Origin of the sequence: Domibacillus sp. (genome assembly GCF_031181085.1) — a bacterium.
Lineage (GTDB): Bacteria > Bacillota > Bacilli > Bacillales > Domibacillaceae > Domibacillus.
The window spans coordinates 1-114,939 of the sequence record NZ_JAPSLE010000009.1; the positions used below are offsets into that span (position 1 = coordinate 1).

Here is a 114,939-nt window from a genome sequence, read left to right on the forward strand (position 1 = left end):
CAGGTTACCCACGTGTTACTCACCCGTCCGCCGCTAACTTGAACAGAGCAAGCTCTGTCAAGTCCGCTCGACTTGCATGTATTAGGCACGCCGCCAGCGTTCGTCCTGAGCCAGGATCAAACTCTCCAAAAAGTGTTTGACTTGCTCATTTGTTTCCATTAAAACACGGGGTGTTTTTAATGGAAGATAAAAATTTAAAACGTTGACGTTTTTATTGATTTTGTTCAGTTTTCAATGTTCAATTCGTTTGCGCTATCTCTGCGACAGCTATAATATCATATCATTAATCACTTTTCAATGTCAACAACTTTTTTAAAGTTTGTTTATTTCATACTGAGAAGTTATTAACGAAGATACATCACTTTATCATACCTCTCAAATCTAGTCAATCTTTTTGGAAAGATATTAACCAAAACCGTTTAAGATTTTCATGTTTTGACTTACTGTTCAAGCGACGGTATTAAATATAACACTTTTACTTTTTAAAAGTCAAACCTTTTTTAAAAAAAGACTAAAAAATAACTCTGTTTTTCTTCTCTTCTACTAAAGAAGAAAAACAGAGTGAAAAGTTAATCGTACTAAACGGATGCATGAGAATGAGTTTCTTTTCTTGTCTCCCACGCGTGCAGCATTCGGAATACTGGCGGCAGCACGAGGATCACCGCAATAATACGCAAAACTTGAACAGCTACAACAAAAGTCGCATCAGCATTGAGAACGACTGCGGTAGTTGCCATTTCCGCTACGCCACCTGGCGCAAATGCTAAAGCAGCCGTCATAAACGCGAGACCCGTTGCTTTTGACACGATATACGCGCAAACAAACATAGCGCTAATAAACAGAACCGTACTAATAAACGCGATAGCAATGGTCTGCTTTAACCCATAAAACATTTCTTTTCGAAACCTTGAGCCAATGGAAGCAGCAATCACAATTTGCGAAAGGATCATAATTTCATGCGGCCAGTAAGCCTGCATATCGTATCCGACCGCAGAAGATGTACCTGCCTGTACAACTGCTGTTAACAGCATGCCTCCCAGCAGCCAGGGGGCAGGAAATTTTAATTTTTTTCCGACATGGTAGCCCGCATACGCTGTTACAGCGAGGACCGCTGTCCAGCCAAAGCTGGTCCATTCAAATACAGAAGGAGCTGTTTGCGCAGCAGGAGCGGCAGATGGGTGAAATACGAGGACCGAAACAACGATAGGGATAATAAAGATAACCAAAAACACACGCATCGTCTGCAAAATGCTTACAACCGCTGTATTAGCCCCTACTTCTTCGGCAATTCCCGGCATAGCCGACAAACCGCCAGGAGCTGTACTGAAAAAGCTTGTCAGCATATCTGTTTTGCTAAATTTCCACAAAACCATACCTGACAGGAGCGAAAATACAATCGAAAGCAGGAGCATAATGATAATAACCGCCCAATCCTTTTGAAAAACAGTAAGAACGGAAAGATTGATTTTTTGACCAAGCTCAATGCCTAAAATACATTGACCAGCATAAAGCCAGTATTTCGGAACGCCTTTCTTTCCTAAAACGTTTGGCTTAGTGAAAGAAATAAGCATGGCGGCTAAAAGTGTGCCGAGCATCCAGCCAATCGACAGGCCAGTCATGGAAAGCAGCAGCCCTCCAATAGCGCTTATGGCAATAAACAGCCATTTTGTTTCTTTCATGGTGACTCCTTCTTTCTTCTTGTTCTACTATTTACTATAATGAAAAAAGAGAAATAAATAAAATATCGTTTTTCTATACTTAACAATAAATATTGATTATACCTGTAAGGAGACGGTCAAATGGATGAACGCGACTGGCTTATATTACAAACGCTGCATACACATAAAAATATTACAAGCGCCGCGCGGTCGCTTTATATTTCCCAGCCTGCTCTGACAAACCGGCTGAAACAAATGGAAAAAGAGTTTGGCGTGCAGATTGTCACACGTGGAAGGCGCGGTGTACAGTTTACACCGCAGGGAGATTATTTAGCAAAGTGTGCAGACGATATGATTCACCGCATGCAGAAAATCAAAGAAAACGTGTTAAATATGGAAAATACGATGTCCGGCACACTTCGTCTTGGTGTCTCAACTTTTTTTACGGATTATAAGCTGCCGGGCCTTTTAAAAATGTTTAAAGAAGAATATCCAAATGTCGAGTTTAAAGTTGTGACAGAATGGAGCAGCCATATTACCCATTTAATACACAACCAGGATGTACACGTTGGATTCGTCAAAGGCGATTACGGCTGGAAAGACCAAAAGCGCCTCCTGTTTGAAGAAACCATCTGTGTGGCATCGAAGCATGAAATTGACCTGGAGAACCTGCCTGACCATCCGAGAATTGATTACAGGACTGATCAAGGACTGAAAATGGTCGTCGATAACTGGTGGGCAGAGAATTATGCGAAACCACCTTTAATCAGCATTGACGTTGACAAAGCCGGCACGTGCAAAAACATGGTGGCAAACGGTCTCGGCTATGCCATTTTGCCAAGCATGATTTTAGAAGACATCGAGAATCTCCATAAAATCCCTTTAAGGCAGCCAAACGGGGAGCTGATCAAGCGGAAAGGCTGGATGTTTTTTCATGAGGAATCGCTTGAATTAAATATTGTCAGAGCATTTGTTGAATTTATTGAACGAATTGATCTTAAAGCCATTCATTAAAAACAGCTCTCCTGTTTCACAGGGAGAGCTGTTTTTAAATTTGTTTTAACGCACTGCTGATCGACTTTTCTCCAGAGATCAGATCAAAGGAACGGTTAAACGTATGTGCCTCGTCAAGTGCATGAAAAACGACCGACGCTACGTCTTCACGCGGAATGGAACCGCGCTCAAGCTGTTCGCCCGCCTCCACTCTGCCTGTACCTGGTTCATTCAACAAGCCGCCAGGGCGCACAATCGTATAAGTCAGTGAGCTTTGTTCAACTGCACGGTCTGCATAGTGCTTCGCTACATAGTAGGGAAGCATCGCTTTATTCCAGTTTTCGCGATTGTTCGCTTGCAGCGCACTCACTATCACAAATCGTTTTACTCCGATTTTTTCGGCTGCTTCCACCATTTTTGCTGCTCCGTCCAAGTCAATCAAAAGCGTTTTATCTGGACCGGTGTGACCGCCGGATCCAGCGGTAAAAACAATCGCATCACAGCCATACGCCGCATCTGTCAGCTCATCTACACTGCTTTCCAAATTGGCAACAACTGCTTCTACTCCTTTTTCCTTCAGCGCTTCCGCTTGTTCTTCCTTGCGTACCATAGCCCGCGCTTCGTGCTTCTCACTACTCTGCAGTAGCCCGATTAATTTTTGCCCGATTTGTCCGTTTGCTCCAACTACCAGCACTTTCATTGTATATGAGCACCTCTTTCCAAATCATTTCCTGCTCATTATTTCAAAAAAAGGAAGTGGGATCAAACGAGACGACTTACGACTCTAATTTGTCTGTCGTTAAATAAGCCGCTAATTCTTTACTGTCCTTTTTCCGCTCTTTCCGCTTTTGTGCCCGCATTGGTGCCGTTTCATTCAGCTTTTTTTCTTCATTCGTAACAGGGATCACACCTGGAACAGGAGCCGGACGCCGTTTGTCATCCAGGGCAACAAACGTCAAAAAAGCAGTAGCCGCGATTTTTCTCGCACCGGTTTTTAAATCTTCAGCAATAATTTTAACAAAGACTTCCATCGAAGAACTACCTGTCCACGTCACAAACGATTCAAAGCAAACCGAATCGCTCGGGCGGATCGGATGTAAAAAGTCGACAGAATCGGTTGAAGCCGTTACACATTCCTTCCGGCTGTGACGCGCAGCTGAAATGGACGCAACCTGATCCACATCACTCATCAGACGTCCCCCAAATAATGTATTATGGTTGTTTACATCGTTTGGAAAAACCCGGCTTGTCCGCACGACACGAGATTCTCTGCATTTTTTCGGCTCCATTGTTTATCACTCACTTATCCTTAATTTTAGAAATATGCGTTTCATTATAATCCCAAAATACGTATAAAGAAAGAAGGATTTTACAAGAGCTGGCGAATCGCATGAGCGACGCCAAATTCGTCGTTGGCGAGTGTGACAGCCCCCGCTTTTTCTTTTACTCCTTCCGGCGCATTGCCCATTGCCACACTCCGGCCGGCGGCTTCAAACATCGATATATCATTGAAGTTGTCGCCGATCGCCATTGTTTCTTCTGTTTTCACACCAAATTGATCAGCCAGCTTCCGAACAGCATTTCCTTTTGAAACATCCGGATGCATAATATCGAACACATGACTCGCTGAAGCCGCCAGAGCAAGATCACGCCGGCCCGCATAACGGTCCCATGCTTCCTGCAATTTTTCTTCATCATAAGAAAAAGCGAGCAAATTAAAATACTGATTCGTTTCCTGCAGTATCTCTTTATAAGACGTTACAAAATGAAAAGGTTCCTGACTAAACTGCCGCTCGGCCGCTTCTTTCATTTCCTCACGGTCCGCATGCGGGTTGGCGGTTAGAATACGGTCCATTTCAACTTTCACCAATTCATGGCCATTGTTCGGTGAAAAAATGCTTTGTTCCGAAAATACCTCGTAGTAAAAGCTGCGCGCTTCAAAATAAGCGAGGATCTCTTCTGCCTGTTCCCGGCTTAAGGAAACAGCCTGGACACAGGTTCCGGACGGGTCATGTATTGTCGCTCCGTTCGCGCCGATAATCCAGGTGACCAGTCCAGCCTCCTTCATAAGCTTTGAAGCATCCGGGTATGAGCGTCCAGTTGAGATGACAACCTCTATTCCTTTTTTCTGCGCTTCGCGTATCGCTTCTATATTTTCATGCGGAATCTTATTTTGGCTGCTGAGAAGTGTTCCATCCATATCTATAGCAATCAGCTTCATTTTGCTTCCTCGAGTAAAGAAACGAGTTTGTCAGCCGCCTGTTTCTGTCCAAACATCGTATACGGACCGGCTGCTGCCATTACACCTCCTGCTTCTGTTACAAGAAGCTGACCTGCCGCAATATCATAAAAAGCCGGGTTCATATAAAGTGCAGCATCCCATTTTCCAGCTGCAATGTATGCGAGCGTAACAGCTGCTGTGCCAATAATGCGGACGCGGTATACATCGTTTACAATCTTCGAAAGCAGATCGAGCCGCTGCACATTCGCTTCTTTGTTACCGTCTTTCGCAAAATCGCTATGTGAAACAAAGGATTCCGCCAAAGGAACATTCCTTACACGAATCGGTTCACCATCCTTAAAAGCACCGCCGCCTTTTGATGCCCAATACGTTTCATCCAGCCCTGGCAGATCAATGACTCCGACAATCGGTTCCCCTTTGTATGTAAGCGCAATGGAGACACCATACTGCGGTACGCCGATGCTGTAGTTAATCGTTCCATCAATCGGATCAATTACCCATTCGTAGTCACTGTCCGCCTCAATCACTCCAGCTTCTTCACTGAAAATGCGATGTTCTGGATACTTCTGTTGAATTCGTTCGATAATAAGCTCTTCAACTTTGATATCCATTTCCGTAACGAAATCCTTTGCTGCTTTGATTGTCTGTCCGCCCGCTTTCCCGGCATTCGGCCGTAAAAAAGCTCCCGCTTCCTTTCCAAGCTCAATCGCAAACGCAGTATACTCCTCGTACATCTAATCGCTCCTATCCTTATATGTATTAATCGTATCATATCAAAAAAAGGGCCTGCTCCTCCACCGTTGGAGAGCAGGCATCCATTAATAAACACCACGAATATGCTGTTTTACTTTTTCATCATAAAACGTTTTGACCCGCTCCTGCTCTTCCTGTGTGAAAGAAGGTGTGTGGAGCGCCCGCAGGTTTTGCTCGACTTGCCGCGTGTTTTTAAATCCGGGAATGATGCACGTTACTTCCGGATAATCGAGTATCCAGCGAAGAGAGGCCTCTGCCATCGATCCTCTTCCTTCTGCAATCCACTTTAATTCATTTGAAAGCTCAACGCCTTTTTGAAAGCCAAGCCCCGCAAAGGTTTCACCAACATTAAATGCATGTCCATCATTGTTAAAATGGCGGTGATCGTCCTCTTCAAATGTATCGCTTTGCTTGAACTTGCCCGTCAGCAGGCCGCTCGCAAGCGGAAGGCGGACGATAATACCAACGCCCTGTTTCTTCGCTCTTTGAAACAGCTCTTCCGCAGGCTTTTGGCGAAAAAGGTTGAAAATCACCTGCAGGCTTTTGACGTGTGGGTGTTCAAGGCACAGAAGGCCCTCTTCGACGCTCTCTACACTGACACCGTAGTGCCGTACTTTCCCTTCTCTTTGAAGGCAGTCCAAAACATGAAAGACCTCGCCTTCCTCCAAAATCTTTGTAGCCGGACAGTGAATTTGATACAAATCAATTCTCTCACGCGCCAGTCTTCTTAAACTTGCTTCGCAATACGTACTGACTTGTTCATAAGAATAAGTTTCCGGCGCATGAATATCGCCTTGGCGGCAAAACTTCGTTGCAACATAAACCTCATCTTCTCTTCCTTTGGTGGCTTTGGCCAGCAGCCGTTCACTATGGCCGTCTCCGTAAACATCGGCTGTATCAAAAAAATTCACACCCTGTTCCATTGCGTAATCCAGGGATTTTAATGATTCTTCATCTGTCGTTTTTCCCCAAGAGCCGCCAATTGCCCACGTACCAAAGCTGATTTCGCTTACCTTCAATCCCGTATTGCCCAGTTCGCGATAGTTCATCATGATCCTCCCTTGATTAAGAAAACGCTTTTATAAAAGTAAGTATACGGGACAAGCCGATAAAACAAAAGCGCCGGCCCCCTGATCAAAGGAGCCAGCGCTGCTTTTATCCGCCAATATAAGACATGCCAATTTTTTTACGGCTTTTCGCCGTTTGCTCTGTCCGCTCATCAGAATAGCGGTCTGTCCGCTTTTCCCATACACCTCGAATAGCCCGAGCCAGCTCTTCGTCTGAAGCCCCGGAGCGCAGCAGTTCCCTTATATCAAACCCACTTGTCGCAAACAAGCATGTATAAAACTTTCCATCCGATGAAAGCCGGGCGCGTGTGCAGGAAGAACAAAACGACTCAGAAACAGAAGGAATAAACCCAACTTCTGCTTTTGCATCTTTATAACGGTACCGTCCGGCCACTTCACCAAAATAAGCCGCTTCGGCTGGAATGAGTTCTTCTGTTTCGCGAAGGTGGTCAAGAAGCTCCCTTTTTGTGACGACTTGTTTAAAACTCCAGCCGTTGTCTGTGCCTACATCCATAAATTCAATAAACCGGAGAGTGATGTCCCGCTTCTTAAAATAAGCCGCCATCGGAGCGACTTCATGATCGTTCACACCTTTTTGCACGACCATATTAACCTTCACTGTAAATCCAAGTGACTGCGCGTAATCAATATTTTGAAGAATAACGTCCGGTGAAACTCCCCGGCCATTCATCTTCCCGAACGTTTCTTTTGATAACGCATCCAGACTGATGTTCAGCCTCCGAAGCCCTGCATCGAACAACGATTTACCATGCTGCTTCAGCAAAAGTCCGTTTGTCGTCAGACCGATGTCTTCTAGTCCGTCAAGCGCTGACAGCATGCGGATTAACTCCGGCAGATCACGACGCAGCAGCGGTTCTCCGCCTGTCAGCCGCACTTTCTTAACGCCAAACCCTATAAACAGCGCTGCCAGCCGTGTGATTTCTTCAAAAGAGAGAAGCTCGCTTTTCGGCATAAACGCGTAATCATCACCAAAAATCTCCTTCGGCATGCAATACGTACAGCGAAAGTTGCACCGGTCAGTTACGGAAATCCGCAAATCACGCAATGGACGCTGAAGTGTATCGGTTATGTTCAAAGCGCTCAGTCCTTTTTCATAGTTTTGGTTATCCCCCGCTTACCGGTGGAATAAAAGCTACGTGATCACCTGGGTGAACAGGCTCACCTTCGAGTACATATTCTTCATTAACCGCTATTTGCACAGCGGAAAAATCAAACTCTGGATACGATGTTTTGACCCACTGCAGCACATCTGCTGCAGTGCCGCTCTCCCATGCAAGCTCTTCTTCGGCTTTTCCGGCCGCTTCTTTTAAGCCCGCAAAATAATGCAGATAAATCATGCTTTTCCTCCTTCCGGTTTATAAGCTTGATCGCCGATCCATTCTTCTCCATCTTCCCATATTTCTTTTTTCCAGATTGGGACCACTTTTTTGATTTGCTCAATCGCGTATTCATTCGCTTCATAAGCGGCTCTTCGATGCGGAGAGGAGACAGCGATAATCACCGCAATGTCAGAAATAGCAAGCTCGCCAATCCGATGAACAATCGCTACGCGTGAACCTGGCCATTTCTCCATAATTTCATCACCGATTTGCGCCAGCTTTTTTTCAGCCATTGGTACGTATGCTTCATATTTTAAGTACATTGTCCGCTTTCCATTTGTCCACTCACGAACTGTACCAGCAAACAGTGTAACCGCACCTGCTCCCGGGTGCGTGACGTAATCCATATATGGCGCTCCGTCAAGCGGCTCTTCTGTTACATGAAATGGTTTTAATTCAGCTCCCATACTGCTGCTCCTTCCTCCGATCCAATGATCAGTACATCTACTTCATCACCTTTTTGGAATCCGCGCGTGCCGCCTGGCAATACGATAAACGCGTTTCCTCTTGCAATCGATGTGACCGAGTTCGATTTATTAAATCCCGCCGGGCTGACCACCGCACCTGATGGCGCGGATGTATAAACGGCCCGAATGAACCGGTTAAACGGATTTGGCTTTTTAAAATCTGCCGCCAGTACTGCCTTCTCATAAGGTAAATACGGCCGGCCGCTCCCCATCATGGAAAGAAGAGCGGGACGCACAAAAAGCTCAAAGCCGACAAAGCAGGCAGATGGGTTTCCAGACAAGCCAAATAAAAAAGTATCCCGCGCATGAGCAACCGTTGTAACACTGCCAGGACGCATCTGTACTTTATTAAATAATACCTCAGCTCCGAGACGGGCGTACACGGCCGGCAGGAAGTCAAAATCACCTACCGATACTCCACCCGTTGTGATGACCGCATCACATTCATTAATTGCCGCTTTCACCATATCAAAGCAGGCATCCTCATCATCGGGAAGCGAACCAAGCAGCCGGCACTCTATGCCCATTCGCGCCAGCTGAGCGGCAATCATAGGACCATTTGAGTTACGGATTTTCCCCGGCGCAAGCGGCTCATGGACGGCAACAAGCTCGGTGCCTGTTGCCAGCAGCCCGACGACCGGCTTTTTCGCTACACGTACCTGTGCGTATCCGAATGTTGCCAGGACAGCAATAACGCCAGGCTGGATAAAAGTGCCGGCTTTGACGATGATCTCTCCTTCCTGTGCATCTTCTCCTTTTAACGATACGTTTTCAAGCGGTTCAAATGGCTTACGAATGGTGAACATGTCTTCTGTGATCACTGTCTGTTCCAGCATCACAACAGCGTCCGCTCCGTCTGGCAGCGGTGCCCCGGTCATGATACGAACTGCTTCTCCCTCGCCGACTGTATGCGGCGACACAGCTCCTGCGCCAATATGATCAATGACGCGAAACTCAACACGCGACTCGCCAGAGGCACCTTTTGTGTCGGCAGAGCGGACGGCAAATCCGTCATACGGAGAACGATCAAACGGAGGCACATCGTGACTGGCTCGAACCGGCTCCGCTAAAATCCGCCCGTATGCTTCATGAAGCGGTACCGTTTCTTCTGTTAAATGTGTCACCCGTTTCATCACTCTCTCAATCGCCTCTTTTACTGCAATCGGCTGTCGCTTTTCAACCATTCTCTTTTCCTCGCTTTCTTTTCCCCATGCTATACTGAGATTATCTATTACCTGAAAGGATGTTTGTATGTCTGAATTCACGCATTTTAATGAGCAGGGACGCGCTAAAATGGTGGATGTTTCCGAGAAAGCGGAAACGGTCCGTCTTGCTGTCGCTCATTCCTCTATCGAAGTAAACCAATCTATTTATGAGCAGATCACGCAAGGTACAAATAAAAAAGGGGATGTCTTCGCGGTTGCCCAAGTAGCCGGCATCATGGCCGCTAAACAAACCTCTTCAATTATTCCCATGTGCCATCCTATTCCTTTAACCGGCGTTAATATCACGTTCCATTGGAAAGTGGACGAAGCAGCCGGCCGCTTTGTTGTATTCATTGAGGCAGAAGCAAAAACAAAGGGTGTAACCGGGGTTGAGATGGAGGCATTGACTGCCGCTTCAGCCGCTGCGCTCACTATTTATGATATGTGTAAAGCATCCGGGAAAGAAATGGTGATCGGTCCAACGTATTTGCAGAAAAAATCAGGCGGCAAAAACGGAGACTATGAGCGCGGCCGCGGTTAAGCGGCCGCTTTTCCTTTCCTCTACCACCGAATGAAAAGCTCTACACTTTTTATGTCCCTTTTATTTTCTAGCTTCATGAAGCAAATGTGCCGCTTCCGGCAAAATCAACTTCCGCATCGCTAGATCAACCGCCCCGAGCGAGCCCGGCAGAGCAAAAAGCAGTTTTCCGCCTTTAGCTGTTCCCGCTAACGCTCTGGATAACATCGCTTTTGTGCCAATATCTTCTGTGAAACTTAAATAACGAAAAAACTCTCCAAATCCCGGAATTTCCTTTTGAAGCAGCGGCTTTACCGTCTCAATAGTAATATCCCGGGATGCAATGCCAGTTCCGCCTGTTACAATGATCAAATCAATCTGATCATCTTCAAGCCACTTTCCAATCATCTCGCCCACTGCTTCCTGTTCGTCCGGCACAATAGCATACCGCGTTGTTTGATGGCCGTTTTCTTCCAGAAGAGCCTGAATGTGAGCACCGCTTTTATCCGATTCAACGGTTCGTGTGTCGCTCACAGTCAGAACACCGGCTGAACATGACGTTTCTTTCCCAAAATCAACTGACATTTCTTCCGCTCCCCCTTAACTGAAAAGCTGGTTATAAATTTTTAAAGCCTGCTTAGCGTCCTGCATTCCATGAAAAAACAAACGACCGTTTTCAAACAAAACAATTCGATGTTCACCAAACATAATCTGCAAAAAATAAGGCGTCCGCTTATGTTTCAACCGCTGTTTCCGGGCTATTTTCTCTCCGTCTTCAAGTGTCAGCGTCCGGCCGGCACCAGGTGTCAGCTGAATGGTGTCACGGCCACACAATAAAGCCGCCTTTGTTTCATCTGACCGGCTCAAAGCCGGATACGTGCGTTTCGCTCCGCACGACAGGCAGTTCGGCCGTTTCATTTTCTTCACACCGAATGCGTGCTTTTCATTTGTCCATGTGTCAATTCGCAGCATATCACGCCGTATATAGTCAGCGTTCCCCGTCAACCACTTTAGTGCTTCAGCACACTGAAAAGCTGCAGTTATATATACAGCCGGCGCAATCACACCGGCTGTGTCGCATGTTTCAGCAGAAGAGGGAAGTACCGGCAGCAGGCACCGAAAGCAAGGGCCTTCTCCAGGGATAAATGGCATAACGACACTCGTTGCACCGACGCAGGCCCCATAGATCCAAGGAATGCCATGCTTGACACTTGCATCGTTGATAACAAGACGTGTTTCAAAGTTGTCGGTCCCGTCAATCAGTAGATCACTTCGCTGTGCCAGCCCTTCAATGAGCGCAGCATCTGCATGATCCATCCACGTTTCCACCGCGACCTCGCTGTTGACGGCCGCCAGACGCTTTTTCGCCGCTTCCACTTTTGGCATCATATCGCGTGCATCCGCTTCTGTGTAAAGCGGCTGCCTGTGCAGGTTAGACATTTCAACATAATCACGATCGACAAGCAGCAGCCGGCCAACACCAGCGCGCGCCAGTGTATCTGCCGCGGCAGAACCGAGCGCCCCGCACCCAATAATCGCGACCGTTGACTGCGCCAGCCCTTCCTGGCCTTTTGTGCCGATCGGATAAAATTTTTGCTGCTTTGCAAACCGGTTTTCCATTTTCCCGCTTCCTCCCTGACGCTTTTCCCATCTTTACGGATAGATCACTGTGTGCTTTTAACGGCTTCGTTTGATTCTTTTATTTTACCATAATCTTTTTCGCGCAGTCAGACAAAAGGATAAAGGCGCCTCGCAGCGCGCGAAACACCTTTATCTTTTTGATAGCGTAAACTTATCAATGGCCCGCCGAAGTGTATCAACAACGAGGAAGCTTTGCTCTGAATCAAAGCGCACTTCTTTAATCAGCTCAGTCATTTTCCCTGCCGACCCGTTCACCTGCTCGACTGTCTGCGCGTTTTGTGCATTGCTTCTTATTCATACAACGAGTGCGGACGGTTAGAATAAGAGCCGATAAGGCGGCGGGCGCACTGCTTAATAGATACACTTGCCCTACGAATAAAGTGGTAAAAGCACATGTGAAGATGCCTCTTCACTGCTTTTTGGAAACAAATGGGGAAGCCGGCCGCACCAAGACTCCTGCGGGATGAACAGTGAGCCGGGAGATCCTACAGGCGTACGCGCCGAGGAGGCTCCCGCACTGCCCGTGGAAAGCGAAGTCCGGCCGGCTTTCCACTACCGGCTCCTTTTAAGAAGCGGTGCTTCCCGACAAGCAGCCTGTCCATTTTCTTTATGAAAGAAAAGACTGACGACTTTGCCGCCAGCCTTGGACCAGGTATTTATATGCAAGCCTTTATTTATAAACACCAATGATCTCAACCGCTTTTTCTGTAACGGTCGTATTAATCGCTTTGTCAAAATCAAATTCGCCGCGGATGGCTCCATTTTTCTTGTACATATCATATTGCTGGCGGATATCGTCTACGAACATTTTTCCATTTGGATCAAGGCCTGTTACATACACTTCTTCCCACACTGCTGCATCCTTCAAAGAAGTATACTTGGTCATAATGTCAATGATCTCTTTCTTGCCTTCTCCTTTCTTAAAGGCATCATTATAGTCGCGGACTCCTTTTAAATAGGCAGCCATAAAGCGCAGAGAAACATCCTTTTGTTCGTTAATAAACTGCGGCGAGCCAAGCACCATGGCGATTTGCGCTTTCGGGGCAAAGTCCGTTGCATCACCGAAGCGGATATGAATGCCTTCCGATACGCCCTGTGTAATGAGCGGTTCAATTTGAAGCGCTGCATCAACGGAGCCATTTTCGATAGCTGCCAGCATATTGCCGAAGTCCGGCATTAAAACAAACTCTACGTCGCTCTCCTTTAAGCCGGCGTGCTCGAGCATTTTCCGGAAGATATAATCATCAACCGCATGCTCGGTGGATACCGCTACTTTTTTTCCTTTTAAATCGCTGTAATCTTTAATTTCATCTTTCTTGTCTGCGCCAATCACGAAAGTAAAATACGATTTTCCTTTTTCATTGTGCCCTTTGTCAGCGATAATTTTCACATCGATTCCTTGAGCAATGGCGTTAAAGAATGAGGCGGAAGAAACCCCTCCCGCAATATCTACTTCACCGGATGCAAGAGCGGGAAGCATATCGTCACTGTTAGCAAACGTCGCAAACTCCACTTCAATGTTGTAGTCCTCAAAATATCCTTTTTCATTGGCAATGTAAAATCCAGCACCGGATGCCGAACCGTCTTCCGCTATAATGACTTTTGTTTTTTCTTCCAAAGGAGCCAGATCACCGGATGGATTATTCTTACTTACTTCATTCCCTACACTAGATGGTTTTTCTTCTCCACAGCCCGCTAAAAGGAACATAACACCTAACAATCCAAGCCACTTTTTCATTCCGATGCTCCTTTCATTCTCTTGATCCCTGTACTTCTTCCTGCAGGTGCTTCCATATTTTTGAAAAAGCAGCAGTCATGTCCGGATTGGACCGGATATCTTCAAGCTTTCTTGGCCTTGGCAGATCAATGCGGACATCAGCGGCAATACGGCCGGGCTGCGCGCTCATCAACAGAACCCGGTCACTTAAATAAAGAGCTTCATCGATACTGTGCGTGATAAAAAGAACCGTTTTCTTCGTTTCGGACCAAATCGACAGCAGCTCCTCCTGCAAAATAAACCGGTTCTGTTCATCGAGTGCCCCAAACGGTTCATCCATGAGCAGAATCTCCGGGTCGTTCGCAAAAGCCCTGGCGATGCTGACCCGCTGCTTCATTCCGCCCGAAAGCTCTTTCGGATACATTTTCGCGAATTTCTCCAGTCCCACTTTCGCCAAAAAATATTGTGTTTTTTCTGTCACATAGGATTTTGGCAAGTGACGCATATTCAAACCGAAGGCGACATTTTCTTCTACTGTCAGCCACGGCAGAAGCCCCTTCTCCTGGAACACCATCGACTGGCTCGGACGACCTGCACCACTTTTTTGAATGTCAAAACGGCCGGCACTTTGTTTTTCGAGACCGGCAATAATACGGAGCAGTGTGGTTTTTCCGCATCCGCTCGGTCCGACCAAACAAACAAATTCCCCTTCTGCGATATCAACGGAAATCCTCTCAATAGCGGTTGTACTGTCCTGCTTTTTATAAAAAACTTTCGTCAGCTCGCGTATGGATATTTTTGGCTTATCATTCATCTAATCACCTCCACGGAAGTAACTTTCGCTGCAGTGCACGCAGCAGCAGGGAAAAAAGATAGCCGAAAAATGAAATTAAAATAAGCCCGACAAACATGTCTTTGAGCAGAAACGCATTATACGATGTCCAAATTAAGTAGCCAATTCCCGACCGCGCTCCCATCATCTCAGCCGCTACAATGGTTAACAGAGCAATAGCCTGCCCCATTTGAATTCCTTCAAGCATAAAGGGAAGTGAACCAGGCAGGGCAATTTTTAAAAAGAAATCTTTACGGCTTGCGCCATAGTTTTTAGCTACGTCCAAGTACATGGAATCAATGGAAAGAACACCAGCCGCTGTATTGATCACCACTGGAAAAAAGACACTCCCTGCAATCGTCACAACTTTCGACGTTTCACCAATGCCAAACAAAATTAAAATGATTGGCAGCAGCGCAAGTGTGGGGATGGGCATAAGCGCCATAATTAGAGGAGAAAGAAAATGCCTGATTGGTGCATACAAGCCCATGAACAGACCGAGGATAATACCGGGAATGGCTCCAAGCAAAAAGCCCGCAAAAATACGAAACAACGAAATCCGAATATGCCCGAACAGTTCACCGCTTACAAGCATATCAACAAACGTAGCTGCAATAGCGGTCGGCGGCGGAAAAAACCGTGCATCGATTAAGCCGCTTCGGGATAAAAATTCCCAGATCAGCAGAAGAAAAAGTGGAGAAAAAACAGTTAGGGCCGTTTTTGCTTTTTGCCGTCTACGTTCCTTCTTCCATTCCTGTTTTTCGGTTTCCACCGGATTGTGTAAAACTTTCATGTTCACCACCTCTTCCTACCAATAATATGCATGCTTTTAAAAGTGTGTTCCCACCAAAAAAGCCGGCCTGCTCGCAATTGAGCAGGCCGGTTTTTTTGGTATTTACTTATTTAATGGATTCGATCTCCACCATATTTCCGTTTTTATTAGAGCCCGTTATAACCCTTTTCTCCATACAGCTGTTTTTCAGCAAGCCATTTTTCCTCCGGCTTTTTCAGCTGCTCAAGAATCGTAAATTGAAAAGCTTCTTTTCCAAATTTGTTCCATTCTTTCTGTAAAGCCTTGTTTGTGCTTGAACCTGCTTCCAACTCGAACTTCCGCCCATTCAACGTTTTAAAATTCCGGGTGCTGCCAATAAAGATCTTTTGATTGATCGTATTTTTTATTTCATACACGCCTGCTTCTATCTCCATTTCTTTAAACTGCTGTTTCAGTTCTCTTTTTCTCTCCATTTTCAATGCCTCCCCTTATTCATTCACCCAATATTCACTTCCGTCCGGCTTGCGGTTTAAAAAGCCATATTCAATTAAGTATCTTCGTATTTTGACGTAATCATTGAAAATAGCGAACAGGATCTCGTTTGTTTCTTTTTCGCTATACACCTGGCCTGCTTTGAACTTTTTCGCCATTTCCCGCATGATAACGAGCCGCTGTTTTTCTTTTGGCGGAAATGCGAGCAAAATCCCTTCTGGCATAAACTTTTGAATCACCTTTTCCTGTTCCTCTTCTGTTACGTTATAACGGCTGTCAACCATTCTAGCCTGTTTGTGGGAAGGGACGACAACAGGAGCATGGGCATCCCTTTCATTTAACAGCTCCATCACTGCCAAAAACATTTTAGCCTGGCGTTCTTTTTCTTTTAGTACAAAACGATGGTTTCGGATGGTGGAAATACTTCCGATCCCCATTTCCGCTTGTATTTCTTTATTGTTTTTCCCCTCGTAAAAAAGGCGCAGCAGCTTATTTTGATGTTCGGTAAGCCCCGTCAGCTTTTTATCCATTTTCATGATATAGTCAAAAACAGAGACGTGTTCTTGGTTAATGTGAGCCTGCGTATACCGCTCCGCGTCATAGAGCTTGTCTTCAACCGGATAAATGATCCCTTTCTCAATTCTTTTTCCGCACAAAAGGCAGGTAAAAAAATCAGTTTCTTCTACGTAGCCTTTTTTCAATTCTTGAATCGACGCATTCCAAAACATTGCTGAAGTATTCATAACAAACAATTCCTTTTTACGTTTATTTATTTATAGACATATTAATAAAACGTCTATTTTGTGTCAATAAAAAAACCACCTATTTTCTAGGTGGTTTAAAAACATTTATTCCTGTTTCCACACATCTTTCAGTTTCCATGCCGCGAACGAAACGAGCCTCGCTTCGCCGCCGTCGGCAAATAATTGAACCTTCGTACTTTTTTCATTCGGATAAATACGTCCGGTCATAACTGCTTCTCCGTCATTCACAAACACTTCAACCGAAGAACGATCGACAAATATATGCAGTTTCACAACAGCTGATGCTCCAATTTTTGCCCTGCGGATACCGCCTTCCCCTTCACCAGATGAATGCCGGTCAAAAGTAATGGCTTGATCAGCTGCATCAAAGCGGATCGTCGTTTTTTCCCGGCTGTCTTCTGAACATCTTACATGCAGACCAAACGACGTGGCACTTCGCGCTTCAAATTCCGCTTTGATTTCCAGACGGTCGCCGGATATATGGAACAGCTGTGTCCCGGAAAGAGGCATTGGACCGGCAATCGTTTTTTCCCGTCGCAGTTTTTTCAATTCTTCTACAGGCTGCATCACAAGCCGTCCTGATTGATTAAAGGACAGCTGGCGCGGAATCGTCAGCGCCCCTGCCCAGCCATGTGCCTGTTCCGGCATAACCGCCTCCCACATATTCATCCAGCCGAATACAATCCGCCGTCCCTGGTCATCCTCAAATGACTGTGCCGCATAAAAATCAAAGCCTTGATCAAGCTCAGTAAATTCACTGTACGTGAATGCAGCCGTTTCGTAATCCAAATCGCCGATCAGCGTTCCGGTCTGGTAAAGGTTTTGATAACGGTCGCCGGAAGCTTCAATGCCTTGCGGTGAAACGAGAAGCACATGCCTGCCCTCAAGCTCGAAAAAGTCAGGACATTCAAGCATAAATCCAAGCCTACCATCGCTTTTTATAATAGCTCCGCGATCCTTCCATGAAAAAAGATCCGCCGACTCATACAAGTGTACACTGCCAAGCTTGTCCTTTTGACTGCCGATAACCATATACCATTTCTCTTTATACTTCCACACTTTCGGGTCACGAAAATCAGCCGCGGCTCCCCGGGGAGGAGCAGAAATAACCGGGTTTTGTGGATGCTTCTCGAAATGAATGCCATCTGTGCTCGTTGCGATACACTGGACCTCTTTTATTCCGTCTTTATCTTCTGCATGCCCGGTATAAATGAGCGTTAATATACCGTCATGATCGACTGCACTGCCGGAAAAACAGCCGCTTCTGTCATATTCCTCATCAGGTGCAAGCGCAATCGGCAAATGCTCCCAATGAACAAGGTCACGGCTTTTCATATGCCCCCAATGGATGGAGCCTGGCTTTACGTCATACGGGTGATGCTGATAAAACACGTGATAGTCACCCCGCCATTGAATAAGGCCGTTTGGATCATTTATCCAGCGGGCCGGCGCCATAATATGATAACCGAGCCGGTACGGACTGTGTGCTGCCCGCTTTTCGTCCTGACGAAAAGCGCGATGTGCTTTTTCAATTGCTTGTTTCATTGATTCCGCCTCCTTTAAATGCCCGACAGCACTTTAAAAGTCATCTTTTATATGTATGGGAGCCGAAATATCCGCATACATCCGTTCAGCCTTTCCTGGTATATCGCCTGTCAGCTCCCTCGCAGCAAGCCATGAACTTTTAGAACGCGAAAGCGGGGTATTTTAGTTATTAACCACCCGGAAGTCATGGCGAACGGCTTTTTTTCTTTTTGTAACAAATGCCAGGCAATTTTGTGTGCTTTAAAATGAAACTTCTCAACTTCCTTAAACCTTTCTTCGTCATTTTATAGCGCTTACATTTCATCATAGTCGATTTTTTTCTGTATTTCACCCCAAACGGTGTGAACCGCTTCGCTTTCATTAAATTCTCTTTCTGTATTTCGCTTTCTTTCGTTTTCTCCCTTCTCTTCAATCATGTATAGTAGAAGATAGAAACGGAGTGGAATTTGATGAAAACCATCGCAGATATTGCCAAAATCGCCGGTGTCGCAAAAAGCACTGTGTCACGGTTCTTAAATGGCGGTTCGGTCAGTGAAGAAACAAAAAAGAAAATTGAACAGGTCATCAGTGAAACAGGCTATACACCGAACGCTTTTGCCCAGAGCTTAAAAGCGAAACAAACAAATATGATCGGCACAATCGTTCCCCGGCTCGATTCCTACGCTACTTCCCGTACGTTGATGGGGATTGATGAACGGCTTCGCGAATTAAATTATCATATGCTTGTTTCCAATGCGGGACAAGATCTCCAGCGGGAAATTGAAAGCATTTATACACTCGCCAAACAAAAAGCAGCGGGCATTATTCTGCTCGCTACCCAAGTAACAGATGCGCATTTACAAGCGTTTCGCACCATTGATATCCCGGTTCTTCTTGTCGGCCAGCAGCACGAAGAGGTATACAGCCTGATCCACGATGATGAAACAGCAGGTTACGCCATTGGTAAATACATTGCCCAGCGCGGCCATAAAAAAATTGCTTTTCTTGGGGTCGGCGAATATGACGTAGCAGTCGGAGTCAAGCGAAAAAAAGGAGTGGCCCAGGCGTTGCACGAACATGCGGAAGAAGTAGAAGCCCGCTTTTTTGAAACGACTTTTAATATGACTGACGCTGCCGAAAAAGCAGAACAGCTTTTTGATGAATTTTCGCCTTCAGCGCTTATTTGTGCCACCGATAATATTGCTTTCGGAGCCATGAAAGCAGCCTACCGAAAAAAACGGTATGTTCCAAAAGATATTTCCATTACGGGTTTTGGAGGCTATGAGGTAACCGCTATGATGCATCCTTCTTTAACAACCGTCCACATTCATTTTAAAGAAGCCGGCCAGATGGCAGCGGATCATATCACCAAGCTGATTAAAGGGGAAGACATTCCAAAATTGGCCTATTCGCGATTTGAACTTGTTTTACGAGAAAGTGTTGACATCCGTACAGATCATCTTTTATAATCAGGTAGAAACCGGTTCCAATTCCGGTTTTCCTATTTACTCGTTCTTGGAACCGGTTCCCCTTTTTATTTAATACTTACGGGAACCGGTTCCAAATAATCTTACACGTATCGGTTATACTTTACCTACAAAGGAGGAACTCCAATGAATTACCCTCAAATTGCACGCGAAACGCTTGAAGCGCTTGGCGGAAAGGAAAACATTGCAGCAGCCGCCCACTGTGCCACACGCCTTCGGCTCGCCCTGCATGATGAATCGATTGTCGATCAGGAAAAACTCGACGCGATGGACAGCGTCAAAGGGACTTTTTCTACCGGCGGTCAATACCAAATTATTTTTGGCTCTGGTACCGTTAACAAGGTATACGCAGAGTTTGCCAAGCTAACTGGTACTGGCGGCATGTCAACAGCTGATGTGAAAAGTGCCGGCGCCAAGAAAATGAATCCTCTCCAGCGGTTTGTAAAAATGCTGTCTGATATTTTTGTACCGATTATTCCAGCCATCGTTGCCGGCGGTCTGTTGATGGGAATCAACAACCTACTCACAGCACAGGGACTGTTTGTAGAGGGCAAGTCACTGATTGAAGCTTATCCAAATATGGCTGATTTAGCAGCTCTTATTAATACATTTGCCAATGCTGCCTTTGTATTTCTCCCTATTTTAATTGGTTTTTCTGCAACCCAGCGCTTCGGCGGCAACCCTTATCTTGGCGCCACGCTCGGTATGCTGATGGTGCACCCGGATTTATTGAATGCTTATAATATTGCAGATGCTCTAGCTAAAAATGAAATTCCTGTCTGGTCTATTTTCGGATTTGAAATTGAAAAAATCGGTTACCAGGGTACGGTTCTTCCTGTTCTTGCTGCTTCCTTTATTCTGGCTAAAGTGGAACTATCTCTTCGCAAAATTGTTCCATCGCTCTTCGATAACTTACTGACGCCGCTTTTAACAATTTTTATTACAGGTATTTTAACGTTTACACTTGTAGGTCCGCTTACTCGTACAGCCGGCAACCTGCTGTCCGACGGTATGATCTGGCTTTATGATACGACCGGTTTTGTAGGAGGCGCCCTGTTCGGCCTGCTTTACGCACCTATTGTCATCACCGGTATGCACCACAGCTTTATTGCCGTTGAAACACAACTTCTTGCGGATATAGCAAAAACAGGCGGCTCCTTTATCTTCGTTGTAGCGACCATGTCAAACGTCGCTCAAGGAGCGGCTACACTTGCCGTCTTTATGAGAACAAAAAACAAAAAGTTAAAAGGAACGGCTTCTGCTGCAGGTGTTTCAGCCCTGCTTGGCATTACAGAACCTGCCCTGTTCGGAGTGAATTTAAAGCTTCGCTATCCGTTTATTGGTGCGTTGATCGGTTCTTCTGTGGCAACGGCGTATGTGACATTCTTTAAGGTAAAAGCGATTGCACTTGGCGCAGCCGGTCTTCCGGGCATCATTTCTATTCAGCATGAAGGACTTGTTCAATATGTGATTGGAATGATTATTTCGATTGTAGTTGCTTTTGCTGTAACGATGCTCCTTGGAAAACGTGATGAGAAAAAACAGGCTGTGCAAAAAGCAGCATAACATTTAGGTGGAGAAGATTTCTCCACCTCCTTTTCATTTTAATAAGTATGAGGTGATCAGATTGCAATGGACAACAGAACAGCGTTATACACGACTTGAAGACATATCTAAATCAGAGTTGGCTGCCTTAAAAAAGCAGGTGGATGGTTCCCCGTGGCGGCAAACTTATCATATTCAGCCCGAAACAGGATTGTTAAATGATCCAAACGGCTTTTCTTTTTATAATGGTGAATATCATTTATTTTACCAGTGGTTCCCGCTTGGTCCTGTTCACGGCATTAAATATTGGTATCATACAAAATCAAAAGATCTCGTTCATTGGGAAAATGCCGGTATCGCGATTCGGCCAGATAGTGACCTTGACAGTCACGGTGCTTACTCTGGCAGCGGTATCGTGCACAATGACCAATTGTACTTAATGTATACCGGCAATACACGTGATGAGCAATGGGTACGGCATCCAAAGCAGAATATTGCCATTATGGACAAGCAGGGCATTATTCAAAAAAAGAAAAAACCAGTGATTCATGAAGTGCCTCCCGGCTATACCGATCATTTCCGCGATCCAAAAGTATGGAAAGAAAATGGGCTTTTTTATGCCATTATCGGTGCCCAGCGGACAAACCTGACGGGCTGCGTCGTGCTCTACAGCTCCCCGGATATGGAAACATGGACATTCGAAGGCGAAATTAAAACTGCTCTTCCCCACTTCGGTTATATGTGGGAATGCCCCGATTACTTTACAATTGATGGACAAGGTGTCCTTGTTTTTTCACCGCAGGGCATTGCGCCGAAAGGCGATTGCTATCATAATATTTATCAATCCGGCTATGTTCTCGGGAATCTTGATGTTGAAACACAAAGCATAGATCATAGCGTATTCGCTGAGCTGGACCGCGGCTTTGATTTTTATGCACCGCAAACAATGGAAGCGCCGGACGGACGGCGTATTTTAGTCGGCTGGATGGGACTTCCTGAAATGTCTTATCCAACGGATTCACATGGCTGGGCGCACTGCCTGACCCTGCCCCGGGAAATCGCCATTGAAAACGGGCGGCTTATGCAAAGACCAGTCCGGGAGCTTGAGCGCCTGCGCGGTGTTCAAATGGAAGCTTCAGCTGATCTTTGTGATGAAGTACAGACTTTTGACAGCTTCAGCGGTACAGCTTTTGAAATGATTTGTTCGTTTGAGCTGGAGGATGCAGATTCATGCGGAATTGAAATTCGCGTAAGCGAAGAAGAAAAAACCGTTATTACGTACGACGCCCTCAAGCAAAAGGTCCATTTGGATAGAACATATTCTGGTGCGCTTACAGATTCGCCATATGGAACTGTGCGCAGCTGCTCGTTAGCGGGGGACAAAGTGACGTTTCGTTTATTTGTGGATTCCTCTTCCCTTGAGCTCTTTGTAAACGATGGAGCCGAAGTTTTTACAAGCCGTATTTTTCCAAGCAGGGAATCGGCAGGCCTCCGCTTTTTTGCAAAAGGCGGCCGCGCGTCATGCCAGGCGGTAAAATGGACGATAGGAGAGTAAAATGAGTACATTATTTTCGATTGGAGAAGTATTAATTGATTTTATCCCACAGCAAAAAGGGCTGGCTCTTAAAGATGTCGTATCCTTTGAACGCGCACCCGGCGGAGCCCCGGCCAATGTGGCCGCTGCCGTTTCAAAACTCGGCGGGCACTCCGCCATGCTAACGAAGCTTGGCTCCGATGCATTCGGTGATTTTTTATTGGAGAAGCTGGTTGAAGCAGGAGTGGAAACCAAGCATATTATCCGCACGAGTGAAGCCAATACGGCTCTTGCGTTCGTTTCCCTCCGTGAAGATGGTGAACGGGACTTTTCCTTTTACCGGAAGCCTTGTGCAGATTTGCTGATGACAGCAGACGAAGTGGACGAATCCTTGTTTCACTCCGGTGACATTCTGCACTTTTGTTCCGTCGATTTAGTTGAAAGTCCAATGAAGCATGCGCATATTAAAGCAATCGACCGGGCTAAACAGCGCGGTGCTTTCATCAGCTTTGATCCCAATGTGCGGCTTCCGCTTTGGGAGGATCCGAATGCGTGCCGCGAAACCATTTTAGCATTCATACCCAAAGCGCATCTGATCAAAATTTCGGATGAAGAGCTTGAATTTATTACAGGTATTTCAGAAGAAAAAGCGGCTATTGCTTCCCTGTTTACAGGAGATGTAAAAGCGGTGGTGTATACACGCGGTGCAGCAGGTGCCTCACTGTTTGTAAACGGAAAAGAATTCCAAGCAGCCAGCTTTGCTGTACAGGTACAGGATACGACTGGTGCCGGGGATGCTTTTATTGGCGGCTTTTTATTTCAGCTGCTTCAGGCTGGTGCCAATTTAGAAAACGTCTCCTCTCTTCTTGAGCAGCGTGGAGAAGAAATCGTCCGTTTTGCCAATGCAGCCGGAGCCATTACGACCACCGGCAAAGGAGCCATCTCTTCTCTGCCTTCCCTGCAGCAAATAGAAAACATGCTTAATGAACTTCATTCAGATACAAAATAAAAAGCACTGCCCGTTTGGGCAGTGCTTTTTATTTTGCGTTCATCGCATTATAGATGGCTACTGTAAATGCTTCACGTGTTGCATCGTGTGTTCCATAGAACTTGTCGCCTTTAAAAAAGCCGGTTTTATCAATAGAAGTCATAGAAACGATGCCTTCGTATGCCCAGTGGCCCGCCTTAATGTCTGTATACACCACATTTGCTGCCGCCGTTTCGGACACTTTTAAGTTAAAAGCACGCTGGATCAAAGATGCCATTTCGTTTCTTGTCATTTCTTCTTCTAAGCCGAATGTTTTATCTCCATAGCCATTCATAATTCCCGCTTCATGAACCGCTGCTATATCTACAGCAAAACGGTTTGTTTTCGGCACATCTGTAAAGTAGCTCATTTTTTCTGGTTTCAAGCCACGTACACGGTTGATAATGGCTGCGGCTTGTCCACGCGTTATTTTTTCGTCTGGCGCGAATGTATCAGCCGTAAATCCATTAATAACTCCCTGTTCCGTCAATGATTTAACCGCATTGTACGCAAGATCTGTTTTTTCTATATCTGTAAACCATTTTGGTGCTTGTTCTTCTTCAATCACACGTTTAGCGCCTGCATACTTTGGAGACCAGTATGGATCACCATCTAGTGGAACAAGCGCGATGCCTTTGCTTGATGTGGCATTCAATACTTGATTGTTGCCTGCATACACCCCAACATGAGAGATGCCTTTTTTATATGTGTTAGCATAAAAAACAAGATCGCCAACCTGAAGATCGCTTTTGGCTACTGCTGTGCCCACCTTGTACTGTTCACCTGTTGTGCGCGGCAAAGAAATATCAGCAGCATGTTTATAAATATATTGAACGAAACCGGAGCAGTCGAATCCTTTTGGCGTTGTGCCGCCAAACACGTACTCTACACCCATGAACGTTTTCCCAAAAGCAACAACTGATTCACCAATGGACGCGGCTTCTGCTTTAACAGATGCCAATGAGGACACGCTAAAAAACAAGATGACCGCTAAAAATGAAAAAATTGCTTTCTTGCAGCTGTTCACTATGTACCTCCTAATTTCCCATTCTTTTTTATCTATCTAATTCCTCATAAATCTTATTCTAGCAAAAATAAACATTACGATGTTTTACGTTAAAATTACAAATTTCGATCTTTTTGTAATAATTAATCCTTATTTTTCCTTCAAAACCTCATAAAAAAAGAACTGGGGAGCAGCAGTTCTTTTAAGAAAAAGCAAATGATATATACACTCCGAACAGCAAAATTAAAGTGACAATGATCCCTGTCAGGAGCAAAATACTCGCTTTTTCAGGCTTAAACATTTCGTTGTCTATCGCTTTGGCTTTAATAAAATAACTACGTGTAGAAAAAGCAATGACGAGCAGTCCTGATAGAATAGCAGCAAATCCGACTATGTCTGCCAAGAGATCGGCACGTGTCGAATGCCGGGACAAAAAACTAAAATGAAGGTTGCTGATTAAAAACCCAATTCCTATAATGGCAATGGCCGTTCTTATCCATGCCAAATAAGTGCGTTCATTCGCCAAATGCTGCTGAACAAAAGCAGCGCTTTTTGTTTTTGTCATTGTGTCGATCTCCTCCTCTTCAACCGTTTAAGGCAGGCACCCATTTGTCTATACTTACATACAATACCCTGAAAAATGGGGAACATTTCTCAAATCGTGAAAGATCATTAACGAATTCCCTCATATCCTTTATAATAGAGAGGATTATGAGAAAAGGAAGGTGAGCAGCTATCGATGCGCTGCAAATTGCAAACGACTTAAAGAAGAAAGTGGATGAGCAGTCTGTGTATCCACTGTTTCCATTGTATAAGCACACATACACGAAAACAGGCGGGGTAGCCGATGTTTTCATTAAGCCTAAACATATAGACGATCTACAAACCGTTATACATTACGCAAAAGAACACGCACTTCCACTGACGATTCTAGGAAACGGATCAAACGTGCTTGTCCGGGATAAAGGCTTGCGCGGCATCGTCATTGCCCTTGAATACTTTGACCAAATTCATGTGGACGGCACAACGATTACCGCAGGAAGCGGGGCAAAAATTATTGATGTTTCCCGTACAGCACTCGATCATCATCTAACGGGCCTTGAGTTCGCCTGCGGCATTCCGGGTTCTGTAGGCGGGGCTCTTGTCATGAATGCCGGCGCTTATGGAGGCGAGACGTCAACGGTGCTGAGAAAAGCAACGGTTCTTTCTTATGACGGTGACTTGATCACGCTTGGGAAAGATGATTTTCACTTCGGCTACCGCAAAAGCATTTTCACAGAAAAGGACTACATTATTCTAGAAGCGGTGTTTGAATTAAAACCAGGCCGTTTTGAGGAAATTAAAGAAGCGATGGACACTTTTACTGCGCTCCGCGAATCAAAACAGCCGCTTGAATATCCGTCCTGCGGAAGTGTATTTAAGCGCCCGGCCGGTTATTTCGCTGGCAAGCTGATTCAAGACAGCGGCTTGCAGGGAACCCGGATCGGAGGCGCGGAAATTTCTAAAAAGCATGCCGGCTTTATTGTAAACGTGGACGGCGCTTCTTCTACGGACTATTTAAACTTAATCCGTTACGCGCAGGATCGTGTACGCGAAAAATTTGGTGTAGAACTTGAAACAGAAGTAAAAATTATCGGCGAAGATTAATCAAAAGCCGCTTCGGTCGACCGAAGCGGCTTTTTGTTCGTAAGGGGGGCTTCACTTGTTTACAAATGAAATGATTTCATCGTTTAATGAGCTTGAAACCGCCGTCTATCAATATGTATCTAAAAATGGGAATAAAGTCATTTATATGCGTATTCGGGAGCTGGCAGCGGAAACACATGTCTCAACAGCGACCATTCTGCGTTTTTGCCGAAAAGCAGGCTGTGATGGTTTTACAGAATTTAAAGTTCGGTTAAAGCTTTATTTAAAAGAACAGGAACCATTTGAGCCTAAAAGCATGCACCATTCTGTCACAGATTTTTTTGAACGGTCGCTAAATGGACCGATTGAAGAGCAAATGCTTGAAGCAGCCCTCGCAATGTCTCTTTCCGACAGCATTATCTTTATTGGAATCGGCAGCTCAGGAATTTTAGCTGAGTACGGCGCCCGCTACTTTTCGAGCCTTGGCAAGCTGTCCCTTTACATAAAAGACCCGCACTACCCGATTCATACAAACTTTCTTCAAAACAGTACGACGATTGTTCTGTCTGTATCCGGTGAAAACGACTATACCATCCGTCATACCCACCAAATGCGTGAGGCGGGCAGCACCATTATCAGCATTACAAATAACAAACATTGCACCATTGCCAAAATGTCTGATATTAACCTTTCCTACTATGTTTCAGAGGAGCGGTTTGCACACTCCAATATTACAACGCAGGTACCGGTTGTGTATATTCTTGAATCACTCGCCCGTGAACTGTACAGGCTTTCAAATACCCAAAAGTAACTAAACCGGACTGCCAGCAGACAGTCCGGTTTTATTCACAGCTCTTCTCCGGCTGCCAGAATCATAAGCTGATATCAGGCCAAGCTTCCGCAGCTTTTCTTAATACAAGGCCGATATTCTATTTGTTTATACTGCTTGTTATTTGACAATTCTTTTAGCGCCTATATACCGTTCCTTCCAATACGTATCGCTCATTTTCACTACCTTTACTCCTTTGGAGGTAGCGCCAATAAAAGTGCCGTCTTTATAATAGATGGCAGCAAATGATACCTTTCCTTTTGTGCCGGTTGCATAAAAAACTAAATCACCAGGTTTAAGCTGGCTTCGGCTCACCGACGTTCCGATTTTATATTGGTCAACGCTTGTGCGCGGAATCGTCATTTTCGTTGTGGCGTTTTTATAAACATACTGTGTAAACCCGCTTGCATCGAATCCTTTTGGCGTTGTTCCACCGTGCTTGTACGGGCTTCCTACATATCTTTTGGCCACAGCCGCTGCTTCTTCTCCATAATTGATTGTTGCAGATGCACTTAAGGCTGAACAAAACATGAATGCTACTGCCAGAGACAAAATTGCCAGAACTGCCGCTGCCCACCTTACCCTTGATCCGTTCATAACCAATGCTTTTCCTCCTCAAAATGAAAAATGAAACACAAAAGTAAATATATGAGTGTATCCTATTTTCATTCCTACAAAATTAGATTTATACAAATAAAAAGCACAGGTGAATAAATCCACCTATGCTTTCCCTTTCTATCTAAAAAAACTACTTTGAAGCGTAAAAAGTGGCTGGAATCGAAGCAAAATGGCGGCGATGATACAGCATAGGGTCTTTTTCCGCATCAATTTGAATGGTATCTACTTCTCCAATCAAAATCGTATGATCGCCCGCCTCCACCGTTTGAACAGTTTGGCATTGAAAAACAGCAAAGGCGCCTTCGATAACCGGCAAATGGTGTTCAGGTGAAAAGTTCCATTTACATGCGCTGAAGCGGTCGGCTCCTTTGGTCGCAAACGTCATGCAAATGTCTTTTTGATTGCCCGCTAAAATGTGCACGGCGAATGTGCCGTTTTCCATAAACGCTGGCAGGGTTGCAGCTTTGTGGTCAATCGACCATAAAATCAAAAGGGGATCAAGTGATACAGAAGCGAATGAATTCACAGTCAGGCCAGCCGGTTCTCCATTTGAATCCACCGTTGTCATAACCGTGACACCGGTCGGGTAATTGCCCATTGCATCTTTGAACAACTGCTGTTTTTGTTCGTCTGCCATTTTTCCTTCCTCCTTTTAATCAAAGACCTGCTTTTATCGTATCGCGCTTTGGTTCATTTTACCACTTCAAAAACAAAAAGACCGCCTTGTTGAACAGACGGCCTTTCCTTTATATTCGTTTTTTGCATTGAGGAAGCGGCAGCTTTTACCTCAGCTGTAATGGGACCCATCCCTGCTGCCCTCTTCCTATTTTGTTTTTTTAACCAAGCAGCGCGTCCAGCGCATAGCGTCCTGGGCCTGTTAGGGCAATACCGATGGCAACAGCCAGCAGCACTAAATTGTACTCATAGCCGTTTTGTGTGCTCCAAAAACCGTTTGGACCATGTACTTTTACAATCGCAACAACCATTGTCAAAGCAATTAATACACCAGCAAGCGGTGTGAGCAAACCGAGCGCAAACAGGGCACCGCCGACGAATTCTGAAAGCCCTGCGATCAGCGCCATCGCGTAACCAGGCTTCATGCCGATGGAGTCAAACCAGCCTCCCGTTCCTTTTAAGCCGTAGCCTCCAAATGAGCCAAATAGTTTTTGCGCGCCGTGTCCGACAAACGCAAGCCCAATGACTAAACGAATAATTAACAATCCTGCATCTAACATTCTTTCTTCCTCCTCTTTTATTATCTTGAATTCGAGATATACAGTTAAAAAAGTCCGATATATTCCACTAACGTTTTGATTATTTATCTTGAATTCGAGATAATCATATCAACTTTTTTTGAAAACGTCAATTACTTTTAGAAACTTTTTTACTTTTTCTCAAAAAGAAAACCACCCCTGTTATAAGAGATGGTTCAAAACATCTTTAAGAGTCTGGCTGCTTAATTCCTGCTCCATCGCAGCCTGAGCCCGCCCAAACGTGACGTCGAGTGCCGACTGAATATTTTTTCCGACCGCACACTCCGGGTTCGGTTTTTCATGGATGGCAAACAATTCTTCTTTCGGCTCAACGGCTCGAAAAATATCCAGAAGGGTAATGTCAGCCGGGTCCTTCGTCAGAGCTGCGCCTGTTTTACCGGCACGTGAGGTCAAAAGACCGGCTTTGCGAAGCATGCCCATAATCCGCCGAACCACAACGGGGTTTGTATTGACGCTTCCTGCCATCCATTCCGATGAAACCGTTTCACGGGGATTGGATGCAATGAGAATCATAATATGAATTGCGACTGCGAGACGGCTGTTGATCATTTTTTTCACCACCATTTGTTCTTATTTTAGTTACACTTAAAATCCTTGTCAAACAAGCGGGAAACCCTTTACCACCGCAAAACAAAGACCGCTTTTAATTTAAAAGCGGTCTTTTTCTTCGTTTTCATATCGTTCATATAACGTATCGAGTACTTCATCGACAACATCTTGAACTTCACTGGCAAAATGAACAAAAATAAACTGCATGGCTTCTGCTTCCTCCATAAACCGCTCGCCTTCGGGGCCATAGGCACTGAAAAATGGAACTGTAAAATGAACATCGATTTCTTCGCTGCCCTCTTCTTTTCCAAAGCCTTTTACCACAAAATAAATATCCAAGTCACCGACATGCTCACCTTCTCGATCTTTAAAGCTGACCGCCTGGCAATACGTTTCGTTATGTTCTTCCGGCTCAATTCGTTTCTCTTTTAAGCTGCCCTCTGCCAACACTTGAATGCCGCTTACTGAATACATCCTATCACTCCTGTTTTGTTCGTTTTTTAACCTGTATCTCCTGTTTTTCATTTACAGTAATGATCGTATCCGCCATGTCGATAAACAATCCGTTTTCTACAATACCAGGGATGAGATTCAATTCCCGCTCCAATTCTTCAGGCGACGCAATAAGACCAAAATCGCAGTCAAAAATATAATGCCCATTATCGGTGATATACGGCTTTCCTTCTTTTACCCGTAATGCAGATGCCCCTCCTAAAGAACGTATTTTTTTCTCTGTCATCTTGTATCCGAATGTCTCCACCTCAACCGGAAGAGGAAACCGCCCGAGTTGTTCAACCATTTTAGAAGGATCCGCCACTATTACAAATCTCCGTGCGGAAGAGGCAATGATTTTTTCCCGCAGAAGCGCTCCTCCTCCACCTTTGATTAAATGAAAAGCAGGATCGGCTTCGTCAGCGCCATCGATAGCCAGATCGAGCTCGTCCACTTCCTCCAGGCTGAGAAGCGGAATTCCACATTCTTTCGCTAATTGTTCCGTTCGAATCGACGTAGCCACGCCTTGAATGGACAAACCCTGTTGAACGAGCCCGCCTATTTTCTCAATGGTATACCGTACTGTACTGCCTGTTCCGAGACCAATGATCATGCCGTCTTCTACAAACTCTGCCGCTTTTTCACCGACGAGCTGCTTTTCCGTTATCATCGGCCGATCAGTTCCAGACTGAATGTCCCTGTTGCGCCCGCTTCATATAAATTCGTCACCGAGGTAGAATACGTATGAATCATGGCCGGAAACTCCATTCCTTTTTCGGGCACCTTCACTTGAAAATTATTTTCATATAAAAGAACTGTTATATCATGATACTCTTCGCTTGTGACGGGAAATTGAAAGCTGATTTTTGGCACTTTTGCACCCGTCTTTTTATTTACAACCGTTTCTTCGTGAAAATTCTCCACCTGAATCGGCGTATCATTCAAGATCACTTGCTTCACCATTTTTCACTCAGCTCCTATCTTTATCGTTAGAGCCATTATAATGCTCCTTTTTTAATTGAGCCATTTTTTCGCTTCACTGCTCTCATTTAAACAAAAAACCTTTCACTGCTCCAAGCAGTGAAAGGTTTTAATAAGCTTATACGTGGCCGAACTGCGCTTCATGCAAACGCCGATAATGGCCGTTTTGCTCGAGCAGCTCATAATGGCTGCCTTGTTCTTCAATGCCTGATGGCGTAACGACAATAATCCGGTCGGCATGCTTGATTGTAGCAAGCCGATGGGCAATCACAAGCGTTGTCCGCCCGACAGACAGCTCCGAGAGCGCCTGCTGAATGGCAAGCTCTGTTTCCGTGTCAAGAGCAGACGTTGCTTCATCCAATATTAAAATCGGCGGGTTTTTCAGGAAAATCCGCGCAATGGCAAGACGCTGCTTTTGGCCGCCCGACAGCTTTACGCCGCGTTCGCCAATGACCGTATCGAGTCCATCTGGCAAAGAAGAAACAAATTCATCAAGACGCGCCCGTTTTAAAGCGGACAGGATAGCTTCTTCAGACGCACCAAGATCGCCATATAAGATATTTTCACGAATCGTGCCAGAAAACAGGAATACATCCTGCTGCACGATCCCAATTTGACGACGCAGCGACGCAAGTGACATTTTTCTCGTGTCGAGCCCATCAATTGAAATAAATCCTTCCTGCGCATCATAAAAACGCGGCAGCAAGCTGCACATAGTCGTTTTACCAGCACCGGACGGACCGACAAACGCCACTGTTTCTCCGGCTTTAATCGACAAGCTGATCTTTTGGAGAACCGGCTTTTTCCCTTCGTACCCGAACGTCACGTTATGGTAGCTGATGTCGCCATGCACTGCGTCTACGTCTATGGCACCTGGTGCATCCGCTACATCGGGAGCCGTCTGGAGCAATTCCACATAGCGTTTAAAACCAGCAATTCCTTTCGGATAGCTTTCAATAATGGCGTTAATTTTTTCAATCGGACGGAAGAAAATATTAGATAGGAGAATAAATCCGACAAATTCACCGTAGGTAAGCTCACCCTGCATCACAAAATACGTTCCGCAAATAAGTACAAACAGTGTAATTATGCGCATAAGCATGTAGCTGATCGACATATTCTGCGCCATAATTTTATAGGAAACGAGCTTTGTCATCCGGAATCTTCCATTGTTTTCTTCAAATTGCTTCTTTTCATGTGTTTCGTTCGCAAAAGCCTGCACGACACGAATGCCGCCCATGCTGTCTTCAATACGGGCATTGAAATCAGCAATATCACCAAAGAGCTGGTGAAAAGCCCTGGTCATTTTTTTATTGAAGAAAACAGCGAGCCACAGCACAGCCGGCACGATAATAAATGTTAACACAGCCAGCTTCCAGTTGATTGTCAGCATAATGCCAAACGCCCCGGTCAGCGTCATCAGTGCAATAAACAAATCTTCCGGCCCATGATGCGCCATTTCACCAATCTCCATTAAATCACTTGTCATCCGTGAAATAAGATGGCCTGTTTTTGTGTTATCAAAAAAACGGAATGACAGCTTTTGCACATGGGCAAACAGTTTGCTGCGCATATCTGTTTCGATATTAATGCCGAGCATATGCCCCCAGTATGTAACCACGTACTGAAGACCGGCATTTATAATATAAATAAGCAGCAAGCCAATACTTGCGGCTACAATTAAATTCCAGTTTCCTCCGGGCAGAAGGGTATCAATAAAATAATTCACAACCAGTGGAAATGCGAGCTCTAACAGACCCGCAAATACCGCACAAAAAAAGTCTAAGAAAAACAGTTTTTTATATGGGCGGTAATACGAAAAAAAATACTTAATCACACAGTCACCTGCTTTATTGGATTCCTTTATCGGCTTCCTGCCAGCGCAAGTTCTGGTGCTTTTACTAGGTCATAGGTTAAACAAACCGGCTTGCCGGAACGAGGATCGCGGACAATTTCCGCATCGATTTGAAAAACAGAACGCAGATTTTCTTTTGTCATAACCGTTTCTGGCGTTCCCTCGCATATGATACTGCCTTTTCTCATCGCGACGAGGTAATCGGCGAAGCGTGCCGCGTGGTTTAAATCATGGAGCACCATCACAATGGTCCGGCCTTCCCGTTCATTTAATTCCTGTAAAAGCTCCAGCACTTCCAGCTGGTGGGCCAAGTCTAAGTAAGTCGTTGGTTCATCGAGTAAAATCAAATCCGTTTCCTGTGCCAGTGCCATCGCGATCCAGACACGCTGGCGCTGTCCGCCTGAAAGCGCGTCAATTTCCCGGTCACGGAAGTCCGCCGTACCGGTTACATCCATCGCCCACTGGATCACTTCTTTATCGTGTGCGTTTAGTGTGCCAAAGCCTTTTTGATGCGGGAAGCGGCCGTATGAAATCAGCTCGTAGACAGTCAGTCCAGCTGGGGCTTCCGGTGTTTGCGGCAAAATAGCCATTTGCTTGGCGATTTCTTTTGTGGAAAGACGGTGAATGTCCGCACCATTTAAGTACACCGAACCGCTGTTTTGATTTAAAAGACGTGCCATTGTTTTGAGCAATGTGGACTTCCCGCAGCCGTTTGGCCCAATAATCGTTGTTACTTTTCCCGCTGGAATATCGACGGTTAAATCCTCGACGATTGTCGCATCCCCATAGCCAATGTTTACTCGTTCCGCACGCAGCTTGCTCATTTCTTCCACCTCGTTTACGTTTTTCCTATATCATCTATATTGGACGGTTGCAATTGATAATCAGTTTCAATTAAAAGTTATCATAAAATTGCCTGCCCTGTCCAGACTTTCAAAGAAAAAAGCCTTGAATAGGTTCAAGGCTTTCTGTGTTTAATCCATTTTTCTAAAAGAATCGGAAGCTGCTCAAAAGCATGTTTCATATGAAACCGTTCTGTCCGTTTGTGGGCATCTTTGCCGAACGGCCCGATGTTTAAAACCGGCGCTTTGAGCTTAGCCATATCGGCAAATGGAATGGAATAGCCGTCCTGCCATACAGGTGTATTTTTTTCAAACGCCTGCCAGCCTTCTCCCTCACCGTTTCCATTTACATAACTTAAATCACAAATGCCGTTAAAGTAATGGACCCGTTCAATCGGCAGCCCAAACTCTTTTTGGGCCAATGTTGTTAGAAACTCGACGGCTTCTTCTACGAGCGCCTCACCGGAGGAATGAACAGCGGGATAAAAAGGAGGCGCAAACAGCAGAATAATGGCTGGTGCCAGCTCCTGTGACTGGATAATCAGTTTATCCGCGATCCGAAATGACTTTTCCCGATCGTCCCATTCTTCCCGAGTGTACACATCCGCTTTGATTTCTTCTATTGCTTCTTCTCCCAGTTTATCGATTGAGTAGCGCAGCAGCTCCTCGAAGCGAATGACACGGACGTTCCCTACTGGCTTCACACCGTGCATTTGGCAGATTTGTTCATAGGCAGCATTACATTCTCCGGCTGCTTCTTTAGCAATTTGTTCAAATCTTTCTATTATGTGTTGTGCTGTCTGCTTCATTAAAAATACGTTGTAAAGAGCAGATGAACGGTATGGTGTCTGCGTTGAATATTCAAGACGAAGATCTTTTTGCTGCAGGGTGACGGGAAGCGGCGTTGTTTCACCAAGCTCCGTTTCTTGAAACAGGGGGTTCCATTCCATTTTTCGTGTTAAAAATGACGCGATGTAAGGGGACGTTAATCCGTTAAATGGCTCGCCCGCATGTGTTTCACGTCCATAAAAAAGGGCACCCGGCATAATTTTGCCAATCGTACCCGTATAGACCTTACGCGTCCTATCACCCGGCTCCTGAGAAAAAACGGGCTCACTATTTAAAAATAGCTCATATTCAAGATCAAATTCCTCTTGAAGTTCCAACAGCTTCGGCACAGCGGCGCGCATTCCAGCTGAGTTTACTTCTTCATCCGGCACGGTTAACAGCAGCAGATTGACGGGCCATTGTTCCACACTTGCTTTCTCAATAAGCTGCATATGCAAAGCCAGCCCCATTTTCATATCCATCGTCCCGCGTCCGAATAAGTACTCACCTGATTGCAAATCAGCCAGCACGTCCGGCGGCAGATCATTCGGCCGCTCCAGCCAGTAGGCGGTCAATTCTTCCGGCTGCGTCGCCAGCGGCTCCAGCTCGCCATATTCTTCTGTACTGACAGTATCAAAATGGCTGATCAAGCAAATGGTGCGCACAGCTTTTGGATGTTTGTAAAGCGCCGTTAAAAACTTCCGCCGCAAATCGGCTGGATGAAGGGACAGGTGCTCAGGATGCTGCTGAAAATAATGAAGTCCGAGCAGCTTCGATTGCAGCTTCATTGGAAACTGCCGCTCATCCTCAGACAGGGTGATGCTTTTCCAGCTGACAAGCTCATCCAGCAGGGCACGAAGTTTTTCTGGTGAATCCCATAGACGCTTTTTCATACCGATCAATCCCTTTCCAAATAAAAGAATGTCCCTTCATTTTGGGACATTCTTTTACTTTTTTCAATTTTCATGGAAGAAAGACTGCCAGACTCTTTACTTACACCCATCCTCTGAATGTCGCCGCTTCCGCCGCACGTTTAATGCCGACAATGTAAGCAGCAAGCCGCATATCAACCCCATGTATTTGCGCCGTTTCATAAATGAGGTTAAACGAATCGACCATTCTCTTTTGCAACTCTTGCATAACCTCTTCTTCTGACCAGTAATAGCCTCCATTATTTTGCACCCATTCAAAATAAGAAACCGTTACACCACCTGAGCTTGCCAAAATGTCCGGAACAAGCAAAACGCCGCGCTCGGTTAATTGTTTCGTTGCTCCAATCGTTGTTGGGCCGTTCGCTGCTTCTACAATAATTCCTGCCTTGATGCGCTCTGCGTTTTCTTCCGTGATTTGGTTGGAAATGGCAGCTGGAATTAAAATATCACTGTCAAGCTCCAGCAGTTCCTGGTTCGAGATCGTGTCTTCGAACAGGTTTGTCACCATGCCGAAGCTGTCGCGGCGGTCCAGCAAGTACGGAATATCAAGCCCATTTAGATCATAAATACCGCCAAGCACATCCGAGATACCGATAATACGAGCGCCTTCATCATGCAAAAACTTGGCCAGGAAGCTGCCGGCATTGCCGAATCCTTGAATGACAATACGGGCGCCTTCAATTTTCATTCCTTTTTTTCTGACCGCTTCTCTTAAGCACATGACGACTCCCTGTGCAGTTGCCGTTTCCCGGCCGTGAGATCCGCCAAGTACAATTGGTTTTCCGGTAATAAAGCCAGGAGAATCAAATTCCCGTATATGGCTGTACTCATCCATCATCCAGGCCATAATTTGCGCGTTTGTATACACATCTGGAGCCGGGATATCTTTGGTCGGCCCGACAATCTGGCTGATTGCGCGTACATAGCCGCGGCTAAGCCGTTCAAGCTCACCAGCTGACATTCGCTGCGGATCGCAAATAATGCCGCCTTTTCCACCGCCGTAAGGAAGACTGGCAATCCCGCATTTGAGTGTCATCCAAATCGACAGCGCTTTTACTTCTTCTTCCGTCACATTCGGATGAAACCGGACGCCGCCTTTGGTCGGGCCGACTGCGTCACTGTGCTGGGAGCGAAAGCCGGTAAACACCTTTACATGCCCATCATCCATTCGGACTGGAATCCGAACTGTCAGCACCCGCATAGGCTCCTTTAATAATTCGAAGACACTTTCAGGGTATCCAAGTGTATCGAGTGCTTTTTTTATAATCGTTTGGGTAGATTGAAACAAGCTGCTTACTTGTTTTTGCTTTTCTTCATTTGGAATCGCTGCTGATTTTTGAACAGGCGGCTTTCCTTTTATTTCGTTTTTCAGCATGGGCATCGTAGCCACCTTTCTGTTTGATCTTATGAAAAAGAATGCAAGGATTATGCCAAAAACAGCGGCCGCTATTCCAAAGGGATCGGCCTTCGAAAAAATAAAAATAGACAATAAATTTTGCATATGGCAGAAAAATTTATTGTCCGGAAGCAAATAAGAAGCCGGCGGATTCATCCGCCGGCTTCTTTTTAAGCAAAAATCTTTTGAATTTTTTCGATGGCCCAATCAAGATCTTCTTTAGAGATAATCAACGGCGGAGCAAAACGGATCACCGTTTCATGTGTTTCCTTGCATAAAAGACCTTCCTGTTTTAAACGCTCGCAGTATGGACGAGCTGGCTCTGTCAGCTCAACGCCGATAAACAATCCGCGTCCACGCACTTCTTTAATTGCCGGATGTGTAATCGCTGATAGCTTCTCCTTAAAGTACGTACCAAGTTCCAATGAACGCTCTACAAGCTTTTCCTCCTCAATCACTTGGAGTGAAGCGAGCGACACTGCACACGCAAGCGGGTTGCCTCCAAACGTAGAACCATGCGATCCAGGGTTAAACACCCCTAATACATCTTTGTCTGCCACAACGCAGGAAATCGGGAATACTCCGCCGCCCAGTGCTTTTCCAAGAATCAGCATGTCTGGAACAACATCTTCCCACTGGCAGGCAAACAATTTACCACTGCGGGCAAGGCCGGCTTGAATTTCATCCGCAATAAACAGCACGTTTTGTTCTTTACAAAGCGTTGAAGCTGCTTTTAAGAAGCCTTCCGGTGGAATGACAATCCCGGCTTCACCTTGAATCGGTTCAATTAAAAAGGCGGCTGTGTTCGGTGTAATGGCTGCTTCAAGCGCGTCAATATCGCCATATGGGATCAGCTTGATTCCGGGCAGCATCGGTCCAAAACCGCGTTTATATTCTGCTTCCGAAGAAAGCGATACAGCCGTCATTGTCCGCCCGTGAAAATTGCCGACACAGGCGATGATTTCAGCCTGGTTTTCTGCCACACCTTTTACGTCATATGCCCAGCGGCGTGCTGCTTTCACTGCTGTTTCTACCGCTTCCGCTCCAGTATTCATTGGCAGGGCCATATTTTTACCCGTTAATTCACAAATTTTTTCATACCACGGACCAAGCTGGTCATTGTGAAAAGCACGTGAAGTAAGTGTAACCCGGTCTGCCTGGTCTTTTAGTGCCTGAATAATTTTCGGATGACGATGCCCCTGGTTAACAGCGGAATAGGCGCTCAGCATATCCATGTAACGGTTGCCTTCCGGATCTTTTACCCATACCCCTTCTGCTTCCGACACAACGATTGGCAGCGGATGATAGTTATGCGCCCCAAATTGCTCCGTTTGTTCAATGATTTTTTTCGATGAGTTTGTTGCAGATGTCATTTTCTTCTCCCCCTTTTTGAGTTTAAAAAAATTCTGAAATCGTTTTTCCCTGCATGTGAAGAATCAAATAATCCGGGCTTCCTGCTTTTGAATCGGTTCCTGACATGTTAAAGCCGCCAAATGGCTGGTAGCCGACAATGGCCCCTGTGCAGCCGCGGTTAAAGTAAAGGTTTCCGACGTGGAATTCTTTGCGGGCTCTGTCAATATGTTCACGATTGTTGGAGATAAGCGCTCCGGTTAAGCCGTAATCTGTGTTGTTCGCAATCTCCAGCATGTGATCGAAATCTCTTGCCTTGCAAAATGCGACGACCGGGCCAAAAATTTCTTCCTGCATGAGGCGGTCCCGTTCCCCTACATCGGCAATGATTGTCGGCTCAATAAAGTAGCCGGTTTCGTCATTTCCGTTTCCTCCGGTTACAAGCCGGCCTTCTCCTTTGCCAATTTCAATGTAGTTCATAATTTTTTGGAATGCCCGTTCGTCAATCACCGGGCCCATATACGTATCAGCAGATTCCGGACTGCCCAGCGTTAAGGTTTTCGTTAAGGCCGCTGCTTTTTCGAGCACTTTATCATATACATCTTCGTGGATGACCGCGCGCGATCCGGCGGAACACTTTTGGCCGGAAAATCCAAAAGCTGAATAAACAATAGATGTTGCAGCAAGATCCAAATCGGCGCTGCTGTCAACAAGCATCGTATCTTTGCCGCCCATTTCTGCAATGACCCGCTTCAGCCAAATTTGTCCTTCCTGCACTTTTGATGCCCGTTCGTAAATACGGCAGCCAACGGCACGAGAGCCGGTAAACGAAACAAAGCGTGTTTTCGGATGCTCCGTTAAAAAGTCACCAATTTCGGCACCGCTGCCCGGGATATAATTCAGAACGCCCGGCGGAAGACCTGCTTCCTCCATGACCTCTACAAATTTTGCCGCAATAACCGGTGTGGTTTCTGCCGGTTTTAACAGAACAGTGTTGCCCGTTACAATGGCTGCAACTGTTGTGCCGGCCATGATGGCCAGCGGAAAATTAAACGGTGAAATCACAATGCCGACCCCAAGTGGAATGTAACCGAACTCGTTGTGCTCACCCGGCCGGCTTTGAACGGGTGATCCCTTTTTCAGCTCGTTCATTTGGCGTGCATAGTACTCCAGAAAATCAATCGCTTCCGCTGTATCTGCATCTGCTTCTTTCCACGGCTTTCCTGCTTCTTTTACAAGCCATGCCGAAAATTCATGCTTTCTGCGCCGGATAATCGCAGCTGCGCGGAATAAAATCTGAGCGCGTGCTGACGGATCTGTATACTGCCACGTTTGAAAAGCAGTGAGCGCTGCCTGCATCGCCTGCTCGGCTTCTTGTTTTCCTGCCATTGAAACCGTTCCGATCACTTCTTCCTTGCGTGCCGGGTTGATGGATGCTGTTTTCGTTTCTGTCTGTACCCGATTTCCATTAATGACAAGCGGGTATTCTTCATCGAGCTTTGTATTTACAAACTCAAGCGCCTCTTGAAACGCCTGCTTGTTTTCTTCCACACTAAAATCAGTAAACGGCTCGTGCTTGTATGCGATTACCATGATGATCCCTCCAGAAAAATAACTGTCTCGCTTTATACTATGCAAGAAGCATGCCATTTTTTTAACAAGCGGAAGATCAGCTTTTTTTTCCTTGAAGCTCTTTCAATACGCAAAATTATTTTGCATGCAACGAAAAAATTTGCCTTTTCAGTCTATTTTTTTTGCTCTATAGTGAATAAGAGCAACACACCTGAAACGGAGGACTCCGGGATGAAAGAAGATCAGCTGCATTTTATGAATGCCTTATATGAATATATTATGGATCAAGTCGACGTGGGGATTCATGCGATTGACGAAGAAGGGAAAACCATTATTTATAACCGAAAAATGCGTGAAATCGAAGCAATGGACACGCAGGATGTGCTGCACAAAAATGTACTGGACGTATTTATGTTTCCCGAAAACCAAAACAGTACGCTCGTCCGGGCACTGCAGCAGGGAGAAGAAACCGTCAATGTAAAACAAACATACTTTAATAATAAAGGAACGGAAATTACAACTATTAATCATACATTTCCGTTCCGGGAAAAGGATGAAATCCGCGGTGCCGTTGAAATGGCTAAGGATGTTACGAAAATTGAACGCCTCATGCGCAGCAGTACACGAAAGGAGGATACACGCTTTACATTTGACAGCATTATCGGCAAGAGCGATGCCATACAGGAAGTGATCGAACTGTCCAAGCGGGCTACCCGTACTTCTTCCTATGTACTTGTCGTTGGCGAAACCGGCACAGGAAAAGAACTGTTTGCACAAAGCATCCATAACGGGAGTGCCCGGGCTTCAGCACCGTTTATTTCACAAAACTGCGCGGCGCTGCCAGACAACTTAATTGAAGGGCTGCTATTTGGTACTACAAAAGGGGCTTTTACCGGAGCCATTGACAGCGCCGGCTTGTTCGAGCAGGCAGAAGGCGGCACGCTTCTTCTTGATGAGATCAACTCGATGAATATTCACCTGCAGGCGAAGCTGCTGCGTGTTCTTCAGGAAAAAAGGGTCAGACGGATCGGCGGCACGAAAGATATTCCAATTAACGTCCGGATTATCGCCACGATCAATGAAGACCCTATCGATGCAATCGCAAACGATCACTTGCGCAAAGACTTATATTACCGGCTTGGAGTAGTGACCATTTTTATTCCTCCGCTTCGCGAGCGCCTGGATGACATTCCGCTGTTAATCGAACAATTTATCACGAAATACAATGCACTGTTTGATATGAAAGTACTCGGTGTAAAGCCGGAAGTACTGGATGCTCTCAATGCGTATCATTGGCCTGGAAACGTGCGGGAGCTTGAGCATGTGATCGAAGCATCCATGAATTTGCTTTTAGACGAGGAATGGATCGAATATGATCATCTCCCTTATCACTTCCGCCATAAATCAATGACAAGCGACCAGTCTGCACCCGTATCAAAGCTTGCCTCATTCCTTAATGGCGACGAAGAAGGAACCACTCATTTGAAAGATCAGCTGGATGCTTTTGAAAAATACTACATTGAGCATTTCCTGCACAAGAACCAATGGAGTATTTCCAGGACCGCTAAACAGCTGGGCCTAAGCAGGCAAAGCCTTCAATACCGTTTAAAGAAAGTCGGCCTCTCTTCAAAAAATGAATAAACAAGTATGAACACTCCAAAAGATGCGTGCTTGAGCCATTTTATTTTTTGTATGTTTCATAAAACAGCAGGGCATTTATGATGCAAAGGGGACATTTACATGCAAAAGAAACAAGTGTCAATCATAGGGGTACCAATGGATTTAGGGCAAACACGCCGGGGTGTCGACATGGGTCCAAGCGCCATCCGCTATGCGGGACTGACAGAGCGGATCCGCATGCTTGGATATACAGTCCACGATGAAGGCGATATTAAAGTGGAAATTCAGGAACGAGCCATTCCAAAAGAAACAGCTAACTTAAAAAATTTAACAGCGGTTGCAGAGGCTAGTGAAGCGCTGGCAAAAAAAGTGGAAGAAACGGTCAGCCAGGGCCGCTTTCCGCTTGTACTCGGCGGTGATCACAGCGTGGCAATCGGAACGCTTGCAGGCATCGCAAAAAAACACCAAAACCTCGGCTTGATCTGGTATGATGCGCACGGCGATTTAAACACATCGGAAACCTCTCCATCCGGCAACATTCACGGAATGCCGCTTGCGGCGAGCCTCGGCATCGGGCACCGCTCCCTCACCCATATTGGCGGCTATTCCCCGAAAGTAAAGCCGGAGAATGTGGTGATTATTGGGGCACGGGATTTGGATCATGGTGAGCGCGAACTGATTAAAGAAAAAGGAATTAAAGTGTACACCATGCACGAAATAGACCGTCTTGGCATGACAGCCGTTATGAAAGAAACCATTGAGTATCTGCGTAAGCGCACCGATTATGTTCATCTTTCATTGGATCTTGATGGGCTTGATCCGACAGAAGCACCGGGAGTAGGGACGCCTGTAGCAGGCGGGCTCAGCTACCGTGAAAGCCACCTGGCGATGGAAATGCTTGAAGAAGCGGACATCATTACATCAGCAGAATTTGTAGAGGTCAACCCTATTTTAGATGAGAAAAATAAAACAGGCGATGCAGCAGTGGCGCTTATTGCTTCCCTGCTTGGTGAGAGACTTCTTTAAAAAAACGCCGCACAGCTCTGTGCGGCATTTTTTACTTTTTCAAATGATACGGCACTGTTGTGACAACGACATTTCTGCGGTAAAGCAGAAAAGCCCGGATAAGCAGACTGGATTGATTGTGAAGAAAGTTATGCCAGCCTTTTTTCGTAATAAACTGCGGAATAAGAACCGTCACCTGGTAATTCGATTCACGCGCCTTATGTTCTACTGTATCCACGAATTTTGTCAGCGGCTGAATAATACTCCGGTAATGCGAATGCAGGGTAACCAGCCGTACATCCGGCTGCCATATATTCCATTTTTCTTCAAATTTCTTCTCTTCTTCTCTTTCAAACGCAATGTAAACGGCAATAATCCGCTCAGGCGAAAGAGACTTCGCATAGTTTAAAGAGTTTTCAACTACATGCGTAATACCGGAAACCGGCACAATGATAATATTTCCTTCAATCGGCACAGCAGGCTCACATGTGGTAATACGCAGCTGGTCACCGACCGCTTCATAATGCATTTTAATCCGGTGAAAAAGGTAAATAATAATAGGCAGAAACACAAGTACCGGCCAAACCTGCGCAAACTTTGTTAAGAAGAACACGATCGTGACAACAAAGCTGATTAAAGCTCCTGTTGTATTAATCACAAATTTCGCGGCCCATCCTTTCGGCTTTTCACGAAGCCATTTTACCATCATTCCCGTCTGTGAAAGTGTGAACGGAATAAACACACCGACCGCATAAAGTGGAATCAAGTTTTCCGTGTGCCCGCCAAATAAAATAATTAAAAGGATAGAAGCAGCACCCAGGATCATAATGCCATTCGAGTAGCCAAGCCGATCTCCTCTAAGGGTAAACATTCTCGGAATAAATTTATCCTGTGCCAAATTTACCGCCAGCAAAGGGAATGCCGAATATCCTGTATTCGCGGCGAGAATTAAAATTAAAGCCGTCGTTCCTTGAATAAAGAAATACATAAAAGTGCGGCCAAATGTTTCTTCTGCAATCTGCGAAACGACCGTTACTTCCGCCAGCGGCGAGACGCCATAATAATAAGCCAAATACACGATGCCCCAAAACAATAGAGCCAGCAGAAGCCCCATCGCTGTCAGCGTTCTGGCTGCATTGACCGGAGCCGGGCTTTTAAAGTTCGGAATCGCATTGGAAATTGCTTCAACTCCCGTTAAAGCAGAACTTCCCGATGCAAACGCCCGCAGCAAAATAAACAAGCTGATGCCCGCAACCGGGGTTCCGGCCGGAGTATGCAGATCAGGCGGCACCTCTCCAGTTGCGATTCGAAACAGCCCCACACCAATTAAAATAAACAAAGCAAGGACAAACAAATAAACCGGATACGCCAGCACGGAGGCAGATTCTGTTACCCCCCGCAAATTAAGAAGCGTTAACAGCACAACGAATATAACGGCGATCATTACATTGTATTCATGCAGAGCTGGAAAAGCGGACGTAATCGCGTCCGTACCAGCCGAAACACTAACAGCAACCGTTAAAATATAATCAACCAGCAGTGATCCCCCGGCTATCAGCCCTGGATTGGTTCCCAGGTTTGTTTTCGACACCACATAGGCCCCGCCGCCTTGCGGATAAGCATAAATAATCTGCCGATAAGACAGGATCAATGCTGTTAATAAAATGAGCACACCGAACGCGATCGGAACTGAATACCAAAAAGCAGCTGCACTAACAGTCATTAAAACAAGCAGTATTTGTTCCGGGCCATACGCAACAGACGAAAGGGCATCTGAGGACAAAATGGCAAGTGCTTTTGTTTTGTTTAATTTTTGTTTTCCAAGCTCAGTTGATTTTAACGGCCGCCCGATCAAAAACCGTTTTACAGAAGACACCATGTTGTTCACCATCCAGTTTTGAAGTGTGTATTTTCTCTTCTTTCTTGCTGTTTTTACGCAGAAAAAAACCAATGACATTTTTTCCACGCGAAAACAAGAAAAGAATTTTCCTGATTTGCAATTGAAAAAAACATCATTGGTCTACGTAACGCCCAGCAAGCACTTCTGCCCTCTTTGCGTTCTGTCTTCCAAGCTGTTTTTTTAAAAATAAGCATAATAAAAAGACCTGCTTTTTTGATCAAGCTGCTCTCTTTCGCAGCAGTATACGCCACAAAAAAAAGCCCCCTGAATAAAGGTGGTCTTTAGACCTCCCTCGCTTTAGCCGACGAAGTTAGCTGACGGGCAGGATGGCGAAAGAGTACTCTCATCCCTTCCACAAAAACCGTGGAATTAGCCCCGAAAAAATTGGGTCCTCCGTTCCCCTCTGGGGGATTAGGCCGATTATGCGCTTGTTGATGACATCATTCTACTGCGCTCAATTTTTAAAGTCAATAGAATTTTAGTCAGCAGTCACTTCTTTTTCCAAATTGCGGTCGATCACAAATATTTCAATGCGTTCCCCTGTTTTGGTACTCATATCACTATGGCTTGAGAGCACTTTACAGCCTGTATACTTTTCGACGATTTCCTCGAATTGACTGCTGTACATTTCCCGCAGCACCTGGCGCATTTCCTTTACGAGCTTCCGTCCATCCTCGTGGCCGGCCAAGTGCTTTTCTTCTACCGTCATCACGCCTTTGAAACGGGCGATCACCATATCCTGAACGATATAGATTTTCGTTTCCTGCGGTCCCCGCCCAATCAATTCGCGCTGCAGCTTAATAAGTGCTTCACCCAGCTCGGCTTCAAGCTTTTTTTTCTGTCCTGCCACTGCCTCTTCCTCCCATTTGTCAAAATCAACCGTTTTTCATCATACGTTGAATCGTAAACATCTGTAAAGAAGAAATTATAGATTACACGAGAATCTGAATACCGGCCAGCACAAGACCGATAAAAAAGCCGCAGACAGCCCCATTCACTCGAATCCATTGCAGATCTTTGCCAATATGGTTTTCCATCATCTGGACGAGTGTTTCATTATCAAGCTTGTTTAGATTTTCTTCTACCAGCTTGCCGATTTTTGAATGGTTTTCTTCAACCAGCACACCTATTTGATGCTGAGCCCACGCTTCCAGCCGGTTTATTTTATCCGGATTATCCTGCACGCTTCGAATCGTCCGGTTTACAAAAGGAAGAATATAGTTCTCCATGCATTCACCGCTTTCGATAAAAGCAGAAGCTTTTTGCTGAATGGACGCTAAGATCTCCTCGATTTTCCCGGAAAGCTCCCAGTCATGAATCGCTGCTTCTTTCCGGGCCTCTATAACCTCCATCCATTCTTTCCGTTCTGTAATTCCCCGCATTTCTTCCTTCACCTTTAACAAAAGCGTCTGCCGGTTCATATCCTCCGGCTTCTTTATATTAATGAGTGCATTCCGCAGCAGGTTTTGCAGAAGGCTTCCCAGCTTTTCTTCGCTTAACATCTGCTGGAACGATTTTAGGGCAAACTGCATAAATCCATCCAGCTCCAAGCCTTCGATGGCTCTTAAAGCTGTTCGGCCGAGTTGTCGGCTCGTTTCATTCTTATTGAGCCACTGCTCCATGCGATCAAGCATATAATCAAGCGCTTTTTCATCGTATTGATGATGAATCAGCTTCTCTACGGCCATTTCAATCACGTGCCCGGTATCAATAGAACGCAATGCCTTTTTCAGTTCTTTTTCGATTAGAGGCGCTATTTTTGCCACATCGATCGAGCGGACCATTTGATTAAGGAGCCCATTGATTTCTTTTTTTACCGCTTCTGACGAGACTTCTTTTTGGATAACCGGTATCATTTTTTGAATAATATGCACATTTTGCAGCTTACTTTGAATGCTTTCTTTAGAAAGCCAATCGGTTTCCAGTGTATTTACGAGCGCCGCTACAATTTTTTTGCGGTTTTTTGGCAGAAGAGCTGTATGCGGAATAGGAATACCCATTGGATGACGAAACAGCGCCGTTACGGCAAACCAGTCAGCAAGACCGCCAACAAGGCCCGCTTCAAATCCGCCATGCAAAATAGCACTCCAGGCTGTTTCTTGAAAAGGAATAGTTGCAATAAAACCACCGCCCATCACAGCAAGTGATGCACTGGCTAAATGCTTCGATTGTGTTGGTTTTTTGTTTGTCATGTTTTCTGCACCTTCCGTACGTTCTGTTCCTTTTATTATAGCAATAATGTGAAAAATATTTTAACGTGAAGCAGATATTTTTTTACTATATTGACATAACTAAATATTATTTGTTATCCTCTAGTTTGTAAAAATTGAATACAAAATCCTCATGGCTGTCTCAATGAGGTAGAGGTTGCGATTATTAAAAGTAGCATATCGGAAGTCTAATGGGGCTGGTGAAGGTATGTGAAAGGAAGGGTCGCCGAAGTTTGAAGCATCCATTTTATGCTTCAGGCTGGGTTTGTATCGAATAGGTGCAAAACTGTCACGGATTGATTCCGTGGAGAACTATAAAGAGATAGAAAATGAGGGTTATAACGATAAAACACAAATGTCCCATGCATTTGTGTTTTTTATTTAGGAGGAACATGGAATGGATAAAAAATGGGGATTATGGCTTCTGACGGCTATTGTCGTCGGAAACATGGTCGGTTCCGGTATTTTTATGCTGCCGAGCACGCTGGCCCAGATAGCAAGCCCGCTTGGTGTAACGATTGCCTGGCTTCTGACTGGTTTCGGTGTTTTAATGATTGCTCTCGTGTTTGGCACATTGTCAATTCGCAAGCCTGAATTAACAGGCGGCCCGCAAAGCTATGCGCGGTCGTTGTTTGACTCACCAAAGCACGGAAAAACTGCCGGCTTTTCGATGGTATGGGGCTATTGGGTCGCCAACTGGATCAGCAATGTCGCGATCATTACAAGTTTTGCAGGCTACCTATCAACGTTTTTTCCGGTTATGAGAAGTGAACATCTTCTTTTCACAATTGGCTCTCAGCAAGTTTCTGTAGGGCAGACGATTACATTTGTCATTTGCAGCTTACTGCTTTGGGGAACACATTTTATTTTGATCACAAGCATGCAAACTGCCGGTAAGTTAAACTTTGTCGCTACTGCTTCAAAAGTGATCGGGTTTCTGCTGTTTATCACAGCTGCTCTGTTCGCTTTTCAAGTATCGAATTTTGGCGAGATGTATACACCGATTACAGACAATGAAGGCCAGACACATGGCTTGTTCAGTCAAGTAAACATCGCAGCTATTTCTACGCTTTGGGCATTTGTTGGAATCGAGTCAGCTGTTATCTTGTCCGGCCGGGCGAAATCCCAGCGTGATGTTGGACGTGCAACGGTTCTTGGCCTGCTTATTGCTCTTGCCATTTACATCTTACTGACTCTGATTACGATGGGAGTATTGCCGCAAGATGTGTTAAGATCATCTGATAAGCCATTTGTCGATGCTCTTTCTGTTTTGATCGGCGATACAGGAGCAACCGTGATGGCCCTGCTTGCGGTGATTTCGTTGTCCGGTTCCACAATTGGCTGGATTCTGCTTGCCTCTGAGGTGCCATACACTGCAGCGAAAGAAGGCAATTTCCCGGCTTTCTTTGCGAAAGTGAATAAAAAAGGCAGCCCGTCTCGCTCATTAGCCATCACAAATGCGATGTCACAGGTTTTTATTTTCTCGACGATTTCTGGAACAATCAGCGAAGCATTCACGTTTTTAACAACGTCCGCTACGCTTGCTTACTTGATTCCGTACCTGGTTTCATCTCTGTATCTGTTAAAGCTTACTTTAAAAGGCGAAACGTACGAAGCAGGCGACAAAGCGCGCATCCGTCACGGGATCATTGCCACCATTGCGCTTGTGTACTCTCTTTGGGTTATTAAATCAGGAACCGCGGACCGGGTGACCTTTACTCTTGGAATCGGACTGTTCCTTCTAGGTGTTGTCATTTACCCTATTCTGCGTCGCTCACGTCTTATTAAATAAATAGCTGTTTGTTTATACAATAAAAAACCATTCTACATGTAGAATGGTTTTTATGTTGTATTCAATATATTAAAATAACAATAAAATTCTGATTAAATGACGCAGAAAAACTAAACCATCTGCACAACACCTTCTCTTTTTTCTCTTTATTTTCATCCGCAAAACCGTTTATCTTTAATGTTTTGTAAAGGTTCCCTCCTACTTCTTGAAGGAATGAAACAGCCGTGCTACCTTAAATAAAACGTTTTTAAAATTAAAGGAGTAAACGATGAAGAAAAGAAATGCCAGGACACTATGGGAAATTTTAGTTGTATCAACCCGGCTTGGGCTGACTTCTTTCGGCGGCCCCACAGCCCACTTAGGATATTTTCACGAAGAATATGTACGCAGACGAAAATGGATAGATGAACAGAGCTATGCTGACTTGGTCGCTCTCTGTCAATTTATTCCCGGTCCCGCAAGCAGCCAGGTCGGCATTGGCATTGGTGCCGCACGAGGCGGTGTAATCGGCGGCTTGCTGGCTTTTCTCGGCTTTACGCTTCCTTCTGTTATAGTCCTCATTTTGTTTGCCCTTCTTTTGCAAGGAGGAAACATAGCAGAAGCCGGCTGGATTCACGGATTGAAGCTTGTGGCTGTAGCGGTTGTGGCTCATGCCATTTTAGGAATGGCGGAAAAATTAGCCCCGGATCTTAAGCGGAAAGCCATTGTGCTCACTGCACTGGCAGTCGTTTTGCTCTGGCAGGCTGTGTTTGTCCAGGTACTCATTATTGCAGCGGCTGCTTTAATCGGCTTTTTTCTTTATCCAAAGCATGATTCAAATACGGACCGTCCTTTTATTTTCCCAATTTCCCGGGCATTTGGTATCGCTTGTCTCGTGCTTTTCTTCGTTCTGCTCTTCTGCCTTCCTTTACTTCGCCAGGCGACAGGGCTGAACTGGCTGGCACTGTTTGACAGCTTTTACCGTAGTGGTGCACTTGTGTTCGGCGGCGGGCATGTTGTTCTGCCTCTTTTGGAAAGAGAATTTGTTCCAGCGGGCTGGCTGACAGCAGAACAGTTTTTAGCCGGCTATGGAGCTGCTCAAGCTGTACCAGGGCCGCTTTTTACATTCGCCGCTTATATTGGTGCCGTGATTGATGGCTGGAAAGGCGGGCTGCTCGCGACGGCTGCCATCTTCCTGCCAGCGTTTCTGCTCGTTTTCGGTATCCTCCCTTTTTGGGATGAACTTCGCCGCAAGCCGGCTGTTCAAGGCGCACTGATGGGTGTAAACGCTGCGGTTATCGGTTTATTGATTGCTGCATTTTACATGCCCATTTGGACGAGCAGCATCAATCGGCCCCTTGATTTTGTTTTAGCTGCCGTATTATTCAGCCTGCTGGCACATTGGAAGCTCCCTGCCTGGATGGTTGTCATAATCGGCGCACTGGGCGGCATACTTTTGGACGCTTTTCTATAAAAAATGGTCTCTTTCCAAAAGAGACCATTTTTTACGTATAGTTATTTTTCTTCACCTACATATTTTCCATAATCGGGAACTGCCACTCTGTCGAATTCTTGAACGAGCATAGCTAATCCATTTGATAATTCGCTGCCGCTCATCGGGCGCCCATGGCCCGTTATTGTGACAGCCGGCTTTAGCTTCTCCAATGCCGCTACAGAATTTTTTGCAGCTTCCCAATCGGTCGTCAAGTACCGGGGAGGACCCTTTAACTCTTCCTTTTGCGTCACCACTTTGTAAAAAGAATCCTGCTTAACGGTTACAAATGCATCACCCGCCAGTAAAAGGCGATCCTTGTCGCGGAACAGCGATATGTGCCCCGGTGAATGTCCCGGCGTATGAATCCAGCGAAAATCCGGCAAGTGCGGGACTTTCCCATCAGATGAAAGCATTTCTACATTCCCCCCCAGGTTAATCGGCTCACGCGGAAACAGCGGCGACATCTTCGCCACCATGCCTCCCTCTACCGTCGCATCCGGCTTCGGGTATGGCTCTTGGCCCGTTAAATGCGGCAGCTCCAGTTCGTGTGCATAAACCGGTACCTGCCAATGCTTTACTAATTCAATGACAGCTCCCACGTGATCAAAATGGCCGTGTGTTAAAATGATTGCTTTCGGACGGCTACCAGCACCAAAATACTTTTCTGATACGGAAATAATGTCCTCGGCAGAGCCGGGCATTCCTGCATCTACTAAAACGAAGTCTCCAGTGTTTGGATCTCCAGTCAGGCAAATATTGACGATTTGAATCGTGTGGCAGATAATACCCGGCGCGACTTCAACGGAATCGCCGCTTTTCACTGAAGTGGCGGGAATAAATTTGTAATCACTGCCATATGTCATCTGCTGCTCCATCTGCCATCCTCCTTTTTTGTGTAAATGGTACGCCTGTTAGTATTCCTCTGCCCAAACAAACTATAAAAAAACAGAAGCAGCCTTTTAAATCACTGGGTATACCCATCCATAACGCGGATTGCAGTAATAAGGGGGTCTTGCGCCTATTTTCGGTACTTGAATGCTTGCACCATCTGCCGTATACGTAATTCGTTCTTTTTCATTAGACTGTTGAACAAGCAGCAGCCTGACCTGGCCATGCACTTCATAAGCCTGCACGTGCAGCTACCTCCCTTCTGTCTCTTTTCTTCTTACTTTATTCAGCTGTCATTTAAATGGACTCTGCTTCGCTTCGTTTCAAAACATTCACCACAAACGCCTATCTTACATAGAGTGTGATAGGTCATTTTCAAATGAGGAGGGTCTTTCCATTTTGAATGATAAAACAGATAAGAACCAAAACGGTTCTCCACATTCGTATCCTCTTTACCCCAACTACGGAAAAATAACACAATATGAAGATGTTTCGCTTACAGTTCCAGAACAGCGTCAGCTGCGGCAGCCCGGATTGGAAAAGTGGATGGTGCCCCGCCCAATTGTAGAAAATCCGAATGAAAAAGGAAGCGGGAAGCTGAAAGGAAAAACGGCCCTGATCACAGGAGGAGACAGTGGCATTGGAGCCGCCGTGGCCATTGCTTTTGCCAAAGAAGGAGCCAATGTGGCGATTTCTTATTTAGATGAGCATGAGGATGCCAAGCGGACCCAAAATAGAATCGAAGAACTCGGACAGTCTTGTTTACTGCTGCCGGGTGATCTCGGAAAAAAAGAGCAATGTGCTGCCATTGTGGAAAACACCGTAAAAACATTTGGCAGTCTTGATGTGCTGTGCAATCACGTCGGCATCCAATTTCAACAGCTCAGCCTGCTTGACATTACAGACGAACAATTTGATCTCACCTTTAAAATTAATATTTATTCTCACTTTTACACAACGCGGGCCGCTCTTCCCCATTTGAAAGCAGGCAGTTCTATTATTAACACTTCTTCCGTTACGGCTTACCGGGGCCATAAGGAATTAATTGATTATACGTCCACCAAAGCAGCGAATATCGGCTTCACAAGGGCTTTAGCCCATAGCCTGATCGGACAGGGAATCCGCGTAAACGCCGTGGCACCCGGCCGTGTGTGGACTCCTCTTATTCCGTCAAGCTTTTCAGCAGACCAAGTTCCGCTCGTTGATAACCTGATGGACCGCCAAGGGCAGCCGTTCGAACTGGCCCCTGCTTACGTATATCTTGCTTCTGACGATTCACGTTATATGACCGGGCAGACTGTTCACGTTAATGGAGGCGAATGGACTTCTTCATAACGGCTGTCCTGAAAAATAGGCATAGAAAAGGAGACAGCATTCAGCTGCCTCCTTTTTCAGCTTATCCGTTTTACTTCTGTAAACTGCCCGCTTTTGCACCCAGCCATTCTGCAAATTCAGCATCCGTAGGATACATGCGTTCTTTCACTACTTCTCCGTTCAGAAAAATAATAGGCAAAATTCCCGGTCCTTTTTCTTGCATAAGTGTATGTACCGTTTCATTTTCTAAAAAAGCCTCTGAATGGTCCGCTAAGTTAAAGCGTTTAATATGGGCTCCTCTTTCCTGCCACATATGAACGGAAGCGGCCACACGGGCGAGCTCAGGGTCTACGCGTGGACCGCATGTGCCAGAACAGCACATGGCCGGGTCGAAAATATGAATGGTTGTCATTCGATTCCCCTCTTTCTTCATTTGCTAAAAGTATACACTGTTTTCGACAGCGCTTTCAACGATAGATTTTTCATAAAAAAGGATATTACGCCTTTATGATTTTAAAAAATGATTCTATAGACGATCTTGATTTCATACATTATCATATTAGAAAAGATTTTTATTAATAATAATTATAAATAGATATTGACTTTCGTTTGAGAAGTGTTATCATTTACTTATAACAAACAATAACTGATGAGGTGATTTCTTTGATCGAAAAAAGCAATCGTTTAACAACCAGCTGGGGTGCTCCTGTTGGAGATAATCAAAACTCACAAACAGCGGGAGATCGCGGTCCTACTTTAATTCAAGATGTTCATTTGCTTGAAAAACTAGCTCACTTCAACCGCGAACGCGTACCTGAGCGCGTTGTTCACGCAAAAGGCGCTGGTGCACACGGCTACTTTGAAGTAACAAATGATGAAATCTCAAAATATACAAAAGCAGACTTTTTATCCGAAGCAGGCAAACGTACGCCGATGTTTATCCGCTTCTCAACCGTTGCTGGTGAGCTTGGATCAGCTGATACAGTTCGGGATCCACGCGGCTTTGCAGTTAAGTTTTATACAGAAGAAGGCAACTATGATATTGTCGGAAACAACACACCTGTGTTTTTCATTCGCGACGCGATTAAATTCCCTGACTTTATCCATACACAAAAACGCCATCCGCAAACGCACTTGAAAAATCCTACAGCCGTTTGGGATTTCTGGTCTTTATCACCTGAATCACTTCATCAGGTTACGATTTTAATGTCTGACCGCGGTATCCCGGCAACGCTCCGTCATATGCACGGATTCGGCAGCCACACCTTTAAATGGGTAAATGCTGAAGGACAAGCTGTCTGGGTGAAATACCACTTTAAAACAGACCAAGGTGTAAAAAATCTAGATGTGGATGTTGCCGCAAAACTAGCTGGTGAAAATCCGGATTATCATACAGAAGACTTATTTAACGCTATTGAAAACGGTGATTTCCCATCATGGACGCTGTATGTGCAAATTATGCCATACGAAGACGCCAATACGTACAAATGGGATCCATTTGATGTCACAAAAGTATGGTCACAAAAAGACTATCCGTTAATCGAAGTTGGTAAAATGACACTGGACCGCAATCCAGAAAACTATTTTGCGGAAGTTGAGCAGGCTACATTCTCACCAGGTACTCTTGTTCCAGGCATTGAGCCGTCACCAGACAAAATGCTTCAAGGCCGCTTGTTCGCTTATGCAGATGCGCACCGCTACCGTGTTGGCGCTAACCATAATACACTGCCAATCAACTCGCCAAAATGCCCGTACCACAACTATCAGCGCGACGGCCAAATGCGCTTCGACGGCAATGGCGGCAAGGCCGTTTATTATGAGCCAAACAGCTTTGGTGGCCCGTCCGAAACACCGGAAGCGAAGCTGACACCATTTGAGGTGCAAGGCTTTGCAGGTCAGCATAGCTACAGCCATGATGACCATTACACACAAGCAGGCGACTTGTACCGTTTATTGTCTGAAGATGAGCGCACACGCCTTGTTAACAACATCGTTGGTGCGATGAAACCGGTAGAGCGTGAAGACATTAAGCTCCGCCAGATCGCCCATTTCTATAAAGCAGATCCGGAATACGGCACACGCATTGCAGAAGGGCTTGGCCTGGTCGTTCCAGCTCAGTAAATAAAAAAAGAGGTATTCCGCCCGTTTGCGGATACCTCTTTTACTTTGAAAAGGAGTGAACATTCGTTGAAAAAAGCCCAAATTTGTCCTGACTGCCAAATGGCTATGAAAAAGCTAAAGCACAGTACTTTATGCGGATGCGGTATTAAACTTACAACGATCAGCCGCTCAAAGCGTTAACGAAACCGTTCAGGAAAATCGGTAATAAGCGCTGCTACCGGCACACCGCTGCTCCGTATCCGCTCCCACTCTTTCGGATGGTTAATTGTATAGAGACGAAGAAGCATGCCGCTGTCAACAGCTTCCCTTCCATAGCCGCTAAGCGCATAGGATGACTGTGTATGAAGGGCCCTCAAACCAAGCTCTTTCGCTCTTGCCAATGCATCACGGCGTATTTTCCAAACAAGTCCCGCAACTGCTATGTACGGGTCCAGCTCAATCACCCGCTTAATACTGTCGAAGTTAAACGAAGAAATAATGATTCTCTCCCGCATCTGGTAAGCGTCAATCAAATCCAGCACTTGTTTTTCGATTCCGTGGTAAGGTACTTTATTGGTTTTAAGTTCAATATTGATTTGCAGCTTATTTCCTGCCGCCCACTTAAAAAATTCATCGAGCGTTGGGATTTTTTCACCTGAGCAGGAAGGGCTGAACCAGCTTCCTGCATCAAGCTGTGCCAATTCATCCAGCGTCATTCGCCCAATGGCTCCCCTGCCGTTTGTTGTCCGATTAACGGTTTCATCATGAATAATGACAAGCTCTCCATCCCTTGTCATTTGTACATCGAGTTCAATGCCGTCTGCCCCTTTTTGAGCAGCTGCCCGGAAAGCGGCCATCGTATTTTCGGGGTATGTTCCGCTTGCACCGCGATGGGCAAAAATGACCGGCTTTTGATTCATGCTGATCTCTCCTTTTTATATCATCCTCTTTATCTTATGTTAAATGAAAGAAGAAGCGCTAGTTTTGAGCGATGCACTGCCAGAGCTCTCTCTATGTTAAATCGGTTTTCCTTATAAAAAAACGGCTTCCTTGTGCGGAAGCCGTTTCAATGTATAGACAGAGTCTTTCGCTTTTAAAAAAGAGCCGATAAGTGGTGTGGAAGATCCATAAGCAAGGACCGAATAGACATTTTCTCTTTTTTAAATAGAAAGGTACGACCTTATCCGCTCTATACAATCTTGTCGCAAGACACTTGGCGGCGGGAGATCAGCGCAGACCCCTATGGGCTCAGCGCCTGCCCTATGGAAAGCGGAGCTGCCTGGACTCCGCCGATCATCTCATTCATGTGCATGGTCATCAATATAACTTGTCTGCAGTCTGAAACGGCTTCCTTGTGCAGAAGCCGTTTTTTTATTTCTTTTTAATTTTTACAAACATCACTTTTAAATAATGGCCTTCAGGAAAAGCCTCTATGGTTCGAAAATCTTCTGGCAGCCCGTATTGCTCGACAATCTCATAAGCCGCTCCCTGCTCCTTGCAGGCTTCTTTAATAAACTTCTTAAATGTTTTTACATCCACAGCGCTGCTGTTTGTAGAAGCGACAATGATACCTTTATGCTTCGTTAACTGAATCGTTTCTTCAAGCAGCTTTGTGTAATCTTTTGCTGCGCTGAAGGTCCGTTTTTTTGTTTTCGCAAAACTGGGCGGGTCGACAACAACAAGATCAAAGGTCCGCTTCTTTCTGGCAGCGTATTTAAAATATTGAAACACATCGTCCACGACGATTTCCTGCTCCGAGACATCGATTCCGTTCACTTCGAATTGCTGGATCGTCTTTGCCCTGCTTCGGTTGGCGACATCCACACTTGTTGTTTTTGCAGCGCCTCCAAGCGCGGAAGAAACAGAAAAGGCGCCTGTATAGGAAAACATATTAAGCATTTCCGCACCTTTTGCATACCTTGTACGTATCGCATTTCTTACTTCACGCTGATCAAGAAAAATCCCGGTCATGGCACCGTCATTTAAATCCACACAAAAATTCACACCGTTTTCTTTGATCAGCATTGGAAACTCGCCGCGCTCTCCTTCTACAAAGTCATCATCCTCAATATACTGCCCTTTCTGGTCAAAGCGCTTTTTCTCATAAATCCCTTTGAATTCGAGCTTCTCGCGCATGGCAGTCAGGATGTCTTTCCGGAATGAGTAAATACCCTCGCTGTACCAGTGAATAACATAAAAGCCGTTATAGTAATCGATAATTAACCCGCCAATTCCGTCCCCTTCACCATTAAACAAGCGAAAAGCCGTCGTATCAGGGTCTTTCATCAGCTCTTTACGGTGCTGAAAAGCCGCCTCTATTTTGCGGGCGAAAAAAGCGGCATCGATATATTCTTCCGGCTCCCGGGTGATGACCCAGCCGATGCCTTTATTTTGTACGCCGTAATAGCCGGTACCGATATAGTTTTTTTTATCATCTAAAATACGGAGAATATCTCCTTCTTCTTTGAGTGCTTTCGGGTTTTCAATCGCTTCTTTTTCAAGAAGAGGGTATCCCGCACGAAGCTTTGCTGCCGCTTTTTTGTTTACCTTTATATTGATCATTGTTTTCATTCCAGCCCCCTGAGCGCTTTTTTCTTTATCTTATCAGAACTTGTGTACAAACAGCATGTTTTAACTATGATGGTACAATGAAAAAGAGTTTGGGGTAGATTTTTACACCACGATAAAAATAGTGGCAGGGCTCTGTAAAAGGACGTTTTTTTTAAGGCTTTGCTCATTGCTATGGTTACGTTTTGCCCGCCTTCCATAATAAAACAGCGGCTCTTTTTATAGATGCAGAGCCGCTGTTTAATCATTATATAAAACGACGCAATTGCGTCCCTTCTTTTCCCTTCATATAAGGCACAATCTGCTTCATAAATCATGTGTTCAATTTCTTTTCCGATCCGCCATTCAGCCAGGCCGATCGTAACCGAAATAAAAAGTGTGCGATCCCGGTTAACGAATCTGTACTGGCCATGATGTTGAGTTTTTCATTTGTTTCATTTAAATGATCAATCATCCGGTCAACGGAACTTCGAAAAAATGAGCTAAGAAGTGCAATAATAAGAAAAGCCGCCGCTATATTTAACACATAGAGGAAATCAATCATATGGGCAGAAAGAGAAATGATTGTCCTATCACTAATAAAGTACAATCCAATAAAAAAAATGCTCAGTATAGCAGTGGTACACTTATAACTTTTACTCGTTTTTGGAAAAAAAGAAAGCACCGTACACAGGAATAATGCCGTAATAGCGAAAGCCTGCTTTCCATCCAAAAGTGAAAGTGGACAGGCAGGCATGGAAGGAAATTTCCGCCAAGGACAAAATAAAATAAAAGCGGTATGCTTCGTTTTTAACAAGAAAATAATTCACTATATAGAGGACAGCTTGCAATATTGGCTGCTACTAAAAACGGCACCTCCAGCCATATAAAAAGCAAAGCCCACATAAAATGAATGGTAAAAGCCATATACACCGACTGTTGTAGAATAACCATGTAGTTTGCATCTGAGGAAACCTTTTGTGCCATGTTGACTCGCCTTCCTAAGTGCCTTGGCATTGGAGCTCTTCTTTATTGATAGCATATAGGAGTTGGGTATATATGACTACTGGTTTTTTTGAGCTTTAAATTCAAATTGAACGGTGCCTTCACTTTTATCCTTCCAAACAAGATAAGCGTCAAATGGCCGCTTTCCTTTAAAGCCCTTGATTAAGTTCGTTTTTCCTTTCTCGAGAAGCTTTTTTACATTCGCTGCACTGATTGACTTGCCGAGCATTTTTTTGCCGAGTGTAAACCCACATTTCGATGATTGGTAAGCGGAACAGCCGAAAAATTTCCCTTTATCGACAACAGCGCCGCCACATTTCGGGCATGCACCGAGCGGTTGATTGTCACGTGTGGCCGGCTTTGCCGGCGCATCAAATGACCAGCCGGCAGAGTGCTCTATGGCATCCTGCACAATTTTTTGGGCGAGCCGCTTCGACTGTTCAATAAACACATTGGCCGGCGCTTGTCCTTTGCCAATTTCTTTTAAGCGCTGCTCCCATCTGCCTGTTAATTCTGGTGAAGCGAGCAGCGTATTTTCTACAGCATCAATCAAGACGAATGCCTTGGCCATCGGTACCACGCGGTGCTCTTCTATCTTCATATAGTCAAGCTGCTTCAGGCGCTCGATAATATTAGAGCGTGTACTTTCCTCTCCAAGGCCGGAAACCGATTTTAATACATTGCCAAGCTCTTTATCCTCCACTGTGTAACCGACATTTTTCATGGCGGTAATAAGTTCCCCTTCTGTGTACCGTTTCGGCGGGACGGTTTTTCCTTCCACGACTTTTACATCCTCTGCTATGCCTTTTTGTCCTTCCTTCACATTCGGCAGCAGCACATCCTCTTTTTCCTTTTCAAACAAAACCGGACGCCACCCGGGCTCAATCAGCCGCTTTCCGTTCGTCACAAAGATGTGCGGCCCGACCGCTGTTCGGATAGTCGAATGTGCAAACAAAGCCGGGTTATAATGGGCAGCAATCAGTGAACGAGCAATCAGATCATAAATCTTTCGCTCATCACCGCTTAATGAATGAAGAGCCGGAACTTTTTCTGTTGGAATGATGGCATAATGATCGCTTACTTTTTTCGAGTCTACGTACCGTTTATCCGATAGGATGGAACGTGTTGTCCCGGCGGCCCATTGTTTGTACGGCTCGAGCTGGGATAACTTCCTTAAGATAGCTCGAAAAGCCGCAGCTTCTTCTGGATTTACATGATTGCTGTCGGTCCGGGGATAGGTCACGTAAGACCGTTCATAAAGAGACTGCGTCACCTCCAATGTTTTCTTTGGCGAAAAATTAAACCGCTTGTTCGCAAGTGCCTGCAGCGTGGATAAACTGTGAAAAGCAGGCGGCGGCACCGGTTTCTTTTCCGTTTTCACTTCCACTGCTTCCGCTTCTTTTCCCATGCACTCGTCCCGGATTGCTTCTGCATTCTCCCGTTCATAAAAGCGCGTTTCTTTTTCTTTTATCCATTTTCCTTCATATAAAGCTCCATCCATGTTAAAAGACGCCACAACTTCATAAAATGGCTTGGATACAAAGGTAAGAATCTCCTTTTCCCGCTTGACGACAAGAGCAAGCGTAGGTGTCTGCACGCGCCCGACAGCGTATACATCCCGCCCTGCTCCTTTTGTTTTAGACTGAATTAAGAGCGTATAAGCACGGCTCGCATTCATGCCGATGAGCCAGTCTGCATAGCTGCGGGCCATCGCTTCGTGGTAAAGCGGCATCGTCTCTTCAATGGGCCGCAGATTAGCAAAAGCCTGCTCCACGGCTCTCGGTGTTAAGCTGCTTACCCAAAGGCGCCGCATCGGTTTATTAACACCAGACATGCGGACAACGAGCTGCACAATGAGCTCTCCCTCACGTGCCGGGTCCCCCGCGGAGATAATTTCGGTTACGGCCGGATTTCGAATAATTTCCTTGACTGCTTTAAATCGGCTCGTTTTAGCTGGAATGATTTTATATTTAAAGGTTTCTGGAATCATTGGCAGTGTTTCAAGATGCCATCTCTTTAATTTAGGGTCCATCTCATGCGGCGGTACAATTTCAAACAAGTGGCCGCTGCACCAGGCGAGCAGCGCACCATCTGGAAATGTTTCACACGGTGCAATCTCAATGTGTGTTCCTTTTTTCGCATGGCGGAATGGAGCGGCAAGCGCCTCGGCCTGTGATGCTTTTTCAGCAATGATCGCCTGCATGGCTTTTCCTCCTATCTACAAAAACAAACGTTCGATATACTCATTATAAAGGGGCCATTTCATTTTCGCAAACGCAAAAAAGCGAAGCCGGCTTTGGGCTTCGCTCTTTTTTTAACTCAGTTTTCTCTCTGCTTCGCCAATTGCCTGGCGTATGGCGCTCTCTGGATTCGGCACCATCTTGCCGTGACCCGCCGCAAGAAGCGCTGGCTGAAGCGCCTGAATCCGTTTGGCACTTTCAATCGCGGTCTCTTTATCCCATGTTCCGAATGCTGGAAAAGGGAACAGCGGTTTAAACGTACCGGCAACCGCCATTCCTCCGTGTGTTTGAAAAGCATCTCCAACAATCAGGTGCTTGTTCCGGGTGTCCCAAAACGACATGGAGCCCGGCGTATGGCCTGGCGTAAACACGGCTTCGAGCGAGCCGATTCGATCTCCTTCATTCAGTTCTACATCCGGTTTTGTGCTCATTCTTTTCGGAACGCCGCCTTTAATAGGCTTTTGTGCTTCGCCCGCATCAACCGTCAAATCCCCTTTTAAAATCCGCGCGTCGCGTGCAGATATATAAACGGGCACATCAGGTATAAACGCTTTTAATCGATCGACTGAGCCAATATGGTCTTCGTGAGCATGCGTAAGTACAATGTGTTCAATCGGCTTGCCCAATTGTTTCACCATATTCATAATGGCGGCTGCACTAAACGGAAGCGCTGCATCAATCAACGTAAGAAATCTTTCTTCCTCAACCATATAGCAGTTAACCGGAAACAGGGATGGCATAAAAGAGATCTGATACAAACTTCCTGTTTTTTGAATGCGGACCATGACAATCTCCTCCGATGAAAAATGGCTTCCGTTCAAAACGGAAGCCACTTTTTATTTGTAATACACATCTACGCTAAATCCTTTTGCTTTGTAATAATCAAGAATCCCATTGTAAATCGCAATAGACATTTTATTCATTTGAGCATCAGATGCCATCCTGGCAGCATCTCCTGCATTTGTGATAAAACCAAGCTCAAGCAATGTAGCTGGCATGCTGTTTTCCCGAAGAACCGAGTAATTGCCCGGCTTCGTACCGCGGTCGCGAAGGCCCCATGCGGCAAGCATACGTGCATGAATCTTTTCGCCAAGAAGCTTGCTGTCGGCTGCATGCTGGTTGCCGGCTGAATAATAATACGCTTCTGTACCTGTTGCTGCAGGTGTTGCGGCATTTGCATGGATACTGACAAAAATATCTCCGTCTTCATTTTTTGCAAACGCAGAACGGTCAAGTAGTTCAATAAAGACATCCGAAGACCGGGTCATTTTTACCGTAAACGGTGTTCCCTTTAAAAGGCTGCTTACTTGCAGGCCGGCTTTGAGCACAACATCTTTTTCCTTTAAGCCATTGCCGACCGCGCCGGAATCTTTGCCCCCATGACCCGGATCTAAAATAATCGTTTGCCCGGCCAAAGCAGAATCCGTATTTGGTGACGGAGCTGGAGCCGGTGCATCAGGCGCCGTACTTCCTGACGATGAGCGCAAATAGGAAGAACTGATAAATCCGGTCAGAGACCCTGCTTTTACATAAGTCCAGCCGCCGACAGAATGGGCACCCGATACTTTTGTGTTGGCTGAAATTTTGCCGATAGACGTGTAATCCGTTGATGGGCCTGTCCGAATATTTAAGTTGTTTGTGGTTGACACAAATGCTGACTCAAAAGAAGCTGACTGTTTCAAGCGAAAAGATGGATTCACAGCACGTGCAAGAAACACCGCAAAATCTGCGCGGGTAATCGTTTTTTTCGTGCCAAATGTGCCGTCTTCCATTCCGCTGGCAATCCCAAGCTTTAAAAGAGCCTGTTCAGCATTTCCGGAATAACCGAATGCTCTTTGTAAAATAATGGCCATGTCACCGCGTGTAACGGCTTTAGAAGGGAAAAATTGATTGTCTGGTGTACCGAGCATAATGCCTTTATCGGCCATGGCTTCAATATAGCCGGACGCCGTGTTTCCTTTTCCCACGTCGGAAAAACGAGTAGCCCGCTGCTGTCCATTAAGCTGCAGGGTCCGGCCGACAAAAATGGCCACTTGCGCCCGCGTCAATATTGCTCCTGGAGCGAATGATGACGGAGTAACACCGTAAATAATTTTTCCTTGCGTTAAGTAATTTACTTCCTTAACTGCACGCGATGGAACATCGTTAAATCCCGCTGCCTGAACAGGTGCTTGAATGCCCAGCAGAGAAAGAACCAGGCACAATGCCGTGATAAATATCGTCCATTTTTTCACTTTGTTGCCTCCATTCAAAAATATGCCGCTTTTAACCTATACATCGGTTCTATTTATTTCATTTTAACGTTTTTTTTAGGTCAATTGTATTTCATTTCTATTACAGACCGTTAAAACGACGTAAAGAAGAAGCAGCATAAATAGCATGGCGGGCATGTAAAACCGGGTCATTCGAACACTCTATCCCATCCGGAAGCACAGTTGGGTCGAAAATGACCCGGTCATTTGGCTGGAGAATTTTTTCTCTTATTTCCAGACGACCAACAGAAATACGCAGCCGGTCTTCAGGCCAAAGTACGGTTGAATCGTCCGTGGCATCTCCCGATTTTCCTAGAACAATAGAAAGTGTAAAGCTGACAGGCAGCTCATCTTCCAATTCTTTTTCTAAGTAATCCGCGGGATGGGTAACAGCTTCTTTTTTTGCTTCTGCGCTAAACGATTTCTCTGGTATCCATTCATATTTTACAGGCTGCCTGTCGCCTGCTTCGTTAACAAAGTAAAATGTATGAATAGGAAAATAGCGGCTCGTTGAATAGCTGACGAACGGCTTCATTTGTTTTAAAATCTGAAAAGCCGCTTTGCTTTCCGGATAGTCGACAAACAATTTCATTAAATCTCTTGGTCCCGGCCCTTCGGCGGCAAGCCTCATCATTTCCACAAACGCTTCCGGTGTTTTCGTTAAAAAAACCGGGACATTTACACTAACCAAATAGGTTTTTTCTCCATTGGGCAGGTGAAACTGAACAGACATGCCTTTTACTGGTGAAAGACTGTCGATCATATTTGGGTTTGGTGAGCTGTCTGAAAAACGGACGACTGCCGGCACCGGCCTTTGCTGCAAATGCGCGGCTTTTGTATACGGTGCAGCCTCCCCATTTGGAACAAAAACAGCTTGATAAAAGCAGCCTTTTGCATGCGCCCTTCGAAAGCCTGGATGAGCGCCTGCAATTTTTTCAATGGACTGGATCGCCGTTTCGGCTAAGCCCGTGTACTTTTCGTTCATATCGCTGCCTCCTTTTCTATTCATCCATACCCAAAAAAGCCTTTGCTGATTCAAGTTTGATCAGCAAAGGCTTTCTTATCCATGTCCCTGTCCCTCTCAGGCGGAAACAGTCGGCGTCCAAGCGCAGGCATATAAAAAACAAGAAAAACGGAACGAGCCAGTGTAAAGCTTATAAAAGCGAGCCAAAGACCGTGATTCTCAAAAGCTGGGACACCTGCCCATTGAATTAGAAGGTACATTCCCAGTGCTGCTGCAATAGAGTTGCGGACAGGAGCCGCCTGTGAAGCACCGGTAAAGACCCCGTACAGCACAAGGCCTAATGCGCCGCTTGCCGGAAACAGGAGCAGCCAGGCACTGTAAGAATCGGCCAGCTCCAATACTTGCGGCAGATTTGTAAACAGTCTAATAACCGGCTCCCGTAAAAAGAAGTACGCTGCCGTCAGCAGCACTGCTGCTGCTGCAGACCATTGAATCGACAAAGAAACCGTTTTTTTGTACATGTCTTTATCGTCTGCGCCAACCGCCCGGCCGGTTAAAATGCTCGAGGCATTGGCAAAGCCATCAAAAAAATACGCCATAATATAATGAATTTGAATTAAGATGGAATTTGCTGCCAGAACATCAGTCCCAAATGAAGCACCCTGGGCGGTAAACGCATTAAACACAGCTAAAAGGCAGACCGTTCGAATCATTAAATCGCGGTTTACAGCCATCATTTTTAAAAACGGAGCCGCTTCAAACAAGCGGGGCTCTTTTATATCTCTCAGCCGGATTCCTGCCGACTTCCAGATAATAAACAGCCCGATCAAAAACGCCGATATTTCAGAAATAAGCGTTGCAGCTGCTACACCTGCAATCCCGAACGAAAATCCTTTAACAAACACAATATCAAGGATGATATTTGAAACGTTCATCCACACCTGAAGCCAGAAAGATGCTTTAATGAATGATCTGCCCATCATCCACCCGAGTATCACATAATTCATCAGCACAAAAGGTGCTCCCCAAATTCGAACCATAAAATAGTCTGACGCCGCCGCAAGAACGGCCTGATCCGGATTCATGATAGAGAAGAAAATCGTTTTAATAGGCCATTGAAGCAGTATAAACAAACAGCCGATCAACAGCGCCACCAAAAAAGGCCTCATCAGCGCTAGTTTCATAGCTTGAGAATCCCGGGCGCCATCAGCTTGAGCCGTAAAACCGGATGTACTGACACGAAGAAAACCAAACAGCCAGTACATTGTATTAAAAATCATGCTGGCGATCGCTACACCGCCAATGTAAGCCGGATCAGGAAGCCAGCCTACAACCGCTGTGTCAACTGCGCCAAGTAGCGGCGTTGTAACAGTTGAAAAAATGAGCGGAATGGCAAGCGCCAGATAAATCCGATGAGTCAGCATTGTTTCCTCCTTACAATTCAAAACATTCATTAATGCATTTCTTCATAAATAAAGAACGCCTGCAGCCACTTGTACATCCGTATTTATTCGGCTGATTACGCTGACATCATGGTAGCATATTGCTCCCACGATGTAAATCGTCATTATTACGATTTAAAACGAAAGAAAAGCGCCTGTCTCATACAGGAGCATGTAGTTACTGATTTTAAAAATAAAACATTCCTTTTCGTGAATCAGAAATCTGTTTCGTCTGCTCCCTGTTCCCTCCCTTCTCTCCTTACAAACATGCGGATATGCTGTATACTGTTAAGGGCTTACTACAAGAAGAAGGTGATGCGCATGATCCGAACGGCTGCAATTACGGCTGATCAAGCTGTGTTGCATAACATCCCGCTTGAAGACCTTCGCGGGGACAACATCCTTTGGTACTGGGTGGACCTTGACCAGCCGACAAACGAAGAAACGGCAATTTTACAGGATTTTTTCGCATTTCACCCGCTGGCGATTGAAGACTGCCTGCATTTTATTCAACGGCCAAAGCTGGATTACTATGAAGATCACAACTTTATGATTATTCAATCCATCAATCAAAAAACGCTTGATCCGGAAGAGATTGATATTTTTTGGTGTGCAAACTATATTGTAACTTTTCATCGGAAAAAATCTGTTGAAATTGACACAGTATGGGAACGTCTGCTGGATGCTAAAAAAATAAAAAACTTAAACCCAGTTCAGGTTTTATACCATCTTGTTGACAAAGTAGTCGACCACTTTTTCCCGAGCGTCTATCAGATTGAGGACAGCTTAATCCAGCTCGAAGCAGAGGATGCAGACCAGGCGAGCACAGATGATTTATTTGATATTCGAAAAGAGCTGCTGAAGCTGCGCCGGATTATTTTTCCGATGCGGGAATTGTTATACCGTGTACTGAATTCAGACCGGATTCAAATGGGTAAAAAAAGCAAACTATACTTTAAAGATATTTATGATCATCTTTTAATGCTGACAGAAATCGTTGAATCAAACCGGGAACTCACAAAAGACATGCGTGACAGCTATCTTTCCGTGAACTCAAATCGTATGAACAGCATTATGATGACATTAACGGTCATCACAACGATTTTCATGCCGCTTACGTTTATTGCCGGCATTTACGGAATGAATTTTGATCATATGCCGGAATTACACTGGCACTACGGTTATTTTATCGTTCTTGGTGTCATGGCTGGTATTTCCCTGTCCATGTTTGTCTTTTTCTGGAGAAAGGGCTGGTTCCGGCAGGATCATTAATGAAAAAGCACTGGTGAAGAGCACCGGTGCTTTTTCCATTTTTTCCAGATATTTTTTCTTAAAGAGCAAAAAAAAAAGAGACTTTATCTTACTAAAAATGAACTTTTTTTCGTGAAATTCCTCCTCTTCTTTTTGTTCATATTCCCAAACAAGCGAAAAAAATTTTTATTTCTCCACAAACAATTTTTCTATTAATCAATGTTAAAATGGGCATACGCTCCAAATTGTAAGCGGTATCAAATCAGTTCTATCAAGGATTCTCTTGATTCACTCTTCACCAGTTTCCCTGTTTTGGCAAAAAAGGGGGTTATGTTTCTTTCTTATTTTTCTTGCCAATCAAAACAGCACAGGGATACAATGAGAAAGTGCGTTAATTTCTTGAAGCATCTCAGAGAATTTTTTTTCCATTTTGGAGCCTATTTTAAGGAAAGGGAGAACACAAATGGCACAACTAGAGTCAAAGAAAATAGCGCCTCAGCCAAACAACAGCAATGAACTGCACCGTGGATTAGAAGAAAGGCATATTACACTTATGTCACTCGGCGCAGCCATCGGCGTCGGGCTTTTTTTAGGTTCCGCTACCGCGATTAAAATGGCCGGTCCAGGAATCTTGCTTGCTTATGCTGTGAGTGGCATGGTGATGTTTTTTATTATGCGTGCGCTCGGTGAAATGGCGATTGAAAAGCCTGTTGCCGGTTCATTTAGTAAATACGCGCGTGATTATCTTGGCCCGCTGGCCGGATTTATAACTGGATGGAATTATTGGTTTTTATGGGTTGTAACCTGTATGGCGGAAATTACCGCAGTCGGCGTTTATATGGGCTTCTGGTATCCAGACGTTCCAGCCTGGATTTGGGCATTAGCCGCCTTGGTCATTATGACAACCGTTAACTTTTTAGCGGTAAAAGCATATGGGGAATTGGAGTTTTGGTTTGCTCTCATCAAAATTGTTGCGATTCTTTCCATGATTGTAATCGGTGTGTTAATGATCGCTTTCGGAATTGGAAACGGTGGTATTGCAACCGGAATCAGCAATCTTTGGGAGAACGGCGGCTTTTTCCCAAATGGGGCAAAAGGACTTCTGTTATCCTTGCAGATGGTTATGTTCGCTTACTTGGGCATTGAATTAATCGGTGTTACGGCCGGGGAAGTAAAAAACCCGGAAAAGTCATTGTCAAGAGCGATTGACTCTGTGTTTTGGCGGATTTTAATTTTTTATGTGGGCGCTTTATTCGTCATTATGTCCATTTATCCGTGGACCGAAATTGGCACACAAGGCAGCCCGTTTGTCCTGACATTTGAAAAAGTAGGTATTCCAGCAGCAGCCGGCATTATCAACTTTGTTGTCCTAACGGCCGCTCTTTCATCTTGCAACAGCGGTATTTTCAGTACAGGACGCATGCTGTTTAATCTGGCAGAACACGGGGAAGCACCTGCTTCTTATCAAACGCTGACTCGAAACGGTGTTCCGGGCAAAGCTATTATTGCATCTGCCGGTGTGCTGCTCATTGGCGTTTTGTTGAATTATCTTGTACCCGCTAAAGTTTTCACATGGGTAACGAGCATTGCAACATTCGGAGCGATTTGGACATGGGCAGTTATTTTGCTTTCACAAATTCGCTATCGAAAAAGCTTGAGCCCGCAACAGCAGCAAGGACTTAAATACAAAGTTCCGCTATTTCCTTTTACTTCATACATCTCTCTTGCGTTTCTAGCAGGCGTCATTGTTGTAATGGGCTTTGGTGCGGACACAAGAATTGCCCTGATTGTCGGTCCGCTTTGGCTGCTTTCATTAACGGTGGTATACTATGCCAAAGGTTTTCACCGCAAAAATGCATAAGAGCTCTTTCAACGTACCGGTCCTGCCCTGAGCAGGCCGGTTCTTTTTTTACGATCAGCCATATTTTTTCTGATGTTCTTTTTTCAATTTTAAGTACTCCTGATTTTCGCGCACAGCTTTCCATTTCATCTGGAAAATCGCTGCTGACTGCGCTTTTTCTTCATCAATATTCCGCTCGTTTACCTTTCCTTCTTTATTATATTTGCGGCCTCCTTTGTAGTTTGTGTAACGACGTGCCCGCGTATAGCCCATCTGCAAAAACTTGCGTGCCATATCCATGCCGACAAAATCTTTTTTTTCTTTGTATTCCAAAAACATGCTGTAAATCTTTTCTGATGATTCCCGGGCAATATCGGGTGTTTTAAAGCGCCAGTGCGGCAAAATTTCACTTTTGTAAGGCTCCACAAGCAGTACCCCCTGCTCGCCCCGGCCGACACGGTATTTTTTGGGTTCTTTTCGAAAGTCAATATGGTCAAAGTCAAGCGAATAATCAAATGCCATTATGCTTCTCTCCTTTTTCTTCTTTTTACCCGTCCTTTTAAGAGCCAAACGAAGCAAAAAAAGCGTTTAAAACGGTGCCATTTGTAAATAGTAGTAAAAAAGATGAAAAGGGGATCATCATGAAAAAAACCTACTATGCTGCTTCTTTTTTCCTGGCAGGGATGCTGACAGCCGGATGTGGAACGGACGAAAGTGAACAGCCTGTACTGGATACCGAAACCGATACTATTGAGGAACAGGCGCGTGATTTGCCAAGTGAAATTCAAAATGTACAAAGTATGCTTGACCGCGTAAACACCCATATTGAATCTTCTGAAAGCGGTGAGGAGCTTCAGAAAGCCGGAGAAAGCCTGGAGGAACATTGGGATTTAGCTGAAGCTGAAGTGGAAGAGCAATATCCAGAAGAATACACAGCTATTGAAAAAAGCCTTTACCCGCTTATAGCCGAAGCACAAAAAGACAACCCTGATCTTCAAAAAATGAAACCATGGGTAAAAGACGCCAACGATAAATTAACGGCCCTTTTAGAAAAAGCATCCGCTCCTAAAAAAGATGAAGATGGGTTAGACACAAAACAGAAATAGAGAGGAGTCCCGTGAAATGGCCAACACTTTCAGTGAAACGAGCCAGCGTCCTTTTGCTCTCCCTTCTTCTCCCTGGATCGCAGCACAGCAATGGGATTTTATGCTTTTTCTTCACTGGCCTGTTTCAGCCAAGAAACTCGAACCGCATATCCCAGCCGCTCTTTCTCTTGATTTGTTCGGCGGCAGCGCTTGGGTCAGCATTGTGCCTTTTTTAGCCCGCGGCACCCACCTGCGCGGCCTGCCGCCTTTTCCTTTTTATCATTCCTATTTAGAAATCAATATACGCACTTACGTCACGTATAAAGGCGTTCCCGGTGTTTACTTTTTCAGCCTTGGTGTCGATAAATGGCCGGTCGTTTTGGGTGCACGGGCCGCTTCTCTTCTTCCGTATTACCATGCTCAAATGAAGCTGCTTGTGCGCAATCAAACGGTGGACTTTCAATCAGGAAGCAAACATCCTTTTCGTGCCGTTTATTTCCCTTCTTCCTCTGTCTTTATTCCACAGAAAGGCAGTATAGACTTTTGGCTGCTTGAACGCTATTGCCTGTTTGATCAAAAAGGCGGCTTTGTTTTCCGCGGAGATATTCACCATGACCGGTGGCGTGTGGCGGAAGCGCGCTGTACGGTTTTGGATCCGCCGTCCCTTTCTTTTTTGCCGGATGCCGTTTTTGAACAAAAGCCGCTCGCTCATTTTGCCCATAAAAAAAACGTGTTTGCCTGGCCGTTACAAATCGCCAGGTAAACACGTTTTTTCTTATGAAGTAAAGACGACGCCGGCCTGTCTGCGCGCTTCTTCCGTGATCTCGATCACAATTTCGCTTATGTTCCGGTAGTGCTCATACAGGTTGCGGTCATTTGACTGAATCGCTTTTGCAATCGCTTCTGCTTCATACATCATATCGTTTTCTTCTTCTGCAACGGCAAGTTGTTCCTGCTCCCCTGAAAGACGATCCGTAAACTGGATGCTTGCAATTGGTGCCACATGATCAATGCTGATCGTGCCGTTTTCGCCGCTGATTTCACCCGGCAGGAACGAATCCGTTATTTTCGAGAACATTGTGGTACACACATGTGTGCCGTAATCCAGAACAACCGAACCACTTCCATCCACACCTGTCGGCAGCATCGTCACATGGGCACTGATACGCTCTGGCTTGCCAAACAAGGAAACAGCCAGGCTGATCGGATATACGCCTAAGTCAACAAGCGCACCGCCGGAAAACTTCGGTGAGAAAATATTTGGTTCTTCCCCAGCCAGTACATTGTCGTAGCGGGACGAGTATTTCATATACTGCAAAAATGAATGACGGATCGGACCGACTTTTTCAACCACCTCTTTTAGGCGTGCATGGTTTGGCGTATACAAATTGCGGAACGCTTCAAATAAAAATACGCTGTTTTCTTCCGCAGTTTGAAAGGCCTCTCTGCACTGGTCAGCCGTTGAAAACATTGGTTTTTCGCAAATAATATGCTTTTTATGCTTCATTAAAAAAAGCGCCTGCTCAAAGTGAAGTGAATTAGGCGAAGCGATGTATACAACATCAACGGTTTCATTAGACGCCAGCTCTGCAAGGTCTGTGAAAACGCGCGGCGCTCCCAGCCCCTTTGCTTTTTCGACCGAACGGGAGAAAGCGCCGGCAAACGTCAACGCATCTGTTTTGCTGACAGCATCAATAAACCGCTCTGTAATCATGCTTGTACCAATTGTTGCAATATTCATATGTAATCCCTCTCTTATCCAGAATACTAGCCGCTGTTCTTTGTTATTTTCTCAGCAAAACGCCCCAAGATCAACTGCCGGCCAAACAAGTTCCTTTTTGAACTGTACATACATATTGTATACTGTTTGAAAAGGGGGGCTTACAAGTGGGACATGTGTGCGCAAGAGAATTCAACTGTGAAAAAGAACTGACGCTGGCGGTGATCGGCGGGAAATGGAAAATGCTGATTCTTTGGCATCTAGGGAAAGAAGGAACAAAACGGTTCAACGAATTAAAATCGTTAATGCCCGGCATTACGCAGCGTATGCTTGTGAATCAGCTGCGTGAGCTCGAATCGGATTTTATCGTTCACCGGGAAGTGTATCCGGTTGTGCCTCCAAAAGTAGAATATTCCTTAACAGACCAAGGCCGGACTTTAATGCCCATTCTTGAATCGATGTACGATTGGGGCAAGAAATATAAGAAATTTATTGAAGAACAAGTGGATGAACCCACTGTAGAAATTGGACACAATAAATAACCAAGAGAGCGTGCAGAGCACGCTCTTTTTTATTGGACAGTATACTTTTCAGCACTATATGAGTTTAAAGTGCGTACTTCTTTTTTGCTCAGCTTCACTTTACAATGAACAACATCAAACAAAAAAGGAGCATGTATTATGAAATTACAATTAGCGTTAGACCTTGTAAATATTCCGGAAGGTATCGAGCTTGTGAAGGAAGTACAGGACCACGTTGACATCGTTGAAATTGGCACGCCTGTTATCATTAATGAAGGGCTTCACGCGGTTAAAGCTATGAAAGAAGCGTTCCCGAACCTGGACGTGCTGGCGGATCTTAAAATTATGGATGCAGCCGGCTACGAAGTGTCACAAGCTTCAGCAGCAGGCGCCGATATTGTGACTATCCTCGGCCAGGCGGAAGATGCATCCATCAAAGGCGCCGTAGAAGAAGCGAAAAAACAAGGCAAACAAATTCTTGTAGATATGATCGCGGTCAAAGATATTAAAACACGCGCGCAGGAACTTGATGCTCTTGGTGTTGATTATATCTGCGTCCATACGGGCTATGATTTGCAGGCAGTCGGTAAAAACTCCTTTGAAGACCTGCACACAATTAAAAGCGTCGTAAAAAATGCGAAAACAGCGATTGCCGGCGGGATTAAGCTTGAAACACTTCCAGAAGTGATTAAAGAACAGCCGGATCTTGTTATCATAGGCGGCGGGATCACTGGCCAAGACGACAAAAAAGCAGCTGCTGCCGAAATGCAGAAGCTTGTCAAAGAAGCGGTTACGTTTTAATGACCAAGCAGCTTGAACGCATTCTGCAGGAGGTTCACACAACCGCTCAGCTTATCCGTGATAAAGACGCGGCACAGCTTGTGACCCACATCCTTGAAGCGAAAAAAATCTTTGTAGCGGGCGCAGGACGCTCCGGGTTTATGGCAAAATCCTTCGCGATGCGCATGATGCATGTCGGCTTAGATCCGTATGTTGTAGGCGAAACGATCACGCCGAATGTAGAAGAAGGCGATTTGTTTATCGTCGGTTCCGGTTCGGGTGAAACAAAAAGCCTTGTGGCGATGGCGGAAAAAGCCAAGTCGATCGGCGCCCAGGTTACGGCTGTAACCATTGTGCCGGATTCATCGATCGGCCGGATTGCAGACATCGTCATTGAGATTCCTGCTCAGACAAAAGCCGATATAAACAATAAATCGATTCAGCCGATGGGTTCTTTGTTTGAACAAAGCTTATTGCTGTTTTATGATTCGCTCATTTTAATGATCATGGAAAGACGCGGGATGGATTCCGGCCGTATGTACGGGCGCCATGCCAATTTAGAATAGCTGTGAAAAAGGCCGCTTATTTAAAGCGGCCTTTTTTTACTTTATGTAGATGGATTGTCCCGCAAAAAATAAATAAAATCAGTCGGGCAGCTCCCATATCCTGCTGTTCTCATCATCGCCACCACATTTCCACGGTGGGAAGTGCCGTGATTGACCACATGGATCACAAGCTCAGATAACGTATTTTGAAAGAGCACCCCTTCTTTCGTCCGATAGTTAATCATTGTATCACCGCTTTGTGCCCCCCGTAAAAAACCACTCATTTCTTTTCCGAGATCCGTAAAAGCTTTTTTCGCTTCTGCCGCAGTCGAAAAAGTTGTTTCGCCGCCTGCCGGTTCACTGGATTCTTTCATCCTTGAAAACCATATCCGGTCTACGTCATAAATATGCTCAAATGTCCGAGCGATAGAGGAAAACGGCCCTGCCATCGGTTTTGTAAAAACGGAAGGGTACGAAGCCAGATGATCCAGCATTCGTTCATTCGCCCATACATGATAATCATATAACTGATTCATTTGTGATCCGCCTTTCTTTGTTTTAAAGATTCCTTGTTTCTACTATAACAGGAAACAAACCCTGTACCATTTAAAAAGGAATACGCGTTTTTTCAGCATAATATTCCGTCATGCGGGTAAAAGAAAACTATTCTAAAAATCAGGAGGTTTTTTCATGCGTGCAGTTACGTATCAAGGCATTAAGAACATGCAGGTGAAGAATGTAGCGGATCCAACGATTCAAAAGCGGGAAGACATTATTGTCCGTGTTACCTCAACAGCCATTTGCGGCTCTGATTTGCATATTTACCAGGGTGCTCTGCCGCCGGCAGAAGACGACTATGTCATCGGCCATGAACCGATGGGGATTGTAGAGGAAGTCGGGCCGGACGTCACGAAAGTCAAGAAAGGCGACCGTGTGGTGCTGCCGTTTAACGTTTCCTGCGGCCAGTGCTTCTATTGTAATCACGATATGGAGAGCCAGTGTGACAACTCTAACGCCAACCCTCATATCGATTCGGGCGGTTATTTCGGCTTTACACAGCGCTACGGAAACTTCCCCGGCGGCCAGGCAGAATATATGCGCGTGCCATACGGAAACTTCATGCCCTTTGTGATTCCAGAATCTTGCGAGCTTGAGGATGAATCGGTTTTATTCCTATCTGATATTTTACCGACTGCTTATTGGAGCGTTGAAAATTCCGGCGTGAAAGCAGGAGACACGGTTGTTGTACTTGGCTGCGGACCGGTTGGCTTATTAACACAGAAGTTTGCCTGGATGAAAGGCGCCAAGCGGGTCATTGCTGTGGACCACGTTCCGTACCGCCTGGCTCATGCCAAGAAGATGAATAACGTTGAGGTATTTAATTTCTCGGAATATAAAAACATGGGCGATCATTTAAGGGAGATTACCAATGGCGGCGCGGATATTGTCATTGACTGTGTCGGCATGGACGGAAAAAAATCGCCGGTTGAAGCGATCGAACAAAAACTCAAGCTGCAGGGCGGTACATTAAGTGCGATCCAAATCGCCTTGAGAGCGGTTCGCAAGTTCGGAACAATTCAGCTCACTGGCGTTTACGGTTCTTTGTATAACATGTTCCCGCTCGGCTATTTATTTGAGCGGAATGTTACTGTAAAAATGGGCCAGGCACCTGTCATTCATTACATGCCGGAGCTGTTTGAGAAAATTACAGCCGGCGAGATTGACCCGACAGAAATTATTACCCACAAAGTGCCGCTCGAGCAGGCAGGCGAGGCTTATCAAATGTTTAATGATCACGCAGATGAATGTATTAAAGTGATCCTGAAACCATAAAATGAAAAATCCGCTCCATGCAGGGCGGATTTTATTTTTTATATAGAAACAGCCACTGATCAAAAGTATACGATTCAAAAAACAAAAGAAAAAGAGCGGTCCTGTACGGACCGCTTCTTTATTCATTCACTTCTACCGGCATATGAAACTGGTGAAACACTTTTACCATTTCCTGCTTCGCCTCTTCTTCATCCGGCCCATGAATCTCAAGCTGAAATGTTTTGGAGGTTAAAACGGAATGTGTCAGTCCTAAAATACTTTTTACATCAATGCTGCGATGATCTGTTTTTAACACGATGCTCGATTGAAACGGCTGAGCCGCTTTGTTTAATTCCACCACGAAACGAGCAAATGTCCCTCCGAGTTCCATATCGGCTCCCCCTTAATCTTCTTCGTTAATAATGACGGAACGGCCACGCATCTTCATAATAAGCGGAATACTGATCCATAACGCGCCAATCAGCAGGAACAAGAGTGACACCGGACTTGTGACAAAAACAGAAAAATCACCATTGGAAGAAGTAAGGGCGCGGCGCATATTATTTTCAATCATCGGACCAAGCACCAGCGCTAAAACGAGTGGCGCGACCGGATAGTCATTTTTCGTTAAAAAGTAACCGAGCAGGCCGCAGGTAAGCAGTAAAGCTAAATCAAAAATATTAAATTGTACGGCATACACACCGAAGATGGAAATCGCCACAATAATCGGCAGCAAGTATTTGGCCGGCGTATCAATCACCTTGGCAAACACTTTTACAAGCGGCATGTTTAAAACAAGCAGCATTACATTACCGATAAACATACTGGCAATCAAACCCCATGCTACCTGCGGATTATCTTCAAACAACAGCGGGCCCGGCTGTACGTTGTACATAATAAGGGCTCCCATCAAAATAGCGGTTGTGCCGGAGCCCGGAATACCCATTGTCAGGAGCGGGATCATAGCGCCGCCCGATGCTCCATTGTTGGCAGACTCAGGTGCAGCTACTCCTGCAATCGCTCCATGGCCGAATGTTTCCGGACGTTTGCTTATTTTCTTCTCGGCAATATAAGAAAAGAAAGAGGCAAGCGTCGCCCCTGCCCCTGGCAGCACACCAATAAAAAAGCCGAGCAGCGAGCCCCGGAAAATAGGCCCGGTGCTTTCTTTCATATCCTGCTTTGTCGGCAAAATCCGCCCCACTTTCGCTGTTTTGCCGTCCCCATTGTCACGGTCTAAAATCGTCCGGAACACTTCACCAAGCGCGAATAAACCTACTGCTACTGTTAAAAATTCAAGTCCTGAATACAAATAAGGGTTATTGTACGTAAAGCGGGAAACACCGGATACATTATCCATTCCGATGGTCGCTAAAAGCAGGCCGGCGACTGTCATAATAAGTGCTTTTGTAATCGAGCTTCCTGCCAGTCCACTGACCGCACACAAGCCGAGAAGCATCAGCGAAAAATACTCAGCCGGCCCGAATGAAAGAGCTAATTCGGACAGCGGCTTCGCCAGCAAGGTTAAGCCTAGAAGCGAGACAATCCCTGCTACAAATGAGCCGATAGCAGAAATAGAAAGTGCTGCTCCAGCCCGTCCCTGCCTTGCCATTTGGTAACCATCCAGCGCCGTTACAACCGAAGAAGACTCTCCCGGCGTGTTTAATAAAATCGAGGTGGTCGATCCTCCATACATAGCTCCGTAATATACACCCGCAAGCAAAATAATCGAACTGGCGGCAGCGCTTTGCGGGTCAAGGCCCGATGTAAGCGTTGCGGTAATCGGAATTAAAAGAGCCACGCCGCTCATAGGCCCGATTCCCGGCAGCACACCTACCGCCGTTCCAATCAGGACACCACAAAAAGCAAACAATAAGTTTTGCCACTGCATGGCAACCCCGAACCCATTCATTAAAAATTGTACTGTATCCATGTGTAAGCACCTCCTTTAATTTAAACCGGAAATCCTGGCAGCGAGCCTTGTAAAAGACCGACAAAAATATAGTAAACCCCAAAAGAAAACGCCGCGGCGATCAAAATGCTTTTCAGCCAGCCGCCCCTTTCCAGCACTTGAAATCCAATCAGTAAAAATAAAAAGGTTGTAATCACATAACCAAGCGGCTCCAGCAGCACAATGTAAAGAATGGCGGCTGCAAAGATAATGAAAAACCTCTTGTAATCCGGCTTTTCTCCTCCTTTTCCGTCCTGTTTATTTTTTACGGCTTCGATAAAAAGCTTGATGCTTAATAAAATGAGTAAAATGCCGAGTCCAATTGGAAAAATATCCGGTCCCACGTTGCTTCCATAAGAAGTGGCAGCAATTTTACGGCTTTCTGTGATAAAAAAGGCGCCTATTAATAAAAAGATAATGCTGGCATAACGATCGAATGTCCTGCTCATTTTATACACCCCCGCATTTGTTTTGTTTGAATGAAAACGCTTTCTTAAAAAGTATCAGCTTCTGCCCGCTGATAGAAGTTTTTCTCCATAACTTGAATAACGATCATATTTTCAACGCGGCATTTATTTTCCGTGAAAAATATGACGTTAATGCCGTTTAATGATCTTTATGAGATGAATGAACAGAAACTATTCCTGTTCATTCATTGGTGGTACTATTCGTAAATGAAAGCGTTACCAAATAAAGGGGGCATTTCAATGAGTGTGACGTTCAAGGTAAAAAAGTGGGGCAGTCTGATTACAGCCGGTGCGCTTGCACTTAGTTTAGCAGCGTGCAGCAATTCTACTTCTTCTTCCTCCGGAGGAAGCAAAGAAGAAAACGCTGCTTATCCGGAAAAGCCGATTGTCATTAATGCGCCATCTGGAGCAGGCGGCGGGCTTGATACAACTGCACGCGCTTTAACGAAAGTATTAAATGAAACGGGATTAACAGAGCAGTCCATGACCGTTGAAAACAAGCCAGGCGGCGGACAGGCAGTCGGACTCGCGGATTTTATCAGCCAGGATCCTAAAGACCCTTACCGGCTGTTTCTTCCTTCTGTTCCACTGCTTATTAACAATTTGAAAAAAGAAGGAAACAGCCCGCATTCCTATAGGGATTTAACGCCAATTGCACAGCTTACGAAAGATTACGGAGCGATTGTCGTTCCGGCAGATTCCAAGTACAAAGACTTAGAATCGCTGTTTAAGGACTTAAAAGCAAAACCGGACAGTTTAACACTGGCAGGCGGCTCGTCTCCGGGTTCTCAGGATCATTTGGTTGCCATGCTCCCTGCTGTAAAAGCGGGTGTTGACGCTGCGAAAATCAAATATGTTTCTTATGATGGCGGAGGAGAAGCAATGACTGCTCTGATCGGCGGCAATGCCGATGTGCTTGCTACAGATATTTCCGGCACAGGGGAATATTTAAAAGCAGGAAAAGTTCGTGTTCTTGGCGTATCTTCTCCAGAGAGGTTAAAAGGCACATATGCCGATATTCCAACATATAAGGAAGCCGGAATTGATGCGGAATTTACGATTTGGCGCGGTTTGTTTGGGCCGAAAGAAATGCCGGACTACGCGGTTGATTACTGGAACAAAACACTTTCAGAAATGGTGAAAACACCAGAATGGCAAAAAGTTCTTGAAACAAACGGATGGGAAGACGGCTATAAAAATTCTGAGGAATTCACGGCTTTCCTAGAAGAACAAGAGAAATTGGTACAGGAGATTTTAGAATCGCTTAATATGCAAAAATAAGCTTATTCTGCTCGAGAAGGAGGAATCTTTTTGCAAGAATCAACAGAAACAGCCAAGCAGCGGGTGAAAAGCCAGTTTGGAAAATCAGCCGAGCACTACGTTACAAGCAGTACCCATTCAACAGGAACGGATCTTGCCCTTCTCCCCGAATGGCTGGAGATTGGTCCCGATTCTCTTGTCCTTGATATTGCAACAGGAGGCGGCCATGCAGCGAAAGCGCTGGCCCCTCATGCTGCTCATGTGTTTGCCACTGATTTAACCGTACCGATGCTTGAAGCGGCCCAAAAGCATTTGGCGTCATCCGCCAATAATATCTTTTACGTCGCCGCAGACGCAGAAGCACTTCCGTTTTTGCCGCATACGTTTGATGCAGTTACCTGCCGGATTGCTGCTCATCACTTTCCAAATCCACATCTGTTTGTACAGGAAGCAGCCCGCGTGCTAAAGCCGGGCGGACGCTTCGTTTTAATTGATAATATTGCACCTGAAGACCCGGCCCTGGATGCTTTTGTGAATCGGCTTGAATCTCTGCGTGACCACAGCCATGTGCGCAGTTATACCATTCCTGAGTGGAAGGGCTGGTTTCAAGAAGCCGGTTTCAGCCTGGTAAAGGAGCAGGTGCGGAAAAAAGAACTCGGCTATCCAGAATGGGTCCACCGCACGACCGCTTCTCCTGAGCAGGTTCAGGAAGTGGATGCTCACCTTCTCTCTGCAGACACGTCTGTCGCCACGTATTTTTCAGTAAAAATGCAGGGTGAAAGCATTGCATCCTTTCAAATTGATGAATGGATGGCCATGGTTCAACGAAATTAAGAGCTGGTGTTCCACATATGTGGGGCACCTTTTTACTTTTTTCGATATCTTCGTTCCGGACGGCCAATCGTTCCATACATAATTTCCACTTCTGCTTCTTCAGCTGCCACGAGATATTCTAAGTATCTTCGCACAGTGGAATTGCTGGCACCAGTCGCGCGTGCTGTTTCTTCCGCATTAATGCTTGAAGGAGCTTCATGTAAGTGCGTACGTACTTTTTTCAACGTATGTTTATCAATTCCTTTTGGCAGCTGGTCCGTTTGCTCTACATATTCGGCTCCGGCCGCCTGGCTCATGATGCCAAAAAAACGATTGACTTCTCCCTGCTCAATAAGAGCAGATTGAGACAGTTTCTTTTTTGTTTCTTTGTACTGCTCAAGCGTAGATAAGAACTGGTTGATCATAATGGGCTTCAGCATATAACTGTACGCACCGCCCCGAATGGCTTCACTAACGGTTCGAACATCATTGGCAGCCGTAATCATAATGACATCCACACTCCGCACTTCTTTACGGATTTCCCACAACAAATCAGTCCCGTTCATATCAGGCAGGTAAACATCAAGCAAAATAAGATCCGGTGTAAATACGTTTAATAATTCCAACGCCTGCTTTCCCAGGCTTGCAGATGCTACAATTTCGAATCCATCTACCTTTTGCACAAACTTTTTATAAATATTGATTGTGGTCTCATCGTCTTCGATAATCATTACTTTAATCGGTGCCATAAAAGTGGTTCCCCCTTTGTTTACTTCTTTGGAATGGTAATAGTAAATTGCGCACCGCCAAAGGAGCTTTTTGAAAGATAAAGATCTCCTTTTAGCTTCTGCAATGTATTTTTCACAATCGCCAGTCCAATTCCGTGATTGTCCCCATCCTTTGTCGTAAATCCTTCTTCAAAAATCCGGTCCTGCTCTTCAAGCGGAATACCAGGACCGTTGTCTTCAATATCAAAAATGAGTTCATGGCCAATATCAGTAAACGAAACACGGACTACCGCTTCTTCTCCCCTTAACCGTACGGCCGCCTCCATTGCATTATCAATCATATTTCCTAACACCGTTACAAACAGCTTGGTGTCAAAAGAAGACGGCACAACGGCTAAGTTGCTGTCTTCATCTATCTGAAAATGGACTTTCATTTCTTTGGAGCGGTGGATTTTGCCAAGAAGACAAGCCGCAATATACGGATCTTTTACAGAGGAAGTTAAAAATACAACGACATCCTGCCGCTCTTTTACTTCGTCCGCTATAAATGACCTTGCTTCCTCATATTGCTCTAACACTATCAATCCATAGATGGTGTTTAATTTATTTAAATACTCATGATTTTGTGCCCGGATGTTGTCGGTAATGCTTTTGACCGCTGACATTTCCTCCTCTATTTTCTCGATTTCTGATACAGGGCGGATCGTTAAAACCGCCCCCTTTGTTTGATTATTCTGCCAAATGGGCGCACCATCCGCTACATAAAGCTGATGCCCAAACAAAAACCGCTGCCGCACAATGCTTGTCTTTTGGTCGATGATCGATTCAGCCATCCCAACGAGGCGGCTGTTTGTTATTTTTCCTTTCTCGCTAATTTGCCCCTCCAGCAGATTTCTCGCTCTTTTGTTGATAGACGTTATGTGATGATCGTTATTTACTGCAATGGTTGCATCCCGAATAGATTCAAGGGTCGCTTCTTTTTCTTTAAATAAAAAAGAAATTTCTTCCGGTTCTAAATTAAAAATCAATTTTTTCACCCGTTTCGCTATCGTAACAGCTCCTGTTATGCCAAATAAACTAATAAACAGGGTGAAACATAACAGCTTTAACCAATAGGCATTTCTCGCTTTATCTACTTCTGTCGTTAAAAAACCGACAGAAGCCACTCCAATGATTTCTCCCTTTTTGTTGTAAATGGGGGCTTTCGCTTTAATGGCTGAACCCGAGATACCTGTCCCTTTGTACACGACAGATTTTCCTGCTGAGAGACTTTCCCTGCTGCTCGTCCCCATTTTTTTACCGATATGTTTTGTTATGTGATGGGAATAACGGACGTTATGTTTATTGCCGATCACGACATATCCTGCGCCAGTTGATTGTCTGATGCTTTCAGCAATAGGCTGAATGCGCAGAGGCGGATTTGGATCATCAAATGCCTGGATAATCATCTCATTTTGAGCAGCCATTTTAGCCACTGTCATTGCCTGGCTGCCCAGTGACTTTTCAGCCAAATCTCCCATAAGAGTAAAGAAGATAGCGCTTACAAAAAGAATCGTTAAAAAAACGACCATAGAAATAAGACCAATCATCTGGCCGAGCAGCTTAGGCCGCCTCCAAAGAATTAACATGTAACCTCCCGCTTTCTAATGGAAAAACTCTTTCTTTTATTTATCTCAATCTCTAGAACATTGTCAATATTTTGTTCATTTTGTTCACGGCTTTTTATGATTTTCGCATTCCAAATCAGAGAAAAACGGTGTATCTTTGTACGTATAGCATCTATTTTCTGGGGGCCGTTAAAATGAATAACGAAATACGAATTCTTGGAAAGAAACTGTCTGAGGTAAAATATGAAATTGCCCAGGAAATTCATCAAAGCCTTTCGCATATAGCAAGTATTCATGAAAAAGCCGGCTGGGAGAAAGAACGGGCAATCGAACACCGTGCCCAATTTATTCAAATGTTCGCAGACACTTTAATCGAACAGCCTGATCACGAACTTTCTTTAAAACGCTTTAGCAAATGGGGAGCGAAAATCGGAGAGATCGCCTGCAGCTTGAATGCGCCAATGGATGATGTACTGCAGACGACAACGATATACCGGACGGCTATTTGGGATGTATTAAGGAAGGAAATGAAGCAGAAGCAAATGTCTGTTGAAACTGTTTTTGACAGCATCGCCCTTATCGATCCACTGCTTGATCAAGCCGTTTATGCGTTAAGTATCACTTATGTGAAGTTTCATCGAGAAGCACTTGAGCAATCGGCTCAGGCGCTTTTGGAACTTTCTGTGCCGGTTGTGCCGATCACAAAAGGAGTAGCTGTACTTCCGCTGATTGGCAGCATGAACACGGAACGGGCAGCCCTTCTGATGGAGGAAGTGCTGCAAAAAGCTGCCCAGCTTAAGCTTTCCCACCTTCTTCTTGACCTGTCTGGTGTCGTAACGGTTGATACGATGGTTGCCGATCAAATTTTCAAGGTGATCGAGGCCTTGTCCCTGCTCGGCGTAAAAGCATCACTTATCGGTATTCGTCCTGAAGTGGCCCAAACAATGGTAACAATTGGTATTCATATGGGCGAATTGGATGTAAAAGCAAATTTAGAGACAGCACTAAAAGACTTACAGCAGTCCGCCCATTTGTTTTCCTCTTAACAAGCAATGAGCCAAAGAAGCTTCTTTGGCTCATTGCTTGTTTCTTTTATCCATAGACCCGGCTGCTTTCTCCTTTGAATGGACGCCGCTTCGATCCGTACTCAAATAAAAGAAACAGCTTATGTTAGAATGATTTAACAGCATTTAAGAAGAACAAGCCCGCTGAACAGACCGGATGATGCCGCCGTACCCTGTGCACCGGCAAAGATTGCCTGAAAAAGCTTCCTGAATCGCCGCCTCACTCGGCTTTGGATTTGATTCAAGCAGGCATTTCGCCGCCATGACCATGCCCGGTGTGCAATAACCGCACTGAAAGCCGCCTTCTTCGAGAAATGCTTCTTGAATAGGATGCACTTCGTTTTGATCAGAAAGCCCTTCAACCGTTTCCACCGAAGCCCCTTCAAGCTGATAAGCGAGGGTCAGGCACGAAACAGCCAGTTTACCATTGACCAAAACCGAACAGGCTCCACAGCGTCCGATGCCGCATGAAATTTTTGTGCCGGTTTGACCAAGCTCATTTCGGATTAAATCAACAGCTCTCATAACAGGCGGAACAGTTAATTGAACAGGCTCCCCGTTTAGCCGAAAGGACAGCCGTATCACTTCAGCGCCTGCTTTTTCAGGATTGGTTTTCATGCAGAACACCCCTTTCCATCGACTGCAGTACAGCCTCCGACTTTACCGGCAGACGGCTGACCCGAAAGCCAATTGCATCGTAGATCGCATTGGCGATTGCAGGCGCTACGGCTACCGTTCCAATTTCGCCAACACCCCGCGGGCCATAATGATCTCCAAGAGGAAGCGTCTCAATCGCTTCAAGCTCCAGTTCAAACGGTACATCTTGAATGCCTGGAACTAAATAAGAATCGAAGTTTTCTGTCGCATACTGCCCTTCTGTCATCACCACATCTTCCATTAAAGTGTAGCCAAGCGCCATCACGCCGCCGCCCTCAATTTGTCCCCTATAGCCCATTTCGTTTACAACAGGGCCGGCTGCTGCAGACTGGTGCAGTCCGGTTACTTTTATTCTTCCCGTTAAAAGATCAACCTCTGTCTGGGCCACTACACCGCTGTACGTGTATAAGTAGTGAGCCGAGTCAATTGCGTCCGGCGAAACCGGAAAATCAAACTGGGCGGAAACCACAATCGGCTCTTCGCCGGCTGCAAGAGATTCAAAGGAAAGCACGCATTTTCCATTCTTCCAAACACCGCCCGGTCCAATCGACAGCACACTCTCTTCTGCACCCGTTTTTTGGACGGCCCGTGCAAGCACCTGCTTTATAAAAGACCCTTTTAACCGCTGAAGTGAATGCCAGACCATACTTGTTCCGCGTGAAGCGGTAGTGGAACCGGATGAAGGAACGAGAGCCGTATCTCCAATGACAATGGAAAGGTCTTCTTTTTGGCATCCCAGTTCTTCTGTTGTCACTGCTTCAATCACAGCCAGAATTCCCTGTCCCGCTTCTTCAAATCCAAAGGCAATTTCAACCTTTCCATTTTCTTTTAAAGAAAGCCGGCCACCGGCAGGGTCCATTCTCCCAAAGCCAAGCCCGCCGCCATGCATCGTCACAGCCATGCCGATGCCGGTCCGCTTCCACTCGCTCGCTTTCGGCATCTGCTGCTTTTTATCCTGGTATATTTGGGCAGCCGACTCTAACACCTCTAAAGCACCATTTGTCTGGACAATCCGCTGCCCGAGCGGTCCAGGGTCCTGTTCACGGCGGATATTAAGCCGCCGCAGCTCCAGGGCATCCATCCCGATTGCAGCGGCCAGCCGGTCCATCTGCCCTTCCAATGCAAAAGTAATCTGGTTGCCTCCAAATCCACGGAACTCCCCGGAAACACCATTGTTTGTAAAAACAGAGACACCCTTTGTGTCTACTGCCTCAATCATGTACGGGCCACATGCATGCTCAACAGCGAAGTCTAAAATTGCCGGTCCTAATGTAGCGTAGGCCCCTGTATCGGCTGTAATCCTTGTTTGATGGGCAAGCAGCCGCCCCTTTTGATCGACGCCGGTTTTCATCGTAATGCTCATCGGGTGCCGTTTAATGCTTGAACGCATGGATTCCTGCCTTGTTTGGTGAATTTTCACCGGCCTGCCTGTTGCAAGCGCGAGCAGCGCCCCATACGGCTGAATATTCAATTCATCTTTTCCACCGAATGAGCCGCCCATCGGACTGGAAATAATACGAATTTTTTCTTCCGGCATGCCTAAAATGCGGGATAATTGAAACCGGTCTTTAAAACCGTGCTGCGTACCGACATATACTGTCAGCGTCCCGTCTTTTTCAGGAACAATAACGCCGCCTTCTGTTTCCATGTAAGCATGAAGCTGCCGGGGAACTTCATATGTTTCTTCTACAATGTTTACGCATCGCGAAAACGCTGTTTGGATATCGCCTTTTTGAAAGCCGGCACGGTGAAGGATATTGCCGCCCGGGTGAAGGAGAGGAGCCGACTTGGCCAATGCTTTTTCCGGACTGTCCACTACAGGAAGCGGTTCATAGTGCACTTCAATCAGTTCAAGCGCTCGCGCAGCAATTTCTACCGACTCTGCAGCAACAGCTGCAACCGCATCTCCCACATATCGAACTGTATCTTTACATAAAACCGGCTGATCCGGGGTAACGATGCCAAATCCGTTTAAGGCAGGCACGTCTTCGTGGGTAATAACCGCCTGTACACCCGGTAGCTGACAGGCTTTCTCTGTGGAAAGGGAGAGGATACGGGCATGAGGGTAAGCACTTCTTAGCACTTTTGCCCAGAGCATATCTGGAAATGTAAGATCCGTTAAATATTTTAAGCGGCCTGTTACTTTCTCTTTGCCGTCCGGCCGGATTTTTTTCTTCATAGCCAATCTCCTTTCCCGTTTTTATCGGTCAGATTGCAAAGCCGCTAACAGCAGATTGGCTGTGACAGTGCGACGGTAATCCGCTGAGGCGAACACATCACCAATCAAAGCCGATTCTTCTTTGATGCTTTCTGACAGTGACGCCAGCACATCATCCGTCAGTTCTTTTCCAATGAGCTCTCTCTCACACATCTTCAAACGACGCGGTGTGTTTACTCCGCCGCCCGCCACCATCCGAATTTCTTTAATGGTCTGCTCATCTGTCATTTCTCTGTACATGGCAACCGTCACAACAGATGGAATAAACGCTTCTCTCCGTCCGACTTTCCGAAAAAAACAGCGCCCTTTTATAGGAGAAGAAACCGTAATATCCGTTAAAATGGCGGATGCTGCCGGAAATTCCTGCTCACTTACATAATCATATATCCATTCAGACCGAATGCCGTTTTCACAAAACCACGAAAGGCGCGCGTCAAGTGCCAGTAAGACCGGAATGGCATCACCGACGCCATAAAGAATATTTCCGCCGATCGTACCCCGGTTACGCACAGCTGGCGAGGCAATGGTGCTGATCGCTTCTGATAGAACCGGGCACTTTTCTTCTACAAGCGGATGATTCCGGCACGTTTCCAGGTCGGTCAGCGCCCCTATTCTGATCAAACCGTCGACCGTTTCTTCAATGTCTGCGAGTTCCCGAATCCCTTCCAGGCTGATTAAATGAGGAGGAAAGGATAGGCCCTGCTCCCGCTGCATTTGCATAAGTGTTCCACCCGCAATAAACCGCGATATTCCATCAAGCTCTTTCTTTAAAGACCTCGCTTCCTCCAGACTCTGTGGCTGCCAGACAGATGTCGGCACCGGCATTTGCATTGTCATTCCATCCCCTCCCGTCCACTTGTTTATAGTCCTGCATCGTATCAATATCAAAAAAAGAACGGGATTCTTGGCAATCAATCATTCGTCCGCGCCGCGCAAAAGAAGGCTGCTTCAGCAAACTGCCCGCCCCCCGGTCTCCCTTTAGCTCCTGCAGCACAAGGAAACAGCCGTTCGAGAAGAGAACAGGCGGGCGCGGAATACCATCCAGACGAGCCGCCACAAAAGGAGCCTTTGTTTTTTTGTATGTGCGGACGATTTGATTGATTAATTCCACCCTGATAAACGGCTGGTCTGCCAAAAGAATCACCACTGCCTGCGCACTCATTTGTTCTGCGGCCCTCAAGCCAAATGAAAGTGTATGCGCCTGCCCGCGGCTGGCTTCATCACAGACGGCATACGACCAATTCTCTTTTTTAAAAAAAGCGGGCGCAATCCAGCCGGCCCGGCTCTCTCTTTTCCCTGCCACAATAACATGATCCAGCGCAGAGGAAAGAGCCGCATTCAGTGAAGCACTGCCAATCGTGGTACTGCCAAGCGGTAGCGCCAGCTTATCGCACCCCATCCGGACACTGTTTCCGGCAGCAAGCAAAATACCAACAATCGGCCTGCTCATAAACAAGCTGCTTCCCGCAGCTGAATGGAATGGCTCACTTGAATCAGCTGAGCGACAATACTAATCGCAATTTCTTCGGCTCCCTGCGCTCCAATTGACAAGCCGGCCGGAGAAGCAATCCGTGAAGGAATGGCATCAGCCCCAAACAAGCGGGCCGTTCTTTTTCGGGAACCAAGAATACCAAAATACCGAAGCTCTTGCTCCCTTAGCGCCTCGATCAGCTCCCGGTCCCGCTTAAAGTTATGCGTCATCACGACCACACAGTCTTCTGGTTTTAAAGCGATAGAAGAAAGCACATCGTTCGGAAAACCGACCATGTGTTTTTCAGCATCAGGAAAATGAAAAGCCGAACAAAACGCCGGGCGCCAGTCGGAAACGGTAACCGAAAATCCAGCGGCAGCTGCGAACGAAACGAGCGGCCGCGCATCCGGCCCTGCCCCAAATACAACAAGCCTCCGTTTTGGACGAATTTTGTGTACATACACTTCACTGTCGAGCGCTTTACTAAAAAACATGCCCCGCTCAATAACCCGGCAGTCGTCTGGTACTTCTCCCTCCCAATGACCAAACACACGTCCCGAATCGGGAATAAAAAGGTAACCGGGGCGGACGCCGCGCTTTTTAATCATAAAAACGGACTGTCCGGACCTTAGCACTTCTTTTAACTGCAATAGGTGGGCCGTGTACTCTTCATCCAGCCGTTCTGTCCATACATGAATAACCCCGTTGCAGCCCGAGCCCTCTCCCCAGGAAAAATCATCCTCACCGCGCATATCGTATACAAATTCGCCGTACGGCTGATCCACTGTTTTCAGCCGTTCATTCAAATCTTCTTCCAGGCAGCCCGCACTAAGCAGGCCGATCTGTGTGCCATCCGGTTTAAACAGCATCGCTGCTCCTTCTTTTTTATAAGCAGAGCCTGTGACTTTAACGACCGCCGCCATTACACCACCAACAGTGGAGGCATCCACGGCATCAAGCAATTCATGAATATCTTCCATATCGTTTCCCTCCAGTGTATAGTCCGAAAAAGGGCACTGGTTCAAAAAAATCACAGCCCCCTTCTCACTTCTTCTATTCTTAAATTGGGCTGATGAAAGAAGCGAGTCTAGACAGCCGTCCTTGTGTTTCATTTAAAACCCGGATGGTCACGGCTGGCATGCGCTGGGTTCTTCCTGGATGACAATGTCTTCGATTCGGAATCCGGCTATTTTAAACACTTCTGCTAATGCTGTTTCAAATTCTGTTTTCTGATCGTTTTGAAGACGCTGCTTCATCTGAACGCAGATTTCTTCTTTGGTTTTGCCTTGCACTGCCATGATAAAAGGAAAAGAGAACTTTTGGGTGTATGCCTCATTTAACAGAGAAAACTGATTAAATTCTTCTTTGGACAAAGAAGTCAGCCCGGCAGCTTTCTGCTCTTTCACAGAAGCGTCGGTCATTTTCACGTTTGCCCCAAGATTCGGGTGGTTTCGAAGCAGAGCCAGCTGATCAGAACGAGACGCTTCCTGGACAACAGCGGTCATCTTATCACATAGAGTCTGCACAGACTCAAATGGACGATCCTGTACCGCCTGTTCCGCTACCCAAAGTGAATGTTCAAATACGCTGCCGAAGTGCTGGACGAACATCACTTTTTTCATTTCGTTTACTGCTTTCATAGTCAGCACTTCACTCACGCCCTTTCCTAACTTAAATGTGTAATAAATAATAACATATAATTAGTTTACAAGGAAAATTATGTATTGTCACTGGCTTAAATGACCAAAACATTAGATTTTTTTCTTCTTTTTCACAATTTATCAATAATTTATGTTATATAATATTACACAATATAAATTTTCAGGGAGTGTTTCAGTTGAAATTACAAACCTTGCTTGCCCACGCTCCTTTTCAAGATATCCCATTAGCTGCGGGCTCCAGAGGGATGGCAAATGATATTACGAATGTGACGATGATGGATGCTCCGGATATTCTCCCTTATTTAAAGTCGAACGACCTGCTCGTGACAACCGGTTATCACGTTAAAGATAAGCCAGGCGAGCTGATCAGCTTGATTGAGCAAATGGCCCAGAAAAACTGCGCTGCCCTTTTTATTAAAACAAAGCGTTTTTTCGGCCAGCTTCCAAAAGAAGCAATCCAGCTCGCAGATCAGCTTGGGTTTCCGATTGTTGAAATTCCTGAAAACTGGTCACTCGGTGAAACCGTCAATCAAATGCTTAATATTATTTTAGATAAGAGAACGAGCGAGCTTCGGGGCGCAATCGAAACGCACAAGCTGTTTTCAAGCCATATCATAAGCGGAAAAGGATTAAATGCGCTGCTTGCAAACTTAACAGAGCTTACCGGCCACCAAGCTTTTTTATCGACAGCGTACTTTTCTGCCATTGCCGGCGATCATTCGCTGGCTGAAGCTTTTTTGCCGTTTAAGAAATGGGCGTCTAAGCACGGCTCTTTTCTGCCGGCTGGCTCTGCTTTTACCATGTTCAGCACGCTGGACCAGAAAGAGAGCTACACACTCTTTCCCGTTTACACACACGAGAAAAAAGCCGCCCTGCTTTTGCTCAAAGGCTTTGTTTATCCAACAGAGCAGGTGAAACTTCTTACGATCGAACAGGCACTCAATGTGATCTCATTTGAACTGTTGAAAGAAGAAGCCGTAAAACAATCTACCCGCCGTATTCGCAATGAGTTTTTCTCCAATTTTTTAGATGACGCTTTTTCAAGCGATGAGGAAACGATCAGCCGTGCAAAAGAATTCGACCTGCCTTTAAAACAAAAATACGCGTGCGCGGTTGGCCGAATCGATGCACCGGAAGAAGAATGGTCTTATTACACGAACCAGAAGGAACTGGATGAAGTCTATTATTTTTTCGAAAAAGAACTGCACACAATGGATATTCCCTGCGACTTATTTACAAAAGGAGACACCGTAATCATTCTGTCAAAAGCACCTGATCATATGAAAGACATCCATTTATTTACGGCTTCTTTTTTAGAAAAGCTGCAAAGCCGGCTCAGCCGGGAACATAACATGACCACCTCTTTTGGTGTCAGTCATTTATGCTCGTCTCTCCTATTTGTCCGGCAGGGATATAAAGAAGCGCGCGATGCCTTAAAAACAAATCGGCTTTCCAGCGGCCCTTCCTCCATTCACTTCCATCGGACAAAGGATGTAAACGAGCTGCTGCGGATGCTCCCGCCAAAAGACTTAAGCCAGTTTTATAAACACACAGTCCAGCACTTAAAGCTGAATAATCTAGAAGAAGAAAGGTCGCTGCTGGAGACACTGTTTGTTTATATGGAAAGCCATTGCCATATTTCCGAAACGGCCAAGCGGCTGTTTGTCCACCGTAACACTGTTGTGTACCGGCTGGAGAAATGTGAAGAGCTGCTCGGTATTTCGTTGAAAGACCCCGATTTTTCCCTGCAGGTCCGCCTCGCCCTCCGTATCAAACAACTGCTGAATGCTTAAAAAAGCCCGGGAGCTGTGTCCCGGACTTTTTTATATGCAGGAATTCCAACTTCGTCCAAAAAAAGTGAAATACTCAACCGTCAGACAACAATGGCATTGAGTGCGCTCTCAAAATGATTTTTTACATCCATAGAGGAACCGGCTTTTTCAAAGCCGCTTACGAATGTACTTCCTCCCCAATCATTCACCTGAATGAATCATGTTTTCCGAGTAACAGAAAAAACAATGTAAGGTTTTCTTCCACTTCAGTTGAAGCGTCTCCTGCTTCCTCTTATTCTAATGATAAGATACCTTTTTCGTATATCCCCAGCGATACGGGCTGGGGGTCTCTACTTGGGACCGTAAATTCCAAGCTACGAAAAATCAGCATGGGCGCTGGTTTTTTCGTGGCTTTTTTTATTGACTGGGAGGGATGGAGATGGGAAGTTTACTTATTAAAAATGCTCAAATCGTAACGATGAATGCGCAGGAAGAGATTATAAACGGAGATATCCTCATTCGGGACAGCCGGATTGAAGCAGTCGGACCGGCTTTGGACGAAACGCCGGCTGACCGTGTGATTGACGCTTCAGGCCGAACCGTGATCCCCGGCTTTGTTCAAACCCATGTGCATCTATGCCAAACACTGTTTCGCGGCAAAGGTGATGACCTTGAATTGATGGACTGGCTGAAAAAGCGGATTTGGCCGCTTGAAGCGTCCCATGATGAAGAATCTGTTTATTATTCGGCGATGCTTGGGATCGGCGAGCTTCTGCAAAGTGGCACAACAACAATTGTCGATATGGAAACCGTTCATCATACCGATTCTGCATTTCGTGCGATTGCCCAAAGCGGTATTCGCGCGCTCTCCGGTAAAGTTATGATGGATAAAGGCAATGAAGTGCCGCTTGCCCTGCAGGAAAACACAGCAGCATCCATCCAGGAAAGCGTGGACCTGCTGGAGAAATGGCACATGTACGACAGCGGGCGCATCCAATATGCTTTTTCACCGCGCTTTGTCGTTTCCTGTACAGAGGAATTATTGAAAGAGGTACAAAAATTGTCCGTCCACTACAACGTCCATGTGCATACCCATGCTTCCGAAAACAGAGGAGAAATCGCTATTGTTGAGCAGCAAACCGGGATGCGCAATGTTATATATCTCGATCATCTCGGTCTTGCCAACGAACGGCTTATCTTGGCCCACTGTATCTGGCTGGACGAAGAAGAAAAGCGGATTATCCGGGAGAAAGGTGTGCATGTCAGCCATTGTCCGGGCTCGAACTTAAAGCTTGCATCCGGTATTGCCGATGTTCCTGAGCTGCTTGATGCCGGCTCATCCGTAAGCCTTGGAGCAGATGGTGCTCCGTGCAACAACAACCTCGATATGTTCAATGAAATGCGCCTTGCCGCCTTGATTCAAAAACCGATCCACGGTCCGACCAGCATGAACGCCCGCACCGTTTTCCGCATGGCTACAAGCGGCGGCGCCCGGGCTGTTGGAATGGGGCATGAAATCGGCAGTATTGAAGCCGGAAAAAGGGCAGACCTGGTGATGCTAAACTTAAATCATTTCCATACCTTCCCTTCTTACGATGTAGATCCCATCTCACGCATCGTTTATTCAGCTACCCGTGCGGATGTGGAAACGACCATTGTCGACGGACGAATTGTCATGGAAAACAGCATGATGAAAACGATCGACAAAACGACTGTGCTAAGAGAAGCAGATGCTTCAATTAAACGGCTGCTCAAAAAAACAACAATCATGCATTAAACCCATACAAAAAGCGGTTCAGCCAAAGACTTCGGCCGAACCGCTTTTTGTTTGTTAAAACGAGTCAGCTCTCCTCGCGAATCCACACGGCCATTTCACCCGGCTCGCGGTTGCACCAGGCAAAGTAAGGAATCGCTTTGATAGAAACACCGACAAAGCGCTTATGAACGGGCTGATATAATGCCTCTCCCCATAACTCTTCCCTTTCCCGGACACCTTCTCCCTCGATCACAACGACTCCGCCCAGTACATCAGGCTTGAACGCAGCAGAGAACACAGAATGCTTATTTATTTTGATCAAAGACAGCTCTTTTCCGTTATCTGCTTCCTCCAGACAATATACGACCGGTCCGCGCTGTAAAGCGGCTTTCCCGGCGTTTTCTTTTACTTTTGGATTCGCCCGGATTTTTTCTACTGGCATAGGAAACAGAAGCTCAATTTGATCTCCCTGCACCCATTTACGCTTCAAATATGCGTAACCTCTTTTTACCAAAGGCTCATAATCTATTTTTTCACCATTCACTCGGAGTTCAGCCCGTTTACACCAGCCCGGAATGCGAAGCGCAAGGGTAAAAGTTCCTTCCTCATCAGGCATCACTGTCAGCTTCACGGTTTCGTCCCACGGATAGCTTGTTTCCTGATGGATCGCGACCTGCTGTCCATTCAGTTCGACAGCTGCTTTATTGCCTGCATATAGGTGTACGTGCAATTCATCCTGCCGGACTGTATACATATATTGGCCAATCGATGAAAGCAAGCGCGCCAAATTAGGTGGACAGCATGCACAGCTGAACCATTTTTGCCGGACGGTTTTAACGTGATGATGATCCTGGCGGTAACGGCTTGTCTCCGGTTTTACCTCCAGCGGATTCACATAAAAAAACTTTTTTCCATCCAAGTCCATTCCGCTGATCGTTCCGTTGTAAAGAGCCCGCTCCATCACATCGGCATACTTTGCGTCTGCCTGGAGTTCAAGCATTCTCTTTGCCCAGAAAACGAGACCAATCGAAGCGCACGTTTCCGTATAAGCGGTTCCGTTCGGCAGGTCATAGTCAATTGAAAATGCTTCGCCAAATTCCATTGATCCAATACCGGCAGTAATGTACATTTGTTTCGTCGTGACATTCTCCCATAAATCCTCACACGCTTTTTTTAATGTTTCATCATTCAGTCTGAGCGCAAGGTCTGCCATCGCCGTGTACATATACATCGCCCGGACAGCATGCCCAACCGCTTTTTTTTGCTCCCGGACCGGTACATGGGCCTGATGGTAGCCATAGCTTTCATTCCAAAAAAACGGACGATCATCCCCCCGCTTTTCTCTTTCCACATCAAAAAAGTGCGGCTGCTGCCCGCGTTCGTCAATAAAATAGCGGCTTAAATTCAAATACTTTTGATCACCTGTCACATCATACAGCTTCACAAGCGCCAGCTCGATTTCCTGGTGCCCGTCGTACCCGCGGATTTTGCTCTCTTCCCGGCCAAACGTTTCATCAATATAATCGGCAAATCGGCACACCATATCCAAAAAGGCTTTTTTTCCAGTCGCCCGGTAATAAGCTACGGCTGCTTCCATCATATGGCCGGCACAATAAAGCTCGTGCTGGTCCCGCAGATTGCTCCAGCGCCCATTTGGCTCCTTTACCGTAAAATATGTGTTCAAGTAGCCATCTTTTTGCTGTGCCCGGCCAATTAAAGCAATGACCTCGTCTGCCGCCTGCTCCAGCGCTTCATCCCGTTCATTTTCCAAACAGAATGCTGCTGCTTCAAGCCATTTCGCTACATCACTGTCTTGAAAAACGAAACCGTGAAACTCGCCCGCTGCTTCTCCCGCGGCGATTTTAAAGTTTTGAATTGCACAGCTCGGCACAGCACCTGGAATTCGATCGTTTAATGCTTCCCACTGATAAGGAAGAACTTCCCTCCGGACCACATCCATATACCGCTTCCAGAACGAATCTGTTACTTGAACAGATACATCGTTCTTAATTTTTGTATGCGCCATTTTTCATCCCCCATTTTTGTAACGCGTTTGGTTCAGCGATTAGCTAAAACTGACCTTATCCCTTCTTCCCTTTTATTTAAAAAGCGCTTTCAATAGAAATCTTGTTCAAAGAATAGCATATTGATACAATAAAAATCAGTAAATGAAAGCGCATAATTCGTGGACGAAACTGACTATGTTTCGATTCAAAAAAGAGGGATGAAAATGCTGAGGGAATATATACACGCATCAATCCAACAGCCGGTTCAATACAGGCTGGGCGGAAAATTTGTTACGGATATCTCCTGGACACATATGAAACGCTTAATGGGCGATTACGAACTCATTATCGCTCTTCATGAAACGCTGTATATTGAATGTGAATCCACCCAATTTGAAGTACAGCCGGGTGATGCGCTTCTTTTGCCGCCCGATAAAATACATCAGGGCTTTCACGAATGCCCGCCTGGAACCTCTTTTTACTGGTTTCACTTCTTGTTTCCAGACAGCAGAGAAGCACCCGTGATAAACAAGCAGGAGCTGGACCGGCACATTAAAACGCGTCAAACAAAACCAAGGCTCCAGCACGGAGACACAGACATCTTCCTGCCATTTTTCTCCACGCCCAAACAAATCGAGCGGCTGACCATTCTGTTCACCCAGCTTCTTGATGTAGCAAACGGACATTATGGTCACAGCCGGGCGGCTGATTATCTGGCTACCTCCCTTCTGATTGAATTGTCTGAGCAGACGGTTAAAAACTTTCACCTTACTTCTGAACAAACGAGTACAGACAGAAAAATCGCTTCTATTTTGGAATGGATCCGCCTTCATTCGCTTGAAAAGCTGTCAACCGGCATGATAGCTGATCAGTTCAACTATAACCGTGACTATTTATGCCGCTTTTTTAAAAAAGAAACGGGCTGGACGGTGCAGTCGTATATTCATATGCTGAAGCTTTCCAAAGCGAAGGATTTACTTACTCTTTCGGATGAAAGCATTGGAAGCATCGCCCGGACAGTTGGCATTTCAGATGAACGGTATTTTATGAGGCTGTTTAAACAATATGAAAAGCTGACGCCCTCCGAATACCGCAAAGCTTACCATCGTATTCAGCTCAATAAAGAATAAAAGATGGGCGGAACCGGCTTGAGCAGAATCTAAACTTTTCAGACTATGATTTTTCTTTGCCGCTCCACCAAAAACAAAACCGGCTTAAACGGTAAGGTTTAAGCCGGTTTTTATTACTATTTGAGGCGGTATACACGCGTTTCATATGGGTGCAGCACCAATTCACGAGCTGGACTGTTTTCCTGCACTGTATAATTGTGCAGCAGCAGCTGAGCGGCATCATAAGAGACACCTTCCTGCTTCGGAACCGGTACTGGCTGATCTGACAAGTTAGCAAGGACGATTACCCGGTCGCTTCCGAGAGTGCGTGTGTACGCAAATAAGCGTTCGCTTTCCTCGACCACTTCTTTGTAAGCACCGTACGTAAACACGTCGTGCGCTTTTTTCATTCGAATCATTCGTTTGTAAAAATGTAAAATAGAGCGTTCATCCTGTTGCTGCGCTTCTACGTTAATGCGCGTATAGTTGTCATTCAGTTTGATCCACGGCGTTCCCGTCGTAAAGCCGGCATTGCTCTCGGCCGACCACTGCATCGGCGTGCGAGAGTTGTCGCGGCTTGAATTCCAAATAATTTGCATCATCTCATCATGGTGAATGCCGGCTGCAGTGCCAAGCCGGTACATGTTTTTCGTACGAACATCGTTATAATCTTCAATGCTTTCATATTTTACATTGGTCATGCCAATTTCCTGTCCCTGGTAAATAAAAGGCGTTCCCTGCATTAAAAAGTACACCGCTGCAAAAGCCGTAGCACTTTCATACCAGTATTCCCGATCGTTGCCCCATGTGGAAACCACGCGCGCTTTATCATGATTTTCAATGAACAGCGCATTCCAGCCTTTGTTTTCGAGCGCTTTTTGCCACTTTGTCATCACTTCCTTGTACCCTGGAATATCCAGACCCGTTTCTTTTTCAGCATTCCAAAGCTCAAGATGTTCAAATTGAAAAATCATATTAAATTTCCCTTTTTCTTCACCGACCCATTCATTAACGTCTTCCGCTGTTACACCGTTTGCTTCACCGACTGTCATAATGTCGTACTTAGCGAATGTTTCGGCTTTTAATTCTTCAAGAAACGGCTGAATGCCTTCTACATTCATGTGGTAATCGTAAGAAGGCACATACTTCATTTCCTTCGGATTCGGCAAATCAGGCAGTCCTGCTTTTTTCTTAATATGGCTGATCGCGTCAACCCGGAAGCCGTCGATCCCTTTGTCGAGCCACCAGTTAACAGTTTCGTAAAGGGCCTGGCGCACTTCGGGATTTTCCCAGTTTAAGTCCGGCTGCTTTTTTGAAAATAGGTGCAGGAAAAACTGGTCTGTGATCCGATCATATTCCCACGCCGAATCCCCAAAAATACTTTCCCAGTTATTCGGCTCCCCTCCACTTTTGCCATCGCGCCAAATGTACCAGTCGCGCTTTGGATTGTCCTTAGAGGAACGGGATTCAATAAACCATGGATGTTCGTCACTCGTATGGTTGATCACGAGGTCAAGAATCAGCTTCATTCCCCGTTCATGTACAGCTTCCAGAAGCTCGTCAAAATCACCCATCGTCCCAAACTCATTCATAATTTCTTTGTAATCGCTAATATCATATCCATTATCATCATTCGGCGATTCAAACATCGGACAGATCCAGATTACATCAATGCCAAGATCCTTTAAGTAGTCCAGTTTGGAGATCACTCCTTTAATATCTCCAATTCCATCTCCGTTCGAATCCATGAAGCTGCGCGGATAAATTTGATATGCGACTGCTTCTTTCCACCACACTTTGTTCATATGACGACCCCCGTATCCTCTCGTATGCTTCTTACGTGTATTTTAGCATGGAAAACGGAAAAACATGTGAGAATATCCCGCTTCCCTTTGATCCTTCTTTTTTGTTTTTGCTGTTTGATACGCCCTAGTATAAACTAGACGAAAAACCAATGCAATCGTTTTCACAAAAATACATTCAATATTCTTTGGCGAACACTGATCTTTCTGTTAAAACAAGCGAAACGCTGAAAGAAATCAGCTCTTTAAAAATTATTCTTGCTAAATGAAAGCGTATTTATTAGAATAAGGTCCATGCAAACGTTTTCGTTACATTTCACTATTACATCTAATCAAGGGGAGAATGGGGTATGAAGAAATTAACGTCTTTTGATTTTTGGCAAAAACTTGGGAAAGCACTGCTCGTCGTCGTTGCCGTGATGCCCGCAGCCGGGATTATGATATCCGTCGGCAAACTGATTGCCATGATAAGCGGTGATATCAGTTTTGTGCAAACAGCAGCACACGTGATGGAAGACATCGGCTGGGCCATTATTGGCAACTTACATATTTTATTTGCGGTTGCCATCGGAGGCTCCTGGGCAAAGGAACGGGCAGGCGGCGCATTTGCAGCCCTTTTAGCTTTTGTTCTGATTAATCGGGTGACCGGCGCTTTATTTGGTTTAAACAATGAAATGATAAGTGATCCAAAAGCCTCTGTCTCATCTTTTTTTGGCAGCGAGTTAATTGTAAGCGATTATTTTACTTCTGTGCTCGGTGCTCCAGCGCTTAATATGGGCGTGTTTATTGGTATCATTTCCGGTTTTGCCGGAGCCGTGATTTTTAATAAATATTATAACTTCAGCAAACTGCCGGCTTCTCTTGCTTTTTTTAACGGAAAACGGTTTGTGCCTTTTGTGGTCATTGCCTGGTCCGTTGTGATAGCCGTTTTGCTGGCGGCCGTCTGGCCGTTTATTCAGGGCGCCTTGAACGAGTTTGGAAAATGGATTGCCACTTCAAAAGATACGGCACCGATTATTGCGCCTTTTGTATTCGGTACACTTGAACGTCTGCTTCTGCCTTTTGGTCTGCATCATATGCTGACGGTTCCGATTAACTACACGTCACTTGGCGGCACGTATACGATGCTGACCGGCTCTTCGGCCGGGCAGGTTGTAGCCGGGCAGGACCCGCTTTGGCTTGCCTGGGCGGCAGATTTAAACAATTTAAAAGCAGCTGGCGATATGACGGCGTATCAAGCACTGCTGAACGAGGTAACGCCTGCCCGCTTTAAAGTGGGCCAAATGATTATTTCTACTGCCTCACTTATTGGAATTGCGCTGGCCATGTATAAAAATGTGGACAAAGACAAACGTGCTAAATACAAGCCGATGTTTTTATCTGCCGGACTCGCTGTTTTTTTAACAGGTGTAACAGAACCGATTGAATTTATGTTTATGTTTGCTGCCCCTCTTTTATATGTGGTATACGCGATTTTAACCGGCTTGAGCTTTGCTGCGGCTGATCTGATCAACCTTCGTCTCCATTCATTCGGGCTGATAGAGTTTTTAACACGCATGCCTATGGCGGCAAAAGCAGGACTGACACGTGATATTTTTAACTTTGTTATTACATGCTCTGTGTTTTTCGCTTTAAACTTCACGATCGCGAACTTCCTGATCAAAAAGTTTAACTTTCCGACGCCAGGCCGGGCCGGCAATTACACAGATGATGAAGAAACAAACGCCAAAGCCGAAAGCGCTGCGCCGGCGGCAGAAGGAACAGCCGCCGCTGCCATCATCCGGCTGCTGGGCGGTACTGACAACATTGAAGATGTGGATGCTTGTATGACGCGGCTTCGCGTGACCGTTAAAGATGTGGACAAAGTATCAGGAGAAGCGGAGTGGAAAAAAACCGGGGCGCTCGGTTTAATTTTAAAAGATAAAGGTGTGCAGGCCATTTACGGCCCTAAAGCTGATGTAATTAAATCCGATGTACAGGATTACTTAGGAGTGTAAAACATGAATTTACTCACATTAAACTGTCATTCCTGGCAGGAAGAAAACACCCTCCAAAAGCTAACGGAACTCGCTCAAACGATTGCCGAAAAATCATACGATGTTGTAGCGCTTCAGGAGGTAAGCAAGTCGGATGAAGCCGGGCACGCGAATTACGCAGAGCTGCTTGTGCAAAAGCTGCATGACCTTGGTGGAACGGATTACACATTCATTTGGGATATGTCGCACTTCGGCTATGAGATTTACGAAGAAGGCGTGGCCATCATTACGAAGCATCCTGTAAAAAGCCATGATTCTTTTTTTATTACAGACCAGCACGACATGAATAACTGGAAAACACGTAAAATTGTTCAAGCTGTGATCGATATCAACGGTGAACCTGCCTCTTTTTTCTCCTGTCACCTCGGCTGGTGGCAGGACGAGGAGGAACCCGCAAAAAAACAGCTTGACCGCCTCCTAGCCAGGGCTTCATCCAAAGAGCTTACCTTTTTGATGGGTGACTTTAACGGGGATGCTGCTGTGCGAAACGAAAACTACGATTATCTGTTAGCAGCCGGGTTTTGGGACACGTACACCCTTGCTTCCAAGAAAGATGAAGGATACACCGTTAAAGGAAAGATTGACGGCTGGGATGGAAACAAAAAAGATCTGCGAATTGATTATATCTTTGTGAATAAGCCCATCGAGGTCATATCATCCAAAGTGATTTTTAACGGTATCCATAAACCGGTTGTATCCGATCACTTCGGTGTTGAAGTGGTCATCCGCTAAAAAGAAAGGCGTTCTCCTGCGGGGAGAACGCCTTTTTCTTATGACAGTCCTTTTTCGCGTATGGCTTGCAGCCAGGTCCGCGCCATCAGTGTATTTCCTGTTGAGTTCATATGAACCCCGTCTGTCGTCAGCTTATGCTCACCTTCCGCACTTACATACTCGATGAAAGCCTGGTGCATCGGCACAAGCACAGCACCATATTCGCCGGCCAGCTTTTGAACAATCTCAACATACGGCTTTAGAAGCTCGTTGCCTTCGGAGCGCGGATCTTCTTCAATAATCGTCGGTTCCATTAACACAAGCCGGATGCTCTCAGATTGTTCAAGTAAACTACGGTATACCTGTTCAAATTTCCCGGGTAATATTTGATTCATTTCTTTTGAATCAAGCTGCCGCCATACATCGTTGATTCCGATTGATATGGACAGGACTGTTGGCCGTTCGTTTAACACATCCTGCTCCCACCGCTCTGCCAGATCAGTTACTCGATTGCCGCCAACCCCTTTATTAATAATGACAGGTGCGTTCATAGGCGACTCGCAAATAAGCTGATCACGAATCATCCTTACATACCCATCCCCCAGCTCTTCCGGCTCTGCCCGACGTCCGGAATCGGTAATGCTGTCTCCAATAAATACAATCCGGTCTTCCTTCGTCAACATTTCTATTCCTCCTTTAACAAAACTGCTTTTTCCAGCTCACTTTTATTAAGATGCCCGCATGCTTTGAGCTGAATTCGCCCGTTCCACTTATACCGGCCTTTTCCCCATCAGCTCTTCCATATTCAGAAAAACAGCCCGTTCATGGGGTGACCGATTCGGCGCATGAATAGCCAGCCGCCTCTTGCCGGTAAAATCCCGAAAAATCATTCCATGGCCGCCGTCTTGATCAAGCAGCGGTTCTGCCTCATGAATCCACGGTCCCTCAACAGCTCCTGATAGGGACCGGGCAATACCGACTGCATAGCCTTTTTCACTATAACTCGACCAAATCATTTCAAGCTCTCCGTTTTCTGTTTCGTAAAGAAATGGACCATCTGTAATGTAATTAGCTTCCCTCACCGGCTTTGTCCATGGCGCCTGGGAAGCCGTGAATAATAAAACCGGTTCGCCGTGTACAGCCTGAAAATCTTCGGATAACCGCAGGGCATACATCTCTCCGTCTTTTACTTGAATCCATTCACGGCAAAAAACCATCCAGGGAATGCCCTTTTTATCCATAAACAAAGTTCCGTCAAGGCATTCCCATTCTTTCGGTGTAATCGGCCCCTCCGTCAGCGGCTTAAAAGGACCGAGCGCAGATTGAGCTTTTAAAATCTGTGTGCCCCGGCACCGTTTATCTGATTTGAACGTAGCCAGCATATAATAAGCGTTCTTCCATTCATACACTTCCGGCGCCCAAAAGTGCTGATCCGCCCAAAAACGGGGCGGCGGCCGAAAAGCCTGAAACGGCCCTTCCCACTCCTGTAAATCCCCGCTTTGATACACTTGAAAACCGGAAGCAGGGCCTGTCCACACATCTTCATCCGTTGTCCCGTAAAGATAATAGGTTTTTGCTTGCTGATCTGCCACCACAAATGGATCCCGAATCCGAATATCACTTGTTCTCATGCTTATGTTTCCTCCCGCAGGCAAAATGAAAATAAAGCATTCCGATCACAGGTAAGTACCCCGTCTTGCAGCTCAAGCTTTGCTGCCTGTCAAGAAGATCTTTTCGACGGGGGATGACGGCTGCAGTCTGGATGTGTAAAGTAAAAAATATAGGCCTCCCCACCGCTTACCTGCACATCCGCATGCAGACCGATTGTTCCGTCATCCTCACGCGTACCGGACCCATGCAAAATCTTTCCGTTACGGCGCCAATCCTCACCGTTTTCTGACTCATAAACAGCCAGGCCCGACCATTCATCTACAATGAGCCAGTATGTATTCCGCCAGAAAAAGACGTTTAGCCCTTCATGCGGCTGATGAGCTAAAACAGCACCTGCAGGCTTCCAGTGGTATAAATCGTCATTGTCAGCGGTGTATGTGGCAGAATCGGTTGCTTCATCCTTATACCACATGCGCCATCTGCCATCGGGCATTGGATGAATGCATGCGTCAATCACGTAATCAGAGCTCAGCTTCAAAACAGATTGGAATGTCCAAATCCATAGGTTTCGGCTCGTATAGTGAACAATATCCCTTCGGTGTCCAGCCCATTCAGATGGAACGCCCCGGATGTAGCTCACATACATATGGTACAAGCCGTCGTGCCGGAGAATTTCCGGTACCCAAAACGTGTTTTGACCCTGTTCAAATTCAAGTCCTTGAAGAACACCCCGGTACGTCCATGTTTCTCCTCCGTCCTGTGACGAAGCAACACCAAGGTTTGTGCCGTGCACCCAGGCAATGCCCGGCCCTTCGACTGAAGTCCTCCGGCTTGTGTAAACGATCCACCATTCCCTTTCTTCCCGATTCCAAATAAGAACCGGATCTGCAGCGCCATCATAAATAGGATCACGAAAAAGCGGCGCTTTCGGCATGGTCTCCCTCCTTTAAAAAGCCCGGCATCGCCGGGCCCGCGTTCTGATTGTATTATCCAGCCTCTAAAGCACGGCGCTGCGATAAATAAAGCTTTGAGTACGCGCCGCCTTTTTTCATTAGTTCATTATGCGTTCCCTGCTCCATAATTCGACCGCCGTCAATAAAGAAAATACGATCAGCGTTTTGAATCGTGGACAGACGGTGCGCAATAATAAAAGAAGTTCGCCCTTCAAGCAGCTGCTCCAATCCTTTTTGAAGAGCCATTTCCGTTTCGGTATCAATGCTTGATGTTGCTTCGTCCAAAATTAAAATTTTCGGGTCCGCCAGAAGAGCCCGTGCAAACGAAATAAGCTGGCGCTGGCCAGATGAAAGACGTGTGCCGCGCTCATTCACCTCTGTTTCGTACCCTTCTTCCATTTCGCTAATAAAACGGTGTGCCTGAACCGCTTTTGATGCTTCAATCACTTCTTCATCCGTCGCATCAAGGCGGCCATACCGGATATTGTCCATGATCGTGCCGGAAAAAATAAACGAATCCTGCAGCATGACACCCATCTGGCTGCGCAGCGACGAAAGCGTGACCGTTTTAATGTTTGTTCCGTCCACTCGTACACTGCCGCACTTCGTATCATAAAACCGGCTGATTAAATTGATGATCGTCGTTTTCCCAGAGCCGGTCGCCCCAACAAGCGCGATCGTATCTCCCGGATTTACCGTAAAGTTCACGTCCTCAAGAATGTTTTTCTCTCCTTCGTAGCCGAATACGACATGATCGAACATCACCTCACCGCGTACAGGCGGCAGTACACCAGCATTTGGCGCATTTTGAATGGCCGGTTCTTCATCGATCGTCTCAAAAATGCGCTCTAAATACGCCATCGCATTAATAATAGCATTATAGAAATTGCCGATATTCGCAAGCGGCTGCCAGAACATCCAAATGTAACCGACAAATGCGACCAATTCCCCCGCTGTGACACTTCCGTTCAGCCAAAAAATACCGGTAACATAAACGAACGAAACGGTAATCACCGAAATATTTTCAATGACAGGCCATAAAAGAAATTGAATTTTTACTCCCTTCATCCAGGCGGAACGGTAGCTGTTGGATACTTCACGAAAGATTTGCTCGTTTTCTTCCTCACGCGCAAAGGCCTGTGTCACTTTAATTCCATTTAAGCTTTCATGAATATACGCATTCATATTAGACTGCTTGTTGCTGAGCTGCTGCCACGCTTTACGCTGAGCTGTTTTAATAAAAAAGATAAACCCGATCAAAAATGGGAAGCCTGCCATGGCAACCAGTGTCATTTTCACGTCAATCGCCAGCATAAAGCCGACAATGACCAGAACGCTGAACAAATCTGTAATAACGTTAATAATACCGTTGGATAAAAGGTCGCTGAGTGAGTTCACATAGTTTACGACACGCACTAAAATTTTGCCGTGAGGCCGGCTGTCGTAGTAGGAAAACGACAGCGTCTGCAAATGAGCAAACAAGTCTTTCCGCAATTGTAAAATGACACTCTGCCCGATTTGAGACATCATTCGGATTCGATATTTTAGGCAAAAGCCTGTGACCGTGATAGCCGCTAAATAAAATCCGGCAAGCAGTGCAAGTCCGCCCACGTCTCCGTTTGGGATTTTGTCGTCGATCGCCGTTTTAATTAAATATGGACCGGTCAACGTTGCCCCGCTCGCCAAAAGCATCAGGAGAACAGTAAGTATGATTTTTCCTTTAAACGGCTTTAAATACTGAACCATCCGTTTTAACTGGTTTATATCAAAGGCAGACTCCAGCTCTTCATCTACATCAAATTTATTACGTGCCACTTACATCACTTCCTCGCCAAATTGGCGGCTGTCAAAGTCACCAAATTGATTTTTGAATACATTAAAGTAACGGCCTTTACGCTTCAACAAGTCTTCATGCCGGCCGCGCTCTACAATCCGCCCGTCCTCTAACACCAAAATCAGATCTGCTTCTTTAACGGAGGAAATGCGGTGGGCGATAATAAAGCACGTTTTTTTCTGTAAAATGGACCGGAGCGTTTTTTGAATGCGCATCTCCGTTTCTAAATCAACCGCGGACGTCGTATCGTCTAAAATTAAAATGGGCGCATCCAAAAGCAGTGCTCTCGCCAGAGAAATCCGCTGCCGCTGTCCGCCTGACAAACCGACGCCGCGCTCGCCGATAATTGTGTCGTACCCTTCCGGAAGCTTGGATATAAACGCATGTGCTTCCGCTTTTTCTGCTGCCATCTTCACTTGCTCCATTGTCGCGTCCGGCATTCCATACGCAATGTTTCCTTCAATCGTGTCGGAGAATAAAAAGATATCCTGCATAACCATAGCGGTATGCCGGCGCAGAGACCGGATATCCCATTCCTTCACATTCATTCCTTCCACTTTCACTTCACCGCTGTCTACATCATAAAAGCGGCAAAGCAGGTTGACGATCGTCGATTTCCCAGCGCCTGTCGGACCGACAATCGCGACAGTCTGACCTGTCTTCACCCCAAATGTAATATTGGATAAAACCGGTTCATCTTCATAGCGGAACGTTACATCCTGAAACTGAACAGACAGTTCGCTGCCAGCCGGTGCCTTTTTCGATAATGTATTGGTAATGCCCGGCTGCTCGTTGAGCAAATCTTCAATCTTTTCAGCGGATGCGATAAACCGCTGAACGTCATTAATCAGCCAGCCCGCCATTCGCATCGGATTGTTCAATGCCCAAATAAGAGAATTGAACACGACAAGCTCCCCAATAGTCAGTGACCCTTGAATAACCATAAACCCGCCGGCTAAGATCATGACAACAAGCAGCACCCCCGCCAGCGAATCAAGCACAGGAAGATACTTTTCCCATACACGTGCCGATTGAATATTCTTTTCTTTAAAAGCTTTGTTTTCAGCTGAAAACTTACCAATCTCATGGTCTTCCTTGGCAAAGGCTTTGACAACCCGGTTGCCGCTGATGTTTTCCTGTACAACGGAGTTTAAACGCGCGAACTGTGCCCGAATTTCTGAGAATGTCGGCCGGACCTCACTGCTCATTCGATAAGCAAAAAAGGCGATCACCGGTGTTACAGCGATCATTGCCAGTGTCAGCGGCGCATGAATGGTAAACATAAAAACAATGGCAAACAACAGTACACATACGTTTTCCACAATCATATACGTTGTCCAGGCAGTAAAATGGCGCACTGCTTCCATATCACCTGTCATCCGCGCCATAATGTCGCCCGTTTTTGTCCGGTCATAAAAACGAAAGTCCAGCTCATTCAGTCTGGCGTACAACTGCTCGCGAAGCGTAAAAATCACCCGCTGGGAAGTACGCTCAAATAGGAGCTGAAAGCTGTAGCGGATAACGGTTTTCACCATCGTAACCGCTATCATAAAACCAAGCAGTACCCAAAGAAGCTCCATCTTTCCTCCGTACACTACGTCATCGACAATTCGTCCTGAAAAATACGGATTCAGCATGTTCAATCCTGCAACAAGAAGTACAAGTGAAAACCCCAAAAAAAGGCCGGATTTATAGTCCCTCATATACGCCCAAATCCATCTTAAACTATGCACGTTCCATTCCCTTCTTTCCGCGTATTTTCATCATGGCCTGTTATGGTGACAATCGATCTTTGATGAAAATAAGGACCCCTTCCATACAGTAGAATTGAAATACGTTCATTTTATTCCTTCCAGCCTTACGTATCCATTCTTTTTACTTAAAAAGAAAAAATTCTCTGTTTATTGAACAAACCTTCAAAAAATCAAGAAAAAACAGATGAAGATCTGCTGTTTTTCGACACAAAAACTAAAGACAACGAACTCGTTTTCTTCATTCTTATCATTCATCTGATGAAATGAATACTCCTTTAACCAGCATATAGCCACTGTCCATTTATGAAAGAATAATAGAAGTCCTTCCGCTAAAGCAGAGCAGGGTTCATCCGGCCAGTCCTAATCATCTGCTTTTAGCGTCACACTGCTATCTTTTTAGTGATTTACTAACAGAAATGTGCTTTAGCATGCGTATACACGTGTTTCCCTCCAAATAAGACCGTATCAACAGAACCGAGCTGGGCTTTTTTAAATCTTGTAATATGCAGATGGTATCACACCTATCTCGGAAAATAGAAAAGCATGTTTACCAATACATTCGCAAAAATCTTTACTTTTCTTTTTTAATTCATTACGCAATAAACGTGACAGAAGCACTGCAAAAAAAAACAGCTCTTCCAAAAGAGCCATCTACCATCGTTATTTTGATAAAAATTATTAACTTTGATTAATTCTTTGCATAAAGGGCTGTCTGCACCTGAGAACGACATACTGCGATCCGGATTCTTAGAAAACAACTTTTGTACTTTAGGCGTTTTCTTAAAGCGGCTCATTAAATGATATGGAGTAAAAGAATCTTTTCATTTTGCAAGATGATTTTTAAAAGTAGACGGGGCTAACGGCTGAAGCAGGCTCTTGTAGAAGTTTGAATTCGTGTGGACAAGCATCCTTAGAGCAAGGAACAGGAAACTTGATTTGATGCCAGTTTATATATAGAAAAACAAAATAGCCTCAAGTGGCTATATAAAAACGTCTTCGCCATAGCTGCTCTTTCTGCAAAAGAGCAGCAGATTACTTTTTCATTATTTCCCGTTCCATCCTTTTTTCCCGCAATGCCTTATACTTTTTTTCCGCCTGCTTCATGAGAGAATAATATTGAGATTCAAGATATTTTTCTGTTTCTTCTGTTGTAATAACAGGCACCCACGCTTCTTCTTTTTCTTCTATTGGAGTGTTCAGAGGAAGACAATTACTTGACTGACGTAGTGTGGAATCGATACATTTTTCCTTTTTTGCTTTGAACCTCTTTCCCTCTCGATTTCTTTGAATATGCGTCTGACTAAACGAGGAATCCTTTGGAGAACTATTGATAATGTTTTCTCTTTCTTTATCAGTAAACCTATCTTTGGTCGTCTTTCCTGCAGTCCATATTTCCTCTTCTTTCTGATTGGCAGAAATTTGTTGTCTTGCAGGGTCTCTTGCTTCTTTTATTTGTTTTAAGTGGCTCTTTCTCTGCACTTCAACTTCTTTTCCTTTGAAAGATGCTTCGTTTTCATTTATTTCATTTTGTCTTTTCATCTGAGTGACAGGTTCTTCTTCCTGCTCTTTCTGTTCTTCCCGGCCATTGAAGAAAGCTTCCTCTTCATTTATTTCTTTCGGTTCTTCCATCTGAGCGAAAGGTTCTTCTTTCTGCTCTTTCTGTTCTTCCCGGCCATTGAAGAAAGCTTCCTCTTCATTTATTTCTTTCGGTTCTTCCATCTGAGCGAAAGGTTCTTCTTTCTGCTCTTTCGGTTCTTCCCGGCCATTGAAGAAAGCTTCCTCTTCATTTATTTCTTTCGGTTCTTCCATCTGAGCGAAAGGTTCTTCTTTCTGCTCTTTCGGTTCTTCCCAGCTGTTAGAGAAAGCTTCCTCTTCATTTATTTCTTTCTGTTCTTCCGTCTGAATGAAAGTTTCTTCTTTCTGCTCTTTCGGCTCTTCCCAGCTGTTAGAGAAAGCTTCCTCTTCATTTATTTCTTTCTGTTCTTCCGTCTGAATGAAAGTTTCTTCTTTTTGCTCTTTCGGTTCTTCCCAGCCGTTTGAGAAAGCTTCCTCTTCATTTATTTCTTTCTGTTCTTCCATCTGAGCGAAAGGTTCTTCTTTCTGCCCTTTCGGTTCTTCCCAGCTGTTGGAAAAAGCTTCCTCTTCATTTATTTCTTTCTGTTCTTCCATCTGAGCGAAAGGTTCTTCTTTCTGCTCTTTCGGTTCTTCCCGGCCGTTCGAAAAAGCTTCCTTTTTATTTATTTCTTTCTGTTCTTCCACCCGAGTGGAAGGCTCCTCTTCCTGCTCTTCGGTTTCTTCAGTATCAGCAAGCTCATGAACACCTGGGAATATATTGATAATGCATGCATTTTGCACAATTATTTTTTCTTCCCCGCTAATGAGGATAAGATGGTCATCAAAGACCCGGCTTAAAAAGCCTGTAACAAACTGATCGTTATAACAATTGATCGTTACCCAGCTATACTTACACTGTTCTAAAATTTCATGAAGCTGTTCTGCCTGTAAATAATTCTTAGTAACCGTATTTGTCTGCATATCTTTTGCATTTTTTGAAACAGACTTTATCTGCGCGAGGTGATGGTAAATGTATTTTTCTTCTGTAATCTGTAAAATTAAATAATCTTTTTTTACATCGACCATTATTCCTTTTATAAGTATCCCATCATTTGAGAAGACACCTACCGAATAACCAATAAATGGTCTAAGTGCATCAGAAAAAAAAGGGCTCGACATTTCTTTCCCCCTCACAGGTTAAAAACCCCTTTATCAAACAAAAGTCCCTTTGAACAAAGAGAATATGACATAATTGCTTATCCCATTCCTCATTTCAAAGAGACTCTGATTTCTTTCTTCTTGATAATTACTATGAATAATTACTGCTTTCTGTTTATTGAGTTTCTTCCTCTTTTTCTTTCTTATCTGATTCTTTCTTGTTCTTTTCATCCTCTTTTTCTTTTTTATCTTTATCCGGATCCTCAATTTTCAAATCGTAACTGATGTTTTTAATATGGAACGTCGATACACGAATAACTTCTTCATTATAAACAATTGTGACATAATCATCGTTAATATCATCGAGGACTCCTTGATATTTTTCATGCCCGCCCCGATTAATTGTCACCCATTTATACTTTAAATTGTTCATAACGTCTGTGAACAATTTTCCACCGATATACGTAAAATCTTCAGGAACAAGGAGGTCGAACCCGAGGCCTTTCTTAGTATTGTCGGTTAAGCTTTTAACATGATGGCCTTTGTAGTAAAGAACACCGTCTTCTTTTGTAAGAAGTACGAAATAATCTTCTTCTACTGCAAGTAATTGTCCAACGCGAGAATCATGACCACCTCTATTGACCTTAACGACTTTACCAACTAATGAACTTAAAATTTCCTTATTCATTCGTCTACTCCTCCTATTTTAGAAAGTTCCCTGTAATTATATGCAGAAATCAAGAGAAGGTACTGCTTCAATCTTCGGTAGATCTCATTTTTTAAAATAGAGCCGATAAAATGTTTTATTTTTTAACATTCAATGTTCTGTATATTTTCAGACATAAAAAAACACTTAGTGTGTAGAAGTATAAATAAACAAAAAAACCGCTTAGGAGACAACAATTGTTGTCTCCTAAGCGGTTTTTTAACTAAAATCTAATTTGTTAATTTAAAATAGACCTTTTTGGATTTGTGCTACATACACACTTTGTTCTGCACTAAATTTCATTGCCTGTGAGAATGAAGTACTGTTAAAAAACTCATTAATAATTGCCTCGTCTGAATGAGGAATATGCTTTCCTGCTACGATTTGACAGCCATTGATACAGCCACTCGTAAGCAGGATAATGTCGTTCGGCCTGCTTTCCTCAAGTGACCGGATCACGCCTTCCCGTCTTGTGGCAGCCGTCAAAATGAGCTCTTTTGGATTTGAAAATCCACTGACTACGCGTCCAATAATGTCATTTGGATTATGTGGTCCCGGGTGATCTACCGTTACGACGATTACATCTGCTTTTCCTTCTGCCGCCTGTGCCATTTTGGGCATTTTCCCAAAGTCTCGAATACCAATGCCCGCGATCATCGCAATTAAGCGAGCATGTGGAATACGCCGTACTTCAGTTAAAATTTGATCAAGAGCTACGGGCGTATGAGCATAGTCTATAATGACTTTCCGGTTGTCCGGTCCGTGAATCACTTGAAAACGACCCTCTACCTGTTTCATGTTTGGCAGAACAGAAACGATTTCTTCCATACTGATCCCAAGAGACAAAGCCGCTGCAACCGCTGCTGTAAGATTTTCGGCGTTATATTCTCCGTAGAGCGGTACAGATATCGCATATGATTTCCCGCCGTACAACAGTTGAAACGCCATGCCCTGCTCATGATGCCGGCAGTCTGTCCAAATTAAATCAGCTCCCGAAAGCGGTTTGCGGCTGTACGTAATAAGAGGTCCTTTAGCCGATTTGAGAATATCCTCTGACATGCCCGCATCATCCATATTCACTACACTGACTGATGCCTGCTCAAAAAGCTGCAGCTTAGACTGCTTATAATGCTCCATTGTTTTATGATATTCCAAATGCTCTTCTGAAAAGTTGGTATGAATGGCTATATCAAATAAAATGCCTTCCACCCGCTTTTGATCGAGTGCAATAGAAGAAACCTCCATTGCTGCCGCTTTATGATTCGACCTGTGCAATTCCTTAAAAATAAAATGAATGTCTGAGGACATTGGCGTAGTCGGTGTGCTTTTGTTGTATGGCATTTTTTCAGTTGCTTTCCAAATCCCTGTTGTCCCAAGCATGCCGCATGGAATATGAAGCAGGTTGAATAAACTTTGCACATACGTAGCCACTGTCGTTTTACCGTTTGTGCCCGTGACTCCTACTTTGATGAGGCGTTCCTGTACATGTTCATAAAAATAATCCGACACATGAGCCATAGCCGCACGAGAATCCGCTACTGAAACGAATGTAACAGCTGGAAACCGCTCGTGAAACGAATGAAGAATTTCTTCATCGGTTCCAATTACAGCGGATGCACCGGCTTCAACCGCCTGCTCAATATAGGCGTGGCCATCCGTATTCTCCCCTGCGATAGCAAAAAAAGCAAAACCGGGCTTTACTGCCTGGGAGTTGTATGTAACTCCAGAAATGTCAGGACTGGCCGGGCCAAAAAGATGGATGGCAGAAACAGCAGGTAATTGTTTAAATGGAATGTGCATGGATCGTTCCTCTCTTCATTCGTCTTTTTTAGACTTACTTCCCGGTTCAGACTTCCCCTACTCCTTTTGTGAACAGTTTGTGTGCTTTTTCTTTGTTTTTTGACACCTTTGTGATCCCAAAGCGGTTTTCATTCGTTTTGTTTTCAACAGTGGTATAGTATTTATGAATCATTTATGAATTGAGGTGAATCAATTGAAAAAAATCTTTGTTTTCCTTTTTAGCTTATTATTTCTGTTTTCGCCTGCTGTATCCGCCCATACGGGATTGGAAAGTTCTTCTCCTGCAGACGGGGACACTGTAAAAGAGCCGATTCAGGATCTTTCTTTGACATTTGAAACGCCAATTGAACAGGGAAGCAGCTTCACACTGAAAAATGAAACTGGAGAGGTTCCGCTTGAAAATATTCAAGTACAGAACAATGTATTAAACGGGTCCGCGGCAGAATCGCTGAAAAACGGTTCTTATACGGTTGATTGGCGGATCGTCGGTGAAGATGGGCACTTAATCGAAGGAACGTATGGATTTACGGTTGCAGCCGAGCAGGCGGAAGAGCCGGCAGAGGAAACAGCGCCGGAGAAAGAAGCAACAACAGATGAAACAGAGGAACAACCTGCTGCTGATGTCCAGCAGGAAGAAAAAGGATCCTCTTCCTCCATGCCGATTATTATCGGTGTGATCGTAGCTGCCGCATTGCTTGCCGTTATTCTGCTTATGAGAAAAGGGAAAAAATAATGGCTGTGCTTTATGCGTCGGAAACTCTTTTATACAGCTGTTTTTCTTTGTTAATGGGCGCTTTCCTTATACAGCTTGTTCCTTCGCATAAAAAGCCAGCGATTCTCATTCGAGAGCGCTGGCTTTACGGGGCTGTAGCCGGTATCGCTCTTTTTGCTTTTGTGCCGGCAGCTGTATTGATTCTGGAACTTGCGGCAGGAAGCGGCGTAATGTCTGTGGCACAAACGGTCATTCTTGGATTTACGGTCGGGAAGGCTTGGGCATTCACTCTTGCTGTTGCGCTTTTTTTCGCACTGTACTTGTTTACGTTTCCTGTTTTAACCGATAAACGTTTTACAGCTGGCGGACTCGGTTTTATTCTTTTGCTGATTGGCTCGATCAGCTGGTCGAGCCATGCCGCTTCTTTAAACGATTGGACCGGTGTCCTTTCCCATGCGGTGCATTTTACAGCAGTATCCGTTTGGGCTGGCCTGCTGCTTATGGCTGGCTGGTTTGCACGTGATGAAGCAAACTGGCTTGCTTTTTTAAAATGGTTTTCGCCAGTAGCTGCTATTTGTTTGTTATTAACCGCTCTGTCTGGCTTTTGGATGATGACCATCATTTTAGACGTTCGTGACTATGCAAGCGACTGGTCACTTAATTATGGACAGGCACTTTTAATCAAGCACCTACTGGTTCTGCCGGTTTTGCTGTTTGCGTTTATAAATGGGTTTCTTTTCAAACGAAAACTGCAAGAGCGCCGGGACGTTCACCCGAAGCCCTGGATAAAAGCAGAAAGCCTTATTTTATTATTGATCTTTAGCACAACAGCGTTTCTTGGCCAGCAGGAGCCGCCTCATGCAGTCAGCGAGGGCCGTTACTCACCGTTATTTGCTTTCTTTTACAACGGCTCCCTGCCGCCCGCTTTGCCGCTGCACCTTGGCTGGTCACCGTTAAATGTGCTGTTTATGTTTCTTGCCCTTGTTTTTTTTGCAATTGGTTTTTGGGGATATCGGAAAAAAGAAGCGGGCATTACATTTTTCATGAGCATGCTGCTTGTTTTTTCTCTTTATCTTGCCCTGATTACCGGTCTTTCATCTTAAAAAACCGCCTTAGCAGCGGCGGTTTTTTTATTATCAGCTTCTTCTTTTTCTCTCTCCGACTCTCTATTGTTAGATTTTCTCACAATGTTTTTTCATTATTTGAAGCTCGATATAAACCTTTTTCCATAGGATTGAATACTGTTTAAAAAATATAATAAATGCGGTATTGAAGCGATAGGAACCGATTACAAATTTCCTGTTATAAACAGACGGATTTTTTGGTTTGTTTTTTTTCACAAATGATCTCCATTTTTTTTAACAATCAAAACGATGTCATTTTTTTCTTTTTCTCCTACAATAAAGGCAACAAATACGAGAGGATGATCGTGATGTTAATTGGGATTCCAGCTGAAATTAAAAATAATGAAAACCGTGTGGCTATTACGCCGTCAGGAGTTGCTACACTTGTGGCCGCAGGACATGATGTCATGATCGAAAAAGGAGCCGGCTTAGGAAGCGGATTTACAGACGCAGAATATGAACAGTACGGCGCTCAAGTACTTGATTCAGCAAGAGATGTTTGGAACCGTGCAGATATGGTGATGAAAGTAAAAGAACCGCTTGCTTCTGAATATCAATATTTCCGTAAAGACCTTCTTCTTTTTACTTACCTCCACCTTGCAGCTGAACCAGCGCTTACAAAAGCGCTAGTCGACAGTGGTGTAACCGGTATTGCTTATGAAACCGTTACAGCAGGCGGCACGCTGCCTCTCCTTTCACCAATGAGTGAGGTTGCCGGACGGATGGCTACGCAAATCGGGGCCCAATTTTTAGAAAAGAATAACGGTGGAAAAGGCGTTCTGCTCGGCGGTGTTCCAGGGGTGAAACGAAGCCGTGTAACCATTATCGGCGGCGGTATGGTTGGTACAAATGCAGCCCGCATTGCCGTTGGGCTCGGAGCAGACGTTACGATCATTGACTTAAGCGCAGATCGTCTTCGCCAGATTGAAGAAATCTTTGGCGCAAGTGTTCAAACTCTTATGTCAAATCCATTAAACATCGCTGAATCTGTAAAAGAATCCGATCTTGTTATCGGTGCCGTTTTAATTCCGGGTGCTAAAGCGCCGAAGCTGGTAACAGAAGAAATGGTAAAAGCAATGTCACCAGGCTCGGTTGTCGTGGATGTAGCCATTGACCAAGGAGGTATTTTTGAGACAGTAGATCGTATTACAACTCATACAAATCCGACTTATGAAAAACATGAGGTTGTTCATTATGCTGTAGCAAATATGCCAGGAGCAGTTCCGCGTACCTCTACCATTGCATTAACCAACGTTACGGTACCTTATGCCCTCCAAATCGCAAATAAAGGCTTTGAGCAGGCTATTAAACAAAATCCAGCCCTTGAAAGCGGCGTAAATACGTATGGCGGCCATGTAACCTTTGAAGCCGTTGCGCATGATTTAGGATATGAGTTCAAAAATGTGAAAAGCCTGCTTGATTCACTAACGGTTTAAATAAAAAAAGCTGCCTCCAGCACTGGAGACAGCTTTTTCTTTTATAAGGACAAGTACTAATATTTCTTTATATATAAAAAAAGCAGCTTCTACTTCGAAAAGAAACAGAAGCTGCTTTAAATGATACCGGCGGCCGGGGTCGAACCGGCACTCCCGTGAAGGAACTGGATTTTGAGTCCAGCGCGTCTGCCAATTCCGCCACGCCGGCATATCATATACATGGAGCGGAAGACGGGATTCGAACCCGCGACCCCCACCTTGGCAAGGTGATGTTCTACCACTGAACTACTTCCGCACTTGAACAGGATGTTCTGGGTTCTGCGTTTCGCACAGGACGTGTGCGCTCCTAGAAGAAGTTCCTCTTTCATGCAAGACTTTGTAAGAAGTCTTTTATCAAATATACAGGCTGGCGAAAGTGAATACTTTCGTCAGCCTGTAAAAGATGCGGGTGAAGGGACTTGAACCCCCACGCCTTGCGGCGCCAGATCCTAAGTCTGGTGCGTCTGCCAATTCCGCCACACCCGCTAAGTATAAATGGCTGGGCTAGAAGGATTCGAACCTTCGCGTGACGGAGTCAAAGTCCGTTGCCTTACCGCTTGGCTATAGCCCATTTATATGGGGCGATCGAGGGGAATCGAACCCCCGAATGTCGGAGCCACAATCCGATGCGTTAACCACTTCGCCACGACCGCCATTATATCATATTATTTAATTGGCAGGGGCAGTAGGAATCGAACCCACACTGGAGGTTTTGGAGACCTCAGTTCTACCTTTAAACTATGCCCCTATAAATGGTGGAGGGGGGCAGATTCGAACTGCCGAACCCGAAGGAGCGGATTTACAGTCCGCCGCGTTTAGCCACTTCGCTACCCCTCCATATGAAGAAAAAATTTTAAATGGAAAATGGGCCTGAATGGACTCGAACCATCGACCTCACGCTTATCAGGCGTGCGCTCTAACCAGCTGAGCTACAGGCCCATCATAACAATAATGGAGCGGGTGATGGGAATCGAACCCACGACATCAGCTTGGAAGGCTGAGGTTTTACCATTAAACTACACCCGCATATTGTTAAAATGGTGGCTCAGGACGGAATCGAACCGCCGACACAAGGATT

At 45.4% G+C, this 114,939-nt stretch carries 104 protein-coding genes, 9 tRNA genes, 1 rRNA gene and 3 riboswitches; of the genes, 33 read left to right on the plus strand and 81 right to left on the minus strand.

The window, feature by feature from the left end:
- Together RIN81_RS13115 and RIN81_RS13120 are read right to left on the minus strand one after the other, a co-directional pair.
- Positions 1–132, minus strand: a 16S ribosomal RNA gene (locus RIN81_RS13115); the annotation flags it as partial.
- 446 nt (positions 133–578) lie between these two features.
- The gene (locus RIN81_RS13120) at positions 579–1,679 is read right to left on the minus strand and encodes an AbrB family transcriptional regulator (protein WP_309090862.1); all 1,101 of its coding nucleotides are present in this window, start codon (positions 1,677–1,679) and stop codon (positions 579–581) included.
- Between the two features lie 120 nt (positions 1,680–1,799).
- Here RIN81_RS13120 and RIN81_RS13125 point away from each other — a divergent pair, with 120 nt between their 5' ends.
- Entirely contained in the window at positions 1,800–2,672 is an 873-nt protein-coding gene (locus RIN81_RS13125; protein ID WP_309090864.1) for a LysR family transcriptional regulator, read from the plus strand.
- A 34-nt stretch (positions 2,673–2,706) separates the two neighbouring features.
- On the opposite strand, the gene RIN81_RS13130 is transcribed toward RIN81_RS13125, so the two are convergent.
- The 9 genes from RIN81_RS13130 to RIN81_RS13170 all read right to left on the minus strand — a co-directional run bounded on the left by RIN81_RS13130 (position 2,707) and on the right by RIN81_RS13170 (position 9,764).
- On the minus strand, positions 2,707–3,351 hold the full coding sequence (locus tag RIN81_RS13130) for an SDR family oxidoreductase (RefSeq protein WP_309090866.1): 645 nt from the start codon (positions 3,349–3,351) through the stop codon (positions 2,707–2,709).
- Positions 3,352–3,427: 76 nt separating this feature from the next.
- A complete protein-coding gene (locus tag RIN81_RS13135) occupies positions 3,428–3,940 on the minus strand; it encodes an acyl-CoA thioesterase (protein WP_309090868.1) in 513 nt (170 codons plus the stop codon).
- Between the two features lie 80 nt (positions 3,941–4,020).
- Positions 4,021–4,872, minus strand: coding sequence for a Cof-type HAD-IIB family hydrolase (locus RIN81_RS13140; RefSeq protein ID WP_309090870.1), 852 nt, complete (start codon positions 4,870–4,872; stop codon positions 4,021–4,023).
- Positions 4,869–5,627 carry an inositol monophosphatase family protein gene (locus RIN81_RS13145; RefSeq protein WP_309090872.1) on the minus strand — a complete coding sequence of 253 codons (759 nt, stop codon included), beginning with the start codon at positions 5,625–5,627 and terminating at the stop codon, positions 4,869–4,871. Before RIN81_RS13145 ends, RIN81_RS13140 begins: the two co-directional genes overlap by 4 nt.
- 84 nt (positions 5,628–5,711) lie before the next feature.
- A complete protein-coding gene (locus RIN81_RS13150) occupies positions 5,712–6,695 on the minus strand; it encodes an aldo/keto reductase (protein ID WP_309090874.1) in 984 nt (327 codons plus the stop codon).
- A 106-nt stretch (positions 6,696–6,801) separates the two neighbouring features.
- Positions 6,802–7,818 carry a GTP 3',8-cyclase MoaA gene (gene moaA, locus RIN81_RS13155; protein WP_309091061.1) on the minus strand — a complete coding sequence of 339 codons (1,017 nt, stop codon included), beginning with the start codon at positions 7,816–7,818 and terminating at the stop codon, positions 6,802–6,804.
- 19 nt (positions 7,819–7,837) lie between these two features.
- The gene (gene moaD / locus RIN81_RS13160; protein WP_309090876.1) at positions 7,838–8,071 is read right to left on the minus strand and encodes a molybdopterin converting factor subunit 1; all 234 of its coding nucleotides are present in this window, start codon (positions 8,069–8,071) and stop codon (positions 7,838–7,840) included.
- Positions 8,068–8,520 (minus strand): molybdenum cofactor biosynthesis protein MoaE, encoded by a 453-nt coding sequence (locus RIN81_RS13165; protein ID WP_309090878.1) that lies wholly within the window; start codon positions 8,518–8,520, stop codon positions 8,068–8,070. The genes moaD and RIN81_RS13165 overlap by 4 nt, the downstream gene beginning before the upstream one ends.
- Complete coding sequence (locus RIN81_RS13170) at positions 8,505–9,764, minus strand: molybdopterin molybdotransferase MoeA (protein ID WP_309090880.1); 1,260 nt, start codon at positions 9,762–9,764, stop codon at positions 8,505–8,507. Before RIN81_RS13170 ends, RIN81_RS13165 begins: the two co-directional genes overlap by 16 nt.
- Before the next feature lie 67 nt (positions 9,765–9,831).
- On the opposite strand from RIN81_RS13170, the gene moaC reads away from it, so the two are divergent.
- Entirely contained in the window at positions 9,832–10,326 is a 495-nt protein-coding gene (gene moaC / locus RIN81_RS13175) for a cyclic pyranopterin monophosphate synthase MoaC (protein WP_309090882.1), read from the plus strand.
- Between the two features lie 60 nt (positions 10,327–10,386).
- Here moaC and RIN81_RS13180 read toward each other — a convergent pair whose 3' ends face one another.
- The 8 genes from RIN81_RS13180 to RIN81_RS13215 all read right to left on the minus strand — a co-directional run bounded on the left by RIN81_RS13180 (position 10,387) and on the right by RIN81_RS13215 (position 18,065).
- Positions 10,387–10,887: a MogA/MoaB family molybdenum cofactor biosynthesis protein gene (locus tag RIN81_RS13180; RefSeq protein ID WP_309090884.1), complete on the minus strand. Its 501-nt coding sequence runs from the start codon at positions 10,885–10,887 to the stop codon at positions 10,387–10,389.
- Between the two features lie 15 nt (positions 10,888–10,902).
- Positions 10,903–11,922 carry a ThiF family adenylyltransferase gene (locus RIN81_RS13185; RefSeq protein ID WP_309090886.1) on the minus strand — a complete coding sequence of 340 codons (1,020 nt, stop codon included), beginning with the start codon at positions 11,920–11,922 and terminating at the stop codon, positions 10,903–10,905.
- A gap of 691 nt (positions 11,923–12,613) precedes the next feature.
- Positions 12,614–13,681 carry an ABC transporter substrate-binding protein gene (locus RIN81_RS13190; protein ID WP_309090888.1) on the minus strand — a complete coding sequence of 356 codons (1,068 nt, stop codon included), beginning with the start codon at positions 13,679–13,681 and terminating at the stop codon, positions 12,614–12,616.
- Between the two features lie 13 nt (positions 13,682–13,694).
- A complete protein-coding gene (locus tag RIN81_RS13195; protein ID WP_309090890.1) occupies positions 13,695–14,474 on the minus strand; it encodes an ABC transporter ATP-binding protein in 780 nt (259 codons plus the stop codon).
- 4 nt (positions 14,475–14,478) lie between these two features.
- The gene (locus RIN81_RS13200; protein ID WP_309090892.1) at positions 14,479–15,285 is read right to left on the minus strand and encodes an ABC transporter permease; all 807 of its coding nucleotides are present in this window, start codon (positions 15,283–15,285) and stop codon (positions 14,479–14,481) included.
- A gap of 146 nt (positions 15,286–15,431) precedes the next feature.
- A complete protein-coding gene (locus RIN81_RS13205) occupies positions 15,432–15,737 on the minus strand; it encodes a GIY-YIG nuclease family protein (RefSeq protein ID WP_309090894.1) in 306 nt (101 codons plus the stop codon).
- A 15-nt stretch (positions 15,738–15,752) separates the two neighbouring features.
- On the minus strand, positions 15,753–16,499 hold the full coding sequence (locus RIN81_RS13210; RefSeq protein ID WP_309090896.1) for a DUF2087 domain-containing protein: 747 nt from the start codon (positions 16,497–16,499) through the stop codon (positions 15,753–15,755).
- Positions 16,500–16,604: 105 nt separating this feature from the next.
- Complete coding sequence (locus RIN81_RS13215; RefSeq protein WP_309090898.1) at positions 16,605–18,065, minus strand: glycoside hydrolase family 32 protein; 1,461 nt, start codon at positions 18,063–18,065, stop codon at positions 16,605–16,607.
- Positions 18,066–18,514: 449 nt separating this feature from the next.
- On the opposite strand from RIN81_RS13215, the gene RIN81_RS13220 reads away from it, so the two are divergent.
- The 4 genes from RIN81_RS13220 (at position 18,515) to RIN81_RS13235 (ending at position 23,619) form a co-directional block, all read left to right on the plus strand.
- A complete protein-coding gene (locus tag RIN81_RS13220; protein WP_309090900.1) occupies positions 18,515–19,513 on the plus strand; it encodes a LacI family DNA-binding transcriptional regulator in 999 nt (332 codons plus the stop codon).
- Positions 19,514–19,657: 144 nt separating this feature from the next.
- Positions 19,658–21,097, plus strand: coding sequence for a sucrose-specific PTS transporter subunit IIBC (locus RIN81_RS13225; protein ID WP_309090902.1), 1,440 nt, complete (start codon positions 19,658–19,660; stop codon positions 21,095–21,097).
- Positions 21,098–21,158: 61 nt separating this feature from the next.
- On the plus strand, positions 21,159–22,631 hold the full coding sequence (locus RIN81_RS13230; protein WP_309090904.1) for a glycoside hydrolase family 32 protein: 1,473 nt from the start codon (positions 21,159–21,161) through the stop codon (positions 22,629–22,631).
- Between the two features lies 1 nt (position 22,632).
- The gene (locus RIN81_RS13235) at positions 22,633–23,619 is read left to right on the plus strand and encodes a carbohydrate kinase family protein (protein ID WP_309090906.1); all 987 of its coding nucleotides are present in this window, start codon (positions 22,633–22,635) and stop codon (positions 23,617–23,619) included.
- Positions 23,620–23,647: 28 nt separating this feature from the next.
- Here RIN81_RS13235 and RIN81_RS13240 read toward each other — a convergent pair whose 3' ends face one another.
- Entirely contained in the window at positions 23,648–24,664 is a 1,017-nt protein-coding gene (locus tag RIN81_RS13240) for a C40 family peptidase (RefSeq protein ID WP_309090908.1), read from the minus strand.
- 181 nt (positions 24,665–24,845) lie between these two features.
- Entirely contained in the window at positions 24,846–25,208 is a 363-nt protein-coding gene (locus RIN81_RS13245; RefSeq protein ID WP_309090910.1) for a YidH family protein, read from the minus strand.
- 185 nt (positions 25,209–25,393) lie between these two features.
- On the opposite strand from RIN81_RS13245, the gene murB reads away from it, so the two are divergent.
- The gene (murB, locus tag RIN81_RS13250) at positions 25,394–26,290 is read left to right on the plus strand and encodes a UDP-N-acetylmuramate dehydrogenase (protein ID WP_375164554.1); all 897 of its coding nucleotides are present in this window, start codon (positions 25,394–25,396) and stop codon (positions 26,288–26,290) included.
- 55 nt (positions 26,291–26,345) lie between these two features.
- A complete protein-coding gene (locus tag RIN81_RS13255; protein ID WP_242234755.1) occupies positions 26,346–27,080 on the plus strand; it encodes a MurR/RpiR family transcriptional regulator in 735 nt (244 codons plus the stop codon).
- Between the two features lie 138 nt (positions 27,081–27,218).
- Here RIN81_RS13255 and RIN81_RS13260 read toward each other — a convergent pair whose 3' ends face one another.
- From RIN81_RS13260 to pruA, 13 genes are all read right to left on the minus strand, one after another.
- A complete protein-coding gene (locus RIN81_RS13260) occupies positions 27,219–27,695 on the minus strand; it encodes a C40 family peptidase (RefSeq protein ID WP_309090915.1) in 477 nt (158 codons plus the stop codon).
- A gap of 151 nt (positions 27,696–27,846) precedes the next feature.
- The gene (locus RIN81_RS13265; protein WP_309090916.1) at positions 27,847–28,353 is read right to left on the minus strand and encodes a flavin reductase family protein; all 507 of its coding nucleotides are present in this window, start codon (positions 28,351–28,353) and stop codon (positions 27,847–27,849) included.
- 199 nt (positions 28,354–28,552) lie between these two features.
- Positions 28,553–28,951, minus strand: a complete 399-nt coding sequence (locus tag RIN81_RS13270; RefSeq protein WP_251273737.1) for a DoxX family protein — start codon at positions 28,949–28,951, stop codon at positions 28,553–28,555.
- Positions 28,952–29,131: 180 nt separating this feature from the next.
- A complete protein-coding gene (locus tag RIN81_RS13275) occupies positions 29,132–29,539 on the minus strand; it encodes an Rrf2 family transcriptional regulator (protein ID WP_309090919.1) in 408 nt (135 codons plus the stop codon).
- 99 nt (positions 29,540–29,638) lie between these two features.
- The gene (locus RIN81_RS13280) at positions 29,639–30,013 is read right to left on the minus strand and encodes a hypothetical protein (RefSeq protein WP_309090921.1); all 375 of its coding nucleotides are present in this window, start codon (positions 30,011–30,013) and stop codon (positions 29,639–29,641) included.
- A 4-nt stretch (positions 30,014–30,017) separates the two neighbouring features.
- Positions 30,018–30,698 (minus strand): ribose-5-phosphate isomerase RpiA, encoded by a 681-nt coding sequence (gene rpiA / locus RIN81_RS13285; protein ID WP_309091063.1) that lies wholly within the window; start codon positions 30,696–30,698, stop codon positions 30,018–30,020.
- Complete coding sequence (locus tag RIN81_RS13290) at positions 30,698–30,994, minus strand: DUF3219 family protein (RefSeq protein WP_309090925.1); 297 nt, start codon at positions 30,992–30,994, stop codon at positions 30,698–30,700. The genes rpiA and RIN81_RS13290 overlap by 1 nt, the downstream gene beginning before the upstream one ends.
- 136 nt (positions 30,995–31,130) lie before the next feature.
- On the minus strand, positions 31,131–32,849 hold the full coding sequence (locus RIN81_RS13295; RefSeq protein ID WP_309090927.1) for an ABC transporter ATP-binding protein: 1,719 nt from the start codon (positions 32,847–32,849) through the stop codon (positions 31,131–31,133).
- Between the two features lie 26 nt (positions 32,850–32,875).
- Positions 32,876–33,691 (minus strand): ABC transporter ATP-binding protein, encoded by an 816-nt coding sequence (locus RIN81_RS13300; protein WP_309090929.1) that lies wholly within the window; start codon positions 33,689–33,691, stop codon positions 32,876–32,878.
- Between the two features lie 134 nt (positions 33,692–33,825).
- A complete protein-coding gene (locus tag RIN81_RS13305) occupies positions 33,826–35,430 on the minus strand; it encodes a M20/M25/M40 family metallo-hydrolase (RefSeq protein ID WP_309090931.1) in 1,605 nt (534 codons plus the stop codon).
- A 100-nt stretch (positions 35,431–35,530) separates the two neighbouring features.
- Positions 35,531–36,850, minus strand: a complete 1,320-nt coding sequence (locus RIN81_RS13310) for a Glu/Leu/Phe/Val family dehydrogenase (RefSeq protein WP_375164548.1) — start codon at positions 36,848–36,850, stop codon at positions 35,531–35,533.
- Positions 36,851–37,035: 185 nt separating this feature from the next.
- Positions 37,036–38,238, minus strand: a complete 1,203-nt coding sequence (locus RIN81_RS13315; protein WP_309090933.1) for an ornithine--oxo-acid transaminase — start codon at positions 38,236–38,238, stop codon at positions 37,036–37,038.
- A gap of 22 nt (positions 38,239–38,260) precedes the next feature.
- Positions 38,261–39,808 carry an L-glutamate gamma-semialdehyde dehydrogenase gene (gene pruA, locus RIN81_RS13320; protein ID WP_309090935.1) on the minus strand — a complete coding sequence of 516 codons (1,548 nt, stop codon included), beginning with the start codon at positions 39,806–39,808 and terminating at the stop codon, positions 38,261–38,263.
- 210 nt (positions 39,809–40,018) lie between these two features.
- Between pruA and RIN81_RS13325 the strand changes: the two genes are divergently transcribed.
- Together RIN81_RS13325 and rocF are read left to right on the plus strand one after the other, a co-directional pair.
- The gene (locus RIN81_RS13325; protein ID WP_309090937.1) at positions 40,019–41,428 is read left to right on the plus strand and encodes a sigma-54 interaction domain-containing protein; all 1,410 of its coding nucleotides are present in this window, start codon (positions 40,019–40,021) and stop codon (positions 41,426–41,428) included.
- A 99-nt stretch (positions 41,429–41,527) separates the two neighbouring features.
- A complete protein-coding gene (gene rocF, locus RIN81_RS13330; RefSeq protein ID WP_309090939.1) occupies positions 41,528–42,433 on the plus strand; it encodes an arginase in 906 nt (301 codons plus the stop codon).
- Between the two features lie 31 nt (positions 42,434–42,464).
- Here the strand turns inward: rocF and RIN81_RS13335 are convergent, their stop codons facing one another.
- The 4 genes from RIN81_RS13335 to RIN81_RS13350 all read right to left on the minus strand — a co-directional run bounded on the left by RIN81_RS13335 (position 42,465) and on the right by RIN81_RS13350 (position 46,504).
- Positions 42,465–44,291, minus strand: coding sequence for an APC family permease (locus RIN81_RS13335; RefSeq protein WP_309090942.1), 1,827 nt, complete (start codon positions 44,289–44,291; stop codon positions 42,465–42,467).
- Positions 44,292–44,344: 53 nt separating this feature from the next.
- Positions 44,345–44,563 carry a hypothetical protein gene (locus tag RIN81_RS13340; RefSeq protein ID WP_309090944.1) on the minus strand — a complete coding sequence of 73 codons (219 nt, stop codon included), beginning with the start codon at positions 44,561–44,563 and terminating at the stop codon, positions 44,345–44,347.
- A gap of 33 nt (positions 44,564–44,596) precedes the next feature.
- Positions 44,597–44,740, minus strand: a riboswitch (cyclic di-AMP (ydaO/yuaA leader).
- A 50-nt stretch (positions 44,741–44,790) separates the two neighbouring features.
- Positions 44,791–45,162, minus strand: coding sequence for a Na-translocating system protein MpsC family protein (locus tag RIN81_RS13345; RefSeq protein ID WP_309090945.1), 372 nt, complete (start codon positions 45,160–45,162; stop codon positions 44,791–44,793).
- A gap of 82 nt (positions 45,163–45,244) precedes the next feature.
- Positions 45,245–46,504, minus strand: coding sequence for a DUF445 domain-containing protein (locus tag RIN81_RS13350; protein WP_309090947.1), 1,260 nt, complete (start codon positions 46,502–46,504; stop codon positions 45,245–45,247).
- Between the two features lie 161 nt (positions 46,505–46,665).
- Positions 46,666–46,845: riboswitch (Lysine riboswitch) on the plus strand.
- 74 nt (positions 46,846–46,919) lie between these two features.
- On the opposite strand from RIN81_RS13350, the gene RIN81_RS13355 reads away from it, so the two are divergent.
- Positions 46,920–48,314 carry an amino acid permease gene (locus RIN81_RS13355; RefSeq protein WP_309090949.1) on the plus strand — a complete coding sequence of 465 codons (1,395 nt, stop codon included), beginning with the start codon at positions 46,920–46,922 and terminating at the stop codon, positions 48,312–48,314.
- A gap of 268 nt (positions 48,315–48,582) precedes the next feature.
- Positions 48,583–49,767: a chromate efflux transporter gene (gene chrA, locus RIN81_RS13360; RefSeq protein ID WP_309090951.1), complete on the plus strand. Its 1,185-nt coding sequence runs from the start codon at positions 48,583–48,585 to the stop codon at positions 49,765–49,767.
- A gap of 41 nt (positions 49,768–49,808) precedes the next feature.
- Here the strand turns inward: chrA and RIN81_RS13365 are convergent, their stop codons facing one another.
- A complete protein-coding gene (locus tag RIN81_RS13365; RefSeq protein ID WP_309090953.1) occupies positions 49,809–50,663 on the minus strand; it encodes an MBL fold metallo-hydrolase in 855 nt (284 codons plus the stop codon).
- An 84-nt stretch (positions 50,664–50,747) separates the two neighbouring features.
- Positions 50,748–50,921, minus strand: coding sequence for a hypothetical protein (locus tag RIN81_RS13370; RefSeq protein WP_309090955.1), 174 nt, complete (start codon positions 50,919–50,921; stop codon positions 50,748–50,750).
- 154 nt (positions 50,922–51,075) lie between these two features.
- Here RIN81_RS13370 and RIN81_RS13375 point away from each other — a divergent pair, with 154 nt between their 5' ends.
- Entirely contained in the window at positions 51,076–52,011 is a 936-nt protein-coding gene (locus RIN81_RS13375) for an SDR family oxidoreductase (protein ID WP_309090957.1), read from the plus strand.
- A 70-nt stretch (positions 52,012–52,081) separates the two neighbouring features.
- Here RIN81_RS13375 and arsD read toward each other — a convergent pair whose 3' ends face one another.
- A complete protein-coding gene (gene arsD / locus RIN81_RS13380; protein ID WP_309090959.1) occupies positions 52,082–52,402 on the minus strand; it encodes an arsenite efflux transporter metallochaperone ArsD in 321 nt (106 codons plus the stop codon).
- Positions 52,403–52,656: 254 nt separating this feature from the next.
- On the opposite strand from arsD, the gene katA reads away from it, so the two are divergent.
- Positions 52,657–54,111 carry a catalase KatA gene (gene katA, locus RIN81_RS13385; protein ID WP_309091067.1) on the plus strand — a complete coding sequence of 485 codons (1,455 nt, stop codon included), beginning with the start codon at positions 52,657–52,659 and terminating at the stop codon, positions 54,109–54,111.
- Positions 54,112–54,287: 176 nt separating this feature from the next.
- Here katA and RIN81_RS13390 read toward each other — a convergent pair whose 3' ends face one another.
- The 7 genes from RIN81_RS13390 to RIN81_RS13420 form a co-directional block, all read right to left on the minus strand.
- Positions 54,288–55,010: a glycerophosphodiester phosphodiesterase gene (locus RIN81_RS13390; protein ID WP_309090961.1), complete on the minus strand. Its 723-nt coding sequence runs from the start codon at positions 55,008–55,010 to the stop codon at positions 54,288–54,290.
- A gap of 451 nt (positions 55,011–55,461) precedes the next feature.
- A complete protein-coding gene (locus tag RIN81_RS13395; protein WP_309090963.1) occupies positions 55,462–56,661 on the minus strand; it encodes a class I SAM-dependent rRNA methyltransferase in 1,200 nt (399 codons plus the stop codon).
- Positions 56,662–57,700: 1,039 nt separating this feature from the next.
- A complete protein-coding gene (locus RIN81_RS13400) occupies positions 57,701–59,845 on the minus strand; it encodes a type IA DNA topoisomerase (RefSeq protein WP_309090966.1) in 2,145 nt (714 codons plus the stop codon).
- Positions 59,846–59,956: 111 nt separating this feature from the next.
- The gene (locus tag RIN81_RS13405; RefSeq protein WP_309090968.1) at positions 59,957–60,667 is read right to left on the minus strand and encodes an MBL fold metallo-hydrolase; all 711 of its coding nucleotides are present in this window, start codon (positions 60,665–60,667) and stop codon (positions 59,957–59,959) included.
- A 51-nt stretch (positions 60,668–60,718) separates the two neighbouring features.
- Complete coding sequence (locus RIN81_RS13410) at positions 60,719–62,116, minus strand: N-acetylmuramoyl-L-alanine amidase (RefSeq protein WP_309090970.1); 1,398 nt, start codon at positions 62,114–62,116, stop codon at positions 60,719–60,721.
- A 100-nt stretch (positions 62,117–62,216) separates the two neighbouring features.
- Entirely contained in the window at positions 62,217–63,119 is a 903-nt protein-coding gene (locus RIN81_RS13415) for a catalase family peroxidase (RefSeq protein WP_309090972.1), read from the minus strand.
- A gap of 50 nt (positions 63,120–63,169) precedes the next feature.
- On the minus strand, positions 63,170–64,519 hold the full coding sequence (locus RIN81_RS13420; RefSeq protein ID WP_309091069.1) for an MATE family efflux transporter: 1,350 nt from the start codon (positions 64,517–64,519) through the stop codon (positions 63,170–63,172).
- A 342-nt stretch (positions 64,520–64,861) separates the two neighbouring features.
- On the opposite strand from RIN81_RS13420, the gene corA reads away from it, so the two are divergent.
- Together corA and alaP are read left to right on the plus strand one after the other, a co-directional pair.
- Entirely contained in the window at positions 64,862–65,812 is a 951-nt protein-coding gene (gene corA, locus RIN81_RS13425; protein WP_309090974.1) for a magnesium/cobalt transporter CorA, read from the plus strand.
- 442 nt (positions 65,813–66,254) lie between these two features.
- Positions 66,255–67,652 (plus strand): alanine permease AlaP, encoded by a 1,398-nt coding sequence (gene alaP / locus RIN81_RS13430; protein ID WP_309090977.1) that lies wholly within the window; start codon positions 66,255–66,257, stop codon positions 67,650–67,652.
- Positions 67,653–67,706: 54 nt separating this feature from the next.
- On the opposite strand, the gene RIN81_RS13435 is transcribed toward alaP, so the two are convergent.
- Entirely contained in the window at positions 67,707–68,153 is a 447-nt protein-coding gene (locus tag RIN81_RS13435) for a DUF4385 domain-containing protein (protein ID WP_309090978.1), read from the minus strand.
- Between the two features lie 119 nt (positions 68,154–68,272).
- Here RIN81_RS13435 and RIN81_RS13440 point away from each other — a divergent pair, with 119 nt between their 5' ends.
- Positions 68,273–68,737, plus strand: a complete 465-nt coding sequence (locus tag RIN81_RS13440; RefSeq protein WP_309090980.1) for a hypothetical protein — start codon at positions 68,273–68,275, stop codon at positions 68,735–68,737.
- A gap of 16 nt (positions 68,738–68,753) precedes the next feature.
- On the plus strand, positions 68,754–69,479 hold the full coding sequence (locus RIN81_RS13445) for a YqjF family protein (protein WP_309090982.1): 726 nt from the start codon (positions 68,754–68,756) through the stop codon (positions 69,477–69,479).
- A gap of 12 nt (positions 69,480–69,491) precedes the next feature.
- Here the strand turns inward: RIN81_RS13445 and RIN81_RS13450 are convergent, their stop codons facing one another.
- Positions 69,492–70,457: a Gfo/Idh/MocA family protein gene (locus RIN81_RS13450; protein WP_309090984.1), complete on the minus strand. Its 966-nt coding sequence runs from the start codon at positions 70,455–70,457 to the stop codon at positions 69,492–69,494.
- A gap of 146 nt (positions 70,458–70,603) precedes the next feature.
- Between RIN81_RS13450 and RIN81_RS13455 the strand changes: the two genes are divergently transcribed.
- The 3 genes from RIN81_RS13455 to hxlB all read left to right on the plus strand — a co-directional run bounded on the left by RIN81_RS13455 (position 70,604) and on the right by hxlB (position 72,303).
- Positions 70,604–70,978: a winged helix-turn-helix transcriptional regulator gene (locus RIN81_RS13455; protein ID WP_309090985.1), complete on the plus strand. Its 375-nt coding sequence runs from the start codon at positions 70,604–70,606 to the stop codon at positions 70,976–70,978.
- Positions 70,979–71,116: 138 nt separating this feature from the next.
- A complete protein-coding gene (gene hxlA / locus RIN81_RS13460) occupies positions 71,117–71,758 on the plus strand; it encodes a 3-hexulose-6-phosphate synthase (RefSeq protein WP_309090987.1) in 642 nt (213 codons plus the stop codon).
- Positions 71,758–72,303: a 6-phospho-3-hexuloisomerase gene (gene hxlB, locus RIN81_RS13465; RefSeq protein ID WP_309090991.1), complete on the plus strand. Its 546-nt coding sequence runs from the start codon at positions 71,758–71,760 to the stop codon at positions 72,301–72,303. Before hxlA ends, hxlB begins: the two co-directional genes overlap by 1 nt.
- Before the next feature lie 41 nt (positions 72,304–72,344).
- Here hxlB and RIN81_RS13470 read toward each other — a convergent pair whose 3' ends face one another.
- Entirely contained in the window at positions 72,345–72,818 is a 474-nt protein-coding gene (locus RIN81_RS13470; RefSeq protein ID WP_309090996.1) for a DinB family protein, read from the minus strand.
- 154 nt (positions 72,819–72,972) lie between these two features.
- Here RIN81_RS13470 and RIN81_RS13475 point away from each other — a divergent pair, with 154 nt between their 5' ends.
- The gene (locus tag RIN81_RS13475) at positions 72,973–74,115 is read left to right on the plus strand and encodes a zinc-dependent alcohol dehydrogenase (RefSeq protein WP_309090999.1); all 1,143 of its coding nucleotides are present in this window, start codon (positions 72,973–72,975) and stop codon (positions 74,113–74,115) included.
- 118 nt (positions 74,116–74,233) lie between these two features.
- On the opposite strand, the gene RIN81_RS13480 is transcribed toward RIN81_RS13475, so the two are convergent.
- From RIN81_RS13480 to RIN81_RS13490, 3 genes are read right to left on the minus strand one after another with little or no spacing between them, the layout of a single operon-like run.
- Positions 74,234–74,485 carry an HPr family phosphocarrier protein gene (locus tag RIN81_RS13480; RefSeq protein WP_242234835.1) on the minus strand — a complete coding sequence of 84 codons (252 nt, stop codon included), beginning with the start codon at positions 74,483–74,485 and terminating at the stop codon, positions 74,234–74,236.
- A gap of 12 nt (positions 74,486–74,497) precedes the next feature.
- Positions 74,498–76,024, minus strand: a complete 1,527-nt coding sequence (locus RIN81_RS13485; protein ID WP_309091001.1) for a tripartite tricarboxylate transporter permease — start codon at positions 76,022–76,024, stop codon at positions 74,498–74,500.
- A 20-nt stretch (positions 76,025–76,044) separates the two neighbouring features.
- Complete coding sequence (locus tag RIN81_RS13490; protein ID WP_309091004.1) at positions 76,045–76,491, minus strand: tripartite tricarboxylate transporter TctB family protein; 447 nt, start codon at positions 76,489–76,491, stop codon at positions 76,045–76,047.
- 258 nt (positions 76,492–76,749) lie between these two features.
- Between RIN81_RS13490 and RIN81_RS13495 the strand changes: the two genes are divergently transcribed.
- Positions 76,750–77,790: a tripartite tricarboxylate transporter substrate binding protein gene (locus RIN81_RS13495; RefSeq protein ID WP_309091006.1), complete on the plus strand. Its 1,041-nt coding sequence runs from the start codon at positions 76,750–76,752 to the stop codon at positions 77,788–77,790.
- Between the two features lie 30 nt (positions 77,791–77,820).
- Positions 77,821–78,603: a class I SAM-dependent methyltransferase gene (locus RIN81_RS13500; RefSeq protein WP_309091008.1), complete on the plus strand. Its 783-nt coding sequence runs from the start codon at positions 77,821–77,823 to the stop codon at positions 78,601–78,603.
- Positions 78,604–78,635: 32 nt separating this feature from the next.
- On the opposite strand, the gene RIN81_RS13505 is transcribed toward RIN81_RS13500, so the two are convergent.
- Positions 78,636–79,331, minus strand: a complete 696-nt coding sequence (locus RIN81_RS13505; protein WP_309091010.1) for a response regulator — start codon at positions 79,329–79,331, stop codon at positions 78,636–78,638.
- Positions 79,332–79,351: 20 nt separating this feature from the next.
- Positions 79,352–80,938: an ATP-binding protein gene (locus RIN81_RS13510; RefSeq protein WP_309091012.1), complete on the minus strand. Its 1,587-nt coding sequence runs from the start codon at positions 80,936–80,938 to the stop codon at positions 79,352–79,354.
- A 173-nt stretch (positions 80,939–81,111) separates the two neighbouring features.
- Between RIN81_RS13510 and RIN81_RS13515 the strand changes: the two genes are divergently transcribed.
- Positions 81,112–81,963, plus strand: a complete 852-nt coding sequence (locus RIN81_RS13515) for an STAS domain-containing protein (RefSeq protein WP_309091014.1) — start codon at positions 81,112–81,114, stop codon at positions 81,961–81,963.
- 144 nt (positions 81,964–82,107) lie between these two features.
- On the opposite strand, the gene RIN81_RS13520 is transcribed toward RIN81_RS13515, so the two are convergent.
- From RIN81_RS13520 to uraD, 6 genes are all read right to left on the minus strand, one after another.
- Entirely contained in the window at positions 82,108–82,599 is a 492-nt protein-coding gene (locus tag RIN81_RS13520; protein ID WP_309091016.1) for a (2Fe-2S)-binding protein, read from the minus strand.
- Positions 82,583–84,817, minus strand: a complete 2,235-nt coding sequence (gene pucD / locus RIN81_RS13525; protein ID WP_309091018.1) for a xanthine dehydrogenase subunit D — start codon at positions 84,815–84,817, stop codon at positions 82,583–82,585. Before pucD ends, RIN81_RS13520 begins: the two co-directional genes overlap by 17 nt.
- A 21-nt stretch (positions 84,818–84,838) precedes the next feature.
- Positions 84,839–85,693, minus strand: a complete 855-nt coding sequence (locus RIN81_RS13530; RefSeq protein ID WP_309091020.1) for an FAD binding domain-containing protein — start codon at positions 85,691–85,693, stop codon at positions 84,839–84,841.
- A complete protein-coding gene (locus RIN81_RS13535) occupies positions 85,611–86,306 on the minus strand; it encodes an NTP transferase domain-containing protein (RefSeq protein WP_309091022.1) in 696 nt (231 codons plus the stop codon). The genes RIN81_RS13530 and RIN81_RS13535 overlap by 83 nt, the downstream gene beginning before the upstream one ends.
- Positions 86,303–87,307: an XdhC family protein gene (locus RIN81_RS13540; RefSeq protein WP_309091024.1), complete on the minus strand. Its 1,005-nt coding sequence runs from the start codon at positions 87,305–87,307 to the stop codon at positions 86,303–86,305. Before RIN81_RS13540 ends, RIN81_RS13535 begins: the two co-directional genes overlap by 4 nt.
- Positions 87,308–87,454: 147 nt before the next feature.
- Positions 87,455–87,967 (minus strand): 2-oxo-4-hydroxy-4-carboxy-5-ureidoimidazoline decarboxylase, encoded by a 513-nt coding sequence (uraD, locus tag RIN81_RS13545; protein WP_309091071.1) that lies wholly within the window; start codon positions 87,965–87,967, stop codon positions 87,455–87,457.
- Positions 87,968–88,164: 197 nt separating this feature from the next.
- Here uraD and RIN81_RS13550 point away from each other — a divergent pair, with 197 nt between their 5' ends.
- Together RIN81_RS13550 and RIN81_RS13555 are read left to right on the plus strand one after the other, a co-directional pair.
- Positions 88,165–89,781, plus strand: coding sequence for a PucR family transcriptional regulator (locus tag RIN81_RS13550; protein WP_309091026.1), 1,617 nt, complete (start codon positions 88,165–88,167; stop codon positions 89,779–89,781).
- A gap of 276 nt (positions 89,782–90,057) precedes the next feature.
- A riboswitch (purine riboswitch) is annotated at positions 90,058–90,157 on the plus strand.
- A 42-nt stretch (positions 90,158–90,199) separates the two neighbouring features.
- Entirely contained in the window at positions 90,200–91,537 is a 1,338-nt protein-coding gene (locus tag RIN81_RS13555; RefSeq protein WP_309091028.1) for a 5'-deoxyadenosine deaminase, read from the plus strand.
- Between the two features lie 64 nt (positions 91,538–91,601).
- Here the strand turns inward: RIN81_RS13555 and RIN81_RS13560 are convergent, their stop codons facing one another.
- Positions 91,602–93,542, minus strand: coding sequence for a glycoside hydrolase family 127 protein (locus RIN81_RS13560; protein ID WP_309091030.1), 1,941 nt, complete (start codon positions 93,540–93,542; stop codon positions 91,602–91,604).
- Between the two features lie 204 nt (positions 93,543–93,746).
- On the opposite strand from RIN81_RS13560, the gene RIN81_RS13565 reads away from it, so the two are divergent.
- Entirely contained in the window at positions 93,747–94,652 is a 906-nt protein-coding gene (locus tag RIN81_RS13565; protein ID WP_309091032.1) for a helix-turn-helix transcriptional regulator, read from the plus strand.
- Positions 94,653–94,768: 116 nt separating this feature from the next.
- On the opposite strand, the gene RIN81_RS13570 is transcribed toward RIN81_RS13565, so the two are convergent.
- Positions 94,769–96,436, minus strand: coding sequence for an alpha-glucosidase (locus tag RIN81_RS13570; RefSeq protein ID WP_309091034.1), 1,668 nt, complete (start codon positions 96,434–96,436; stop codon positions 94,769–94,771).
- 347 nt (positions 96,437–96,783) lie between these two features.
- Between RIN81_RS13570 and RIN81_RS13575 the strand changes: the two genes are divergently transcribed.
- Both RIN81_RS13575 and RIN81_RS13580 read left to right on the plus strand, forming a co-directional pair.
- A complete protein-coding gene (locus RIN81_RS13575; protein WP_309091036.1) occupies positions 96,784–98,430 on the plus strand; it encodes a PTS transporter subunit IIBC in 1,647 nt (548 codons plus the stop codon).
- Between the two features lie 3 nt (positions 98,431–98,433).
- A complete protein-coding gene (locus tag RIN81_RS13580) occupies positions 98,434–99,201 on the plus strand; it encodes an endonuclease/exonuclease/phosphatase family protein (RefSeq protein ID WP_309091038.1) in 768 nt (255 codons plus the stop codon).
- A 38-nt stretch (positions 99,202–99,239) separates the two neighbouring features.
- On the opposite strand, the gene RIN81_RS13585 is transcribed toward RIN81_RS13580, so the two are convergent.
- From RIN81_RS13585 to RIN81_RS13620, 8 genes are all read right to left on the minus strand, one after another.
- Positions 99,240–99,863: an SGNH/GDSL hydrolase family protein gene (locus RIN81_RS13585; protein ID WP_309091040.1), complete on the minus strand. Its 624-nt coding sequence runs from the start codon at positions 99,861–99,863 to the stop codon at positions 99,240–99,242.
- Between the two features lie 87 nt (positions 99,864–99,950).
- Positions 99,951–100,811 carry a glycoside hydrolase family 43 protein gene (locus RIN81_RS13590; protein ID WP_309091042.1) on the minus strand — a complete coding sequence of 287 codons (861 nt, stop codon included), beginning with the start codon at positions 100,809–100,811 and terminating at the stop codon, positions 99,951–99,953.
- A gap of 89 nt (positions 100,812–100,900) precedes the next feature.
- A complete protein-coding gene (locus RIN81_RS13595; RefSeq protein ID WP_309091044.1) occupies positions 100,901–101,725 on the minus strand; it encodes a glycoside hydrolase family protein in 825 nt (274 codons plus the stop codon).
- A gap of 52 nt (positions 101,726–101,777) precedes the next feature.
- Positions 101,778–103,559 carry an ABC transporter ATP-binding protein gene (locus tag RIN81_RS13600; RefSeq protein ID WP_309091046.1) on the minus strand — a complete coding sequence of 594 codons (1,782 nt, stop codon included), beginning with the start codon at positions 103,557–103,559 and terminating at the stop codon, positions 101,778–101,780.
- A complete protein-coding gene (locus tag RIN81_RS13605; protein WP_309091049.1) occupies positions 103,560–105,311 on the minus strand; it encodes an ABC transporter ATP-binding protein in 1,752 nt (583 codons plus the stop codon). It abuts the gene before it with no gap.
- Between the two features lie 1,053 nt (positions 105,312–106,364).
- A complete protein-coding gene (locus RIN81_RS13610) occupies positions 106,365–108,080 on the minus strand; it encodes a hypothetical protein (protein ID WP_309091051.1) in 1,716 nt (571 codons plus the stop codon).
- 139 nt (positions 108,081–108,219) lie between these two features.
- Positions 108,220–108,732 carry a hypothetical protein gene (locus RIN81_RS13615; RefSeq protein WP_251273473.1) on the minus strand — a complete coding sequence of 171 codons (513 nt, stop codon included), beginning with the start codon at positions 108,730–108,732 and terminating at the stop codon, positions 108,220–108,222.
- A 261-nt stretch (positions 108,733–108,993) separates the two neighbouring features.
- Positions 108,994–110,550, minus strand: a complete 1,557-nt coding sequence (locus RIN81_RS13620) for a UDP-N-acetylmuramoyl-L-alanyl-D-glutamate--2,6-diaminopimelate ligase (RefSeq protein ID WP_309091053.1) — start codon at positions 110,548–110,550, stop codon at positions 108,994–108,996.
- Positions 110,551–110,743: 193 nt separating this feature from the next.
- On the opposite strand from RIN81_RS13620, the gene RIN81_RS13625 reads away from it, so the two are divergent.
- The 3 genes from RIN81_RS13625 to ald all read left to right on the plus strand — a co-directional run bounded on the left by RIN81_RS13625 (position 110,744) and on the right by ald (position 113,822).
- Positions 110,744–111,283 (plus strand): copper resistance CopC family protein, encoded by a 540-nt coding sequence (locus RIN81_RS13625; RefSeq protein WP_309091055.1) that lies wholly within the window; start codon positions 110,744–110,746, stop codon positions 111,281–111,283.
- Positions 111,283–112,365, plus strand: a complete 1,083-nt coding sequence (locus tag RIN81_RS13630) for a copper resistance D family protein (protein ID WP_309091057.1) — start codon at positions 111,283–111,285, stop codon at positions 112,363–112,365. Before RIN81_RS13625 ends, RIN81_RS13630 begins: the two co-directional genes overlap by 1 nt.
- 329 nt (positions 112,366–112,694) lie before the next feature.
- Positions 112,695–113,822 (plus strand): alanine dehydrogenase, encoded by a 1,128-nt coding sequence (gene ald, locus RIN81_RS13635; protein ID WP_309091059.1) that lies wholly within the window; start codon positions 112,695–112,697, stop codon positions 113,820–113,822.
- Positions 113,823–113,946: 124 nt separating this feature from the next.
- Here the strand turns inward: ald and RIN81_RS13640 are convergent.
- The 9 genes from RIN81_RS13640 to RIN81_RS13680 form a co-directional block, all read right to left on the minus strand.
- Positions 113,947–114,030 (minus strand) — tRNA-Leu (locus RIN81_RS13640).
- Between the two features lie 12 nt (positions 114,031–114,042).
- Positions 114,043–114,117 (minus strand) — tRNA-Gly (locus tag RIN81_RS13645).
- Between the two features lie 148 nt (positions 114,118–114,265).
- Positions 114,266–114,347: transfer RNA gene (locus RIN81_RS13650), tRNA-Leu, on the minus strand.
- A gap of 10 nt (positions 114,348–114,357) precedes the next feature.
- Positions 114,358–114,432: transfer RNA gene (locus tag RIN81_RS13655), tRNA-Gln, on the minus strand.
- A 6-nt stretch (positions 114,433–114,438) separates the two neighbouring features.
- Positions 114,439–114,514: transfer RNA gene (locus tag RIN81_RS13660), tRNA-His, on the minus strand.
- A 21-nt stretch (positions 114,515–114,535) separates the two neighbouring features.
- A tRNA-Trp gene (locus RIN81_RS13665) sits at positions 114,536–114,609 on the minus strand.
- Positions 114,610–114,614: 5 nt separating this feature from the next.
- Positions 114,615–114,698 (minus strand) — tRNA-Tyr (locus tag RIN81_RS13670).
- 28 nt (positions 114,699–114,726) lie between these two features.
- Positions 114,727–114,800: transfer RNA gene (locus RIN81_RS13675), tRNA-Ile, on the minus strand.
- A 13-nt stretch (positions 114,801–114,813) separates the two neighbouring features.
- A tRNA-Gly gene (locus tag RIN81_RS13680) sits at positions 114,814–114,887 on the minus strand.
- Between the last annotated feature and the right edge of the window lie 52 nt (positions 114,888–114,939).

Bases quoted from the DNA above. Each gene is read 5' to 3' on its own strand.
- RIN81_RS13535 (WP_309091022.1), bottom strand. From the start codon at position 86,306: ATGAGCAGGCCGATTGTTGGTATTTTGCTTGCTGCCGGAAACAGTGTC.
- RIN81_RS13130 (WP_309090866.1), bottom strand. From the start codon at position 3,351: ATGAAAGTGCTGGTAGTTGGAGCAAACGGACAAATCGGGCAAAAATTA.
- RIN81_RS13560 (WP_309091030.1), bottom strand. From the start codon at position 93,542: ATGGCGCATACAAAAATTAAGAACGATGTATCTGTTCAAGTAACAGAT.
- RIN81_RS13275 (WP_309090919.1), bottom strand. From the start codon at position 29,539: ATGATCAACAGCCGTCTCGCAGTCGCAATTCATATTATGATTCTCATT.
- RIN81_RS13145 (WP_309090872.1), bottom strand. From the start codon at position 5,627: ATGTACGAGGAGTATACTGCGTTTGCGATTGAGCTTGGAAAGGAAGCG.
- hxlB (WP_309090991.1), top strand. From the start codon at position 71,758: ATGACCAAGCAGCTTGAACGCATTCTGCAGGAGGTTCACACAACCGCT.
- RIN81_RS13260 (WP_309090915.1), bottom strand. From the start codon at position 27,695: ATGAACGGATCAAGGGTAAGGTGGGCAGCGGCAGTTCTGGCAATTTTG.
- RIN81_RS13190 (WP_309090888.1), bottom strand. From the start codon at position 13,681: ATGAAAAAGTGGCTTGGATTGTTAGGTGTTATGTTCCTTTTAGCGGGC.
- ald (WP_309091059.1), top strand. From the start codon at position 112,695: ATGTTAATTGGGATTCCAGCTGAAATTAAAAATAATGAAAACCGTGTG.
- RIN81_RS13440 (WP_309090980.1), top strand. From the start codon at position 68,273: ATGAAAAAAACCTACTATGCTGCTTCTTTTTTCCTGGCAGGGATGCTG.
- RIN81_RS13450 (WP_309090984.1), bottom strand. From the start codon at position 70,457: ATGAATATTGCAACAATTGGTACAAGCATGATTACAGAGCGGTTTATT.
- RIN81_RS13245 (WP_309090910.1), bottom strand. From the start codon at position 25,208: ATGACAAAAACAAAAAGCGCTGCTTTTGTTCAGCAGCATTTGGCGAAT.
- RIN81_RS13310 (WP_375164548.1), bottom strand. From the start codon at position 36,850: ATGCCCATGCTGAAAAACGAAATAAAAGGAAAGCCGCCTGTTCAAAAA.
- RIN81_RS13475 (WP_309090999.1), top strand. From the start codon at position 72,973: ATGCGTGCAGTTACGTATCAAGGCATTAAGAACATGCAGGTGAAGAAT.
- RIN81_RS13575 (WP_309091036.1), top strand. From the start codon at position 96,784: ATGAAGAAATTAACGTCTTTTGATTTTTGGCAAAAACTTGGGAAAGCA.
- pruA (WP_309090935.1), bottom strand. From the start codon at position 39,808: ATGGTAATCGCATACAAGCACGAGCCGTTTACTGATTTTAGTGTGGAA.
- RIN81_RS13595 (WP_309091044.1), bottom strand. From the start codon at position 101,725: ATGCCGAAAGCGCCGCTTTTTCGTGATCCTATTTATGATGGCGCTGCA.
- RIN81_RS13215 (WP_309090898.1), bottom strand. From the start codon at position 18,065: ATGAAACAAGCAATTGAAAAAGCACATCGCGCTTTTCGTCAGGACGAA.
- rocF (WP_309090939.1), top strand. From the start codon at position 41,528: ATGCAAAAGAAACAAGTGTCAATCATAGGGGTACCAATGGATTTAGGG.
- RIN81_RS13470 (WP_309090996.1), bottom strand. From the start codon at position 72,818: ATGAATCAGTTATATGATTATCATGTATGGGCGAATGAACGAATGCTG.
- RIN81_RS13235 (WP_309090906.1), top strand. From the start codon at position 22,633: ATGAGTACATTATTTTCGATTGGAGAAGTATTAATTGATTTTATCCCA.
- RIN81_RS13590 (WP_309091042.1), bottom strand. From the start codon at position 100,811: ATGAGAACAAGTGATATTCGGATTCGGGATCCATTTGTGGTGGCAGAT.
- pucD (WP_309091018.1), bottom strand. From the start codon at position 84,817: ATGAAGAAAAAAATCCGGCCGGACGGCAAAGAGAAAGTAACAGGCCGC.
- RIN81_RS13210 (WP_309090896.1), bottom strand. From the start codon at position 16,499: ATGAATACTTCAGCAATGTTTTGGAATGCGTCGATTCAAGAATTGAAA.
- moaD (WP_309090876.1), bottom strand. From the start codon at position 8,071: ATGATTTATCTGCATTATTTTGCGGGCTTAAAAGAAGCGGCCGGAAAA.
- RIN81_RS13480 (WP_242234835.1), bottom strand. From the start codon at position 74,485: ATGGAACTCGGAGGGACATTTGCTCGTTTCGTGGTGGAATTAAACAAA.
- RIN81_RS13415 (WP_309090972.1), bottom strand. From the start codon at position 63,119: ATGAACGAAAAGTACACGGGCTTAGCCGAAACGGCGATCCAGTCCATT.
- uraD (WP_309091071.1), bottom strand. From the start codon at position 87,967: ATGAAAGCAGTAAACGAAATGAAAAAAGTGATGTTCGTCCAGCACTTC.
- RIN81_RS13510 (WP_309091012.1), bottom strand. From the start codon at position 80,938: ATGTTAATTCTTTGGAGGCGGCCTAAGCTGCTCGGCCAGATGATTGGT.
- RIN81_RS13580 (WP_309091038.1), top strand. From the start codon at position 98,434: ATGAATTTACTCACATTAAACTGTCATTCCTGGCAGGAAGAAAACACC.
- RIN81_RS13280 (WP_309090921.1), bottom strand. From the start codon at position 30,013: ATGTATTCAGTAAGCGGCATTCAAGTGTTGGCAGAGGGCAGCTTAAAA.
- RIN81_RS13180 (WP_309090884.1), bottom strand. From the start codon at position 10,887: ATGTCAGTTGATTTTGGGAAAGAAACGTCATGTTCAGCCGGTGTTCTG.
- RIN81_RS13615 (WP_251273473.1), bottom strand. From the start codon at position 108,732: ATGAATAAGGAAATTTTAAGTTCATTAGTTGGTAAAGTCGTTAAGGTC.
- RIN81_RS13585 (WP_309091040.1), bottom strand. From the start codon at position 99,863: ATGTTGACGAAGGAAGACCGGATTGTATTTATTGGAGACAGCATTACC.
- RIN81_RS13365 (WP_309090953.1), bottom strand. From the start codon at position 50,663: ATGGAGCAGCAGATGACATATGGCAGTGATTACAAATTTATTCCCGCC.
- RIN81_RS13445 (WP_309090982.1), top strand. From the start codon at position 68,754: ATGGCCAACACTTTCAGTGAAACGAGCCAGCGTCCTTTTGCTCTCCCT.
- corA (WP_309090974.1), top strand. From the start codon at position 64,862: ATGATCCGAACGGCTGCAATTACGGCTGATCAAGCTGTGTTGCATAAC.
- RIN81_RS13495 (WP_309091006.1), top strand. From the start codon at position 76,750: ATGAGTGTGACGTTCAAGGTAAAAAAGTGGGGCAGTCTGATTACAGCC.
- RIN81_RS13270 (WP_251273737.1), bottom strand. From the start codon at position 28,951: ATGTTAGATGCAGGATTGTTAATTATTCGTTTAGTCATTGGGCTTGCG.
- RIN81_RS13205 (WP_309090894.1), bottom strand. From the start codon at position 15,737: ATGGAGAGAAAAAGAGAACTGAAACAGCAGTTTAAAGAAATGGAGATA.
- arsD (WP_309090959.1), bottom strand. From the start codon at position 52,402: ATGACAACCATTCATATTTTCGACCCGGCCATGTGCTGTTCTGGCACA.
- RIN81_RS13540 (WP_309091024.1), bottom strand. From the start codon at position 87,307: ATGGAAGATATTCATGAATTGCTTGATGCCGTGGATGCCTCCACTGTT.
- RIN81_RS13555 (WP_309091028.1), top strand. From the start codon at position 90,200: ATGGGAAGTTTACTTATTAAAAATGCTCAAATCGTAACGATGAATGCG.
- RIN81_RS13290 (WP_309090925.1), bottom strand. From the start codon at position 30,994: ATGGTGAAGCAAGTGATCTTGAATGATACGCCGATTCAGGTGGAGAAT.
- RIN81_RS13125 (WP_309090864.1), top strand. From the start codon at position 1,800: ATGGATGAACGCGACTGGCTTATATTACAAACGCTGCATACACATAAA.
- RIN81_RS13315 (WP_309090933.1), bottom strand. From the start codon at position 38,238: ATGACATCTGCAACAAACTCATCGAAAAAAATCATTGAACAAACGGAG.
- RIN81_RS13530 (WP_309091020.1), bottom strand. From the start codon at position 85,693: ATGACAATGCAAATGCCGGTGCCGACATCTGTCTGGCAGCCACAGAGT.
- RIN81_RS13195 (WP_309090890.1), bottom strand. From the start codon at position 14,474: ATGAATGATAAGCCAAAAATATCCATACGCGAGCTGACGAAAGTTTTT.
- RIN81_RS13150 (WP_309090874.1), bottom strand. From the start codon at position 6,695: ATGAACTATCGCGAACTGGGCAATACGGGATTGAAGGTAAGCGAAATC.
- RIN81_RS13620 (WP_309091053.1), bottom strand. From the start codon at position 110,550: ATGCACATTCCATTTAAACAATTACCTGCTGTTTCTGCCATCCATCTT.
- RIN81_RS13135 (WP_309090868.1), bottom strand. From the start codon at position 3,940: ATGGAGCCGAAAAAATGCAGAGAATCTCGTGTCGTGCGGACAAGCCGG.
- RIN81_RS13300 (WP_309090929.1), bottom strand. From the start codon at position 33,691: ATGAGCAAGCTGCGTGCGGAACGAGTAAACATTGGCTATGGGGATGCG.
- RIN81_RS13265 (WP_309090916.1), bottom strand. From the start codon at position 28,353: ATGGCAGACGAACAAAAACAGCAGTTGTTCAAAGATGCAATGGGCAAT.
- RIN81_RS13305 (WP_309090931.1), bottom strand. From the start codon at position 35,430: ATGAAAAAGCGTCTATGGGATTCACCAGAAAAACTTCGTGCCCTGCTG.
- RIN81_RS13325 (WP_309090937.1), top strand. From the start codon at position 40,019: ATGAAAGAAGATCAGCTGCATTTTATGAATGCCTTATATGAATATATT.
- RIN81_RS13355 (WP_309090949.1), top strand. From the start codon at position 46,920: ATGGATAAAAAATGGGGATTATGGCTTCTGACGGCTATTGTCGTCGGA.
- RIN81_RS13395 (WP_309090963.1), bottom strand. From the start codon at position 56,661: ATGAAAACAATGATCAATATAAAGGTAAACAAAAAAGCGGCAGCAAAG.
- RIN81_RS13200 (WP_309090892.1), bottom strand. From the start codon at position 15,285: ATGAAAGTTTTACACAATCCGGTGGAAACCGAAAAACAGGAATGGAAG.
- RIN81_RS13335 (WP_309090942.1), bottom strand. From the start codon at position 44,291: ATGGTGTCTTCTGTAAAACGGTTTTTGATCGGGCGGCCGTTAAAATCA.
- RIN81_RS13140 (WP_309090870.1), bottom strand. From the start codon at position 4,872: ATGAAGCTGATTGCTATAGATATGGATGGAACACTTCTCAGCAGCCAA.
- RIN81_RS13570 (WP_309091034.1), bottom strand. From the start codon at position 96,436: ATGAACAAAGTGTGGTGGAAAGAAGCAGTCGCATATCAAATTTATCCG.
- RIN81_RS13435 (WP_309090978.1), bottom strand. From the start codon at position 68,153: ATGGCATTTGATTATTCGCTTGACTTTGACCATATTGACTTTCGAAAA.
- RIN81_RS13400 (WP_309090966.1), bottom strand. From the start codon at position 59,845: ATGCAGGCGATCATTGCTGAAAAAGCATCACAGGCCGAGGCGCTTGCC.
- RIN81_RS13185 (WP_309090886.1), bottom strand. From the start codon at position 11,922: ATGGAAAACCGGTTTGCAAAGCAGCAAAAATTTTATCCGATCGGCACA.
- RIN81_RS13390 (WP_309090961.1), bottom strand. From the start codon at position 55,010: ATGAATCAAAAGCCGGTCATTTTTGCCCATCGCGGTGCAAGCGGAACA.
- RIN81_RS13515 (WP_309091014.1), top strand. From the start codon at position 81,112: ATGAATAACGAAATACGAATTCTTGGAAAGAAACTGTCTGAGGTAAAA.
- RIN81_RS13520 (WP_309091016.1), bottom strand. From the start codon at position 82,599: ATGAAAACCAATCCTGAAAAAGCAGGCGCTGAAGTGATACGGCTGTCC.
- hxlA (WP_309090987.1), top strand. From the start codon at position 71,117: ATGAAATTACAATTAGCGTTAGACCTTGTAAATATTCCGGAAGGTATC.
- moaC (WP_309090882.1), top strand. From the start codon at position 9,832: ATGTCTGAATTCACGCATTTTAATGAGCAGGGACGCGCTAAAATGGTG.
- RIN81_RS13165 (WP_309090878.1), bottom strand. From the start codon at position 8,520: ATGGGAGCTGAATTAAAACCATTTCATGTAACAGAAGAGCCGCTTGAC.
- RIN81_RS13220 (WP_309090900.1), top strand. From the start codon at position 18,515: ATGAAAACCATCGCAGATATTGCCAAAATCGCCGGTGTCGCAAAAAGC.
- RIN81_RS13505 (WP_309091010.1), bottom strand. From the start codon at position 79,331: ATGGCACCGATTAAAGTAATGATTATCGAAGACGATGAGACCACAATC.
- RIN81_RS13120 (WP_309090862.1), bottom strand. From the start codon at position 1,679: ATGAAAGAAACAAAATGGCTGTTTATTGCCATAAGCGCTATTGGAGGG.
- RIN81_RS13485 (WP_309091001.1), bottom strand. From the start codon at position 76,024: ATGGATACAGTACAATTTTTAATGAATGGGTTCGGGGTTGCCATGCAG.
- RIN81_RS13565 (WP_309091032.1), top strand. From the start codon at position 93,747: ATGCTGAGGGAATATATACACGCATCAATCCAACAGCCGGTTCAATAC.
- RIN81_RS13225 (WP_309090902.1), top strand. From the start codon at position 19,658: ATGAATTACCCTCAAATTGCACGCGAAACGCTTGAAGCGCTTGGCGGA.
- RIN81_RS13490 (WP_309091004.1), bottom strand. From the start codon at position 76,491: ATGAGCAGGACATTCGATCGTTATGCCAGCATTATCTTTTTATTAATA.
- RIN81_RS13405 (WP_309090968.1), bottom strand. From the start codon at position 60,667: ATGGTCCGCATTCAAAAAACAGGAAGTTTGTATCAGATCTCTTTTATG.
- RIN81_RS13350 (WP_309090947.1), bottom strand. From the start codon at position 46,504: ATGACAAACAAAAAACCAACACAATCGAAGCATTTAGCCAGTGCATCA.
- alaP (WP_309090977.1), top strand. From the start codon at position 66,255: ATGGCACAACTAGAGTCAAAGAAAATAGCGCCTCAGCCAAACAACAGC.
- RIN81_RS13170 (WP_309090880.1), bottom strand. From the start codon at position 9,764: ATGGTTGAAAAGCGACAGCCGATTGCAGTAAAAGAGGCGATTGAGAGA.
- chrA (WP_309090951.1), top strand. From the start codon at position 48,583: ATGAAGAAAAGAAATGCCAGGACACTATGGGAAATTTTAGTTGTATCA.
- RIN81_RS13630 (WP_309091057.1), top strand. From the start codon at position 111,283: ATGGCTGTGCTTTATGCGTCGGAAACTCTTTTATACAGCTGTTTTTCT.